The following is a 95,687-nucleotide window of genomic DNA, read 5'->3' on the forward strand; positions in this document are numbered from 1 at the left end:
GGACGCGTCCCGCGGGGATGTGCAGGACGGCGGCGATCGGGGCGGGGGTGTCGAACTTCTGCATCGTGTGCTCCTTGTGCGGTGTTCTTTCGATGTCCCTACGATCGCCGACCGCTCTGATACCGGGCTGTCGCCGTCCTGACGCCGCCGCTGACATCCGGCGGGCCTCTTGCGTTCGTTCAGGGCGAGGCCGGCACCTGGCCCTCGCCAGTGGTGTCAGGGTTGCCCGCACCAGCTTGAGTGGCTTGGTGGCGGCGGCCGGTTCACCTGTGCCGGCACCGCAAGTCGTTCGGTCACCTTGCCTGTTCAGATCGCTGACGATCGACCACTCCGGCAGCTCGGCTTTCCCGGCGGCGCCGCTCGAGATGCCTCCCTGCGCCGGCTCCTGCGCCAAGTCCCCGCACCGGTCGTCGCCGAGATGCTCGGCTACAGCCCTCAAGCCGCCGGAAGTCCTTGAAGCCGTCGCGCCGCCGACGACCACACAAAGGTCCCGGACGCCGAGGACCACGCCCGGCACGACCACCATGCGACGCGCATCCGGCATGACTGCCGTACGACGCGGGTCCGGCGCAGGCGCCGCAGACGGGACGCAGGGGCCAACGCCCCGGAACGGATCGACGACGACCCCGGGAACGCGGCATGAACAGGCCGAGAACGGCCGGTGACGCAGCGTGTGGGAGGGGGTTCATGCGGCGCCCGGAAGGCGCCGATCCGTGAAGGGGCGGCTAGAAAGTGGCGGCGGCCAAGGCGAGCGCGCCGGCGGCCTCGTGGCGAAGCACCATGATCAGGAGCGTGGCGACCAGCGTGGCTATGAGCAGCCAGCTGATCAGGATGATGACCGTCGAGCGGCGTGGCCGCCTCCGGCGGCCCGGTTGCCCCTTGGCCTTCGCCTCGCTGCGACGCACCCGCTCGTTGAACGACTCCAGTCGTGCGACGAGTCGCGGATCGTCGGCGACGAGGTGCTGCTCAATCTGGGCCAGCATCCGCTCCTCGTCCTGCGACCAGGCCATAGGCGCACCTCCCGAACGCAAGCTCTGCGACGTCTTTCTGCCCAACCCTGAAGATCATTAGCCCCCGCCTGACCAGGTAATTGCAACCTCTTTTCAGTTTGCGATCATGCTCGAACTCTTGTTCTAATCATGGCATGCGCTGGGACAACCTGCGCCTGGCCGGGCCCGGTCAGGACGATCCGGCCGTGCCGCTGTTCGCTCGCGGCGCGGTCACCCGCACCTTCGACACGCCCGAGTTCAGGGGGATGACCTTCTATGAGATCCGGGCCAGATCCATCATCAACCGGGTTCCGGGGGCCAGCCGGGTCCCGTTCGAGTACACGATCAACCCCTACCGCGGATGCACGCATCGCTGTATTTACTGTTTTGCCCGAAAAACGCATGAATATCTAGATTTTGATGCCGGGGCGGACTTCGACTCGAAGATCGTCGTCAAGGTCAACGCCGCCGAGCTGGCCCGCAAGGAGCTGGCCTCGCCGCGCTGGGGCGGCCACCACGTGGCCATGGGCACCAACGTCGACTGCTACCAGCGCGCGGAGGGCCGCTACAAGCTGATGCGCGGCATCCTGGCCGCGTTGCGCGACGCGCGCAACCCGTTCTCGATCCTCACCAAGGGCACGCTGATCCTGCGGGACCTCGACCTGCTGACGGAGGCCGCGGACGTCGCGGACGTGAGCACCAGCGTGTCGGTCGGCTTCGTCGACCCGGAGGCGTGGCGCGCGGTGGAGCCGGGCACCCCCAACCCGCGCAGGCGCCTCGAGGTGTGCGCGACGCTCAACGACAACGGGGTCGCGTGCGGTGTCCTGATGGCCCCGATCCTCCCGTTCCTCACCGACTCCCCCACCCAGCTGGAGACCACCGTCAAGGAGATCGCCGCCTCCGGCGCCACCCACATCGCCCCCATCGTGCTCCACCTGCGGCCGGGGGCGCGGGAGTGGTGGCTGGGGTGGCTGTCGCGCGAGCATCCGCGCCTGGTGCCGCGCTATCTGGAGCTGTACGGGCGCGGCGCGTACGCGCCCAAGGCGTACCACGAGCGGGTGACGGGCCTGGTCAAGGAGCTGGCCGAACGCCACGGCGTGGGCCGCGCCACCGCGGCCATGGCCCGCCGTATCCCACCCCGGCCCGCGCTGGTCACGCACGAGCCGGAGCAGCTACGCCTGCTCTGAACTCCTCACGACACCATCACGGCCCTCGCCGCGCCGATCCCGTACGCGATCATGGGCCGGGGTAGGAAGCGACGTCGGCGGACTCGACGGCGTCTGCCGGTTCGGTCGGTGCGTAATTCGTGGCTCGCGAGCTTCCTGCTCATCAAGGTCTCGCCGGACGGGGCACCAGACCTTGATCGGCGCACAACGGCATCGCGGCCCAGGGTTTCCCCAGGCCGCCAGCGGTTTGCCACTGCCCGTTTACATGATCGTCACCGGCCCGGCCGACGCTGCTTGGTGCAGCTCAAGGAGGCGCTGATGCGTTGGCTCAAGTCGCTCGTCGTGGCGATGCTCGTCCTGTCCACTGGCGCGGTCCCGGCGTCGGCGTCGGTGTCCGCCGCCCCGGACGGCGCGCTGACACTCGCTTCGTCGACCGTGCGCCGTGGCGAGCCGATCAAGGCGTCCTACACCACGCCCCGCCCCGATCCGACCAACTGGCTCGGCCTCTACACCGACCCGGGCGACGGCCCGGTGGACGAGAAGTTCGTCGGTCCGTCGGTGCGCTGGACGTACATCGCCGGGGAAAGCGGTGCGGCCACCCTGCCGACCGACGGGCTGGAGCCGGGCAACTACATCGTCTTCGCCCTGGCGCAGGACGGCTACCAGTGGCTTGCCGCGCCGGTGAAGGTCCGGATCACGAGCGACGCGCCGCTGCACTTCATCACCGACGCCTTCAAGTTGCGCAACGCCCGCGCCCTCACCCCGTACCAGGCGAGGGTGGGAGGTCTGGTACGGGGGGACACCGACGGGCTCACCTTCCGCAAGGTCAGCGGGCCGCGGTGGATCAGCGTGTCGGCCGACGGCGAGGTCACCGGGACGCCGCGCCTGCGCGACTCGCTGCGTCCGGAGCCACTGCGGGTCGAGGCCCGCACCGCGCGTGCCGAGACCAGCACGGCGACGGTCGGCATCGACGTCCGGCGGCCGGGCCAGGACCTGGTGCCCGAGCTCAAGGCGATGAGCTTCAACCTGTGGCACAGCGGCAGCCAGGTCGACGACGGCCGGGAGAAGGAGCTGCGGTTCCTGCTCCAGTCCGATGTGGACGTCGTGGGTCTCCAGGAGACCTCGGCCGTCTCCACCCGCGAGCTGGCCGAAGCGCTGGGCTGGGACTATCACCAGTCGGGCACCGACATCGGCGTGATCAGCCGTTACCCGATCACCGAACGCAAGCCGCCGGTGGACAGCGGCCCGCTGTCGGTGGCGACGAAGGTCCGGGTGCGGATCGGTGAGCGCCAGGACGTCGTGGTGTGGAACGTCCACCTCGGCTACAACCCGTACGGCCCGTACGACACGTGCTTCGGCAAGCTGACGCAGGAACAGCTGCTGGCCAACGAGGAGCGTTCCGGGCGCACGCCCCAGGTCCAGGCCGTCTTGAGCGAGATGGCACCGGACCTGGCCGCGGCGCGGCGTACGCCGGTGCTGCTGACGGGCGACTTCAACGCCCCGTCCCATCTGGACTGGACCAAGGACACGCGCCGGTGCGGTTACACCACGGTCCCGTGGCCGACCTCGGTGCTGCCCGCGCAGGCGGGGCTGCGGGACTCCTACCGGGTGGCGCACCCGAACCCGGTGACCGCGCCGGGCATCACCTGGTCGCCGATCTATCCGGTGTTCACCGGCGGTTACGGGTACGACCCGCACAAGGGAGAGCCCGAGCCGCAGGACCGGATCGACTTCGTCTACTACGCGGGCCCGCTCCGAGTGACCGGCTCCAGCGCCCTGGTCGAGGGCACGCCGACGGCCGTCCCCAACCACCGCGGCAACGCCTGGTCCTCGGACCACGCCGCCGTACTCACCACGTTCCGCACGTCCCGGCTCTGACCGCCCAAGCGGGGAGAAGTGACCTGTACGGAGTCAGCGGTCCGTACCGGTCGCGTTGTAGCCGTAACGCTCGACCACCGACCCCGACACCACGGGCTGCCCGGCCGGCATGACAGGCTCGGGCAGATCGGGCACCACCTCACGCAACCAGCTCAGGAGATCCACGCCGTCGGGCTGCGTCAACAACTCGGCAGGGCGCTTCGGATGATGGATCGCCAAGCGGCCGGGTTCGGCATCGAGTTCGGCGTCCACGCAGGTCATGCCTGGAACGGCCCACAACAGGTCGACCGAGCTCCCGATCGGCCGGCGCGTCGCCGCGTTCATCCGCCGCGACGCGCAGGACTTCGGCGGCCTCCCCGATATGACCGGCTCTGATCAGGGCGTGGGCTCTGCTGACCGCATCCGGTGGCGTTGCCACGGCTTCCTCCTGACAAGTCGCGGGATTGATCAAATGTAGTTCGTGCAGCCTCTCGCGTAGTTGTCTGAGACGGGATGGAAGATGCCGGCCAGGACACGCGGATCCCCAGCGCCTGGGAATCGTCCTGGGCGGCGACCGGGGTAGATTCGGCAGTGTGCTGAAGCGCATCAACTACGACGACCGCCAGCACCTGGTGTACGTGCGCGGTCGAGCGTTGCCCCCCGACGTCGTCGCCGCCTGGATGGCGGAATTCGCCCGGCACTCGCCTCCCCGGCGACCGCTGACGGTCCTGGACCTGGGCAGCGGCACCGGCCGGTTCTCCCCGGCCCTGGCCGGCACCTTCGGCGGCCCGGTGTACGGAGTCGAGCCCTCCGCCCGGATGCGTCAGGCAGCCGCGAACACCGCCGCTCACCCGTCGGTCAGCTATCTCCAGGGCTCCGCCGAGCAGATCCCGCTGCCGGACGACCACTGCGACCTGATCCTCCTCTACCTGGTGATCCACCACATCCAGGACCTGCCCGCGGCGGCCCCGGAGATCGCCCGCGTGCTGGCCCCAGGTGGTCGGCTGCTCATCCGCAACGCCTTCGCCGACCGGATGCCCGACCCGCTGTGGCACCGCTGGTTCCCACGGGCCCGGGCCATCGAGGAAGAGCTCTTCCCCACGGTTGCCGAAGTGGTGGACGCCTTCGCCACGGTCGACTTGCGCCCTGTCGCCCTCACCTCGATCCGGCACCGATTGGCAGCCAGTCACGCCGACTACGCCGCACGACTGCGGCTGCGCGCCAGCTCGGTCTTCGACCACATGACTGAGCAGGAAATCGCCGAAGGATTCGCCACCATGGACGCGGACCTCGCCGCGCATCCCGGCACCGGCCCGGTCGAGGAAGACTGCGATCTACTCACCCTGGCGGTCCCCCCGGAGACGTGAGGCTCGGCGACCTCGGGCTGACGCGGCCGCGCGAGCTCGTCGGCGAGCCGCTCACCGGGCACGAGCCGCGCCGGCGGCTCTGTCCCGTGATCCGGAGGGGCCGCGGCATGTGAGGAGTCAGGACGTGGGGATCGTGCCGTTGATGTAGTGGGTCTTCACGGTCTGTGCGATCGACTGCTGCCAGGCGGCCAGGTCGGTCTTGAGCTGCGCCGGCGTGCGGGTACCCGTACGCAGGTCGGCGATGAAGGCGTCGTACTGGTCGAAGGCCCAGTTCTCGATCCCGAAGGCGTACTTCTGGATGCCGCCCTCGCCGTAGTATCCACCGGCCAGGGCCGCCGTGTTGATGGAGTGGTCGGCGTTGCGACCGCAGCTGTAGCCGCACGAGTCGTCGTCGGTGTAGTCGTAGACGAGGTGGCGCTTGGCGTTGGTGGCCAGGTACATGTCGGCGAGTTCGGCCGGGGTGGTGCCCGCGTACGGGAAGAGCGGGACGAACACGCTGACTGTGGGCTCGCCGAGGGCCACCCACATCGTGGTGAGCTTGCCCTCGTACGGGTCACCGATCTTCGAGCCGGTGATCACCGTACCGAAGGTGGAGACGAAGCGGTTGACGTGGTAGCCAGTGGACTTGTCGGCGGCGGGCAGGTCACCGATGTTCTTGGCCAGGGACTCGATCGACCACTGCGTGCCGAGGCCGCCCGAGCGGACCTCCTTCTGGATGAAGTAGCGGTAGTCCTTCTTGTGCGCGTCGTCCATGCGAATGCCCGTGCGGGTGTGGCGCATGACGGCGCTGGTGGAGTCCTCCCAGTCGTGCACGCCGTCCGGCGTGTCGCCGTTGTTGACGACGGTGTCGTTCTCCACGGTCGTGGTCTGGTCGTCCACGAAGTACGGGAACCCGCTGGGCTTGGTCCACTGGACCTTGCTGAAGTTGTTGCGCCAGTCGTAGCCCGAGTACGCGCCGTCGGCCGGGTTGGCGGCGTCCTTGTCGTCGGTGTGCGGGGCCGCGTAGTTGCCGTCGGCGTCCTGGACGTACTCGGAGGTGATGTTGTCGCGGGTGAAGCTGTCGCCGTCGATCTCGAAGACGGCGGCGTTGCCCCACCGGTCGAAGACGCTGATGATCGTGGAGGTGTTGCGGCTGGTGCTGCCGTTGAAGCCGCCGCCGCCGTTGGTGTCGCGCAGCAGCTGCTCCACCTGGTCGACGTGTTCGGCGCGCGAGAGCACCAGGTGGTTGAGGTAGCCGCCGGTCATGCCCTTGGTCAGGTCCTGGGAGACGGGGAAGCCGCGGTCGGAGGCGAAGGCGGAGGTGAGGGTGTGGCCGGCGACCTGCACCAGGCCGAGGCCGCGGTCGTTGGCGCCCGCCCACGGGATGGCCGCGCCGGTGATGGGGTCCACGCCGGAGGAGCCGAGCGCGCTGACCCCGGTGTAGCCGTAGCGGGAGGTGTAACGGTCACCGCTGCCGAAGCTGCTGCCGTCGGCCGGCTGGTGGTAGGGGACGACCTTCCATCCGTCGGGCGTGGACCAGTGGTCGCGGTTCTTCCAGACGACCGGGCGGCCGTCCACGGTGGACATGCCGGTCGCGATGGCGGAGCTGGAGGCGTGCGCGGGCGGGGTGCAGGCCAGGACGGTGACCAGCGCCGCGGCGGTGGCCATCAGGGGTTTCTTCATGCGCGTGCGGCCCTTTCGAGGAGGTCGGTGAACAGCACACAGGACTGGGGGCTGGTGTGGATGAGCTCTTCGGGGTGCCATTGGACGGCCAGGATGCCGTGCCCGGTGTGCTCCAGGCCCTCGATGAGGCCGTCGCCGCTGAACGCGGTGGCGTCCAGGCCGTGGCCGAGGAGCTTGACGCCCTGCTTGTGGATGCTGTTGACGCCGAACTCGTCCGCGCCGAACAACTCGCCGAGCCGTCCGCCCTTGGCGGTGACCGTGTGGGCGAGGTGGGTGCGTGACGCGTCGGGGCGGTGGTCGTCGGCGTACGGGGTTCGCGTGAGGTCCTGGTGCAGTTCGCCGCCAAAGTAGACGTTGACGAGCTGCAGCCCGCGGCAGATCGCCAGCACCGGCAGGCCGCGGTCGAGCGCCTGGTCGAGCATGGCCCACTCCAGCCGGTCACGTTCCAGGTCGAGCTTGACGGTCACGCCGTCCTCGACGGGCGACTCGTAGCGGGCGGGCTCGACCGAGGCGCCGCCGGCCAGGATCAGCGCGGTGGCCTCGGCGGGCAGGTCGAGCGTGTCATGCGCAGGGGTGATCATGCGCGGCAGGCCTCCGCTGTGCTCGACGGCCAGCTCGTAGGGCGCGGCGGGCGTATGGTCTCCTGCGGTGATGATGATCAAGTAGGTCAGCTCCGTGGGTCATTTGAGGCCGGTGGTGGCGATGCCCTGCACCAGCCGGCGTTGGAAGAACACGAACAGGAGGAACAGCGGCAGCAGCGAGACCACGGACATCGCGGTCATCGGCCCGAGGTCGGAACCCGCGGTGGCGTCGAGGAACATGCGCAGGCCGACGGGCAGGGTGAACTTCTCCGCGCTGTTGAGGTAGATCAGCTGCGGCAGGTAGTCGTTCCAGGTCCAGATGAAGGTGAAGATCGCCGTGGTGGCCAGCGCGGGTTTGATCAGCGGCAGGGTGATGTGCCAGTACCTGCGGAAGGGCCCGCAGCCGTCCACGGCCGCCGCCTCGTCCAGCTCGCGTGGCAGTCCGCGCAGGAACTGCACGTTGAGGAAGACGAAGAAGGCGTCCATGGCCAGGAAGTACGGCACGATCAGCGGCAGCGGGCTGTCCACCCAGCCGAGCGCGTGGAAGATGGAGTACTGCGGGATCAGCAGCACGTCCTTGGGCAGCAGCAGCATGCCGATGGTGAGCGCGAAGCACACGGTCCTGCCGCGGAAGCTGAGCCGCGCGAAAGCGTAGGCGGCCAGCGAGCACGAGATCACGTTCCCGGCGACGGCCAGGAGGGCGATGACCGTCGAGTTTCGCAGATAGGTGCCGAACGATTCCACGCCACCGCCCGCCCACCCCTGCACGAAGTTGTCGAACGTGGGGTCGGTGGGCAGGAGGGAGGCGTTCTGCGCGATCTCGGCCGTGGACTTGAACGCCGTCATGACCATCCAGACCAGCGGATAGAGCATGACCACGAGGGTCGCGACGATCGCGACATGGGCGAGGCGGTTGTTCATGTGGTGTCGTCCCCGTAGTGGACCCAGCGGCGCGAGCTGCGGAACAGCAGGGCCGCGACGACCGCCAGCGCGATCAGCATGAGCCAGGCCATGGCCGAGGCGTAGCCCATGCGGTGGTGGTCGAAGCCCTGCTGGTAGAGATTGAGGGCGTAGAAGAGCGTGGAGTCGGCCGGGCCGCCGTTGCCGTCGCCGACGAGCTGGGCCGGGGCGAAGGTCTGGAACGCTCCGATGATGCCCAGCAGCAGATTGAAGAAGACGATCGGGCTGAGCATCGGCACGGTGACGCTGACGAACTTGCGCAGCCGGCCCGCGCCGTCGAGCGCGGCGGCCTCGTACAGTTCGCCGGGGATCTGCTTGAGCCCGGCCAGGAAGATGACCATCGGAGCGCCGAAGCGCCACACCTCCAGCGCGACGATCGTCCAGATCACCGTCGAGGGGTCGTTGATCCAGGAACGCTCGTCCACCCCGAACCAGCCGAGCACGCCGTTGACCGGGCCACCGTAGTCGAACATGGCCCGCCACGTGATGGACACCGCCACGCTGGCGGCCAGCAGAGAGGGCAGGTAGAACAGCGAGCGGTAGAGCCCCTTGCCCCGGCGCTCCTTGACCAGCAGCAGTGCGGCGGCCAGCGCCGCGGCGAGTTGCAGGGGGACCGCGACCAGCACATACCCGCCGGTGATGAGGATCGAGTGCAGGAACCGGTCGTCCTCGGTGAACAGCTCCAGGTAGTTGCCAAACCCGACCCACTCCGGCGTGGACAGCAGGTCGTAGTCGGTGAACGACAGGTACAGCGACCAGCCGAGCGGCGCCACGACGAGCAGGATCAGTCCGGCGGCCCACGGGACGAGGAACGCGTAGGCCGCCGCGTCGCGCTTGATCAACTGGCTCGTCCCAGCACCTTGCCGGCGTCCTCGAAGAACGCGGCGGCGGCCTGCTCGACGCTCGCCTTGCCGAACCAGACGTCCTGGGTGTGCCGGGTGAGCAGGTCGGAGCGGACCTCCTTGCCGCCCGCCGGGTCGGGGGCGGGGGCCTGACCGCTGTTGCCGGGCTTGCGCAGGTGTTCGACGTACTCGGCGATCTGCTTGTCCTGCGGACCGAGTGCGGGCAGCAAGGATGCGGCAATGGCGGAGTTCGGCGGCACGCCACGCGACAGGCCCAGGGCCTTGCCCGCCTCCGGGTCGTTGAGCAGGAAGTCCAGCAGTTGCACGGCCTCGCGCGGATGTTCGGTCTTGGCGTTGACCGCCCAGCTCACCGAACGCATCAGGTGGACGCCGGGCCGTCCGGCCTCGCCGGGGAGCGGGCCGTACGCCCAGTCCTCGCTCGGGAGGCTGACGCTGGTGCCGTACACGCTCATGGCGACCTTCTTGGCGGCCACCGGGTCCTGGGACACGTCGCCGCCGGCGGAGCCGGTGGTGACGTCGGCGGGCGGGACCACGCCCTTGGCACGCAGATCGGCCCAGAGCGTCCACCACTCGGCCAGGTCCTCCTTGGTGAAGCCGAGCGCGTTGCCCTTTGCCGAGAACCAGTCCTTGCCCTTCTGGCGCAGGAACACCTGCAGGTGGTTGTGCTGGGCGCTGCTGTCGGCCAGCGCCCAGGTGCCCTTCGGCAGCGCGGTGGCCAGCTTGGTGGCCTGGGCCGCGAAGTCCTGCCAGCTCGTCTCGGCCGAGGGGGCGGCCATTCCCGCGCCTTTCAGCAGCGCCGGCTGGTAGACCAGGGCCATCGGGCTGGTGCCCGCAGGCACGTCCATCAGTTTGCCGTCGATCGTGCCCTGGGCGAGGAACTCCGCCCCCAGCTCGTCGGTGCGCAGAACGTCCTTGTACGCGCCGAGATCGAGCAACAGCCCCTTGGCCGCGTACGTGCGCACCTGGTCGTCCTGGAAGACGTCAGGCGCCGCACCGGAGGCGAACTCGGTGTTGAGCTTGTCGTAGTAGCCGGGGAAGGCTGACGGGCGGACCTTCACCTCGATGTTCGAGTGCTTCTTCCTGAACAGGTCGATCGCGGCGTTGGTCGCCTTGGTGCGGGCGGGGTTGCCCCACCAGGCGATGGTCAGGGTGATCTTGTCGGGATCGCCGACCTGTCCGCCCGAGGAGCAGCCGGTGAGCAGGAGAGCCGCGGAGGCGAGCAGCGCCAGGCGGGAACGCAGCATGTGGGGGCCTTTCAAGAGCTGCGGTGGTGATCTTAGGTGAGGGTGGCGCGCTGGAGCCGGAGCAGGAGCTCCCAGTCGGTGCGCAGCGTGTCGAGGACATGGTTGAGTGAGCGTTCGCTCGGGGCGTGCCGCAGCTCGACGAGCTCGGCCCGCGGAGCGACGCGCCGCACCATGGCGGCGGCGGTGCTGGTGTGCAGGACGGTACGGGCCTGCGGCAGGGCGCGCAGCAGCGCGTCCTCGTCATCGTCGGCGACGAAGTCCATGGGCGGCATGCCGGGGTGCCGCTCCTGGATCAGGGCCTCGTAGCTGGGACGGGTGGCGGGCCTGGCGACCAGGACCAGCCGGTCTTTCGGGCCGAAGCGGCGGATCCGGTCGAACACCTCGGTGTCCAGCTCGGAGGTGAGGGGCAGCACCCGTACGGGCTCGTCGGCCAACCGCTCCTCGACCTCCCTGACGTGGAAGACCAGGCTGATCACGTGGGTGACGTCTTTGGCGCCCACCCGGCGGAAGTCCTCGATGTCCAGGGCCTCGATGGCTCCGAGACCGTCGGGCAGCCGGGCCGCCAGGGTGGCCGCGTACCGCTCGGCCGAGGCGTGGACTCCGACGAACGACACCCGCAGCCCCAGATTGAGCATGGCCAGGCGCTGGCGTACCACCTGGCCCGCGACGGCAGGGGGGACCGCGTCGGCGAGGAGCGCGATCAGGGTGCCGTCGACCTTGGCGACCTGCCGCAGGTCCCAGGGTCCGCCGCCGGGGGCGGCGGACCTGTCGGGCTGGGTCACGCGGGTGCCGACGCCCTGGCGGGTCTCGGCGAACCCGGCCTGCGCCAGCCCGTCGTACGCCTGGCGCACGGTGTCGACGGCCACACCGAGCCGCTGCGCCAGGACGCGCACGGCCGGGAGGTTCGTCCCCGGCTGCAGTTCGCCCGTGGCGATGATGTATTCGAGCTGAGTCCGCAGCTGAACCCAGATCGGGATGCCCGAATCGGGATCGATGCGGAGCCGTCTTCCGAGCTCAACGTCGGTCATGGAGTGTTATACAACAGTAGAACAGTTCACCTGTCAACGATCGCCTGATGAGACGGCGTCGGCAGCACCGCCGGCACGTCGCCGAGTTCCCCCGCATGCCAATGGGTCGCGAGCACCGGCAACGACACCCGGTCCAACCCCAGCTTCAATCCGCTGGGCCACGCCGAGCGCTATGTTCCGCAGCTCGGCGAGTCCTGCGGCGTGCCGAGCGGTCAGTCGTCGAGTTCGGCCGCCTGCATGGCGGTCAGCCGGTGCACGGTACCCGTCGGCCGGGAGCGCCCGGCCGCGCGCGTCTGTTTCGATCGACGACGGGCTGGTAACTAGCGGCCTACTCGCACCTCGCGCAGTTGCAGCCGGTTGCCGTCGGGATCCTGGAAGACCGCGAGACAGCCCCACGGGTACTCGAGCACCTCGGTATCGAACTGCACGCCGCGCGACTTCAGCGTCTGGTATGCCTTCTGGAAGTTTCCGGTGTCGATGGTGTACGCCCCCGGGGTGTGGCTCTTGAGCGGCTGGGCCTGCCCGGGTGTCCCCGGCCACAGAACCAGCTGGAACTTTTGCCCGGGGAGACCGACCGTCAGGAACCGTGGTCCGTCGGGCGTCGGGTTGTCGAACCGCTGCTCGAAGCCAAGCACGTTGGTGTAGAAGTCGAGCGCCTTGTCCTGGTCGCTGACGAACACGGTCGCGTACGCGATTTCTTTCAGCATCGTTGTCCCTCCTGGGCTCGTGGTCGTTACCGGTATGACCGATGGCGACGAACGAATGTGACCACCGGCCTCCGGGTCATCAGTCGAGCGGCGTCAGGTCGAGGCGGCGGAGGCGCTCGGGATCGGCGAGAATGTCCATCGTGGCGATCCTGCCGCCCCTGACGGTGAATCCGGTGACCGACTGGGGCTCACCGTTCCGCCTGGTGACCACCCCGACCGCGCCGTTGATCAGCGCCAGCTCAATGGCCAGGCCGTGCCGCGAGAAGGTCACCGCCTGGCGAGCGATCGCCTCTGCTCCGCGGACCTCGCCCGACCCAGGGGTGGGGCCGAGGTGGGCTCTGAGCACCGCGTCCGGGTGCAGCACGCAGACCAGTCGGTCGAAGTCCCCCTCACGCGCGGCCACCAGGAATGCCTCTACGACCTCGCGTTGGGCCCGGGGATCGCAGTCGGGGACCGTCTCCTCAACGCGCACGCGGCGGCGCGCGCGGCTGGCGAGCTGGCGTGCCGCCTCCGGGGAACGGTCGACGATCGGCGCGATCTGGTCGAAGGGCACCGCGAACATGTCGTGCAGCACGAAGGCAAGCCGCTCGGCCGGGCTCAGCATCTCCAGCACGACCAGCAGGGCCAGGCCCACCGAGTCGGCCAGCAGCGCCTCATGCTCGGGGTCGGTGCCATCGACGCGGTGGACGATCGGCTCCGGCACGTGCACGGCGTCCAGAGACTCCTCGCGTCGCGTTCGGCGTGCGTGCAGCATATTCAGCGAGACGCGCGCCACCGCCGTCGTCAGCCATCCGCCGAGGTTCCCGATCTCGCCCGCGTCCGAGCGGCTCAGCCGGATCCACGCCTCCTGGACGGCATCGTCGGCCTCACTCACCGATCCGAGCATCCGATACGCCACAGCTTTGAGCTGGGCGCGATGCGCCTCAAATCGCTCCGCCAACCACTGATTGTCGTCCATCCGCCACACCCGTTCGTCCGTTCGTGTTACAGCACTGACCGACTGAACATCGCAAATGTGACCTCGCGACAGGCAAGAAGATCGCAGTCCCCACGGGCGCGACTGGGGCCAGCTCAACGGAGAGGACCCGACGAGTGAACACGTCCCCTTGATCAACCTCAGCCATGGCCCGGACCTCCAGCTGCCCTGTCCGACCACCACCATCGGGGAGTCGGTCGTCAAAGCGAGAGGTCGGCAATTTGACCTTGCGTGTGCTGATCCGCGGCCACGACCCCAGGAGGCACCTCGGCCGCCCGCAGCGGCGTGGCCGACCTGAAGACCGGCGAGCCCGTCCCGTGGAATGCGTACTATCGGATCGGCAGCACCACCAAGACGTTCGTGGCGGCGATCGCGCTGCAGCTCGTGGGTGAGGGCAAGCTGCGGCTGGACGACACCGTCGAGCGATGGCTGCCGATCATTCGCTCGTCAGCACGCCGGACGACGTCAACCGGTTCTTCAGCGCGCTGCTCGGGGGCAGGTTGCTGCGCCCGACCGAGCTGGCGGAGATGACGAAGACCGTGCCGGCCGCTCCGTTCCGGGCCTTCTGGCGCGATGCCGCGTACGGTCTGGGGATCATGAAGCGGCGGCTGCCGTGCGGCGGGTGGGTCTGGTTCCACGGCGGGGGCGGGTGGAACGCCATCAGCGACAACGCCGTCACCGCCGACGGCCGCCGCGTCGCCTCCGTGGCGTACTCCAGCGCACTCCGCCCTGATCAGGACCCGCTTCCCCAGATCAAGGCCTCGGCCTCCCTGATCGACCACGCTCTCTGCTAGGCGTGCCGATCATGCGTACGACGCCGCACACGCGCTCGCAGCCATTCCGGTGAACAACGGCGAATGCGTCCGCAAAGCCTTTTGCCCCAAGAACTCAACTCAGGGACTGCCAGAAGCGGCACTGATGCTCCCGGCACAGGTTCACCGGGCGGATGCCGGACGCGCCGGGGGCGAGTCGCTGGACGTCGTCCTGCCCGGCGCGTACGGCGGGCCAGGGCGGTGTCGCGGTTCCGTTGGGATCGCCGTGGTGGGCGAAACGGCTCCAGTAGTCGATCATCGTGCCGGACAACCGTGACTGAGCCGGTGACAACGTCCGGCCGGCGAAGTAATCGGCCTCGAAAAGGTACTGCAGCTCGGAGGCGTGGAAGGCGCCGGTGGGGAAGCTCGGCACGACCGGAGTGCTGCTCACCCAGGGGGCCCATCGGTCCGCGAACTCGTAGGCGTATGTCGGTACACGGGCGGCGAGCAGGCGGTTGGTCTCGGTTGCCGGACTCGCCCAGAGGTAATCGGTCATGACGGACTGCATGGCGAGGCCCGCACGGCTCGTACCAGGTTCGCCGTACTTGTCCAGCGGATAGCGGGCCAGCACCTTGGCGGCCCGTTCGCCGAAGAAGGCGTTGATCTGCTGGACGTACCCCGCGTCAGTGAGCGGTGGCGCGCCCGCCATCTCCTGGTTGAAGGTGACATGCTCGTCGCGGGTGACGCCGTGCATCACCGGCACCCGGTTGAACCGTCCTTCGGCGAGGGCCTCGGCCGGTTCCAGCGGTAACAGCGGTCCGCCGATCACTGGTGCGAACTCGTTCTGGCTTTGAGCCAGCAACTCCGCCGAGGTCCTGGCCCGCAGGCACGCTGCCACGGCACCGGCGCGGGCGTCGGTGCAGCCGAGCCGCTCGGCCGTGGCCTCACCATGCTGGTACGCCTGCGCGAGCGGCCGTGGCAGCCAGCTCCACCCGGCCGGCCAGCGCGTCATCAGGCACGGCGCGCTCTGGATGATCGCCCGGTGGAACAGCCCGGCCGACTTCGGCGAGATCAGGTGTGCGCAGGCGCTCGCACCTCCGGCCGACTCGCCGGCCACGGTCACGTTGCGGGGGTCGCCGCCGAACGCGGCGGCGTTCCGCCTGACCCACCGGAGCGCCGCCTGCTGGTCCTCGATGCCGAAGTTGCCCGACAGGTTCTCGGCGTTCGCTCCCTCCAGGGCAGGATGGGCCAGGTAGCCGAAGATGCCGAGCCGGTAGTTCACGGTGACGACCATGAGGTCACCCCTGGTGGCCAGCCGGCTCGCGCCGTACATGGCGCCAGAGCCGTTCCGGAAGCCGCCACCGTGCAGCCACACGAGCACGGGAAGCGGCTCGCCGCGCTTCACCCCGCGCGGTGTGGTCACGTTCACATACAGGCAGTCCTCATTCGTGCTCTGCTGCTCGCCCAGCACACCGGCGGTCTGCGCGCACGCGGGGCCCGGCTTCGTGGCCGCACGCTCCCCCGCCCACGGTACGACCGGCTGCGGCGAGACCCACCGCAGGCCGCCGACCGGAGGCGCGGCGAACGGGATGCCCTGGAACGATCGCTGATCCTCGGCGACGACACCACGCACCTGGCCACTGTCGATCGTGACCACGGCGCCCTGCCCCGCTTCATCCGTGTTCGCCGCCCACGCGGCAGCGGGGCCGCATAACAGACCGAGCCCGGCCACAACCGCCAGAGTGCCCCGGCCGGCTCGCGCGAGCATCCCGCGCCCTCGACTCCTGGACGTCCACGGCCTTGCGCGTAGATGATCCACCGCTCCTCCTGCCACATGCAAAAGAAAGAAAGCCCGTGGTTCACTTTTGCGCCGACCACCTGGTGACACACTCCCGGCAGCACCCCAGGCCGTGTTCCGGTCAGCCCTACTACGGGGGTTCGCGCTGCCGGCCGGCCATGGAAGGCCTTTGCTCGGCCGGCGACGGTCACGCCCCTCGCACGCGACACCCATGTGACGTAACCCCTCACTCTTCGGGCTCTCTCGCTGCGAACAGCGGCCCATGCACGCAAGCGGGTCGTTGCTCGCTCCCGAACCCCGCGATGCGGGTGAACGCGATGTAGGAAGCTTCCCGGCCGCGACGATCTACAAGCACTTCGGGCCCAAGGAGAGCCTGTTCGAGCAGATCGTGCTCGATCGCCTCGTCGGCATCGACCAGATCTTCCAGAACGCCATGGGCGAGCTGGCAACCACGGATGACGTCGAGACCACCCTGCGGGCGGTCGCGCGCCGGTTCATCCACACCCTCACACAACCGTCCCACCTGCGCGTGCGCCGCCTCGTCATCGCCGAGGCCAGCCGCTTCCCGAAACTCGGCCACGCCTACTTCGAGGCGGGCCCCGAGCGCGTGCACGCCGCCCTGGCCTCGTGCTTCGAGCAACTGACAGGCCGCGGACTGCTGAAGATCGGTGAACCCGTGCTCGCCGCCAATCACTTCACCTGGCTCGTCTCGTCGATCCCGGTCAACAAGGTCATGTTCTGCGGCGACGACATCCGCTTCCCGCCGTCCGAGCTCGATCACTACGCCGACGCCGCCGCCCACGTTTTCCTCGCCGCCTACCGCACACCCGGGTAGAACCTCCACGAGTGGGCGCGGGTGTGGTCGTGGATCACGCCGCTTCCCCGATACGAGGGCGAGCGTGCCGTTGTGGCGCTGGCACCAATTGGCGCGCCGCCACATCTGGGCGGCAAAACCTGGTTCGCATCGAAGATCATCGCGCCCGTCGGATCGTCGTGCCGGATAAGCATGGGCGTCGAGCTGCCCCATCCCGCTGCCGCCGAATCTGCTGGGCATTTTGATCGCAGGCCACGATTTGCCACCGCATCCGGACCGGTCCAGTTCTTTTATGGCATCGCAGAAGCGGGCCGGCAAATTGCCACCATGGCTAGCGGGTTCCATCAGTCGAGCCACTACAAGTAATAAGTTGCTCCCTATTTCCTATTATTTAGGGACGACTTTATCGTGATGCAGGGTCGAACATTCATTTGCCAGTTAGCCATCTTCGCCCGTGGAACCGTAGGACATTCTCCGGACATTTGAAGGACACGCCGCGGTCACCCGGCACTGGCCCACCACCCACTCCGCCCCGTTGGCCGTCTCCAAATGGATCATCACCCGGAGAAGACCCGCCACCCTCGACTACGCCGCCGACGCCACATGTCGATCACTGCAACGGGGCAGATCTCCCAGCAAGGCCTCGCCCCGTCACCCTCCATTGAGGCAGATCAGCGTGGCTCCCGTCGGGCACGTACGCAGATCTGCCGATTCGGGTGCGTCCTGTCGCGAGTGTGGCGAGACACCGGGCGCGCCAGGGGATCATTGCAGGCGGGGCCATGAAATGTGTTTCCGACGCGGCGACCCTCCTCTAGATTGACGGCGTGGATATTGGGATCACTACCTTCGCCGGCGCGTATGGCATGGAGCCGCCCGCGATCGGTCGCGCGATTGAAGAACGCGGTTTCGAGTCACTGTTCTTTCCGGAACACACCCACATCCCCGTGCACAGTCGGCGGCCCGACGGGAGCTCCCCCCGGCCCTATGTCGAAACCTACGACCCGTTCGTGGCGCTGTCCGCGGTCGCCGCAGTCACCCGCACTCTCAAGCTCGGCACGGGGGTGTGCCTGGTGACGCAACGGGACCCGATCGTGACGGCCAAGCAGGTCGCCTGCCTTGACCGGCTGTCCGGCGGCCGGCTTCTCTTCGGCGTCGGCGCCGGCTGGAACCGCATGGAGCTGGCCAACCACGGCACCGACCCCCGCACCCGGATGGCGCTGCTCGCCGAACGAGTGCAGGCGATGCGCCGGATCTGGACCGATGAAGAGGCCGAGTTCCATGGAAAGTACGTCAACTTCGATTCGATCTGGTCCTGGCCCAAGCCGCTCCAGCGGCCGCATCCGCCGGTCTTGGTCGGCGGTAACGGGCCGGGCGCCGAGGATCGGGTTCTGGCGTTCGGCGACGGCTGGTTCCCGCAATGCGAAGGGCTCGCGGACGCTGTCGAACTGAGCGAGCGTGCCGTGACACTACGCCGGCGTGCCGCCGACACCGGCCGGGGACGGATCCCGATCACGGTGTTCAACACCCCGCCGGACCGGCGACTACTCGACACACTCGCCGACGCCGGCATGGACCGGTGCCTGCTCTTACTGCCGGCCGGGACAGAGTCACAGATGCTCGCCCAACTCGATGCGTGGGCACCGCTCGCGTCCATGTGGCGACAGGTCACGTGAGCGCGACGGAGTGGAGCTGATGAGATCTCCGAACCGGCCGAAATCGCCTCCACAGCGCCAACCCCTGAACCGCACCACAACCTGCGTACGCAGCCGAAGGCCGTCCGGATGCGCCGCAGGCGACGCGCAGTCCTCCTGTGACCCATCACCGCGCATGATCGGTTGGCCTCCCGGTTCCAGGCGAAGGCTGGAATCTGAGCGGCGCCGAAGTCGTCGTGGCCGAGCACGCGGAGCAACCTCCACCTCGTGCAGGTCCTCCTGTTCACGAACCGAGCACAGGCATCCGCGCAGCGCATCCGCCATCTGGTTGCGGGCGAGCAGGTCGCCGATGTCGTTGGTGATGTGCGCCGGAGTCTCGGTGAGCTGGTCAAGGAGGTAGAGCAGGCCTGGGCTGACGTGGTCGTGGGCCGGCAGACCGGCCGGCGGAGATGCCGGCCGATCCTGCCTTCTTGGAACGTCCTGACTCGCCGAGACGAATGGCGGGTGTGCGCCATACAGCACAACGGCGGAGAGAATCCCAGCCGCAGCGATACAAACAACGCTGAACGGGCCTTAAGCGAGCCGACTCATGATCCGCGGGCCTCGATCGGCACTGGGCTTGCCGGAAAGTTCGCCCCTTTGCCGCTCCAGGGACACGTCCGCGTGGAGAGATCGTTCCGAGAGTGGCGTGGGTTACTGTTTCCGCATGGTTCTGGGGCGGACCGCCGAGCGGGCCCGGATCGACGACCTGCTCGCGAGCGCCCGTGCGGGCCGCCGCGGAGCGCTGTTGATCACGGGTGAGGCCGGGATCGGCAAGACCGTGCTGCTCGACTATGCCGCCGCCGCGGCGGCCGATCTGCGGGTGCTGCGTGGCGCCGGCATCGAGTCGGAGGCCGAACTGCCCTTTGCGGGGTTGCGCCTGCTGCTGTGTCCGTACCTCGACCGGCTCGGCACGCTGCCCGGCCCGCAGGCGGCGGCGCTGCGGACGGCGTTCGGGCTGGACGAGGCGACGGTCGGCGACCGGTTCCTGATCGGCGCGGCGACCCTGTCGCTGCTGTCGGAGCTGAGCGGCGATCGCCCTCTGGTGTGCCTGATCGATGACACCCAGTGGTTCGACCGGGCGTCCTTGGACGCGCTGCTGTTCGCCGCCCGGCGGCTGCACGCCGACCCCATCGCGATGATCTTCGCGGCCAGGAGCGGGGACGGGGACGCTCCGCCACGCCAGGCGGGGCCCTGCGTCCGCCCCGCCCCTCTCGCCGGCGACTCGGCGTCGGTGTCGTTCGCCACGCCCGTGCCGGGCCTGGACGTGCTCCGGCTCTCCGCCCTGGACCAGGAGAGCGCCACGTCGCTGCTCGACGCGCACGCGCGCGGCCTGGCCGGGCCTTTGCGCGAACGCGTGCTCGCCGAGTCGCGCGGCAACCCGCTCGCCGTGATCGAGCTGGCCACCATGCTCAACGCCCTGCAGGACAACGACCGTTCCGCGCCGCTGCTGCCCGCCGCGGGCCCCGTCCAGGATGCCTTCCAGGCGCAGATCGCCGGCCTGCCTGCGGCGGTGCGGCTGCTGTTGCTGATCGCCGCGGCCGACGACACTGGCAGCCTGCAGATGATCCTGCGGGTCGGCACGCTGCTCGGCGTCTCCGCGGCCGACCTGGAGCCTGCTGAACGGGCCCGGCTGCTCGTGTTGTCCGACGGGCTGTCGCCGGGCGGCAGCGTGACCTTCCGGCATCCGCTGATCAGGGCCGCCGCCTACCAGGTCGCCCCGCACGCCGGGCGGGTCCAGGTCCACGAGGCGTTCGCACGGGCGCTCGGCGGCGAGTACGACGCCGACCGCCGCGTCTGGCACCTGGCCGCCGCCACCCCGGGCCCGGATGAGGAGGTCGCCGCCGAGTTGGAGCGGGCCGCCCGCCGGGCCGGCCGACGGGGCGGGGTGACCGCGATGATGAGCGCGTTCGAACGCGCCGCCCAGCTCAGCACCGACGAGACGCGCCGGGCGTGGCGGCTGATCGCCGCCGCCCGCGCCGCCTACGAAGCGGGCCTCCCCGATCGCGCCGTCGAACTGGCTGACCAGGCCGCGGGGATGCCCGACCGGGCCACTGGCTCGGTCGATCGGGCCCTGGGGCTGACCAACCGCAATGCTGGGTCGGCCGTCCGGGCTCCGCAACCCGCCGACCGGCCCGCGCGCCCGTATCGTGACCCGTCGGTGACGGCCGAGGCGGCGTGGATCCGTGCTCAGGTCGAGTACGAGCGCGGCTCGCCCGCCGTCGCCGCCGCCCTGGCGCTGGACGGTGCCACCTCCATCGCCGCCACCGACCCCGAGCGGGCCGTGTCGATCCTCACCGAAGCCGTCTGGTACGCCCGCGACGCCGGCGACCACGACCTGGTACGCCAGTGCGCCGCCCTCCTGGAAACCGTCGAAACCGGGGCACCGGTCGTGGCGGGACTCATCGGGTTCCGGCACCTGTACGACGGCCGGCCCGACGTGGGCGTGCCGCCCATGCGCGAGCTGGCCGGGGCCGCCAGGCAGGGCAAGGCCGACGGGTTCGTGGAGCGGCTCATCGCCGGGTTCGCCGGGATGCTGGTGGCCGAGGACGAGATCGCCACGGAGGTGCTGGAGTCGCTGGTCGCCGATGTGCGGGAGCAGGGCGCGGTGGGCCGCCTGACGTACGCGCTCGAACCCCTGGCGATCGTCCAGCTGCTGCGCGGCCGGTTCATGGACGCCGACGCCGGCGTGACCGAGGCCGTCTCCCTGGCCACCGACCTCGGCCATGACCTGCAGGTCGTCGTGCTGAACGCGATCGCCGCATGGCTGGCCGCGGTCGGCGGCGACGAGATCTCGTGCCGCTCGCTGGCCGCCGGCGTACTGGAGCACCGCACCAGGCACCCCACCGACGCCGCGCTGGCCTCGTGGGCGCTCGGCCTGCTCCACCTGGCCGGCGGCCGGTTCGACGAGGCCGCGGCTCGGCTGGACGAGGTGTGCGGCGGCCCGGCCCGGCACGACTTCCTCATCAGGGCCGTACCCGATCATGTCGAGGCGGCCGTACGTGCCGGGCTCCCCGAGCAGGCCGCCCGCCATCTGCCCGCCCTGTCCGACTGGGCCGAGCAGACCGGCCGGCCGCACGCGATCGCGCTGGCCCGCCGCTGCGCGGCGCTGCTGGCCGACGAGGACGCCTCCGCCGGGCACTTCACGGCCGCGCTGGAACTGCACGAGCGCGACCCCCGCCGGTACGACGAGGCCAGGACCCGGCTGGCGTACGGGGGATGGCTGCACCGGCATCGCCGCCACACCGAGGCGAAGGACCAGCTGGCCGACGCGCTTGGCGCCTTCGAGCGGCTCGGCGCCCGGACGTGGGCGAGCCGGGCCCGCGCGGAGTTGTCCGCCCTGGGCGAGCGGCCTTCGGCCCACCCCCGGGCCCTCGACCCGCTCGCCCGGCTCACGCCTCAGGAGCTTCAGGTGGTACGGCTCGCGGCGGCGGGCATGAGCGATCGGGAGATCGCGGCCCGGCTGTTCCTCAGCCCCCGCACGGTCGGTCACCATCTGTACAAGGCGTACCCGAAGCTGGGGGTGACCCGCCGCGGGGACCTAGCCCAGCTCGTGGTGCCGCATGGGTAGGTAAGCCGGCCTGCCGATGATGCGGCGCCGCTGCTCGGCGCCACGGTTCGCCCACGAGGACATGAGCTCAGATGTGGGTGGATCCCAACTGCAGCACCCGTTAGCGCTGGTCGGGCTTGCCCGGTCCGGGACGGCGGGCGTGGGCATGGCGGTGGGCTCTGGTGTCCACGTTGCCGGTCAAGGTGTTGAGGATGCCGGGTAGTGCCGCCACCGTCTCGGCGGGCAGGCCGGTCACGGTCTCCTCCGCCAGTGCGCACCACAGCTGCTTGACCTGGCCGACCAGAGCTTGGCCGCTGTCGGTGAGTTCGACGATGCTGGCGCGCCTGTCGGAGGGGGCGGGCCTGCGGCGGATGTGGCCGGAGGCTTCGAGCTTGCGGGTCATGAGTGTGACGCTGGGCGGTTCGCAGCCGAGCGCCTCGCTGAGCTCGGCCTGGATCCTCGGGCCGGTCCGGTCGAGCTCGAGCAGGAGCGCCTCCTGACCCGGGTGCAGGCCGAGCGGGGCGAGCAGCGCCGCGGCCCTGGCCCGGTGGCGCAGGCTCAGCAGGCGGATGGCCTGGTTGAGGGCGTCGGCTTGCTCGAAGTCCATGGGCGCTCCTTGACAGATTAGTTATGCAGATAATAGTTATCTGCATAATTAATCTTAACACGACAGCGAGGAGCCGGGCATGACCGTGAAGGTCGCCGTCATCTACTACAGCGCGACAGGCAGCGTGTACGCGCTCGCGCAGGCCGTCGCCGAGGGCGCCGCCTCGGCCGGGGCCGAGGTACGGCTGCGGCGGGTGGCCGAGTTGGCGCCCGACAGCGCGATCGACCAGGACCCGCGGTGGCGACGGCACGCCGACGCCGCCGCTTCGATCGCCCAGGCCTCGGTGGAGGATCTGGCGTGGGCGGATGCGTTCGCGTTCGGGACGCCGACGCGGTTCGGGGCGCCGGCCGCGCAGCTCAAGCAATTCATCGACCAGGCCGGCGGGCTGTGGCGCGAAGGCGTGCTGGCGGACAAGCCGGTGACGGCCTTCACCTCGGCGTTCAACCGGCACGGCGGCAGCGAGGCCACGATCTTGTCGCTGAGCAACGTCTTCTACCACTGGGGGGCGCTGATCGTGCCGCCTGGGTTCACCGATCCGGTCGTGTACGGCGCCGGCGGCAACCCGTACGGCACGTCATCGGTGACCGGCCCGAACGGAGCCGGGCCGGACACCGCAGTGCTGGAAGCGGCCAGGTACCAGGGGCGGCGGTTGGCCCGGATCACGATCCGGCTGCTGGGGGACGGCCACGCCGCCGCACGCGAAAGCGTGGCCGCGACGACCTCGAGCAGCGAGTCATGACAAATACCAGTAACGCGTCCCAGCGGGCCAGGCCGTACGCCGGCCTCCCCTGGCTGGTCCTGGCGCTGGCCTGTGCCAGCCAGTTCATGGTCATCCTGGACGCGTCCATCGTGAACGTCGCCCTGCCCTCGGTCCGCGAAGAACTCGGTTTCACTGCGACCGGACTGGCGTGGGTGGTGAACGGATATCTGCTCAGCTTCGCCGGTTTCATGCTGCTGGGAGGCCGTGCCGCCGACCTGTTCGGACCGCGCCGGATGCTGGTCGCCGGGCTGTTGTCGTTCTCCGTCGCGAGTCTGGCCGGCGGCCTGGCGACCGCGCCGGAGGTCCTGGTGGCGGCCCGGGTCGCGCAGGGCGTCGGGGCCGCCATGATGGCCCCGGCGACGCTGGCCGTGATCAACACCTCCTTCACCGAGCCGACCGCGCGTGCCAAGGCGTTCGGCGCGTGGTCCGCCTCGGGCGGTGTGGGCGGGATGGTCGGCGCGCTCGCGGGCGGCGCCATCACCACCGGCCTGTCGTGGCGGTGGGTCTTCCTCATCAACCTGCCGATCGGCGCGGTGCTGATCGTCGTGGCGATGATGTCGCTGGCCGGAACGAGAACCGGCCGGCGGGGATCGCTCGACCTCCTCGGCGCGGTCACCGGGACGGCGGGGCTGGCGGCGCTGATCTACGGGGTCATGCAGAGCGCCGATCATGGCTGGACGTCCGCGCCGGTCGCCGGGCCGGTGGTGGCGGGTCTGCTCCTGCTCGGCGTCTTCGTCGTGGTGGAGGCGCGTTTCGCCGGCCAGCCGATGGTGCCGCTGCGGCTGTTCAGGATCCGGGGGGTGGCCGTCGGGAACGGCATGCTGCTGCTGTTCGGTGGGATCGCCATCGCGATGTGGTACTTCTCGTCGCTGTTCCTGCAGAACGTCCTCGGCTTCAGCGCGCTTCAGGCCGGGCTCGGGCAGACTCCCGCGGCGGTGACGTTCATGGTGATCGCGCGATGGGCCGCGGGCCTGCTGCCGCGAACGGGTGTGCGCCCCCTCGTGACGGCCGGCAGCGCCTGTTTCCTGGCCGGTTTCGGCTGGCTCTCCCTGGGCCACGCCGACAGCGCTTACATCACCGGCGTGCTCGGCCCCACCCTGCTCATCGCGGTCGGCATCGGGCTGACCTTCCCCACCCTCATGGCGGTGGCGACCGCCGACGTTCCCGAGGGCGACGCGGGGATCGTCGGCGGCCTGGCCAACACGGCCGGTCAGGCAGGGGGATCGATCGGACTGGCGGTGCTCGCGACGGCCGCCGGCACCAGGGCCGCCGCGTCGGAGGCCGCCGGGAGTTCCCCGGTCGACGCCCTCGCCGCCGGCTACGACCTGGTCTTCCTCATGGCGGCCGGGCTCGGCCTGGCCATCGCGATGGCCAGCCTGCTGCTGCCGCGGCACCGACGCGGGCGATAGAGATCCGCATGCTTGGGCGCCTGGAATGCGCGCGGGCGAATGTGGAGTTAACGTGTAATCCTGTAAGCAAAGGAGTGCACGATGGCGGATCCACTCGACGCTTACTCGCGCGTCGTCTCGTCCGTGGCGGCCGAGTTGCTGCCGAAGGTGGCCAGCGTGCGGGCCGGCCAGGGTAGCGGGTCCGCGGTGGTGTTCACCGCCGACGGGTTCCTGCTGACCAACGCGCACGTGATCGGCAATTCCCGGGACGGCACCGTGGCCTTCGCCGACGGGAGCTCGGGGGACTTCATCGTGGTGGGCCGGGATCCGCTGTCGGATCTGGCGGTGATCAGGGCGCAGACGGCCACGCCCCCGCCGGCCACGCTCGGCGACAGCGACGAGCTGGTCGTGGGACAGCTCGTCGTGGCCGTGGGCAATCCGCTCGGCCTGGCCGGATCGGTGACGGCCGGGGTGGTGTCGGGGCTCGGACGGTCGTTGCCCGCGCGCAGCGGGTCGGCCGTCCGGCTCATCGAGGACGTCATCCAGACCGACGCCGCGCTCAATCCGGGGAACTCCGGCGGCGCGCTGGCCGACTCGCAGGCGCGGGTCGTCGGGATCAACACGGCGGTGGCCGGGGTGGGGGTGGGGCTCGCCGTCCCCATGAACGCCACGACCCGATCCATCATCGCCGCCCTGATCAGGGACGGGCGGGTACGGCGGGCGTTCCTGGGGCTGGTGACCTCGCCCGCGCCGCTGCCCGACGCGCTGCGGCGGCGGACCGGGCAGACGGGGGCGCTGCGCGTGGTGGAGGTGGTGCCGGGCTCGCCCGCCCACCGGGCCGGGTTGCGCTCCGGCGACCTCGTGCTGAGCGCGGGGCGCAACCCGGTGGGGGACGCGCAGAGCCTGCAAAGGCTGATGTTCGCCGACGCCATCGGGCAGCCGTTACCGATCACCGTCTATCGGAACGGCGCGCTGGTCGATGTCATCGCGGAGCCGGTGGAGCTCACCGGCTCCGGCGTCTGAGCCCGCGCCGCCTCAGGCAGAAGCCGGGGCGTCCGGCCCAGGGGCGTGAGAGGCCGCGGCGGGTTGGGGGCGGACGTAGGTGCCGTTGCGGCGGGCCAGGAGTTCGTTGAGGAGCGCGTCCCACTTCTCCCCCACCGCGTCCACGTCGTACGTGAGCGCCGTCTCCAGCGCCCCCGCCGCCAGGTCCCGCCTCAGCTGCTCGTCCTCGATCACCCGGATGATCGAGGAGGCCAGGTTGGCGTTGGTCCGCGGCTTCACCAGCAGTCCGTCGACCTCGTCAGTGATCATCTCCTTGGGGCCGTGCGGGCTGTTGAAGCTGACGATCGCCAGCCCCTTGCCCATCGCCTCCAGGATCGTCATCGGGAAGCCCTCGTGACGCGAGCTGAGCACGAAGACGGACGCCTTCTCCAGCTCGGCCCCCACGTCGGAGGTCGGTCCGGGCAGCTCGACCTTGCCCTGCAGCCCCGCCTCCGCGATCTGCTGGGCGAGGTTCTCCTCCTGCGGCCCCGCGCCGAAGATGCGCAGCGTCCAGTCGGGATGGGTGGCGGCGACCGTCTCCCAGGCGGTGATGAGCCGGTGGAAGCCCTTGATGCGCGTCATCCGGCCGACCGCGATGGCGACCTTGGCGTCCAGCTTGGAGATGCCGCCCGTCATCGGTGGCACGGCGTTGGGGATGCGGGTCAGCTTCTTCGGCTTCTTCGGCAACGTCTCACGATAGTCGCGCAGATCGGCCTTGGTGAGCGTGACCAGGGCGTCGAGGCGGCGGTAGCGCCACTTGATGAGCTCCTGCATCGGCTCGGCCTGGGTGCGCAGCGCCACGTGCTCCTGCCCGATCGTGATGACGTTGGGCAGCGCCAGCTGGGCCACCGCCAGGTTGAGACCGGGGCGGGTGGCCATCAGCACGCCGGTGTCGAGCGAGCGGATGTAGCGGGCGAGCTTGAGGTCGGTCCACAGGTTGAAGCGGTGGTAGGCCGACTCCTCCTTGGGGATGATCCGGCTCGGCATCTTCGACAGCATCGCGCGCAGCGGGTCGGCGCTGGGGTTGAGCCGGTCGTCGAGGAATCGGAACTTCACCCGCGGGTCGATGGGGAAGAACGGCTCCTCGGCCTCCTTCAGGATGCTCACGATCTCGACGTCGTGCTCCTTGGCCAGGTAGCTGGCCAGGTTGAACACGGTCCGGATCGTGCCCCCCATCCCGTACGCGTGCAGCAGCAGAATGCGGATCTTCCGCGTCGAAGGCGGCGGCGCGTTGAGTGTCTTGCGCCGGTTGTACCCCCGATACAGTCGGCGCACCGCCGACTTGCCTTTGCGTGCCAATGCGCGCACCTGACAGATCCCCCTTTGTCACCCGGAAGAAGTCTCAACACACATGGCCGGTGACGAGGAATCTCGCCACCGGCCTATTGTCTCGCTTCGGCGGAGTGCACGTGTTCATCCCCTATGCGCTTTCCCCACCTATGATCCTTAGACGCCTGTAACGTCACTAAGGTTGCATGCGCGGCCGATGCCGGAGATCGGGAGTGTGCGGCGGACGCTCGGCCAGCAGCTCCAGCGCGACGTCGATGGCCCGCTCGAGCTGCGTGTCCACGCCCCTGGCGTAGTCCTGCGGGGTGATGTCCACCTCGATGTCGGGATCGGTGCCGTAGTTCTCGACCTGCCAGCCGACGTCGTCGAAGGCGAAGGAGAACTCCGGCTGCGTCGTCACCGTGCCGTCGGCGAGCTGGTGGCGCGGCCAGATGCCGATGACGCCGCCCCAGGTGCGCTTGCCGACCAGCGGCCCCAGCTTCAGCACCTTGAAGGTGTGGCTGAAGATGTCGCCGTCGGAGCCCGCCCACTCGTTGGTGATCGCCACCAGCGGCCCGCGCGGCGACTCCGGCGGGTACGGCTCCGGGTCGCCCCACCGCGGATAGTCGTAGCCGAGCCGCCGCCTGGCCAGCTTCTCCAGCAGCAGCGCCGACACGCTGCCGCCGCCGTTGAAGCGCACGTCCACGATGAGCGCCTGCCGGTCGTACTCGGCCAGGAGCCCGCGGTGGAACTCCCCGAACCCGTCGGGCCCCATGTCGGGCACGTGCAGGTAGCCCACCCGGCCGCCGGAGCGCTGGTGGCACTCGGCACGGTTGAGGTTGACCCAGTCGCGGTAGCGGGCCGGCCGCTCGTCGGAGATGGCGCGCACGGTGACGGTGCACACCTGGTCCTCCCGCCGCAGCGTCAGCTCGACCTCCTCGCCGGCCTGGTTGACCAGGCGCTCGTTCGGGGTCGCGGCCTCGCCTATGGGCGCGCCGTTGATGGCCAGGACCGCGTCGCCCGTACGTACGTCGACACCGAGCCGGTTCAGCGGCGAGGTCGCCTCCGGATCCCACGGGTCACCGGTCACGATGGAGCGGATGTGGTAGACGCCGTCGCGGTAGTCCCAGTCGACGCCCAGCTTGCCCTGCGTGTAGTCGGGCCCGGGACGATATTCGCCGCCGCTCTCGAAGGCGTGGCTGGTGGCGAGCTCGCCGTGCAGCTCCCACAGCAGGTCGGAGAACTCGCCCCGGGTCGTGACCCGCTCCACCAGCGGCCGGTAGCGGTCGTAGACGGCCGGCCAGTCGACGCCCGCCATGTCCTCGCTCCAGAAGTTCTCCAGCTGCAGCCGCCACGCCTCCCGGAACATCTGCCGCCACTCCGCCTCCGGGCAGACCGACACCTTGATCCGCGACAGGTCGATCCACCCGCTCTCCCGCCCCGGCGCCTCCTCGTCCTCGGGCGCCTCGTTCGCCTTGACCACCCGCAGCCTGGAGTCCGCGCGGTAGAGCAGCGTCTTGTGGTCGCGGCCCAGCTCGAAGTCGGTGACGCCGTCGGCGAAGTGCACCTTCTTGCCCTTGGCGAAGTCGAACAGGTGCAGCGAGCTCTCGCCTTCGAGCGGGCTGGTCAGGATCAGCGCCTTGCCCTTGAGCCCGGCCACCTTCTCGTAGCGGCCCTCGGGCAGCGGGAACTGGGTGACGCGCCGGGTCAGCCCGTCGACGTCGACCTGCAGCGGCTCCGGCTCGTCGCCGTCCTCCTCGTCCTCCCCCAGGGGCCGTTGCAGGGGCATGAACGGGTCGGGCGCGTCCGCCCGCAGCGCCACCGCGTACGGGCGTGTGCCCAGCGGGAAGCCCAGGTCGAACTGGAGCTGGTCGTAGACCGGCGAGAAGGTGCGCTGGCCGATGAAGTAGAGGTAGCGGCCCTGCGGGTCGAACGCCGGCATCGCGTCCTGCAGCACCGGCTCCGTGGCCTGCAGCGTCCGCCCGGTCTCGGGGTGGTGCAGCTTGATCGCGCTGGACTGGGCGTTGAGCGGGCTCGAGTACGCCAGCCACCGCCCGTCGTGCGACCACGCCGGGTCCTCGGGCGAGCCGTGCGGGTTGGCCTCCACCAGCGCCGGCCGCCCGGTGACCAGGTCGAGCAGGTGCAGCTCGTGGCGGTGGTTGACGACGGCCACCCGGTCGTGGACCGGGTCGGGGACGAGCGCGGTGATCCGCCCCAGCCTGGCCACCTCCGTGCCGCCGCCGCCCTCGTGGCCTTCGAGGACGACCAGCCGCTCCTCGTCGCGGTCGTCGCTGGCCGCCGCGATCAACCGGGTGCCGTCGTTGAGCCAGGTCAGGAGCCGGTAGCGGACCCCGTCGGGCGAGCCGTGCTGGGTCACCGGCCCCTCCCAGTCGGCCATCGCGTACGCCTTGCCGCGCGCGGTGACGGCCAGCGCGCTGCCGTCGGGGCTGAGGGTGGCGCCGTCGAGGTAGTCAGCGGGGTCGACGAACCTGCGGTTGCGCTGCGTCCTGGAGCTGGCCAGCTGCACGTCCAGCCGGTGCGCCGGCTCTCCGGGGTCGAGCAGGTAGAGGTCGGCGCCGGCGTGGTAGACCAGCCGGTGCCCGTCGCCCGACAGGTTGCGCGCGTAGTAGTCGTCGTGGTGGGTGTGCTTGCGCAGGTCCTGGCCGTCGGGGGCGCACGAGTAGACGTTGCCGACGCCCTCGTGGTCGGAGATGAAGCACACCCGGCCGCCGCTCCAGCAGGGCGAGGCCAGGTTTCCCGGCAGCCTGATCAGCCGCCGGAACTCGCCGTCGCCGCGCGGGTCGATCCACAGGTCGCCGACGGTGCCGCCGCGGTAGCGCTTCCACCGCGCCGGGTCGGCGGTGTTGCGGCCGAGCACGATCATGCCTTCTGGCCCGTACGCGATCGAGTTGGCCGGGCCGTACGGGAGCCGCTCAGGGACCCCGCCGGGCTCGACGCGGTGCAGCCATTTGCGCGCCTCGAACGGCTGGGCCGCGTCGCTGGCGTACAGGATGCGCCCTTCGGGGTCCCAGCCGGTGACCGTGCAGCGCGCGCCGTGGAAGGTGACCCGGCGGGCGGCGCCGCCGTCGGACGGCATGACGTACACCTCTTCCGGGCCCTCCTCGCGGCCGACGAACGCGAGCTGGTCACCGCGCGGCGAGATGCGCGGATAGCCCGCCTCGGCGAGCCCCGCGGTCAGCCGGAAGGCCCGCCCGCCCTGGGCGGACACCATCCACAGGTCGTCCTCGGCGGCGAAGACGACCACGTCCTGGAAGACGGCGGGAAAGCGCAGGTAGCCGGACATGAGAGCCACTCCTGGTCGAGCCGACAGCCGAGGGCGCGCGCCCCCGGCTGTCAGATCACATCACCCGGGTCAGACATTTCGCCACAACTGCCCGGTCGTCCCGACCGGCGGCCAAGAACTTCCCCCCGCGACCGCCTGGTCGCCGGCCCGGGCAGCCGGGCCACCGCTGCCCCGTCCGGGTCACTCCTCGCCGGAGGGCGACTTGCGGGTCTCCCGCTTCGTCTCCTTGGTCTGCCTGCTGGTCTTGATGGCCTGCTTCTTCGACTTGCCGGACTTGGCGGCGGGTTTCTTCTTCGTGTCTGCCATGGGATTCCCCCCTGTACGGACATGCGCACCGGAATGGTGCACTGTGCCACTTAATACCCATCTAGCCAGGAAACCCGACATACCACCTACCGGACCGGTCGATCACCCGCCGGCGCGGACCACCAGACCCCTTCTCCGTGCGACAGCCCCGGCAGCCGCCGCTCGACCTCGTGCACCGCGGCCGCCGGGATCTCGCCCTCCAGCACCCAGGTGTCGTCGCGCCTGCCGGTGTCGTGGAGCTCACCGCCCAGTGCGGCGAGCCTGGCGGTGACCGCGCTGAACGTCTCCGGCGGCACCTCCAGCTCGAACCGGTGGCACGGCTCGTACACGGTGGTGCCCGCCAGGCGCAGCGCCCGCATGAGCACGACCCGGGCGCGGCCGCGGAAGTCGGCCGCGACCGTGAGGGGCGGGGCGTAGCCGGTCCTGGTCACCGTGACGAGCACGTCGGTGACCGGCCAGCCGTGCGGGCCCTCGCCCAGGGCCTGGCGCACGCTCTCCTCGATGGCCCGGTGGTAGGCCAGCGGCAGCGAGCCGAGATCGACCTCCAGCCGGTAGCCGACGCCGGAGCCCTTCAGCCCCGGATCGACGCGCAGGCCCACGGTGGCCAGGAACTCGTTGCGGCCGTGGCGCTGGATCTCCTCGACGACCTCCGCGGTGCCCGACGGGCGCTCGAAGTAGACGGGCCGGCTCGGCTCGAAGAGCGCCTCGACGCCGAAGTCCCTGGCCAGGGTCTCGCCGATGACCTCTTTCTGCACCTCCCCGTACAGCAGGACCGAGGTCTCGCCGCCGGTCAGGGTGCGGGTGCCGATCAGCGGGTCCTGCTCGGCCAGCGCGAGCAGCGCGGCGTGCAGGCGCGGCTCCTGGCCGGGGACGCGGGGCCGTACCACGGTCTCCAGGCTGGGCGGGGTGAAATGGGCCTGGTGCGCGGGCCCGGGCTCCCCCAAGTGGTCGCCGACGCGGATCTCGGGCACGCCCCAGACCTTGACGATGTCCCCGGCCACCGCCTGCCGCCGCCCGGGGGAGCCGGCGACGGCCAGCGCGGTCAGCCTGCCGTCATAGGCGTCCCGCCCCCGGTGGAAGGTGAGGTGCTCGCGCGCTCGCAGCGCGCCCGCGCGTACCCGCAGGTAGGCGACCTTCTCCCCGGACGGGGCGCGCTCGATCGCGAACACCGTCGCCCGCGCCGCCTCCTCCCGGTCCCCGGCCGGCTGGGTCACGGCGGGCAGCAGGTGGACGGCGTCGAGCAGCTCGCCGACGCCCTGCCCGGTCAGCGCCGAGCCGAACAGCACCGGATGCGCCTGCCCGGCGGCGCACTGCCGCGCCAGCGCCGCGCGTACCTGGCCGAAGTCGGGCGTCTTGCCCTCGACGAGCAGCTCCAGCAGCCCGTCGTCCCGCTCGGCCAGCACCTCGGCCGCCGCCTCGGGCGAGGCGACGCCGGCGGTGACGGCCGCTTTGGAGCCGAGGTGCCGCACGGTGTTCAGGGCCACGCAGTACGGCGAGAGCCGCCGCCGGATGTCGGCCAGCAGCTCCCGCTCCCTGGCCCCGGCCCGGTCGATCTTGTTGACGAAGATCAGCGTGGGCAGGCGCAGCCGGCGCAGGGTCTTCATCAGGACCCGGGTGTGCGGCTGCACGCCCTCGACGGCCGACAGCACCAGCACGGCGCCGTCGAGCACGCCGAGCGCGCGCTCCACCTCGGCCACGAAGTCGGCGTGGCCGGGTGTGTCGACCAGGTTGACCCGCAGGTCGCCCAGGCTGAAGGAGGCGACGGCCGTGCGGATGGTGATGCCGCGACGGCGCTCGATCTCGCCGGAGTCGGTCTGTGTGCTGCCCTCGTCCACGCTGCCGAGCCGGTCGATGACCCCGGTCTCGAAAAGCAGCCGCTCAGTGAGGCTGGTCTTGCCCGCGTCTACGTGCGCGAGGATGCCGATGCTCAGGATGTGCACGGTGCTGGAAGTCCTCGGGAACTCTCGTGCCAATGGGGCGCTGGGAGATTCCGAGGCACCGCATCTCATGCTCCTGATCGTCGGCGGACGGTTGCCGGGCCATCCTGCCATCGCGGCGGGGGCACCCGCGAACCATTTACAGGGCCTGCGCCAGGGCCACCCCGCAGTAGGCCGCGCCCAGCCCGGCCACCACGCTGGCGGCCGCGTTGGCCACCGCGTGGAAGCGCGCGCCCTCCTCCACCAGCCGCACCGTCTCGTACCCGAACGTCGAGTACGTGGTCAGCGCCCCGCAGAACCCGGTGCCCAGCAACGCCATCACCCCGCCGGCGGCGGGCAGCGCGGCCAGGAAGCCCAGCAGCGCCGAGCCGGCCACGTTCACCGTCAGCGTCCCCCACGGGAACACCGTGTCGTGGCGCGCCTGCACGGCCCGGTCCGCGAGATAGCGCAGCGGCGCGCCGAGCGCCGCCCCGAGGACGATGAGCAGCACCGTCATCGCACGCCCGCCAGCATCCCGGCGATCCGCCTGGTCAGCCACATGCCCGCCACCACGGCCGCCACCGCCGCCACCAGCGTGGCCGCCAGGTAGACCAGCCCCGTCAGCGGCGCCCCCGCCGCGACCGCCCGCTGGATGTCCACCGCGTACGTGGAGAACGTCGTGTACCCGCCCAGCACCCCCACCCCCAGGAACGGCCGCACGAGGCGGTGCGCCTGCCGCACCTCCGTGATCATCACCATGAGCACGCCGATCAGCAGGCACCCGGACACGTTGATGAGGAAGGTCGCCCAGGGGAAGTCCGCCGGCCCGGACGGCAGCGCCGACTGCAGGCCGAAACGCGCGAGCGCGCCCAGCGCGCCCCCGGCCGCGATCGCGGCGAGCACGGGCCAGTGCAGCTCGGCGCGCTGCGCCGGGATGTGGAGATCGACGTCCGGGTCGATCGGACGATCAGTCACATAACCCTCCCCGTGTCAAAACACCGGATGCCGGGAATTTCTCTAGACAACCTTTGATGTTCGGAGGCCTGCTTGAGCACGAAGGACGCCATCGCCCTTCTAGCGGGAGCCATCATCGTCGTTTCCTTCGTCGGCGGCGCCAAGACCTCTCCGGCCACGGCGACCAGCCCGCTGGGCAACACCAGCGGGACGCGGCCCGGTCTGGCACCCATCATCTCGGACGCCGACAAGGGCAAGGCACGCGACCTCATCAAACGGGTGCGCGTCAAGGGGCTCGGCTCCAACACCGGCTACGAGCGCACCCGGTACGGCGACAACTGGGCCGACACCGCGAGTGGGGTGCCGTACGCGCGCAACGGCTGCCGCACCCGCGACGACCTGCTGGCCCGCGACGGCCGGAACGTGAAATACCGGTCGGGCTCCAGCTGCGAGGTCGTCTCCATGGAGCTGAGCGACCCCTACACCGGCCGGACCATTCACTGGCACAAGGACAACCCGGACGAGGTGCAGGTCGACCATGTGGTGCCGCTGAACTACGCGTGGCGCATGGGCGCGCCGCGCTGGCGGATGTCCAAGCGGCTCGACTTCGCCAACGACCCGCTGAACCTGCTGCCCGTGGCCGGCTACGCCAACGAGCAGAAGGACGCCTCCGGCCCGGCGGGCTGGTTACCGCCGCAGCGGCGCGTCCGCTGCGCGTACGTCACCCGCTTCGCGCAGGTCGCGCTCAAGTACAACGTGCCCGTCACCGCGGCGGACAAGAGGATGATGCTGGCCCAGTGCCGTTGACTGGGCCGCTAGCGCGGGTCCTCCCAGGTGAAGCCGTGCCCGAACGTCTGCTCGGCCAGGATCCGCTGCCCGTCCATGTTCGGGTGGAAGTAGTCCCACTTGCTGACGTGATCGAGCGTGAACGGGTAGGCGAACACCGCGCCCCCGTCGGTGCGGCAGCCGGGCCCGAACCTGGCGCACGCCTGGGCCGCCGTGCGGTTGTAGGCCATGACCCGTGCCCGCACCCGCTGGCGGCGCTCGACGTCGGCGCGCTTGGTCGAGGTGGGCTGGGCGAGCATGGACTGGCAGATGTGGCCGGCCGTCCAGAACGTGCGGGCGAGCGGGACGGTCTTGCCCACCTGCCAGAGCCGCCGCAGGTCGGGGATGCTGGCGATGAACACCCGGGCCGCGGGCATGCCGGCCCGCAGCTCGGCCAGCGCCGCGTCCATCCGCCGCCGGTACGTCTCGACGGGCGTCATGGCCTGCTCGGTGCGCACGCACGCGTCCTGGGCCCCGATCAGGATCGTGACGTAGTCGGCCTTGGCCTCGACGGCCTTGCGCACCTGGCCGAGCAGGTCGGCGCTGGTGGCCCCGGGGACGGCGAAGGTGAGGTTGTGCTGCTGGAGCGTTCCAGACATGGCCGACAGGCGCAGGTAGTGGCTGTTCACCCCGGCATTGTCGCCGGAGGACCACGAGCGCGGGATGCAGGAGACGTAGAAGCCGCACGCGTTGAAGCCGGTGGAGATGGAGTCGCCGAGCGCGGCCATGATCTCGGGGACGGGCTGTGCCGCGGCGGCCTGCGCCGGACCTGTGGCGGAGACGAGCAGCGTTGCGGCGAGGACTGAGCCCAGGCGACCGATCATGGACCCAAGGTAGGAAGCGGATCAGTGACCGGCCATGACGTACGGGCCACGTCTGTGATTTCAGGACCGACTTCATATCGCCGCTTGACAGCCCAGACCTGATCAGGATGGGGTAAATGCAGCTCAACGTCTGGTTTTATCCGGGTTCGTTGACCGTAACCTCGCATTCACGGGGGTCTGAGTCGAACGTGTTCAGTTCCCGCATAGAGTGTCTTGGGTGAGTGTCGCGCTCGGAACAACCCGCCCGCTACCGGTTCGCACCACCCCTGTCGGCGACCCGGGCGACCTGCTGGCATCCCTGCCCAGGACCGCCCCGTACGCCTGGGTCAGGAACGGCGAGGGCCTGGTCGGCTGGGGTCAGGCCGCACGGGTGGCCGTGCCCCCGGGCCCGGGCCGGTTCGCCTGGGCCCGCCAGTGGCTGGCCACCGTGTTCGGCGACGCCCACGTCGACGACGCCGTGCGCACCCCCGGCTCCGGCCCGGTCGCCTTCGGCAGCTTCACCTTCGACGAGGACGCCCATGGCTCCGTCCTCGTCGTCCCGCGCGCCGTGCTGGCCCGCCGCGACGGCCACGCCTGGCTCACCACGATCGGCGACGCGCCGCTGGAGACGTTCTCCCCCATCCGCGACCCCGGCCGCATCAGCTACGGCGACGGCAGCCTGAGCGCCCCCGAGTGGGAGCACGTCGTGGCCAGGGCCGCCAAGCGCATCCGCGAGGGCGAGCTGGAGAAGGTCGTGCTGGCGCGCGACCTGGTCGCCACCGCCGAGCGGCCCATCGACGTGCGCCTGCTGCTCACCCGGCTGGCCCGGCGCTATCCCGAGTGCTACACGTTTTCGGTCGCGGGGCTGGTGGGGGCCACGCCCGAGCTGCTGATCAGGCGTACGGGCCAGGAGATCGAGTCGCTCGTGCTGGCCGGCACCACCCCGCGCGGCACCGGCCCGGCCGACGACCTCGCCCGCGGGGCCGCGCTGTTGGCCTCGCCCAAGGACCGCCACGAGCACGAGTGCGCCATCGCCTCGGTCCGCCAGACGCTCGCCCCCCTCTGCGCCTCGCTGGAGACGCCGGACGAGCCCGAGCTGCTGATGCTGCCCAACGTCCAGCACCTGGCCAGCCACGTCACCGGGCGGCTGGCCGACGGGGCCTCCGTCCTCGACGTGGTCGCCGCCATGCACCCGACGGCCGCCGTCGGCGGCACCCCCACCCCCACCGCGATCGAGGTCATCCGCGAGCTGGAGGGCATGGACCGGGCCGGCTACGCCGGGCCCGTCGGATGGATAGACGCCCACGGCGACGGCGAGTGGGGCATCGCGCTGCGCTCGGGGCTCGTGCAGGGCCGCCGGGCCCGCCTGTTCGCGGGCGGCGGCATCATGGGCGACTCCGACCCGGCGGCCGAGCTGGCCGAGGCCCAGGCCAAGTTCAGGGTCATGCAGTACGCGCTGGAGGGCTGATCAGCCGGGGACGTGGATCTCCTCGCCCACGTCCACGCGCGCCCGCCCGGCCGTCAGCGTCGCCACCCAGTCGGCGAACGGCGCCACCTCGTCCTCGCCCACGGAGACGGCGAAGGTGACCTCGCCCGCGTACGTCACCTCGCGCACCGGATGGCGCGAGGCCCGCAGGTCGTTCTCGACCCGCCCGGCCTGGTCGTGGGCCACCGCGACGCGCACGACGCGGGCCGGCACCATCCGCACCGGCTCGGCCCGGTCGAGGGTCTCGGTCACGGCGGAGCCGTAGGCCCGCACCAGCCCGCCCGCCCCCAGCAGGGTGCCGCCGAAATAGCGGGTCACCACCGCCACCACGTCGCTGAACCCCCTGCCCACCAGGGCCTGCACCATCGGCGTGCCCGCCGTGCCGCCCGGCTCGCCGTCGTCGTCGCCCTTCTGGACGCGCTGCCCGACGACGTACGCGGTGCAGTTGTGGGTGGCGCCGGGATGCTTCTGCCGCCGCTCCCCGATGAACGCGACCGCCTCCTCGACGCTGCGCGCGGGCGCCAGCGCGCAGATGAACCGGGAGCGCTTCGCCTCCGTCTCGTGCTCGACGACGGAGGTGAGGGTCAGGTACGGCGCAGGCACATTCGACAGGTTATGCCCTTGCCGGACGAACTCCGGAAGCTACCATCTCGTCATTCCGTCAGGACCTAAGGGAGGGTCTCATGGACACTGTGAACGGCCTCATGCCCTTCGTCTCGTCGGCGATCGACGCCTACGGCGTGAGTGTGCTGGCCAAGACCCGCGAGCTGGCCGCCGACACGGCCGTGGCCCGCGGCACCCGCATCCTGCAGCGGGTCTTCGGCCGCGGTGACGCCGCGTCCAGACAGGTGATCGAGACGATGGCGAGCGCCAAGCCGGACGACGAGCCGAGCCGCGCGGCGTTGAAACTGGCGATCATGGAGGCGTTCCGCGCCGACCCGCACCTGGCCCGCGAGGTCGCGGCCATGTTGCCCAGGATGACGGATGGCATGATCGTGGCAGAGGACAACGCCCCCGTCCTCTGACGCGAAGGAGGGACGTCCCTTGCCCAGCGAAGGCGGGAGCAGGCTGCTGGCCGTCAGCGATCTGCACGTCGGCTACGAGGAGAACCGGGCCATCGTCCAGGAGCTGAAACCGGACGACCCCGGCGACTGGCTGCTGGTCGCGGGCGACGTCGGCGAACGGCTGGAGGACATCGCCCGGACGCTGGGCCTGCTGGCCGCGCGGTTCGAGCGGGTGGTCTGGGTGCCGGGCAACCACGAGCTGTGGACCCCGCCGGGAGACCCGCCGGAGCTGCGGGGCGTGGCCCGCTACAACCACCTCGTCGCCATGTGCCGCGAGCTGGGCGTGGTGACGCCGGAGGACGACTATCCGGTGTGGGAGGGAGCGGGCGGGCCGGTCCGGATCGTGCCCCTGTTCCTGCTCTACGACTACACGTTCCTGCCGGCCGGCCATCTCACCAAGGCGAGCGCGCTCGCGTACGCGCACAGCACCGGTGTGGTCTGCACCGACGAGTATCTCCTGCACCCCGACCCGTACCCGAGCCGCGAGGCGTGGTGCCGGGCCCGGGTGGAGCTGACCAGGCGGCGGCTGGCCGGGCTGGACGACGTGCCGCTGGTCTTCGTCAACCACTATCCCCTGGTACGCGAGCCGACCGACGTCCTGCGCTACCCGGAGTTCGCCCAGTGGTGCGGCACGACCGCCACCAGGGACTGGCACACGCGCCACCCGACCGCCGCCATGATCTACGGCCACCTCCACATCCCCCGCGTCACCTGGTACGACGGCGTGCGCTTCGAGGAGGTGTCGCTCGGCTACCCCCGTGAGTGGCGGCGCAGGCCGGGCGGCCGCAAGCTCCTGCGCGACGTGATCGTCACCTAGCGGCCCCACCCTCGCAGACCACCGCCCCGGCTTGGCGCCGTCGGCGGTCTCTTCCGTGAACCGCAAACACTTCTTCGCGAAGAAGTGTTTGCGAAGAAGTGTTTGCGGTTTAGGCTTCGCATCATGACGCCATCCCCTGACAGCGTGGTCGTCCTCGACGCCAAGGGCCTGCGCGCGCTCGCCCACCCCCTGCGGGTGCAGCTCGTCGACCTGCTGCGCAAGCACGGCCCGTCCACCGCCACCCGCCTGGCCGAGCGCCTGGGGGTGAACTCGGGCACGGCCAGCTACCACCTGCGCAGGCTCGGCGCCGCCGGGTTCGTGGAGGAGGACACCGAACGCGGCAACGCGCGGGAGCGCTGGTGGCGCTCGGTCCACCGGACGACCCGGCTCACCGACGAGGGCGGCCTGTCCGACCGGGAGCCGGAGGCGGTGCTGGCGTACATGCAGTCCATCGCCGCCCTCTACAACCTGCGCACCCAGCAGGCGCTCAACGAGCTGCAGACCATGCCGCAGCCGTGGCGCGGCGTGCTCGACCTCAGCGCCGTCCCGTTCCGCCTCACCCCGGAGGAGGCGCTTCGGCTGCGGGCAGACCTGACGGAGCTCTTCGCGCGCTACCGGCGCGACGGCGACGAGGCGCCGGCGGACGCGGTCCGGGTCTACCTGATGACGCAGGTCATCCCCGAGCTGGACGACCCTGAGGAGGCATGATGGAGCCGCGCGGGTCCTTACGGCCGATGGCCGGGCTGCTGGCGGCCATCGCCGTGTCGACGACCGGGACGCGGGTCTCGGCCATCGCGCTGCCCTGGTTCGTGCTGACGAGCACCGGCAGCGCGGTGTGGACGGGGCTGGTGGCGTTCGCGGAGATGGCGCCGTACGTGCTGGTCAAGGCGCTGACGGGGCCGCTCGTGGACCGGGCGGGGCCGCGCCGGATCTCGTGGGTCGCCGACGTCGTGAGCGCCTCGGCCGCCGCCGCGATGGTCGTGCTGCACGCGCTCGGCCTGCTGCCGCTGGGCGTGATCGTCGCGCTGGTGGCGGTGATCGGCGCGGCCCGCGGGCCGGGCGACCTGGCCAAGGAGATCATGATTCCGGAGGCGGCCGAGCGCGGGCGGGTGCCGCTGGAGCGGGCCACCGGGCTGATGGGCGTGACGGAGCGGCTGGCCGTGACCGTGGGGCCGGGGCTGGGCGGCGCGATGGTGACGCTGCTCGGCTCGCTGTCCGGCCTGGGCGTCAGCGCCGCCCTGTTCGCGCTCGGATCGGTGGTCGTGGCCGTGGTGCTGCCACGCGACCTCGGGCACCGTGCGCCCGACGCCCCCGCGCACGAAGAGGAGGAGGGCTACTGGCGGCGGTTCGGCCAGGGCTTCGCGTTCCTGCGCGGCGAGCCGCTGCTGCTCGCGGTGATCGTCATGATCGCCGCCACGAACCTGCTGGACGCGGCCTGGAGCCAGGTGCTCGCGCCCGTGTGGGCCATGGAGTCCGGCCACGGGCCCGCCGTCCTCGGGCTGAGCGTCAGCGTGCTCGGGCTGGCCTCGGTCGGGGGCAGCCTGGTGGCCGCCGCGGTGGCGCACCGGATGCGGCGCAGGCCGGTGTTCTTCGTGGCGTTCCTGCTCGGCGGGCCGCCGAAGTTCCTCATGTTCGCCGTGGACATGCCGGTGTGGGGGCTGGTGGCGGCGTCCGTGGTGATCGGGTTCAGCGGCGGGTTCCTGAACCCGATCCTGAGCGCGATCTCGTACGAGCGCGTGCCCCGGCACCTCCTGGGCCGGGTGGGCGCGCTGCAGGGTGCGGTGATGTGGGCCGGCATCCCGCTGGGCGGGCTGCTGGGCGGGGCGGCGGTGACGGCGGCCGGGCTGGCGCCGGTGCTGCTGGCGTGCGGGATCGCCTACGCGCTGGTCACGAGCCTGACCGGGCTGCGTCCCGAGTGGCGCGAGATGGACCGGCTGCGCGGCCACGGCCCTCCCGCCGTACCGGCGCCAGAGGGCAGCGCCGGTACGGCGGGACGTTCCAGCGGGTGACGGCCGCCGCCCCGATCAGCCCGCTCCCCCAGGTTCCGCGGTCAGCGGGTGGTCAGGCCCTGGGACAGGTCGGTGGCCGTGGCGGTGTGGGAGCGGCGGGCGGCGGGGCCGTAGCCGCCGCCACCGCCCGACTCGCAGCGCAGCACGTCCCCCGCGGTGACCGGCAGCGCGTTCACCTTGAGCATCTCGCGGGCGTCCGGGGTGCCCGGGTTGAGGGTGACGTGGGGCGGCGCGCCCGGTTCGCCGCCCGCCAGGCCCCAGGCCGGGGTCACCGAGCGCTCGAACCAGAGCGACAGCGAGGTGTCCCCGCAGAACTCGTACTCGCGCACCACCCCGTTCCCGCCCCGCCACTGACCGGCGCCGCCGGTGTCGGGGCGGATCTCGTAGCGGCGCACCCGGACCGGGAACAACGTCTCCAGCACCTCGATGGGCATGTCCCGCAGCGCGCCGTTGACGTTGTTGATCAGGCAGGTCTCGCCGTCGCCGCCGTCCCAGGCGCCCCAGCCGCCGACCGTGGCCTCCTGGGAGACGTACAGCTTGCCGGTACGCGGGTCCGTGCCGGTGAACTGCACGATCATCGAGTCCCCGTACGAGGCCGCGGCCGACTTGTCCGGCAGCACCGGCGCCAGCGCCTTGACCACCAGGTCGATGAGCAGCCCCAGGTGCGAGTAGTAGTACTGGCAGGCGGCGGGCGACTCGGCGGCCAGCATGGAGCCGGGCCGGGTCTCGACCGACAGCGGGCGGAACGAGCCGCCGTTCAGCGGCACGTCGCCCGAGACCAGCAGCTTGTAGCCGACGCGGACGGCGGCCACGGCCTGGGCCGCGCCGCAGTTGACCGGGCCGAGCGCCTGGTCGGCGCAGTCGGTCAGGTCGACGTGCATCGACTCGCCCGACACCGCGACCGTGACGTTGACCGGCAGCGGGGTGCCGAGGTCGATGCCGTCGTTGTCGAGGAAGCCGGAGGCCTCGTAGACGCCGTCGGGGATGGCCGCGATGGCCGCGCGTTCCATGCGTTCGGTCTGGGCGAAGATCTCGTCGCGGGCGGCCAGCACCGTGTCCAGGCCCCACCGGGACACGATCTCCTTCAGCCGCCGCTGGCCCGTCATGGCGCAGCTCACCTGGGCGCGCAGGTCGCCGAGCGTGGCGTGCGGGAAGCGTACGTTGCGGGCGATCACCTCGTGCAGGTCGCGGCAGGGCGCGCCGCCCGCGTACACCTTGACCGGGCCCATCCGCAGGCCCTCCTGGAAGATCGACGTGGAGTCCATGGAGCCGCCCGGGTCCTTGGAGCCGACGTCCAGCCAGTGCGCCCGCGACGCCGCGAAACCGGCCAGCTCCCCGTCCACGAAGATCGGCCCGTAGACCGTGACGTCGTTGAGGTGGGTGCCGCCGATGTAGGAGTCGTTGAGCACCCACACGTCGCCCTCCTGCCAGACCTCCCGCCCGTACAGGCGCTCGGTCTCGCGGGTGCACACCTCCAGGTTGCCCAGGAAGATCGGCAGCCCGGACGACTGGCCCAGCACGTTGTGGTCGCGGTCGAGCAGCGCGACCGCGCAGTCCTTGGCCTCGTAGATGACGGGGGTGTAGGAGCTGCGGATGAGGGTGGTGTTCATGTCCTCGGCCGCCTGCAGCAGCGCGCAGCGGATGATCTCCGTGGTGACGGGGTCGATCACAAGTTCACCTTCACGATGAGAAAGCCGTTGGGGTCCACGGTGGCCACGCAGCCGGGCGGGATGACCGTCGTCGCGGTCTCCTCGACCACGATCGCGGGCCCGGCCAGCTCGCCGTCGAGGCTGGAGCGCCGCAGCACCGGGGTGCTGTGCACGGCCCCGTCGAAGATCACATCCCGTACGTACGCCGCCTGCTCCTCGGGGGCCTCCTGCGCGGCGGCGGCGGTGCGCGGGAACGAGCCGAGCCCGGTGCTGCGCAGCATGACGAACTCCACCGGCGCCTCCGGGGTGGCGTGCCCGTAGCGGCCGGTATGCGCCTCGGCGTAGCGGGCCGCGATCGTCTCCAGGAATCCGGGTTCGGCGGGCTCGGCCGCGTCGCGCAGCGGGATGGTCAGCGTGTAGTCCTGGCCCTCGTAGCGCATGTCCACGGCGTGCTCGACCCGGTGCCGCTCCTCTGGAACGCCCTGGGCGGAGAGCGCCGCCAGGGCATCTTCCTCCAAAGTCACGAAATTTCGGGACATGTCGGGGCCATCGAGCGTGTCCTGCGACCGGAAGTACGGATGCGTCAGATCCCGGCGTACGTCGGCTTCCAGCATCCCCCACGCCGAGAACGCCCCCGGGAAGCGCGGCACCACCACCTCGGAGATCCCCAGCTCGCGCGCGATGAACACGGCGTGCATCGCCCCCGCGCCCCCGAACGCCACCAGCGCGAACTCCCGCGGCTCGATCCCGTGCTCCACGGTCAGCGTACGGATCGCCTGCGCCATCTTGGCGTTGGCCACGTCGCAGATCCCCTCGGCCAGCAGCAGCGGATCCATGTCCAGCTCGTCGGCCAGCGTGGCCACCGCCGTGCCCGCCGCCTCCACGTCCAGCGTCATCAGCCCGCCCGCGAACCAGGCCGGGTCCACCCGGCCGAGCGCCACGTTCGCGTCGGTGACCGTGGCCCGGGTGCCGCCCCTGCCGTAGCAGGCCGGCCCGGGCAGGGCCCCGGCCGACTCGGGCCCGACCCGCAGCGCGCCCGCCTCGGCGTACGCGATCGAGCCGCCGCCCGCGCCGATCGTGTGCAGGTTCACGATGGGCATGAGCACCGGGTAGCCCTCGATGCGGGCCTCCGCGCTGACGTCCGGCCGCCCGTTCACCACGAGCGACACGTCGAACGACGTCCCGCCCATGTCGATGCAGATGGCGTTCTCCCTGCCCATGAACCGGGCCGCCGCGACCCCGCCCATCGTGCCGCCCACCGGCCCGGACAGCAGCGTCTGCAACGGCCTGCGCATCGCGTAGGAGGCGTTCACCAGCCCGCCCGACGACTGCATCACGTGCACCGGCACGGCCAGCCCCCGCTCGGCGAAGCGCCGCTCGATCCTGGCCAGGTAGCGGCGCACCACGGGCCCGGTGTACGCCTCCAGCACCGCCGACGAGGTCCGCTCGTACTCGCGCCACTCCCGCGCCACCTCATGGGAGAGCACGACCAGCACGTCGTCGCCCAGCTCCGCGCGCAGGATCTCGCCGGCCCGCAGCTCGTGCGCCGGGTTCGCGTAGGAGAACAGCAGGCACACGGCCACCGCGTCGAACCCCTCCTCCCGCGCGCGCCGCCCCGCCGCCCGCACCGACTCCTCGTCGAGCGGCTGGAGTTCGCGCCCCAGGTAGTCGAGCCGGCCGCCGGCCTCCATGACGTCCTGGCGCGGGACCAGCGGCGCGGGCTTGCGGTAACGCAGGTCGAACATGCGGTCGCGGTTGCCCCTGGCGATCTGGTAGACGTCCCGGCCGCCCCGGCCGGCCAGCAGCAGCACCCGGGCGCCCTTGCGCTCCAGCAGCGCGTTGAGCCCCTGGGTGGTGCCGTGCACGAAGAACGAGATCTCGGCCGGATCCTCGACGACCCGGCCCAGCGCGGCGAACACCCCCTCGGCCAGGTCTCCCGGAGTGGTGGGCGCCTTCGAGGCGGTGACCGTCCCGCTGCGTTCGTCGTAGCAGACGACGTCGGTGAAGGTGCCGCCGATGTCCATGGCGACGCGATAGCTCATGCGCTGCACCGTACGCCGACGCGGGCGCCGCCCGCATGTGCGGCCCGCACAGGAGGAGGCCCCCGCCAGTGCATCCCGCCCGGTCGGCGACCCCGTCGGAAGGGCGGTCGGCGGGCTCAGCGGAGGAGGACGTGGCAGGCGAGTTGCAGAGCCAGGCGGGTGGCGGCGTCGTCCAGGTCGAAGCCCGCGGACTTGATGCGCTCCAGACGGGTCGTGATCGTGTTGCGGTGCACGCCCAGCCGCTCGGCCGCCTTCAAGGCGCCGCCCTCGTCCAGGACCGCGGCCAGCGTCTCCAGCAGCGTGCCGTCCTTGTCGACCGCCAGCAGCGGCCGCAGCACGACGGTGGCCGGGGTGCGCAGGACGCCGGTGGGCAGCGCGCCCAGCAGCTCGGCCGGGCCCATCCGATCCGCTCGCGCCACCGTGCCCGGTCCCGACACGAACGCCGCCGCCTCGGCTCCCAGCAGCGACTCCTCGACCGACCGCAGGCCCTCCACCTGCGCGCCGACCCCGGCGGCGCACGGCCAGGGCATCGTCCGCAGGCAGCGGCTGAGGCGTTCGGCCAGCTCGCCGGGGTCCAGCGCCGACCATCCCGCCCAGCCGTCGCCGCGCGGCAGCACGGGCACCTGGCCAACGGCCGCGGCGATGAGCGTCCCGGCCAGCGCGGCGTCACCCGCCTCCGCCGTCGGCCGGACCTGGTAGGCGGTCAGCGCGCCCTCGACGGGCCAGCCCAGCGCGATCGCCTCCGCCCTCGCCCCGCCCTCCTCCGGCTCCCCGGGCTCCCCGGGCTCCTGCTGGGCGTCGGCGAGCAGGCGTTCGGCGAGGGCGCGCCGCAGGGCGAAGTCGCGGGAGGCGCGCAGCCGCTCCTGCGCGGCCCAGGCGGTCAGCGGGGCCACCGCCAGCCTCAGCACGGTACGGACGGCCGCGGGCCATCCGGGCGACCGGGACGACCCGCCGGCCACGAGCGTGCCCAGCACGCCGCCGTCCAGATCGGGCACCTCCACCTCGGCCGACCACCGCGCCCCCACCCCACCACCTACCCGGGCACCCCCTTCGGGCGGCCCGTCGCGGCCCGGCCCTCGGCCATCGGCGTCCTGGACCTCCGTGCTCAGGCGAGCGATGCCCGGCCGGTCGACGGCGCGGGCCCCGGCCAGGTGCCGGCCGTACCGGTCGATGAGGGTCACCGAGGTGCCGGGCAGCTCGGCGTTCAGGACGCCCAGCACGCGGCGGGCCGAGGGCCCGGCCTCGGCCAGGCGGGTGGCGCAGCGGGCCACGAGCTGGGTGCGGGCCGCCTCGGGGCGGGCGGCGGCCGAGGCGATCCGGACCGCGACGATGAGGGGATCCTCGTCCACGAAGATCAGCGTGACGCCGAGCCGTTCCGCCAGCACCTCGCCGGAGCCCTCGCCCAGCCCGCCGGCCGGCGCGATCACACACGCCGCCGCCTGCTCCCACGCCCGGCGGGTGGCCATCTCGACGGCCCACCCGCCGCTGGCCGCCGTCCCGATGAGGACCACCGCCGTGTGCGGCGCCACCGTCCCGAACACCGACAGCTCGTCCACGATCCGCACCTGGTGCACGGGGTTCTCGCCCGAGCCGTACATCCTGGCCCCGGCCAGCGGCCCGGCGTTGACCAGCTCGGCCACCGTGACCGGCGCCTCCCACCCCGCCCGCGGCCCCGTCACAGCGGGATCCCGAACGCCTGCAGCCCGCCCAGCCGCTGCCCCCGATCCGTGTGCCACACCGGTGCGGCCTTCACGACCATGACGTCCACCTCCAGGCCGGGCACCGCCTTGTCGACGTCCACGACCATCCCGTCGGCCGTGGAGATCATGCAGATCTGGTCCGGCGTCATCGCCACCGCGGCCCCGTCGGCCAGGGCGAGCACGATCTCGTTGTGGGCCTCCAGCCGTACCAGCCGGCGCAGCCCCTCCGTCTCCTGCACCACGATGCTCGACGGCAACGACGGCAGCGACACGTCGGCGCCGTGCCCGGTGCTGCCCTCCACCGTCAGGATCCGTCCCCTGCACAGGGTCCGCACGCCGAACGGCGCCGCGGTCGAGCGGGGCGCGCCGGGCTCGCCCGCCCGCAGCAGCAGGCTCACCGTCCCGGGCACGAGCACCCGCGCCAGGTCGCCGGCCGCCATCGGGTAGCAGGCCGCCACCGCCCACCCGCCGACCGACAGCACGACGGGGCGCATCAGCTCCTCCACCCGGTCGCCGGCCGTCTCCAGCAGCACCAGCTCGCCCGATCCGCCCGCCAGCGCCAGGGGCGCCGGGCTCATCCCGCCCAGCGCGTACGTCGTCTGCTCCAGCAGCGGGAACACCCGCCCCGTGCCGTCGCCGTCCACCAGCGGCACCCCCAGCTGGGCCGCCGCGATGAGCGGGACGAGGGCGTTCTCGGCGGCCAGGTTGAGCGCGACCACGGCCCCGGCCCGCTCCCCCAGCCTGCGCTCCAGCGCCCGCACGGCACGGGCGGGCTCGTCACCCCTCGGCAGCTGCTCCCCCAGCGCGGTCGTGGACCCGACCAGGCTGACCGCCACGCACAACGTGTCCGGCGCCAGTTTCTCGGCCGTCACCAGTTCGACGCCCGGCCCGATCAGCGAGCCCGCCCAGTCGAGGGTGAGGGTGTGCGCCGACTCCGCCGCCCCGGTCGCGAACATCCTCGCCCCCGCCGAGAGCCGCGCGAGCCCGTCCTCGTCGATCATCACGGCCCCGCGCGGGTTCATGGGCGGATTCATGGGCGGGTTCACGGCATCGTCCCCTCGGCCGTCACCCGCACCCGGTAGAGCCCGTCCGGCAGGTACGACAGCGGGTTCACGGTCGTCTCCGCGATCCTGGCCGAGCCGGGCAGGGCGCCCGCGCTGACCACGCGGGTGAGCGCCTCGTCCCTGGCGTCCTGGAGCACCCGGTCCAGCTCCGCCCGCCCCCGCGCCTGCACGATCCGCTCCACCTGCGCCTCCGGCCGCCCGACCGCCGCCCCGTACGCCGCCGCCACCTCGCCGGGGACGCCGGGGAGCACCACCCGCCCGCGCGCCAGGCTCGCCGTCCCGCCCAGGTCGCAGGCCAGCGGGTAGCGCCGGAAGTAGTGGGCCGACACCAGCCCGCCGCCCGACCTGGCGAAGAACACCGGCACCCCGGGCAGCTCCCGGGCCGCCTCGTCGGCGATCCGCCCCGCCTCGGGGCCGAGCGCCGCGTTGCGGATCGTGGCCTGCTCGCGCTCGCGCAGCCCCGGATGGCCGAACTCGTACGACAGCGTGATCCGCGCCTGCGGCACCTCGGCCGCGATGATCGCGGCCACGGCCAGCTCGTGGTCGGCCAGCATGGGGGAGCCGGTCGCGGTCACCGCGAAGTCGGTCAGCCCGCACGTGGCGGCGAAGCGCCGGACCGCCTCGGTGTCCAGCGGCGCCAGCACGCGCCCGGTGAGGCTGTGGCCGCCGCGCACGATCGTGGCCGTCCCGGAGCCGACGCGCGGGCGCAGCGCCTCGGGGCACGGCCCGCCCACCCGGATCGCCGCCACCGCGGCGGTGGGCACGTCGCCCAGGTCCACGGCCACGCACGCCCGCGCCGCCGCGCGGGCGGCGGCGCGGCTCACCGGCCACTCGGGCGCGCCGTCCCTGACGGCCACCAGCACCGGCGAGGGCCGTACGAGGGCGACGCCGAGGATCACTCCAGCTCGCGTCCTTCGGTCTCCGGCAGCGGCACGGCCAGCAGCGCCGTGGCCACCATGAACGCGTTGATGATCAGCATGGTAGCGGTGAACCCGGTGGCGTGGGCCAGCAGCGCCCCCACCGCCGACGGCGCGACCGTGGTGGCCACGAGCTGCGCGGCCGTGGCCCACGAGTACCCGGTGCCGCGCAGGGCGGTCGGGTAGAACTCGCCGTTCCAGGTGTTCCAGACGCCCCAGGCGCCGAGGCTGAAGAACGACAGCACGAAGTTGCCGAGGTACAGGCCGGTGGTCGAGGAGGCGGTGGCGAACCAGAGGCCGCCCAGCAGCGCCGCCACCACGTAGACGAGGAACACCTTCTTGCGGCCGAACCGGCCGGTCAGCAGGGAGGCGCTCACGTACCCGGGGATCATCATCAGCGCGCTCAGCGCCGCGAAGCCGAGCGAGGCCGACAGCGTCAGGCCCTTCTGCTGCAGCAGCGTCGGCAGCCACGTCTGCAGGCCCCAGTAGCCCCAGTTGAAGACGAAGTTCAGTAGCAACATGACCACGGTGATCCGGGCGAGCCCGCCGCGGAACAGGTCGAGCGGCCGGCCCACCCGCTCGCTCGCCACGGTGAACGTGGCTTCGGAGTCGGGGCTGTTCAGCGCGCGCAGCACGGCGCGCGCCTCCTCCTGGCGGCCCCGGGCGGCCAGCCAGTACGGCGACTCCGGCACCCACGCCCGGATCGCGAACGCCCACAGCCCCGCCGCCGCGCTGGCGATCACCACGACGTGCCAGCCCAGGCCGCCCAGCGTCATCGACGCCCCGATCGCGGCCAGCATGCCGATCGGCCACCCGATCGACAGGTAGACCGCCGCCCGCCCGCGCGAGCGGGTCGGCAGCAGCTCCAGGAAGTAGGGGAAGGTGATCGTGTAGACGCCGGCCAGCGCCAGCCCGGAGGCCACCCGGAGCGTCACCAGCACCGTCATGTTCGGCGCGAACGCCGAGGCGAGCGCGATCACCCCGTACGCCAGCAGTGACCAGAACGCGACCGGCTTGCGACCGACGCGGTCGGCCACCGGCCCCCACACCAGCACGCCGGGGATCATGCCGAAGGCGACCGCCGACAGCACGACGCCGACCCCGGCCTCGTCGATCCCGAAGGCGGTGCCGAGGTCGCCGGAGACGTAGACGAGGGCGAGCTGCTCCCACGACTCGATGACGAACGCGATGAACAGCGCGAGCGCGATGAGCACGTGCCTGCGGGTGAACGGCATCCGATCGAATGCCGCGCCGATGGGGATCGTTCGGGAGTCGACGGCGGTCATGGAAGCTCCTCGGAGGGGGGCGCTGAATATGGCCGCACCATAAAGCCGCCCTCGTCCGGCGGCCCTGTGCATGCCGCACTGGCGGGCCGCACGATCTGTGCGGCCCGCCCTGCGTCAGGGGCGGGCGGCGTAATAAGGGCCCCGGGGGAACCGCCGCGGGCGCGTAGATCAAGACTCGATCCACCGCCGCAGCATGGTCGTGGCCAGGGTCATGGCCGTCTTGCAGGCGTTCGTGTCGCGCAGCTTGTCGAGCATGACGAAGTCGTGCACGATGCCGGCCATCCGCACCGCCGTCACGTCGTTGCCCAGCTCGCGCAGCCGCGCCGCATACAGCTCGCCCTCGTCGCGCAGCACGTCCGCCTCGCCCGTGATGATCAGCGCGGGCGGCAGGCCGCGCAGCTCCTCCGACCGGGCCCGCAGCGGCGAGGCGTGACTCTCGCCCCGCTGGGAGGACTCGGGGGTGTACTGGTCCCAGAACCACTTCATGCCGTCGCGGTTGAGGTAGTAGCCGGAGGCGAACTGCCGGTAGGACTCGGTGTCGAAGCTCGCGTCCGTGACCGGGTAGAACAGGCACTGCCCGCGCAGCTGCACGAAGTTGAGCTTCCTGGCCATCATGGCCAGCACGGTCGCCATGTTGCCGCCGACCGAGTCCCCGCACACCGCCATCCGCGCCGGGTCCAGGTTCTTCTCCTTGCCGTGCTCCGACACCCAGCGGGCCGCGACGTAGTTCTGCTGGATCTGCGTGGGGTACTTCGCCTCGGGAGCGCGGTCGTACTCCGGGAAGACGACGGCGGCGCCGCAGCGCACGGACAGCTCCCGCACCAGCCGGTCGTGGGTGTGGGCGGAGCCGAACACCCAGCCCGCGCCGTGGATGTAGAAGATGACCGGCATGGTCCCCGTGGCGCCCTTGGGCCTGACGATCCGGACCGGCACCAGGCCGGTCGGGCCGCCCTGGACCTGGATCCACTCCTCGTCGATCTCCGGCCTGGGCACGTTCGGGTCCGACTGGAGCCGCTCCAGCGCCTCGCGACCGTCCTCGGGCGGCAGCTCGTAGATGAACGGGCGCCGGGCGGTGGCGTCCGCGAACTCCTGCGCCGCCGGCTCCAGGACGACCCGCTTGATCATTGTGGTCACGATGACCCCCCGGTGAATGTCACGCCGAGGGATTTGTGCCTATTCGCACCTCCAGACCACCGCCCAAAATGGTCAAATTCCCACCAAAATGGTCACTCCTGTTGCAGCTCGTGCGCCAGCTCCTCCAGCTCCGCCCCGCCCGCCATGAGCGCGGTCAGCTCCTGCGTGGTGATGTCGGCCTTGCCGTACTCGCCCACGCCGGCGCCCCGGTTGAGCAGCAGGAACCGGTCGCCCACCGGGTAGGCGTGGTGGGGGTTGTGGGTGATGAAGACCACGCCGAGCCCCCGGTCGCGGGCCCTGGCGATGTACCGCAGCACCACCCCGGCCTGCTTGACCCCCAGCGCGGAGGTGGGCTCGTCGAGGATGAGGACGCGGGCCCCGAAGTAGACGGCCCTGGCGATGGCCACCGACTGCCGCTCGCCGCCGGAGAGCGTGCCGACCGGCTGGTCCACGTCGCGGATGTCGATGCCCATGGCCCGCAGCTCCTCGCGGGCGACCTTCCTGGCCCTGGCCACGTCGAAGGCCAGGCCCTTCTTCGGCTCCGAGCCGAGGAAGAAGTTCCGCCAGACCGACATGAGCGGGATCATCGCCAGGTCCTGGTAGACGGTCGCGATGCCGCGGTCGAGCGCGTCGCGGGGGCTGGCGAAGCGCACCTCCTGGCCGTCCACCAGCAACGAGCCGGCGTCGTGCTGGTGCACCCCGGCGAGGATCTTGATGAGCGTGGACTTGCCGGCGCCGTTGTCGCCGAGCACGCAGGTCACCTCGCCGGCCCGCACGCCCATCGACACCTCGCGCAGCGCCAGCACCGACCCGAACGTCTTGCCGATGCCCCTGGTCTCCAGAATCAATGCTTCACCTCCTCGGCGTACCGCCTGACCAGGCGGTTGGCCAGCGTCGCCAGCAGCAGCATCGCTCCCAGGAAGAACTTGAACCAGTCGGCGTTCCAGCCCAGGAACACGATGCCCTTGTCGGCCATGCCGAAGATGACCGCGCCGATGGCGGCCCCGATCGCGGAGCCGTACCCGCCGGTGAGCAGGCAGCCGCCGATGACGGCGGCGATGATGTAGATGAACTCCTGCCCGATGCCGATGTTGGCCTGCACGGAGGTGTAGCGCAGCGCGAGGATCGTGCCGACCAGCCAGGCGGCGAACGCCGTCGTCATGAACAGGGCGATCTTCGTACGGGCGGCGGCCACGCCGACCGCGCGGGCGGCCTGCTCGTTGCCGCCCACCGCGAAGATCCAGTTTCCGGCCTTGGAACGCATGAGCACCCAGGTGGCCACGGCGGTCACCAGGATCCACCACAGGATCGCCACCCGGAACGAGGTCCCGCCGATCTGGATCGTCCCGGCGAGGATCGCGTTCGCGGCCTCGAAGCCGGGGGCCCGGCGCAGGCCGCTGACCTGCACCGTCCCGGTGATGGCCTTGGTGACGCCGAGGTTGAGGCCCTGCAGCATGAGGAACGTGCCCAGCGTGACGATGAAGCTGGGCAGCCTGGTCCTGGTGACGACCAGGCCGTTGGCCAACCCGATGGCCAGCGCCACGACCAGCCCGACGAGCATCGCCGCCCACACGCTGAACCCGTAGCGGGTGGCCAGCGTGACCAGGATCAGCCCGCTCGTGCCGGTCAGCACGCCGGCCGACAGGTCGAACTCGCCGCCGATCATGAGCAGCGCGACCGCGACGGCCATGATGCCGAGCGTGGCGGCCGGGTCGAGCCAGTTCGCGATGCCGTCCAGGGACCGGAACACCGGCGACTGGGAGGCGAAGAACACGAACACCACGACCAGCCCGACCACCGCGCCCAGCTCGGGCCGGATCAGCAGCCGGCGGGCCAGACCGACGTCGGCGACCCGCTCGTCGGCCGCCAGGGTCATCGCGTGCCCGCCTCGGCCAGCTTGGCCACCTGCTCGGCGTTGTCCTTGGTCACGAAGCCCGGCCCGGTGTTGACGGGCAGGCCGCCGCCGACGGTGTTGAGGTTGTTCTTGTACAGGTTGAGGAACGTGATCGGCAGGTAGCCCTGCAGGTACTGCTGCTGGTCCACGGCGAACAGGATCTCCCCGTCCTTGATCGCGCTCACCACGTCGCCCGACAGGTCGAACGTGGCCAGCTTGGCCGGCGAGCCCGAGTCCTTGATGGCGTCCCTGGCGGCGATCGCGACGGCCGGGTTGAGCGCGAGCACGCCGTTGACCTGCTTGTCCGACTGGAGCTTGGCGGTGACCTTGGAGGTGACGTCGGCCAGGTTGCTCACGTCGACCTGCAGCCGCTCGACCGTGCCGCCCAGCGTCTGCTCGGCGCCCTTGCAGCGCTGGTCGAGGCCGACGTTGCCGGCCTCGTGGATGACGCACAGCAGCTTGGTGACGCCGGCGGCCTTGAGCTGCTCGCCCGCGCCGCGCCCGGCCACGTCCTCCGACTGTCCGACGTGCGTGATCGCGCCGAACGCCTTGGAGGAGTCGGCGCCCGAGTTGATGGTGACCACCGGGATCTTCGCCGCGACGGCCTTGCCGATGGCCTCCTTGAGCGCGTCGGGGTTGGCCATGGAGACCACGATGCCGTCCACCTTCTCGGAGACGGCCTGGTCGATGAGCTGCGACTGTTTGGCGGGGTCGCCGTCACCCTGGTAGGTGACCTTCACTCCGTACTGTCTGCCCGCGGCCTCGGCGCCGTTCTTGACCACGTCCCAGAAGGAGTCGCCGGCGCCTGCGTGGGTGATGACGGCGAAGCTGGCGCTCGCGGCGGCGGAGTTCTCGCCTGGGGCGGCGGCGGAACTCGCGGCGGGAGCGCTCTGCGCGCTCTGCCCTCCGGAGGAGGAGCAGCCGCTCACGGCGAGCGCGCCCAGCAGGGCCAGCACGATCGGGGTACGTCTCATAGGACACCTCCAAGACCAACGGGCTCGCCCTGGTTCTACCTCAATATCATTTCTATGTATAGACATGCGGACTTGTTCACACTAGAACGGAATCTTACGTTCCGATATACTGGCGGGTATGACGAGCGCACCCATGAGCGGCCGCAAGGCGCAGGCCGCCCGCAACGACGAGTTGATCCTGCAGGCGGCCCGGGCGGTCTTCACCGCCGACCCTGGCGCCCCCATCGCGGCCGTGGCCGAGAAGGCGGGCGTCGGGATCAGCGCGCTCTACCGCCGTTACCCCAGCAAGGAGGCGCTGCTGCAGAAGCTGTGCGGCGACGGTCTCCAGCTCTACAGCGAGGTGACCGAGCGGTCGCTGGCCCGGGAAGGCGACCCGTGGGAGGCGTTCGCCGCCTACCTGCGCGGCATCGTGGACGCCGACACCAACTCCCTGACGATCAAGCTGGCGGGCACGTTCACGCCGACCGAGGAGCTGGGCCGCGCCGCGTTCCGGGCCTCGTCGCTGGCCACCGAGGCGCACCGCCGCGCGGTGGAGGCCGGCGTGCTGCGTCCGGACGTGACCACGGCGGACATCGCGCTGCTGTTCGAGCAGCTGGCCTCGATCAAGCTCGGCGACGAGGAGCGCACCGCGCAGCTGCGCCACCGCTACCTGGCGCTCGTGATGGACTCGCTGCGGGTGCCGCCGGCGCACCGGGAGCTGCCGGGCCCACCCCCCGTGGACGAGGAGCTGTCGACGCGCTGGTACCCGTCCTAACCCTCCTGGTCGGCCAGGCGGCTCGCCAGCGCCACGGTGCGGCGGGCCCGGGCGACGATGGGGGCGTCCACGAAGCGGCCGTCGGGTAGCGCGACCGCGCCGAGGCCCGCGCGCTCGGCCTGCTCGGCCGCCTCGACGATCTCCGCGGCCCTGGCCGCCTCCTCCTCCGAGGGGCGGAACGCCTGCCTGATCACGGGGATCTGGCGGGGGTGGATGGCGGTCCTGCCGAACATGCCGAGCCCGCGGCCCGCCAGGCAGGAGGCCAGCAGGCCGGCCTCGTCCTTGACGTTCGGGTAGACGGCCATGGGCACCGGCGGCAGGCCGGCCGCCGCCGCGGCGAGCACCACCTGGAGCCGCAGGTGGTCCATGGCCCGCTCGTCGGTGATGGCCAGCTCGGCGGACAGGTCCTGCTCGCCGAGCGCCACGCCGGCGACCTTCGGGTGCGCCGCGATCTCGCGCGCCGCGACGATCCCGGCCGCCGACTCCAGCAGCGCGTACGCCGGAGCGCCGGTGACCGCGTCGAGCACGGCCACGGACTCGACCTTGGGCAGCCGCACGGCGTCGGCGAGCTCCCCGACGGCCTCGAGGTCGGCCAGCCCTCGCCCGGTGGCCAGGTCGTTGACCCGCACGTGCACCCGCGTCTCCCCCTCGGAGCCCCGGCGGGCGCGCAGGTAGGCGACGGCGTTGGCGCGGGCCTCGTCCTTGCGGGCGGGCACGACCGCGTCCTCGAGGTCGATGATGACGACGTCCGCCCCGGAGGCGACGGCCTTGTCGAAGCGCTCGGGCCGGTCGCCGGGCACGTACAGCCAGGTGACGATCACGCGATCACGCCCTCTTCGCGCAGGGCGGCGATCGCCTCGCCGGTGTAGTCGAGCTCCGCGAGCACCTCGTCGGTGTCGCGCCCGAGCCGCCGTCCCGGCCAGCGGATCGCTCCGGGCGTGTCCGACAGGCGGAACAGCACGTTCTGCAGGGTGACCTTGCCGAGCTCCTCGTCCGGCACCTCCACGAACGTCTCCAGCGCCGCGTACTGCGGGTCCTCGGCGATGTCGGAGACGTCGTAGATGGGCGCGATCGCGGCCTGCGCCTCCTCGAAGCGGGCGATGACCTCGTCGGCGTCCCGCTCGGCGATCCAGGACGCGACGGCCTCGTCCAGCTCGTCCACGTGCTGGACGCGCCCGGCGCCGCTGGCGAACCACGGCTGCTCCACCAGGTCGGGCCGCCCCACCAGGGCGACCACCCGCTCGGCGACGGGCTGGGCACTGGTGGAGATGGCCAGCCACCGCCCGTCCCGGGTCCGGTACGTGTTGCGCGGCGCGTTGCTGCTGGACCGGTTGCCGGTGCGGCGCGGCACGACGCCCAGCGCCTTGTACGCGGTCATCTGCGGCCCCAGGATGCCCAGGATCGGCTCGATGATCGCCAGGTCGATGACCTGCCCCCGTCCACTCTGCTCCCTGGCGCGCAGGGCCACCATGATCGCGTACGACATGGCCAGGCCCGCGATGCCGTCGGCGAGCGCCAGCGGCGGCAGCGTGGGCGGCCCGTCGGGCTGCCCGGTCATGGCCGCGAACCCGCTCATCGCCTCGGCCAGCGTCCCGAATCCCGGCTGCCTGGCCATCGGCCCGGACTGCCCGAACCCGGTCATCCGCGCCACGATCAGCCGCGGGTTGAGCTCGAGCAGGTCTTCGGGGGCGAGGTTCCAGCGTTCGAGGGTGCCGGGGCGGAAGTTCTCGATCAGCACGTCGGACCGCTCGGCCAGGCGGCGCAGGATCCCCTGGCCGTCGGGGTGCGACAGGTCCACGGCCGCCGTGCGCTTGTTGCGCGCGAGCGTCTTCCACCACAGGCCCACGCCGTCCACGGACGCGCCGTGCCCGCGCGACGGGTCGCCGCGCCGGGGGTGCTCGATCTTGATCACGTCGGCGCCGAAGTCGCCCAGCATCATCGCGGCGGAGGGACCGGCGAACAGGGTCGCCGCGTCGATGACCCGAAGGTCTGCGAGGCTCGTCATAGGTATGTAACTTATAAGAAATATGTCATAGGTCAATCTATGGAAAATGGGGACATGTCGCCTACTGAGCCGCGGCCGCCGATGAGCAAGGCCGAGTACGTCTACAGCGTGCTGCTCGACGAGATCCGCACCGCGCGGATCCCGGGCGGCACGGCGCTGCGGGCCGGGGAGGTGGCCCGCCGGCTGGGCGTGTCGGTCACCCCCGTGCGCGAGGCGCTGCGCAGGCTGGAGAAGGACCGGCTGATCAGCTACGAGGCGCATCACGGCGCGACCGTCGTTGACCTGGGCGACGATGCCCTGGCCGAGTACTACGGCCTGCGCGCGGTGGTCGAGGGCCTGGGCGCGCGCCTGGCGGCGGGCCGGATCACCCCGGAGGAGCTGGCCGGGCTGCGCGAGCTGCACGCCTCGATGGCCGAGGACGCCGCGCACGGCAGGCACGACCGGCTCGGGGAGCAGAGCGTTCGATTCCACCTGCGCATCGTGGACATCGGCGGCCCGGCCTTCCTGGGCGCGCACGCCAGATCGGTGCGCAACAGCGTCCCGGTGCCCGCCGACGCGTCGCTGTGGCTGGACGAGGCCCAGGTGCGGGCCCAGCTCGACGCGCACGAGGGCATCCTGGCCGCGCTGGCGGCCGGCGACGCCGAGGCCGCGGAACGCATCATGATCGACCACGTGCGCCGGGCCGGGGATTACCGGCAACAGCACTGACCGAATACGTACGTCATGGCCGCCGATGACAAAAATCAGCGTTCGGCTCTGCTCTATTGCAACTCGATTACACCTGTTGCACGATGGCCACTCAAGTGGTCTGGCACCCGAGGGGGCAGGGACTGTGGCGGACGCGTGGACACTGCATCCCGACTACCGGACCCCTCCGGTCCCCGCAGCCGCAGGCATCGTCCCAGGCTCCTGGCGGCACCCCGACGGCGGCCAGGTCATGAACGGCACCTACGAACGGCCCCTTCCCGACCGGCGGGTCGAGGTCGTCACCATCTGGTACGGCTATGCGCTCAGCCACTGGAGCGGGCCGCGCATGCCGCGGTTCAGCAGCCCGCTGGTCTCGGCCTGGAACCCGGTGCTGGCCCAGGGGCTGGCCGTCGACCCGGGCTCCCCCTCGCCGTACCACGACGAACTGTGGTGCGACCGGTGGATCGCCGACGCCCTGCTGTACGGGCGCAAGCCGTACGGGGCGTTCACGCTGCCCGCGGCCGAGGCGCTGCGCTGGTTCGCCAAGAGCGGCGGCACCGGCCTCGTCTACCACGCCGAGCCGGTCGGCGGGCTGATCAGGGTCGTGGCGGGCACGGCCGAGCGCTACGCGCAGCTGTTCGACCTGGACGCGCTGATCGCCGACTACCGCGGCGCGCTGCCGCCCGACCTGGCCGAGCCGGAGGTGGCGGCGCTGGAGGCGCACGGCGGCCACTCCCCCGCGCTGCACTACATCCTCAGCGAGAACGGCGAAGCCCGCTTCGCCCGGGCGCCGCTGTCGGTCCGCGGCCTCACCCTCGGATACCCTCCACGGGAGACGGCCGCCCGCATCGCCGCCGCGGCCCTTTCGTGACCGCACCCACCACCGGAGCGCCGCTGTGACCGCGAGATTCATGCCGGGCGTCAAAGGGGTCCTGTTCGACCTCGACGGCACCCTGTTCGACCACCGTGGCGCCGCCGACGCCGCGATCGTCGCGTGGGTGACGGCACACTCCCCCGGTCATCCGCGCCTGGACGAGGTGCCCGCGCTCTGGGCCGGCTTGGAGGCGGTGTACCTGGCGATGTGGCAGGCGGGCGAGTGCTCCGCGCAGGAGCAGCGGCGCCGCCGCCTGCGCGCGCTCTGCCAGGAACTGGCCGTGCCGGCGCCCGGCGACCTGGACGCCGCCTACGCGGACTTCGGCGAACGCTACCGGCAGGGCTGGATCGCCTACCCGGACGCGGCGGGGGCGGTGGCGGAGCTGGGCGGGTTCGCGCTCGGGGTGCTGACGAACGGGGTGCTGCCGATGCAGGAGGCGAAGGTCCGCACGATCGGGCTGGCCGACCTGGTCGGGCCGGTGCTGACGGGCGAGGTGCTGGGCGGCCACTTCAAGCCGTCGCCCGCCGCCTACACCGGCGCCGCCGCGGCGCTGGGGCTGGCGCCGGAGCAGGTGCTGCTGGTGGGCGACGACGTGATCAACGACGTGACGGGGCCGGCGGCGACCGGGATGCGCTCGGTCTGGCTCGACCGGCTCGGGGTCGAGCCGCCACCCGCCGGCTTCCCGCGCATCACCTCACTGACCGAGCTCCCGCGGCTGCTTCGCTAGCGGCGTCACCGGGGCGCGAGCTCGGCCAGCACCGAGCCGTCCAGGTCGAAGCCGCCCACATGCGCCAGGTAGGACCCCTGTGCCAGCGGGTCACCGAGGTAGACGCCGCCCGCCTGGCGCACCAGCAGCGCCCCCGCGGCCACGTCCCAGGGGTGGGCGCGGGTGCCGTAGGCGGCGTCCGACCAGCCGGCGGCGACGTGCGCGAGCTTGAGCGCGGCGCTGCCCGGCTTGCGCACGGCCGAGAAGGACTCCAGGAACCGGCCGTAGCGGCGCAGCGCCTCCTCTCCGTCCGCCTCCAGGTCCGCGGGCGTCGGATAGCTCGACAGGAGCATCGCCTCCCGGTCTCTCGTGGCTCCGGCGCTCCTCAACGGCGTGCCGTTGCACCAGGCCCCCTCGGTGGAGGCGCCGAACTCGTCCTCGCGTACGGGGTCGTACACCACGCCGGCGACCAGCTCGCCGCGTGCGGCCACCGCGATCGACACGCAGAAGAACGGCAGCCCGGCGGCGAAGTTGGCGGTGCCGTCGATGGGGTCGATGTACCAGACGAGGTCGCCGGAGCCGGTCGTGCCACCCTCCTCGCCGACGATCACGCTCTCGGGCACGCGGGCCGCGATGACCGCGCGGATCGTCTCCTCGGCGGCGCGGTCGTGCTCCGTCACCGGGTCGTGGAAGTCGCGTTTGGTGGACACCTCGGGCCGGGATCTGAAGGCCTTGCGCAGCCGGGGCCCGACGGCTCTGGCCGCCTCGGTGGCGATGTCCAGCAGGTACGTCACGTCCATCTTCACTCCCGAAGCAGGGGAAAGGGCATCATGACCCTCTATGCCCACTTCGCCCGGCCCGGTTGTTTGTCAGGACATTCTGACCTGCGTTAAGCTGATCAGCATGACCGCGAATCTCGCCATCGACCTGGACCGATCCAGTCCCGTGCCGCTCTACTTCCAGGTGGCCGAGCAGATCGCCGAGGCCATCCGGCGAGGGGACCTGGCGCCCGGCTCCCGGCTGGACAACGAGATCCTGCTGGCCGACAAGCTGGGCCTGTCGCGGCCCACGATCCGCCAGGCCATCCAGTATCTCGTGGACAAGGGCCTGCTGGTGCGCAAGCGCGGCGTCGGCACCCAGGTCGTCCACGGGCAGGTCAAGCGCTCGGTGGAGCTGACGAGCCTCTACGACGACCTGCGCAGGGCGGGCCAGGAGCCGGCCACGCAGGTGCTGGCGCTGGAGCCGCGCCCGGTCGAGGAGGAGGTCGCCCAGATCCTGGGCGTGGAGGCGGGCGCGGAGATCCTCTATCTCGAGCGCCTGAGGTTCGCGGCCGGAGAGCCCCTGGCGGTGCTGCACAACTGGCTGCCGCTCGGCCTGGCCAAGCTCACCGCCGCCGACCTGGAGAGCCGCGGCCTGTACGAGCTGCTGCGCGCCGCGGGCGTGCGGATGCGGGTCGCCAACCAGCGGATCGGCGCACGGGCCGCCACCCAGGCCGAGGCCAGGCTGCTGGACGAGCGCCGCGGCGCGCCGCTGCTGACCATGATCCGCACCACGTACGACGACCAGGGCCGGGCCGTCGAGCACGGCTCACACGTCTACCGGGCCTCGCACTACTCCCTCGAGGTCACTCTCATCGAGCGCTGAGGCGGCCCGCCGCTTCAGGTAGAGCGTGGTGCAGATCCCGAACACCACGGCCACCACGAGCCCCACCCACGAAAAGCCCTTCAGCCACTTCTCGGCGACGAGCCCGAGATAGAAGATCACCGTGGTGGTGCCGCCCGCCCACACGATCCCGCCGAGCACGTTGGCGACGGCGAACTTCCAGTACGGCATGCGCAGCGCCCCCGCCAGCGGCCCGGCCAGGATGCGCAGCAGCGCGATGAACCGCCCGACGAAGACCGCCCACACCCCGAACCGCTGGAAATACCCTTCGGCCTTGGCGATGTGCCGGGGCCCGAAGTGCTTCGGGAAGCGCCGCCCGAGCCGCTCGAACAGGGGCGCGCCGCCCCTGCGCCCGATCGCGTAGCCCGCGGAGTCCCCCAGGATGGCCCCGGCGCTCGCGCACGCACCGACCCAGAAGGGGTGCACCACGCCCTTGGACGCCAGGATCGAGGCGCTGACCAGGACGATCTCGCCGGGCAGCGGGATGCCGAGGCTCTCGAACCCGATCACCAGCGCGACCATGGCGTAAAGCCAGCCGGCCGGGATCGCCTGCAACCATTCGTCGATATGCACGCGCGCAACCCTAGCGCCGTCACATCACCACAAGACCCGCGATCGAGACCTTCCTTCCGCACCGGACGGTCAGCGTTCGCTGTCCAGCATGGACATCTGCGCCTCGGCGTACCGCGAGCCGGCGGCGGCGCCCTCGGGGACGGCCGCCTCGACGGCCGCCAGGTCCTCGGCGGTCAGGCTCACGTCCAGCGCGCCCAGGGCCTCGGCCAGCCGCTCGCGCCGCCGCGCCCCGACGAGCGGGACGATCTCCTGGCCCTGGGCCAGCACCCAGGCGATGGCCAGCTGCGCGACCGTGGCCCCCTTGGCCTCGGCGAGGTTCCGCAGCGCCTCCACCAGCGTGAGGTTGTGCGCCAGGTTGTCGCCGGAGAAGCGCGGGCTGGCGGCGCGGAAGTCGCCGGCGACCACCTCGCGGTCCTTGGACCAGTGGCCGCTGAGCAGCCCCCTGGACAGCACCCCGTACGCGGTCACGCCGACGCCCAGCTCGCGGCAGGCCGGCAGGATGTCCCGCTCGATGCCCCTGGACAGCAGCGAGTATTCGAGCTGCACGTCGGCGATCGGGTGGACGGCGTGGGCCCGCCGGATGGTCTCGGCCCCGGCCTCCGACAGCCCGACGTGCCGCACGCGCCCCTTGGCGACCTCCTCGGCGATGGCGCCGACGGTCTCCTCGATCGGCACGGCCGGGTCGACCCGCGCGATCCGGTAGACGTCCACGTGGTCGGTGCCGAGGCGGCGCAGGGTGTAGGCGAGCGAGCTCTTGACGGCCGCGGGCCGGCCGTCATAGCCGAGCCAGTTGCCGTCGTAGTCGCGCTGCGCCCCGAACTTCACGCTGATCCGCACGTCGTCGCGCGAGCGGCCGTCGAGCGCCTGGCGGATGAGCAGCTCGTTGTGGCCCATGCCGTAGAAGTCGCCGGTGTCGAGCAGCGTGATGCCGGCGTCGAGGGCGGCGTGGATGGTGGCGATGGACTCGGACGTGTCGGCCGGCCCGTAGAAGTCGGACATCCCCATGCAGCCCAGCCCGAGGTCGGACACGACAGGTCCGCCGGTTCCCAGAGTTCTCATACGGCCAGTATGCCCATTGGACTGACAGATTTCAATTTTTGTCAGTCCGTCGTCCGATCCGCTCGGCGTCGGCTCGGGAGGCCACGCGGACGAAGTCGAGGTGCGCGTTGGCGGGATCGGCGGCGGCCCGCCGGTAGCGCTCCCGGTAGACGGCGTGCTTCGTCCAGGCCCACCGGATGATCGACTCGTCCTTGTCGAGGAGGAAGCGGAGGGATTCCCTGTTGCCGTTCCACAGCTCGGCGCCGGTGGCCATCCGGCGCAGCGTCCTGACCAGGAGCTGGCGCATGACCGCCGGCCTGGGCAGGTCGATCCAGACCACGGTGTCGGCCCGCGACCACACCAGGTCGCGTACGGCGGAGTAGTTGCCGTCGACCACCCACCCGTCCGCCGCCGTGAACGCGTCGACCTCGGCCCGGAACTCCTCCGGCGGGCGCGGCGTCCACCCCGCCATGTGGAAGACGGAGTCGAGCTCCAGCCACGGCACCCCCAGCCGCCCGGCCAGCGCGGCCGCCAGCGTCGACTTCCCCGACCCGGAGTTCCCCACCACGGACACGCGTCTCACCCGGCACAATCTACTGCCGGGCGGGCCGGCCGAAGGAGCCGCGCTCCACGTACAGCACGTTCACGTGGGAGTGGCCGCAGCGGTTCGACGGGCGCGTCACATGCTGAGGTCCCCCGTCTCCATGTAGATCTCGTCGACCACCTCCACCTGGGCGTGGAAACCGTGCTCCCCGGTACGGGAGACGCCCAGGTCGAAGTCCCCCTCCGCCGTGTCGCCCACCACGAGCCGCCGCCGGGGCGTGTCCGCCCGGCCGAACGTCACCGGCACCGGACGCTCGAAGTCCGCGGGCGGCTCGCCGGTGACGCCGGGCTCGTGGCGCACGGTCCCCGGGACCAGGCGGACGGCGAGGACCTGGTCGAAGTCGGGGCGGGCGGTGATCTCGTGCGCGAGGTGCAGCCCGCCCGCCCGGCCGAAGCACAGGTAGCTCAGCGGCGCCTGGTCGTCGTGACGGGCCGCCGGGTCGAGCCGCCGGAAGAAGAAGACGCGCTTGATGCGCGCCGTGACGTCCTCGGCGATCGGGGTGCCGCCGCGCTCGAAGTGCCCCTGGAAGACGGTGCCCCGCACCGAGGTCCGCACCGGCCCGCCGTCGGGGTCGAGCTCCAGGATGTCGAACGGGTCCGGCACGAACGTGCGCAGGTCGTCGACCTTGCGCACCACCTCGCGCACGTCGTCGCGGAAGCCGACCTCCATGAGCACCTGGAAGCGGTGCGCCGGGACGTGGAACATCGGCAGGTGCGAGAAATAGAGCGGGTCGTCGCCGAAGAGCAGCATTCCGTGGACGTCGAACGTCTCGGGCTGGGCCCGGTCATGGCCCTGGTCGTGGTGCGCGTGCATGGTCGCCTCCGGTTTTCCGCTGGGCACCCAGTACAGCCCCGGCGGCGCGATGAACGCCTGAGTACGGGCTACTCAATCGCCCCCGTGTAATCGGCGATCAAGTGGCGTGCAATCCGTCCCGCGTACAACTCGGGAGACGCCTGCGGCGGGCGAGGAGAGGGCGGGGAGAGCGATGGGCACGGGACTGTGGATGTCGATGGTGATCACAGGGGTGGCGCTCCTGGTCCTGGCGTGCGTCGGGCTGCCGTTCCTGATCGCCTCCTGGACCGGCCGGCAGCTCCTGTCCACCGGCATCGCCGCGCAGGCGGTGATCGAGTCGATGGCCGACACCGGCGTGACGATCAACGGGCAGCCGCTCGTCAGCTTCGTCCTGGGCGTGCGGACGCAGGACGGGCAGGTGCACCGGGTCACGCACCGGCAGTCGCTGCCGCGCCTGCCCATGGGCATGGTCGTGCCCGGCGCGGTGGTGCCGGTCAAGGTGGACCCGCAGCGGCGTGACCGGGTGCGCATCGACTGGGCGTCCTGGCGCCCCGCCCCGTACGGCGCATAGGAGCCGAGCGCCAGACCGACCCGTCCGGTAGTTTCCGGACGGGTTACGTTCTTTTTTCCATCCGGTCCTAACCCTTGGCAACTTACCTCCCAGACACCTAAGGTTCAGTGCAATGCCACACATTACTGGGAAGGTTCATGACGTCCAAGCAGGTCAGGCCCCTGGCCGGCGCCGTAAGCACCATCGCAGGAGCAGTGCGGCCGCTGTCCGGAGCACGTATCACCGGCGGACTGCTGCATGACTGGCAGCGCCGCAACCGCAGGGCCACAATCCCCCACACCGTCGAGCAGCTCCGCGCGGCGGGCAACGTCGCCAACCTGAGCCGCCTCCTGGAGGACGACCCCGCCCCCTACCGGGGCCGGTACCCGTTCCTCGACACCGACCTGTACAAGACCCTCGAAGGTCTGGCGTACGAGCTCGGCGACGGAGACACCTCGGCCGGGGAGTTCTTCGACGAGGTGGTCGGCCTGCTGGAGCGGGTCCAGGCCGGCGACGGCTACCTCAACTCCTTCTTCCAAGACCCCTCTTCGGAAAAGAAGCCGTGGGAGGACCTGGCCTGGGGGCACGAGCTGTACAACCTGGGCCACCTCATCCAGGCGGCCGTCGCCGCGAACCGGCGGATGGGCGACGACCGGCTGCTGCGCGTGGCCACGCGCTTCGCCGACCTGGCGGTGGAGCGATTCAATGAGACGGGCGTCTGCGGCCACCCCGAGGTGGAGATGGCGCTGGTCGAGCTGTACAGGGAGACGGGCGAGCGCCGCTACCTGACGCTTGCGGCGGCGTTCGTCGACCGCCGCGGCACCGGGCAGATGGAGCACCGCATCTTCCCCGGCGAGTACTTCCAGGACCACGTGCCCTTCCGCGAGCTCCCGTCGGTGACCGGCCACGCGGTGCGCATGGCCTACCTGGCGGCGGGCGCGGCCGACGTCTTCCTGGAGACCGGCGACCGGTCGCTGTTCGAGGCGCTGGAGCGGCTCTGGGACGACATGGTGGCGACCAAGCTGTACGTCACCGGCGGCCTGGGCAGCCGCCACTCCGACGAGGCGATCGGCGACCGCTACGAGCTGCCGTCCGAGCGCGCCTACAGCGAGACCTGCGCGGCCATCGGCGTCATGCAGTGGGCGTGGCGGATGTTCCTGGCCGGCGGCGACGCGAAGTACCTCGACGTGTTCGAGCGCGTGCTCTACAACGCCTACGCCGTGGGCCTGTCGGCCGACGGCACGGCGTTCTTCTACGACAACCCGCTGCAGCGCCGCCCCGACCACGCGCAGCGCAGCGGCGCGGAGGCGGGCGGCGAGGCGCTGCGCCGCGCCTGGTTCACCTGCCCGTGCTGCCCGCCCAACATCGTGCGGTGGATGGCCCAGCTCGCCGACTACGTGGCGGCCGAGCGGGACGGCGCCGTGCTGATCACCGCCTACACGCAGGCCACGATCCGGACGGCCGAGCTGGAGCTGGCGATGGAGACGGCCTACCCGTGGGACGGCGACGTGCGCATCACCGTCGAGCGGGCCCCGGCCGGGCCGTACGGGCTGGTGCTGCGCGTCCCCGGCTGGGCCCGGAACGTGACCGTCACCGTCAACGGCGAGCCCTGCGACGCGCCGGAGTCCGGCGGCTGGGTCACCCTGCACCGCACGTGGTCGCCGGGCGACGAGGTGCGCCTCACCCTGCCCATGCCGGTCCGGGCGCACGGCTCGCACCCCTACCTGGACGCCACCCGGGGCGCGGTCAGCCTGGCCCGGGGGCCGCTCGTGTACTGCGTCGAGCAGCACGACAGCCCGCAGGCCCCCGTCGACGACCTGCTCGTCGACGCCCACGACGTTGTTAACGCGCACACCGAGCGCCGCGACGCGGCCGTCGTGCTGCGCGTGGAGGCGGACACGGCTCCCCCGCCCACCGCCGAGCTCTACCCCGAGCTCCCTCTGCACGAGGCGCTCCCGGAGACGAGGGTCGCGGCGACCTTCGTCCCCTACTTCCTGTGGGGCAACCGCGGCCCCCAAGCCATGCGGGTCTGGGTCAGGACCCCCTGGACCAACGGAAAGAAGGCATCATGATGAGGAGATCGGCGGCGCTCGCGAGCGTCACCATGACCACCGTGCTGGCGCTCAGCGCCTGTGGCGGGGGCGGCGGCGCGGCGGCCCCCGGCGCGGGCACGGGCACGGGCGCCTCGGGCGGGCCGGGCGCGCCGGCCGCGACGGGCGGCACCGTGCACATCCTGAACAAGGCGGACTTCTCCCATCTGGACCCGACGCGGGGCTTCGACGGTGGAGTGAACAACTTCTACCGGCTCATCTACCGGGGGCTGACGATGTTCGGCGCGGGTCCGGGCGCCGAGGGCACGAAGATCGTGCCCGACCTGGCCACCGACACCGGCACACCGTCGGACGGCGGCAAGACGTGGACGTTCAAGCTCAAGGACAACCTGTTCTTCGAGGACGGCTCGCCGATCAACAGCGAGTCCGTGAAGTTCGGCTTCTCGCGCACGTTCGACCCGGAGGCCGGGATCGGCTCCCCGTACGGGAAGCTGCTGCTGGACGCGCCCAAGGACTACAAGGGCCCGTACCTGGACGGCGACCTGAAGACGATTGAGACGCCCGACGACAAGACGGTCGTCTTCCACCTCAAGAAGCCCTACGCCGACTTCCCGAGCGCGCTCGCGCTGGCCAACTTCACCCCCTTCCCCAAGGGCACGGGGGCGGGCGCGGCCTTCGACACCAAGCCGATCTCGAGCGGGCCGTACAAGGTGGCGAGCTACCAGCGCGGCGTGTCGCTGAAGCTGGAGCGCAACCCGCAGTGGAAGCGTGAGACCGACACCGTCCGGGCGGCCAAGCCGGACGCGTTCGAATGGACGTTCGGCCTCGACGCGGCCACCATCGACGAGCGCATGCTGGCCGAGCAAGGCACCGACACCGACGCCATCGGCCCGTCGATCCAGGCGGCGACCGTGGCGCGGGTGCAGGCGCCCCAGATCAAGCAGCGCACGCTGGCCGGGCTCAACGGCTGCACCACGTACATGGGCCTGAACACCACCAAGAAGCCCCTGAACGACGTGCGCGTGCGCCAGGCGATCAACCTGGCGATCAACAAGGACACCGTGGTCGCGGGCATGGGCGGCGGCGCCCTGGCCGCCAAGGGCACCTCGATCCAGCCGCCCACGGTCGCGGGCCGGGTCGACTACGACCCGTACCCGTACAACCCCGAGGAGGCCAAGAAGCTGCTGGCCGAGGCCGGCCAGGCGAACGGGTTCACGCTGACGCTCGACACCCGGCCGGACCCGAAGATGGCCGCGGTGGCGGTGGCGATCCAGGACGCGCTCAAGCAGGTGAAGATCGACGTCAAGATCAACAACATCGACACCTCGACGTACTACGAGGTCATCGGCACGCCGGCGCAGCAGCACGACGCCGCCGTCACCGGCTGGTGCCCCGACTGGGCCTCCGGCGCGACGTTCCTGCCCCCGCTGTTCGACGGCCGCAACATCACCGACAAGGGCAACGCCAACCTCGCGCAGATCAACGACAAGGGCATCAACCAGCGGATCGACGAGATCGCCGCGATGACGGACGTGCAGGCGGCCAACGCGGCCTACGGCGAGCTGGACAAGCAGATCATGAAGGAGGCGCCGATCGTCCCGCTGGCCTACGAGAAGCTCATCCTCCTGGTCGGCTCGAACATCGCGGGCGCCTACCAGTCCAACTCCTTCTCCGGCGGCATCGACCTGATCTCCGTCGGCCTGGCGAAGCCGACGAAGTAAATGGCCGTCGTCGCTTACTCCCCGAGCACGTCGAGGGCACGGGTCACGAGCGCGCTGCTGCGCGACAGGGGCGCGGTGCTGAGCACCGCGTTCCTGTCGCTGATCGTGCTGATGGCGATCGGAGCGCCGCTGATCAGCGCGATCACCGGCCACGGCCCGAACGACTTCGACACCGCCGCCGTCAACACCGACCTGGGCGGGGTGCCGCGCGGGTCGCTCGGCGGCATCAGCGCCGACCACCTGCTCGGCGTCGAGCCGCAGAACGGCCGCGACATCCTGGCCCGCATCGCCTACGGCGCGCGCGTCTCGCTGCTGATCGCGGCCTCCGCCACGGCGCTGACGACCCTGCTGGGCGTGGTGCTGGGCATGCTGGCCGGGTTCTACCAGGGCTGGGTGGACCAGGTGATCTGCCGGGTCATGGACTTCCTCATGGCCTTCCCCGCGCTCATCTTCATGATCGCGATCCTGTCGTCGCTGCCGCAGGGGAACCGGCCGGTGCTGCTGGTCCTGGTGATCAGCGTGTTCGGCTGGCCGTACCTGGCGCGGGTGGTGCGCGGGCAGACGATGACGCTGGTGAACAGGGAGTTCGTGGAGGCCGCCCGCGCGTCGGGCGCCTCCACGGGCGCGCTGGTGTTCAAGGAGATCCTGCCGAACCTGCGCAGCTCGCTGATCGTGATGACCACCCTGGCCGTGCCCGGCTACGTCGGCACCGAGGCGGGGCTGTCGTTCCTGGGTGTCGGCGTCACGCCGCCGACGCCGTCGTGGGGGCAGATGATCTCGAGCTCGGTCGCCTGGTACTCCGTCGATCCCATGTACTTCGCGATCCCCGGCGTGTTCCTGTTCCTCACCGTGCTGTCGCTGACGGTGCTCGGGGACCGGCTGCGGGCCGCTTTCGACGCCGGGGAGGCCTCATGATGGCGCGTTACATCGCCGGGCGGCTCGCCGGGGTGGTGCTGATCCTCTTCCTGGTGTGCCTGTTCACGTTCATCATCTTCTTCACGCTCCAGCCCGACCCGGCGGTGATGATCTGCGGCAAGACGTGCACGCAGGAGCGCATCGACCAGATCCACGCCGTGCTGGGGCTGGACGAGCCGCTGCTGAAGCAGTTCTTCGGCTTCCTCGTCGGGATCTTCGCCGGGCGCGACTACGGCCAGGGCGCGAACCTGGTGCACTGCGGCGCCCCGTGCCTGGGCTACAGCTTCCAGACCGGCCAGTCCGTGTGGGACATGGTGGTCGAGCGGCTGCCGGTCAGCGCCACCGTCGCGATCGGGGCCGCGGTGCTGTGGCTGCTCATCGGGATCGCGGCGGGGCTGCTCAGCGCGGTCAAGGAGGGCACCTGGTGGGACCGCACGGCGATGGGGCTGGCGCTGGGCGGCTCCAGCGTCCCCAACTACGTGCTGGCGCTGGCGCTGCAGTACGTGCTGGTGGTGCAGCTGCAGGTGCTGCCGTTCCCGCGGGCCGTGGCGTTCGCCGACGATCCGGTGGTGTGGTTCCAGTCGTACCTGATGCCGTGGATCGTGCTGGCCACCGGCTACGCCTGCCTCTACAGCCGGCTCACCCGGGCGAACGTGATCGACACCCTCGCCGAGAACTTCATGCGCACGGCCCGGTCCAAGGGCCTGAGCCCGGCCCTGACCATGCGCAGGCACGCCCTGCGCCCGGCGCTGACGCCCATCGCCACGATCTTCGGCATGGACTTCGCCGCGCTGCTGGGCGGCGCGCTGATCACCGAGACGGTGTTCGGGCTGAACGGGGTCGGCAAGATGGCCGCCGACTCCATCACCAAGAACGACCAGCCGGTGATCATGGCCGTGACGCTGCTGGCGGCGTTCTTCGTGGTGATCGGGAACGTGGTGATCGACCTCGTCTACACGAGGCTGGACCCGAGAGTGAGGATCACGGCCAAATGAGCGACCTGCTTGTCGTGGAGGACCTCACCGTCACCTTCCCCACCACGCGCGGCCCGGTGGACGTGGTCAAGGGCGTGTCCTTCACCGTCGGACGGGACGAGACCGTCGGCATCGTCGGCGAGTCCGGGTCCGGCAAGTCCATGACCAGCCTGGCGGTCATGGGGCTGCTGCCCAAGGGCGCCAGGACCAGCGGGAGCATCCGGCTGGACGGCACGGAGCTGCTCGGCCGCCCGGACCGGGACCTGCGTCGCCTGCGCGGCGACCAGATGTCGATGATCTTCCAGGATCCGCTGTCGTCCCTGAACCCGTACTACACGGTCGGCCTGCAGATCGAGGAGATGTACCGTGCCCACCGCGGCGGCTCGCGCGCGGCGGCGCGGAAGGTCGCGATCGAGGCGCTGCGGCAGGTGGACCTGCCGGAACCGGAGCGGCGGGTGGACTACTACCCGCACCAGTTCTCCGGCGGGCAGCGGCAGCGCGTCATGATCGCGATGGCCCTGGTGTGCTCGCCGGCGCTGCTGATCGCCGACGAGCCGACCACGGCCCTGGACGTGACCGTGCAGGCGCAGATCCTGAAGCTGCTGGCCGGCCTGCGGCAGGAGCGCGGCATGGGCATGGTGTTCATCACGCACGACCTGGCCGTGATCAGCTCGATCGCGACCCGCGTGCTGGTGATGCGGCAGGGCGAGCAGGTCGAGTACGGCACCGCCGAGCAGGTCTTCGCCGAGCCGCGCCACGACTACACCAAGATGCTGCTGGAGAGCATCCCGCGCATCGACGATCCAGTAGACGGCGGGGTGAAGGCATGACGCTGCTGCGGGCCAAGGACCTGACCAAGCGGTTCGTCTCGCGCGGCCCACTGGGCGCCAGGGCCGAGTTCACGGCGGTCGACCAGGTCAGCTTCGAGGTACGGCTCGGCGAGACGCTGGCCGTGGTCGGCGAGTCCGGCAGCGGCAAGTCGACGACCGCCCGCATGATCGCCAAGCTGATGGACCCGAGCGAGGGCACGCTGGAGTTCGACGGCGAGGACGTCACCCACGCCAAGGGGGCCGCGCTGGCCCGCTTCCGCGCCAACGTCCAGGTCGTCTTCCAGGACCCGTTCTCCTCGCTCAACCCCCGCCACACGGTGGAGCGGATCCTGATGGCGCCGCTGGACTACCAGGGCATCGCGCCCGACGGCGGGCGGCGGGCGCACGCCAAGGAGCTGATGGAGCGGGTCGGCCTGAACCCCGACCACTCGCTCCGCTACCCCGCGCAGTTCTCCGGCGGGCAGGCGCAGCGCATCGGCATCGCCCGCGCGCTGGCCGTCAACCCCAAGCTCGTGATCTGCGACGAGGCCGTCTCGGCGCTGGACGTGTCGGTGCAGGCCCAGGTGATCGAGCTGCTGCGGCGGCTGCAGCGCGAGAGCGGCTTCAGCTACGTGTTCATCGCCCACGACCTGGCCGTCGTCCGGCAGATCGCGCAGCGGGTCGCGGTGATGAGCAAGGGGCAGATCGTCGAACTGGGGGACGCCGAGCAGGTCTTCGGCGAGCCCCGGCATGATTACACGCGTACGCTGCTGGCGGCCATCCCGCGCATCAACCCGGAGTGGGACCGCCGCAGGAGGGAGAAGCTGTGATCACCGCGACCTACACGATCCCGGGGATGCGGGTACGCGACCACGTCGTGGAGGTGCCGCTCGACTGGTCGGACCCGGAGGCCACGATCAGGGTCTTCGCCAGGGAGCTCGTGGACCCCACCCGGGACGGCCACGACCTGCCGTGCCTGCTCTACCTGCAGGGCGGGCCGGGCGGCAAGGGGCCGCGTCCCGTCGGCACGTCGGGCTGGCTCGGCCAGGCGCTGGAGAAGTACCGGGTGATCCTGCTCGACCAGCGGGGCACCGGCCGCAGCTCGCGGATCGACGGGCGGGTGATGAGCGCGCTCGACCCGCAGGAGGGCGCCGACTACCTGGCCCGCTTCCGCGCGGACTCGATCGTGGCCGACGCCGAGCACCTGCGCAAGACCGTCTTCGGCGGGCGGCGCTGGTCGACGCTCGGGCAGAGCTACGGCGGCTTCCTGACGCTGACGTACCTGTCGCAGGCGCCCGAAGGGCTGAGCGCCTGCTACGTGGCGGGCGGGCTGCCCTCCGTGGACCCCGACGCGTCGGAGGTCTACCGGCGCACCTATCCCCGGGTCGCGGCCAAGAACGCCGAGTTCTACCGCCGCTACCCGCACCACGCCGAGACGGTGGCCCGGCTGGCCGACCGGCTGGCCTACGGCGACGTGCTGCTGCCCGACGGCGACACGCTCACCGTGCGGCGGCTGCAGTCGCTGGGGATCGACTTCGGCATGAAGCCGGGGTACGAGCGCATGCACTGGCTGCTCGACGAAGCCCTGCTGGAAGGAGGGGAACTGCCGGAGACGTTCCTGCACCAGGTGCTGGCCCGCTCCTCCTACGCCGACAACCCGCTGTTCGCCGCGCTGCAGGAGAGCATCTACGGCTCCGGTCCCGGCGCGACCGCCTGGGCGGCGCAGCGCGAGCGCGCCAACCACCCCGCCTTCGCCGAGGACGCCCGGCCGCTGCTGTTCACCGGCGAGATGATCTATCCGTGGATGTTCGCGGAGATCCGCGCGCTGCGCCCCTTCCGCGCCGCCGTCGACCTGCTCGCCGAACGGGCCGAGTGGCCGGCGCTGTACGACCTGGACCGCCTGGCGGCCAACGACGTGCCGGTGGCGGCGGCCGTCTACTTCGACGACATGTACGTCGACTCGGGGCTGCAACTGGACACCGCCTCCAGGGTGGGCAACACGCAGGCCTGGGTCACCAACGAGTACGAGCACGACGGCATCGGCGAGGAGCGCGTCTTCGCCCGCCTGACCGGACTGGTGCGCGACATAGGAGGAGGAATCACCAGTGAGTGACGGCAAACCCCCCAAGCTGACAGAGGTCCCCGCGTTCCGCGAGTTCATCGCCCAGGGCTGGGACGCCCCCGCCCGTACCCCCGACCTCGTGCCCGGGGCGGCCGAGGCGGCCGCCGCGCACCGCGAGCGCCTGGCCGCCGCGCTGCCCGGCAGGACCGTGGTGGTGAAGGCGGGCCGGGCTCCGGTACGCAGCAACGACACCGCCTACGACTTCCGCGTGGACAGCGACTTCTACTGGCTCACCGGCTGCGCCGTGGAGAGCGCCGTCGCCGTGATCGCGGACGGCGCCGCCACCCTCTACCTGCCGCCGCCCGCCCGACCCGGCGACATCGGCTTCTTCGCCGACGCGGCGTACGGGGAGCTGTGGGTGGGCCCGTCCCCGTCCCTCGCCGAGTGGTCGGCGGCGCTCGGGGTCGCGGTGCGGCCGCTGTCGGAGTTCACGGACACGTCCGAACCGGTGGAGGAGCTCCCCCGGGTGCTGGCCGAGCTGCGCATGATCAAGGACGAGTGGGAGATCGGCCAGCTGCGCGAATCCGTGGACCGCACGGTCGAGGGCTTCGCGGCCGTGCTGGCCGAGGTCCCGGCGGCGATCGAGGGAGCGGGCGAGCGGTGGCTGCAGGGCACGTTCGACCGCTACGCCAGGGCGTACGGCAACGGCCCCGGCTACGCCACCATCGTCGGCAGCGGCCCGCACGCCCCCACCCTGCACTGGGTGCGCTGCGACGGACCCGTCCTGCCGGACCAGCTGCTGCTGCTCGACATGGGCGTGGAGGTCCGCAGCCACTACACCGCCGACGTCACCCGCACCTTCCCCGCCTCCGGCGCCTTCTCCCCCGCCCAGCGGCAGGTGCACGACCTGGTGGAGAAGGCGCACCGGGCGGGCCTGGCGGCGGTCGGCCCCGGCCGGCGCTTCACCGACTTCCACCACGCGGCGATGGAGGTCATCGCGCGCGGCCTGGACGACTGGGGACTGCTGCCGGTCTCGGTGGACGAGGCCCTGTCCGACACCGGCCAGCACCACCGCCGCTACCTGATCTGCGGCATCGGCCACCACCTGGGCCTGGACGTGCACGACTGCGCCCAGTCCCGCCCGGAGGCCTACCACGGGGCCGCCATGGCGCCGGGCATGGTGCTCACCGTCGAGCCCGGCCTGTACTTCCACGCCCACGACCTCACGGTCCCGCCGGAGCTGCGCGGGGTGGGGGTGCGGATCGAGGACGACCTGCTGGTGACGCCGTCCGGCGCGGACATCCTGTCGGACGCCCTGCCCATCGACGCCTCCGGCCTGGAACGCTGGGCCAAGGAGTCCACGGTCTGACCCCCGCGGGTTCTCCCGGCACCACCCCACACGGCGCCGGAAGAACCCGCCCCACCCCGGGGACGGGCCGCCGGGTCAGGGTGAGCTGCTGTAGCGGGCCTGGCGGGCGGTGGCGGTGAGGGCCGCCGCACGGGCCGCCTCCGTCGGCGTGAACGGCAGCTCAGGACGCCGGATCAGCAGCGCCCGGTCCGGATTGACCGAGATCACCATCGTGGTGTTGAGCTCGGCCCCCTCGTCCACCGTGTCCCCCGGCCGCCGCCACTCCACCTCCGGCACCCGCAGCAGCTCCGCCATCGCCTCGGGCAGCCGGTCCGGGTCCGCGCTCACCCGCTGAGCCAGCACCAGAGCCTGGACACCGGGATCGGTGAGGTCCTTGACCTGCGCGGGCACGATCACGACGTCATGCCCGCCCGCCTCCGTCAGCGCCCCGGAAAGCGCCTCCAGCGCCAGCCCCGGCGGCGCCTCGATGACGAACTCGTCCAGCGCGTCACACCCCGCGGGCGTGATCGCGCTGCTCCCGGTCGGCGCGATGTGCAGCGCCAGGATGTTGCAGCCCAGCCGCCCGAACGCCCCCGCGACCGCGGCGAGCCGCCCCGGCCGCTCCACCACCCGCATGCGGATGCGCCACAACACCATGGCCGCCCCCGCGCCCTCCCCCACGGGCAGCGCCGGGGCCTTGCGTACGGGGCGGTGGCCCATCCGCTTGTGGACCGCCGCCCCCACGATCAACGCCGCCCCCAGCCCGACCATCACCACCGGACCCGGTTCGCGGTGGCCGAGCAGGGTCGCGAGCAGGTGCGCCAGGCCGACCGCGAGGAACAGCGCGGCCAGCTCGACGATCTCCCGCCGCCAGGAGCGCCGATTACCGTTCATGACCTTCGGTGCATCGCTCATGCACCCCAGTGTCCGCGGGACGTGTTTCGTGATCACGAACGGCGCGGTTGCGGCGGCATTAAACCGCCCTAACCGCATGGCCCGTTCATGACAGGCCCCTTACACCCGCTCGACCTCGAAGACCAGCGCCGACTCGGCCCGCAGCACGGGAGCGGGCAGCCCCAGCTCGCCCAGGACCGCGCCGCTCAGCCGCACCGGACCGGAGGTCCACTCCGGCAGCCCGGCCGCGCGGGGCTTGGGGCCCGCGACCCGCACCTCGTACGTCGCCGCCGGGTCGAGCCCGGGCAGCCGCAGCGGCGCGGGCCCGATCGCGACCCTGGAGGTGAGCTGGACGAACGCGAACACCCCGCGCTCCGGCAGCACCGCCCCGTGCAGCAGCGCCGACGGGTCCGGGTGGTCGGCCCGCACCACCCGACCGGCGTGCAGCGTCGGCCGCAGCCGCTTGTGCAGGGCGATCCACTCGGCCAGCTCCTCCAGCTCCGCCTGGCTCGCCGAGGTCAGATCCCACTCCACGCCCATGTGCCCGAACAGCGCGGTCGCGGCCCGGAAGGCCAGCGGCAGCGACCGGCCCGTGCTGTGGTCCTGCGGCGCGCCGACGTGGCTGCCCATCCGCTCCGGCGGCACGAGCAGCCCGGTCCAGCGCTGGATCGCCTGCCGGTCGAGCGCGTCGTTGCAGTCGGACGTCCACACCCGGTCGGTGCGGGCCAGGACGCCGAAGTCGACGCGGGCGCCGCCCGACGAGCACGACTCGATCTCCAGCTCGGGGTGGCGGGCCCGCAGCTCGTCCAGCAGCCGGTACGCCGCCAGCGTCTGCGCGTGCACCCCGGGCACCCCGTCGTGCACCGGCTCGGCGATGTCGCGGTTGTGGTCCCACTTGATGTAATCGAGCGCGTACTCGCTCACCAGGCTGTCCAGCCGCTCCAGCAGGTAGTCGTACGCCTCGGGCCTGGCCAGGTCGAGCACCTGCTGGTTGCGCTGCGGCGGCGGCACGCGCCCGGCCTGCCCGAGGATCCAGTCGGGATGCGCGCGCAGCAGGTCGGAGTCCGGGTTGACCATCTCCGGCTCGAACCACAGCCCGAACTGCATGCCGAGCTTGCGCACGTGCTCGGCGAGGGGGTTCAGGCCGTCCGGCCAGACGCCCTCGTCGACGTACCAGTCGCCGAGCCCGGCCCGGTCGTGGCGGCGGTGGCGGAACCAGCCGTCGTCGAGCACGAACCGCTCGATCCCCGCCGCCGCGGCCTTGTCCGCCAGCTCCAGCAGCCGGTCGAGGCCGTGGTCGAAGTAGGTGGCCTCCCAGTTGTTCAGGGTGACCGGGCGGACCCCCAGCGGGCGGGCGGCGCGCAGGTGGTCGTGCAGCCGCGTGCTCGCCGCGTCCAGCCCGCCGCCCGACCAGGTGAAGTACACCAGCGGCGTGCGGTAGCTCTCCCCCTCGGCCAGCACGATCTCGCCGGGCTCCAGCAGCTCGCCCGCCGCCACCAGCGCCGGGCCCTCGGCCAGCCGCTCGGCGTAGTGGATGTGGTTGCCGCTCCAGCCCGCGTGCACCCCCCACACCTCGCCGCCCCGGAACCCGAACCCCGCGGTCCCGGCCACCAGCAGCCCCGTGCCGTCGTGCCCGGTCCGGCCGCGCCGATTCTCCCGCGACCACACGCCGTACCCGAACGCCGTGCGCTGCGGCACCTTCTCCAGCGCCCACCGCCCGGTGAAGTCCAGCAGCTCGCCGGCGCGCGCCGGCACCGGCAGCGCGCAGACCAGCCCCTCCAGCCGGTACGGGGCGGCGGCGGTGTTCGTCAGCGTGTGCCGCATCGTCACCAGGCCGCCGGCGTCCATGCCCAGCTCGCTGACCAGCTCCAGGCCCGCGCGGGCGTCGGAGGCCGCGACGGTGACCGTGCCGCCCCGACCGGGCGTCGCGTCCGCGTCGAGCCGGTCCAGCGTCCAGCGCACCGGCCAGTGTTCGCCATCCCGGCCGCCCGACAGGCCCGGCCTGCCGTACCAGCTGTCTCCCTGGGCGGGCAGCAGCGGCGGCGCGGCGGTGAGGGAGGCCAGCGCGGGCGCCAGGTCGGCGCCGGTCGCGGACCCGAGGTCGGCGCCGAAGTGGCGCACGCGCGGCAGGCCGGGGCCCGAGGCGTCCAGCACCAGGGCGGCCCCCGCGGCGGAGAGGATGAGGGGTGACAAGTCAGGCTCCTCGTTCAGCTCGGCGTTACGACGCGAACCTACATGAACAGCACACTTGCCTCGATCATGGGGCGGCCCCTCCGGGGCGGGAGCCGGAGGGGCCGCGAGGGGGTGAGCGTCAGACGGAGATCCGCCCGGCGCCGGCGCCCGCGGTGACGACGGACTTGACGTTGGAGGCGGTGTCGAGCGAGTAGGAGTAGGGGATCGAGCCGACACTGCCGCCACTCTGGCCGCTGCCGGAGTTGACGAAGTGGTTGTTGCGCGCGACCAGCGTGCCGGGGCCGGAGTCACCCTCGCCCAGGTGGAACGGGTCCTGGGTGTTCTCGAAGTAGTTGCCCTCGACGAGCACGCCCGCGCCCTCGGTGGAGGCCACGCCGTAGCTGCCGACGCTGCCGTAGTAGTTGTTGTAGACGTGCACCGGGTTGCCGAACCGCACGCGCGGGTGGCGCTGGTTGGTGCCGTCGAACCAGTTGTGGTGGTACGTCACGCGCAGGTGACCGCGGTCCTCGCCGCCGTTGTCGTCGCTGTGGCCGAGCAGCATGGTCTTGTCGTGGTTGGAGAACTTGTTCCACGAGACGGTGACGTAGTCGCTGGCCCGCTTGATGTCGATGGCGCCGTCGTAGCCGTGGCTCAACGAGTTGTGGTCGAGCCAGACCCGGGTCGAGTACTGGACGTTGATCGCGTCGTCGCCCCAGTCGCGGAAGGTGAGGTTGCGGACGATCACGTTCGAGGCCTGGGAGATGTTGAACCCGCAGCCCGCGATCGTCGCGCCCGAGTTGCCGAGCACGGTCTTGTTGGAGGCCACCTTCAGCATGCCCGAGCAGGAGATCGTGCCCGACACCCGGATCACCGAGGCGCCGCTCGCCGACAGCGCGCTGGTCAGGGCCGAGGCGCTGCTGACGGTGACCGGCGAGGCGTTGCCGCCGCCCGTCGTGCCGCCGCCCTGCGTGGCCCAGCCGACCAGCCCGTTCGCGTTGCCCGGAGGCGTGGTCGGCGGTGGATCGGTGGGCGGGTTGGTCGGGTTGCTGCCGGCGGGGACGAGCCGCCACTGCTTGGTGGCCACGGAGTCGCAGGAGTTCTGCTGCACCAGGGCGCCGGAGGAGGTCGCGTTGTCCTTGGTGTTGAGGCACTTGCCGCCGTTGGCGTTGACGATCCTGACGGTGGCGCCCGACTCGGGCAGCGTCCACGTCTGCGACGAGGCGCCGGAGCAGCTCTCCTGCTGCACGGCCTTGCCCGCGGAGGTGCTGGCGTCCTGCACGCCCGCGCACTTGCCGCTGTGGGCGGCCTTGAGGGTGTAGCCGCTGCCGCCGGCGGCCAGGTTCCAGGTCTGAGCGGCGCTGCCGCAGCCGCTCTGGGTGAGCTGGACCCCGTCTGAGGTGCTGGATCCCGGCACGGTGAGGCACAGGCCGCTGCCGTTGTTCACCACCGTGTACGCCCCCGGCGCGGGGGCCGCGGCGGCCGCGGTGGTCGTCGCAGCGGCCACCGCGACGACTGCCGTGCCCGTCAGGCCGGATGTCCGCCGTGGAGCAGGACGTCAGGCGGGCTCGGGCGTGCTGCCGAGCACGACCCGCAGGTCCGCCTGCGTGGGCGGCTTCGTCCAGGTGAGCCCCGGCCCGCCGGCGGCGATCAGGCGCGGCGCGGCATCGCGCAGCAGCTCCCCGGCCGCGGCCTCGGGCTGCTTCTCCCTGGCCTCCCGGTACAGCTCGAGCACCCTGGCCAGGTCGAGCATCATCGTATTGGCCTCACGCACGGTGACCTGCAACGCTCCAATGGCCGGCTCGGCCGACCAGGGGCACTCGCCGGACACGGCCTCGCGCACCGCCTCGGCGAAGGCGGCCCGGTCCATGCCGTCCACCTCGCCGTCCAGCCAGTCCTCGCGCAGGTGCAGCACGCCCGGCCGCTCCACCGCCCCGAGGTGCGCGATCAGGGCCACGACCGTGCCCTGCGGATCGTGCAGCGCGGCGTCCCCCCTGGCCGCGAAGGCGTCGGCGAGCAGGTGCAGCGAGATCAGCCGGGGCGGCTCGTACGTCGTGAGCACCCCCCGCCGGCCACTCACCCGCAGCGGGTAGGCCCGCAGGCCCTCCATGAACGCGGGCTCGACCTCCGCCGGGATCCCGAGGTCCATGTCCGCCTCGACCGTGGTGGAGGCGGCACCGGCGGCACTGCCGGCCGGGTCACGGCGGAACCACCAGACCATCGCCCCCACGACAATGGCGGCCAGCGCCACGACTGCGATCCACACGATGTTGTTTGCTTTCCCCTCGTACCTGCCAGCGGTAGCAGCGTAGTGTGCTCCGACCGGATGAATGCACAAATTTCTGCAAATGTGGTTGGCCGCACCCGTGGGTCGTGTATACCCGGGCGGCTGACAGAATTGGAAAGGTGACAGATGGCATCCTGACACCGGACCAGATCCTCGCCGCGGCCCAGGACGTCCTGCGCCGCTACGGTCCGGCCAAGGCCACGGTCGTCGACGTCGCCCGGGCGCTCGGCGTCAGCCACGGCAGCGTCTACCGGCACTTCCCCAGCAAGACCGCCCTGCGCGAGGCCGTGACCCAGCGCTGGCTCGACCAGTCGCACGCCGAGCTGGCCACCGTGCTGGCCTCCGACGCTCCGGCCGGCGTGCGGCTGCGCGAATGGCTGGGCGCGTTGTTCCGCTCCAAGCGCAAGCGGGCGCTCGACGACCCCGAGCTGTTCGCCACGTACGTGGCGCTGGTGACCGAGTCCAGCCAGGTCGTCGAGGGGCACGTCGCCGACCTGGTCGGCCAGATCCGGCAGATCGTGGACGCCGGGCTCGAGCGGGGCGAGTTCGCCGCCCCCGACCCCGCCGCCACGGCCCGCGCCGTCTTCGACGCGGCGGTACGCTTCCACAACCCGGCGCACGCCGCCGAATGGAGCCGGCCGGGCATCGAGGATGACTTCACCGCTTTGTGCGATCTCATCCTTCTCGGGCTGGAAGTCCGCTGATGGTGTGATGTTTTTACATCTGGTAACCGGAATTGTTGTCCTGGGGGATTAGTCCTGTCCCCCGCATCTCTGTTCAGCCCTGAACAGACATGTACACTCAGATCCAACACTGTCGCTCTCAGTGACGCCTTCATGGCAACAAGTGCCCAACGCAAGGGCTGGCCCGCGCAACCGGCAGGAGGTTCCCGGCCCTGACAGAGCGCGGAGCCGATTCATGGAGCCACTCCAGCTGACCACCACCCGCCGCAACGGGAGCCTGACCGTCAGCGTGTCCGGCGAGCTCGACATCGCCACCACCGAACAACTCCGCGCCCACCTGCTCGGCCTGCTGCAGGAGGCCGGACGAGCCCCGCACAAGCAGGTCGCGCTGGTCATCGAGATGAGCCGGCTGACCTTCATCGACGCCGCCGGGCTCGGCATCCTCGTCTGCGCCCACAACCACGCCCGGGCCCAGCAGACCCCGCTGCGCCTCACGGGCGTCCCGCCCGCCGTCCGGCGGCTGCTGCGCCTCACCGGCCTGGAGGCGCGCCTCACCTGAACACCCGCCACCTGTAGGTTGTCAGGCGTGATTCAGGTTCCCGATCAGATACCCCTGAAGCTGGAGGACGGGTTCGAACGCGTCAGGCGGGAGCTCGACCTGCCGGACGACTTCCCCCGCGCCGTGCTCGACGAGGCCGCGTGGGTGGCGCGGGTGCCGCGGCTCGACGCCGAAGACCTGTCCGACGTTCCGTTCGTCACCATCGACCCGCCCGGCTCGATGGACCTCGACCAGGCCGTGCACCTGGAGCGGCTGCGCGCCGGCTACCGCGTCTGGTACGCGATCGCCGACGTCGGCGCTTTCGTCCGGCCGGGCGGCCTCATCGACACCGAGGCCCGCACCAGGGGCGAGACCGTCTACCTTCCCGCGGGCAAGGTGCCGCTGCACCCCAAGGTCCTGTCGGAGGACGCGGCCAGCCTGCTGCCCGGCGCGCTGCGGCCGGCCGCGGTCTGGCGCATCGACCTCGACGCTGACGGCCGCATGGTCGGCGCCGACGTGCAGCGCGCGCTCGTCCGCAGCCGCGAGCGCCTCGACTACGCCTACGTGCAGGCGGCCGTCGACACCGGCACCGCCGACGGCGTCCTGGGGCTGCTGGCCGAGATCGGCCGCCTGCGGCTGGCCCTCGAACGCGAGCGCGGCGGCGTCACCCTGCCCACCCCCGAGCAGGAGGTGGTCTCCGACGGCGACGGCGCCTACCGGCTGGAGTTCCGGCTGCCGCTGCCCGCCGAGGCGTGGAACGCGCAGATCTCCCTGCTGACCGGCATGGCCGCGGCCTCGATGATGCTCGACGCCGAGATCGGCATCCTGCGCGTGCTGCCCCGGCCGCACGCCGACGACCTGGCTAAGGTCCGCAGGGTCGCCCAGGCGCTGGACGTCCCCTGGCCCGACGGGGCCGCCTACGGCGCCGTGGTGCACGACCTGGACCCCAAGAACCCGCAGCAGGCGGCGTTCCTGCACGAGTCGAAGGTGCTGCTGCGCGGCGCGGGCTACGTGGCCTTCGACGGCGCGCCGCCCGCGCTGGCCGAGCACGCTGCGGTGGCGGCGCCGTACGCGCACGTCACGGCTCCCCTGCGGCGCCTGGTCGACCGGTACGCGACCGAGGTGTGCCTGGCGGTCGCGGCGGGCGTGCCGGTGCCGTTCGACGTCCGGGCGGGGCTGGCGGCCCTGCCCGCCGTCATGGGCTCGACCGGACGGCGCGCCGGGGCGGTGGAGCGGGCGTGCGTGGACCTGGTGGAGGCGTTCCTGCTGCGGGAACGGATCGGGCAGGCGTTCGACGCGGTCGTGATCGACGTGGACGAGCGCCGCGGGGGCGGGCAGGTGCAGCTCGCCGACCCGGCCGTGATCGCCCGCTGCGACGGCCCGCTCCCCCTCGGCGAGCAGGTCACGGTACGCCTCACGCAGGCGGACCCGGCGACCCGCGAGGTCCGCTTCACCCTGGCGACGTGAACCTCGGGCGTCCCGCGGGGCCGCGCACGGCATGTTCCGCGCGCGGTCCCGCATCGGGCGTCACTTCTTCAGCAGGCTCCAACCCGCGCCCACACCCATGAGGTGGAGCGCGACGCAGAGCAGCCCGGCGGTACCGAGCGTGGCGACCGTGACTACGCTGCCGACCGCGAGGCCGGCGATCTCGAAGACGAGGGCGAGCACGAACAGCAGTGCGGCGACGAGGGCGAACATGTGGTGGCTACCTCCGAACGGGGCCGGCCGGACGCCACGCAGCCGAGGGGGGCCTCGGCGAGCGCGTCCGAGGATGTCTCTGACATGGGGATTTCCAGCACGATCGGCCGAAAAACTGCCCCGAAGGTGACGTTCCGTGAACGAATGACGACACCGCTTTGACCGGCCGGTCAGTCTCCCGCCATGAGGCTCAGGCCCCTTTCACCCGCATCCCGTCGCAGATCACGTCCGCCATCCGCACCGAGGCCCCTCTGGCCCGCGCCCGGCGCTCGGCCACCAGGCACCCGCGCAGCAGATCCAGCACGTCCTCCCCCGCCAGATCCCCGCGCGCCGCCCCGGCCCGCTGCGCCCGGACCAGTAATCGGGCGACGGCCCTGCCGAGATCGTCCTGCAGCGAGACCTTCATCCCGGCCCCGCTGTCGAGCATGTCGCACAGTGCCTGGTTCCCCGACGCCTGCTCGACCACCTTGGGGAACCAGGCGAAGAACGCCTTCCCGGGATCCTCCGCCGTGGCCAGCGCGCGGGCGTCGGCCACGAACCGCTCGATCCGCCCCAGCAGCACCGCCTCGAACAGCGCCTCCTTGGTGGGGAAGTGCCGGTAGACGGTGCCCACCCCGAACCCGGCCCGCCGCGCGATCTCGTCGAAGGAGATCGTCAGGCCGTCACTGGCCAGGGCCTCCTGCGCGATCTGCAGCACCCGCTCCCGGTTCCGCCGGGCGTCGGCCCGCAACGGCCGGGCCGAGCTGTGGTCGTCGCCCATGAACGAACCTGCCTTCAACAACCGGAGGGATCTCTCCGATTCTATCGACGGCCCCTCGCCCCCGCACCTATCCCGATCATGCTCTCCCCCGCTCGAAGGACGGGCAGCCGCCGACCCCGGACACCGGAACACCCGCCCCCGAAAAGAGGCGGGTGTCGGGCTCGGGGGTGTGGTGCGGCGGCCGGTCAGGGAGGGGTGGTCAGCGGGCGCGGGTGGGCGCGGGCGAAGCGCTTGAGGCGGATGCGCTCCTCCCGGTGCACGGGCGACAGCTCCACGATGCGTGCCACCTCCGGCACGAACCGCAGGTCGTGCGTGATGAGGAGCGTCGTCCGCCCGGCCATGAGCCGCAGGAGCGGCTTCATGACCTGCGCGGCCGTGGCCTCGTCCAGCCCCGTCATGGGCTCGTCGAGCACCAGCACCGGCGCGTCCCGCAGGACGGCCCTGGCGATGGCGATCCGCTGCCGCTGACCGCCGGACAGGAGCCGCCCCCGCTGCCCCACCGGCGTGTCGTAGCCCTGCGGCAGGAGTTCGGCGAACTCGTGCACCCCCGCCGCCTCCGCCGCCCGCACGATCTCCTCCAGCGAGGCGTCGGGGCGGCCGTAGGCGATGTTGTCGCGTACGGACGCCGAGAACAGCAGCGTCTCCTGGTGCACGATCGTGATGTTCTCGCGCAGCGACTGCCGCGTCAGGCGCCGGATGTCGACCCCGTCCAGCAGGATGCGGCCCGCTTCCGGGTCGTAGAAACGCAGCATCAGCTTGGCCAGCGTGGACTTGCCCACCCCGCTGGGCCCGGTGAGGACGACGACCTTGCCGGGCGAGGCGGTGAACGTCACGTCCCGCAGCACCTGCCGCCCGCGCCTCGGGTACGTGAAGCCGACCCGGTCGAACTCGACCAGGCCCCGGCTCCGCCCGGCGGGCACGGCGTCCTGCGCGTCGGTGACGGCCGGCCTGACCTTGAGGATCTCGATGACCCGGTCGGACCCGGCCGCCGCCTCCGACACCGTCAGCGCCAGCTCTCCCAGCGCCTGGACCGCCGGGTACAGCAGTGCCAGGTACGCGGCGAAGGCCAGCAGGCCGCCCAGGGTCAGCCGGCCCGCCGCGATCTCCCACGCGCCGAACCCGAGGACGACGATCAGGCAGACGGTCTCGATGACCTGGACGGTGGGCCCGTACAGGCCGGACAGCCAGGCCTGCGACATGTTGGCGCGCAGCCACATGCCGCCCTCCCGGTGCAGGCGGCCCGACTCGGCCTCCTGCCGGTTGTACGCCTGCACGAGCGGCTGGTTGGCCAGCCCCTCCTCCAGGACGCTGTTCATGGCGCCGTTGCTGTAGCGCTCCCGGGCCGCGGCCGTTCTGAACCTGCCCGCGAACGCCTTGGACACCACCAGGAACAGCGGGATCAGCGCCATCGTGACGAGGGCGAGGTCCCAGCGGATGAAGAAGGCCGCCCCGGCGAAGAACACCACGCTGGCCGCCGTGGTGAGCGCCTTGACCAGCCCGGACCCCACGAGCTCCTCGATGGCCTCGATGTCGTCGGTCAGCCGTGCCATCAGGTCGCCGAGGCGCCGGTTCTCCGAGAAGTCCGGCGCGAGCGTCTGCAGGTGCGCGTAGACGCGGTCGCGCAGGGCCAGCAGGAACCGTTCGGCGCCCAGCGCGGTGGCGTACGTCGCCGCGAAGGACGTCACCCCCGCGATCGCGGCGAGCCCGAGCCAGGCGAACGCCGGAACCCAGAACTCGTTCAACCGCCGGGTGGTCAGCACCTCGTCGGTGATGTGGCCGAACAGGCGGATCGCGGCGACCTCGCAGAGCGCGGCCACGACGGCGAACACGACGCCGGCCGCGAATAGGCGGCGCAACCCGCGGGTGTCCGGCCAGAACTCGCGAAAAGTGCGGCGAATGGAAATCGCCGGGGCGAGTTCGCGGCCGGAGACAGTCAATGAGAGCCGGCGGCCAGGCCACCGGCTCTCACGGGAGCGATTTACCACCCCCACCACCAGCGCCGGGAGCGGCAGCGCCAACCGCGCCAACCGCAACGCCAGCGCCTACGGCGACGGCAGCAACCCTGCTGGAAGTCGATCCTGGTGAGCTGAGAGCCAGCCATGATTCCTCCCCCGTTTGCTGACTTGCACAAATCGCACGTTAGCACCCGAAAAGCGACAAAGCACGAGATATCGCCTTTTTAAAAGGAACTTGACCAGTGAAACCGCCCGACAAAGGCCGTTGCCTGCCGCCGTTAAATCGACCGTAAATAAAAAGAACCACTAACTCGGGTAACGGTAATCCCAAAGGATGCCGCTCAGAACTGGTTCCAAGGTGTAGGTCACCCGATACTTTGGTCCGATGGATCGGACGTCTGCGCCGGGGATCATGGGCGCATGGCATTCATCGGCGTCATCCTCATGATCCAGGGCTTCGGCGGCCTCATCGCCGATCACTTCTTCGGCAAGAACTTCGGCCTGCTGCACCTGGTGCTCGACGGCACCGCCCTGACCGTCGTGAGCGCCGTGGTCGGCGTCGCGGGCCTGCTCCTGACGATCGGCGCCATCAGCAAGGACTCCTGAGGACCCGCCCTCCGAAGAGGGCGGGTAGGACCTTTCCCGGAAGGTCAGGTAAGCGAGGAGTAGGCCACCACGCCGCGCCGCATCGCGTCGACCGCCTTGCCCGCCGTCTGCTTGATCTTGCTGCCGGGCGGGGCCGCGTTCCCGAGCTGACCGAGCAGGTCCATCAGCTGCTTGACCCACCGTACGAAGTCACCGGCGGCCAGCTCGTTGCCGTTCACCCCGTCCCGCAGGACGGCGTCCAGTGCGTGCCCCTTCGTCCACCGGAACGCCGCCCACGCGAACGCCAGATCCGGCTCCCTGATCGTGGACAGCCCATGGTCGGACTCGATGCCCTCCAGCTCCCCCCACAGCCGGATCATCGACGTCAGCGCCTCCTGCGTCCGCCCGGCGGGCACCTTCGGGCGGCGCGCGTCATCGGCGGCCCGCGACTCGAACACCAGCGCCGACACGCACGCCGCCAGCTCGGCCGGGTCGAGCTCCTCCCACAGCCCCTGCCGCAGCGACTCGGCGGTCAGCAGGTCGAGCTCGGTGTAGATGCGGCCCAGCCGGCGGCCCTCGTCGGTGACGGCCTCACCCTCGAGGTAGCCCAGCTGCTCCAGCACCGAGCAGATGCGGTCGAACGTCCGCGAGATGACGTGCGAGCGCCCCTCCACCCGGCGGCGCAGCCCCTCGGTCTCGCGCAGCAGCTTGTAGTAGCGCTCGGCCCAGCGGGCGTGGTCCTCACGCTCGTCACAGCCGTGGCACGGGTGCTGGCGGATGAGCCGGCGCAGCTCGTTGACCTCGTCGTCCTCCACCGTGTGGTCACGCGCCCTGTCCGGCTTGCCCAGGTCGCGGTCGCCGAGCTTGGCCAGCAGCGTGGAGACGAGGTTGGCGCGCTCCTTGGGCGAGCGGCCGTTGAAGTTCTTCGGGATGCGCAGCTTCTCCAGCGGCTCGACCGGGACGGGGAAGTCCGCCGGGTCGAGCTTCTTGATCTGCTTGCCGATCGTCAGCACCAGCGGGCTCGGCCCCTGACCGCGCGGGTTGCGGCCCGGGTCGAGCACGATCGCCAGCCCCGCCCGGCGCCCGCCCGGCACCCGGATGACGTCACCCGGCTGCAACGCCTCCAGCGACCGCACGGCCGCCGCACGGCGCGCGGCGCCGCGCTGCCTGGCCAGCTCGGCCTCACGATCGGAGAGCCTGCGGCGTAGCGCCGCGTATTCGGGGAAGTCTCCCAGATGGCACGTCATGGCCTCCTGGTAGCCCTCCAGCGCCTCCTCGTGCTTGCGCAGCTGCTTGGCCAGCCCGACCACCGCCCGGTCGGCCTGGAACTGCGCGAACGACTCCTCCAGCAGCGTCCTGGCCCGCTCCCGTCCGAACTGCCCGACGAGGTTGACCGCCATGTTGTACGACGGCTGGAAGCTCGACCGCAGCGGATACGTACGCGTGCCGGCCAGCCCCGCCACCGACAGCGGATCCATGCCCTGCTGCCACAGCACCACCGCATGGCCCTCGACGTCGATGCCGCGCCGCCCCGCCCGCCCGGTCAGCTGCGTGTACTCGCCGGGCGTGAGGTCGGCGTGGGTCTCACCGTTCCACTTGTCGAGCTTCTCGATCACCACGCTGCGCGCCGGCATGTTGATGCCCAGCGCGAGCGTCTCCGTCGCGAACACGGCCTTGACCAGCCCGCGCGTGAACAGCTCCTCCACGACCTCCTTGAACGCCGGCAGCATGCCCGCGTGGTGCGAGGCCAGCCCGCGCTCCAGGCAGTCACGCCACTCCAGGTAGCCCAGGACGGCCAGGTCCTCGTCCGGCAGATGCGCGGTGCGCTCGTCCACGAGCTGCCTGATCTCGTGCCGCTCGCGGTCGGTCGTGAGCCGGATCCCGGCGTACAGGCACTTCTGAACGGCGGCGTCGCACCCGGCACGGGAGAAGATGAACGTGATCGCCGGCAGCAGCCCCTCGGCGTCGAGCTTCTCGATCACCTGCACCCGGTCCGGCGGGCGCGAACGCTGCGGCCGGCCGTAGCCGCGCCTGCCCCGCCCCTCCGTCAGCCGCTCGGCGTCACGCGTCACCCGCATCAGCGTGGGGTTGACGCGCGGGGTCAGGTCGTCGTTCACGAACATGTCGTAGAGGCGGTTGCCGACCATCATGTGCTGCCACAACGGCACCGGACGGTGCTCGTCCACGATCACCGTGGTGTCGCCGCGCACCTCGCCCAGCCACTCGCCGAACTCCTCGGCGTTGCTCACCGTCGCCGACAGCGCCACCAGCCGCACCGACTCCTGCAGGTGGATGATCACCTCTTCCCACACCGCGCCGCGGAAGCGGTCGGCGAGGTAGTGGACCTCGTCCATGACCACGAACCCGAGCCCCGCCAGGGTCGCCGACCCCGCGTAGAGCATGTTGCGCAGCACCTCGGTGGTCATGACGACGATGGGGGCCTCGCCGTTGACGCTGTTGTCGCCGGTCAGCAGGCCGACCTTGGCGGTGCCGTAGCGCTTGACCAGGTCGTTGTACTTCTGGTTGGACAGTGCCTTGATGGGGGTGGTGTAGAAGCATTTCTGGCCCTGCTCCAAGGCCAGGTGGACGGCGAACTCGCCGACCACCGTCTTGCCCGACCCCGTGGGCGCCGCCACCAGCACGCCGTCTCCGGCCTCCAGGGCGCGGCAGGCGTCTAGCTGGAAGTCGTCCAGCTCGAAGTCGTAGAGACCTCGGAACGATCTCACCGCGGCCCCGTCGTCCCCATACTTGTGACGGAAGGCCGCATAGCGTTCCGCTGGCGTTGTCATACCCGTCAGCCTACCGAAATCGCCTTTCCGGTCGGTCCCCCAGTGGTCCGGCCGATCCTCAGCCGGCGTCCGAGCCGGGCGCCTTTACAATGTAGATTTCAAACGATGACCCGAAACGCCCCCGGGCGCACCTCGCAGTGGACCGGCGCCGGGCCCACGCGTTCACCGTCGGCGTAGGCGATGACATCCGCAGCCTCCAGCCGCACGCTCCGCACCCGCCGCACCGACACCGCCGGATGCCCCACGTGCGTCCCCCGGTAGACGCTCGGGAAGACCCGCAGGAACTCGGTCTTGGACACCGCGTCCAGCATCATCACGTCCAGCAGCCCGTCGTCGGGCCGGGCGTCGGGGCACACCCGCATCCCCGCGCCGTACGAGGACGTGTTGGCCACCGCCACCAGCATGGCCTCGCGTTCGACGACCTCACCGTCGTCGAGGGTCATCCGGAACGGGATCGGCCGGAACGAGCGCAGCTCCTCCACCGTCGCCACCAGATAGCGCGCCATCCCCGGCGGCCACGTCTTCCGGTTGGCCCGCTCGTTGACCCGCGAGTCGAACCCGCAGCACATCACCCCCGCGAACAGCTCGTCGGCCTGCCCGGCCCGGATCCGGGCGACGTCCACCAGGCGCGACTTCATGCGCAGCACGACGCGGGCCGCGGCCATGGGATCGGCGCAGGGCACCCCGAGCGCGGCCGCGATGTCGTTGCCGGTGCCCGCGGGGATGATGCCGAGCGGCACGTCGGTGCCGGCCACGGCCTGCACGGCCAGGTGGACCAGCCCGTCGCCGCCGAAGGCCACGAGCGCGTCGGGGCGCTCGGCCACGGCGGTGCAGGCACGTGCGAGGGCGTCGGCGGCGTCGGCGCCGACGATCACCGACAGCTCGGCCCCGCCGGCGCGCAGCCGGCGCGCCACGGGTTCGATCAGGCGCAGCGTACGGCCGCCGCGTGCGGCGGGGTTGACGAGCAGGGCGATTTGAGGGGACACGCCCGGAACTTATCGCCTATCGCGTGGAACCGGAATCCTCCCCGGGGCGATCGTCGTCGACCGGAGTGGAGTCCTCCACCAGCGGGGAGGCCTCGTCGTCGGACAGGTGGGAGAAGTCCTCGGTGGCGGGCCTGCGCTTCTCACGCATGAACATGAAGAACTCGGCCAGGAAGTAGAGCACGATCATCGGCATGGCCAGCGCCATCATCGTCAGCGGGTCGCCGCCGGGGGTGATGACCGCGCCGAAGACGAACATGGAGAAGATCACCCAGCGGCGGTACTTCTTCACCGTGGCGTGCGGCAGCACACCGATGATGTTGAGGAACACCAGCAGGAGCGGCAGCTCGAACGAGATGCCGAAGATCACGAGCATGATCAGCACGTAGCTGACGTACTCGTCGATCTGGATGATGGCCACGGTGTCGCTCGGCGCGAACCCGAGCAGGATGGCCAGGCTGGTGTCCATGATCACGTACGCCAGGAAGGCGCCGATCAGGAACAGCGGGATCGCCAGCCCGAGGAAGGCGATCGAGTAGCGCTTCTCGTTGCGGTAGAGGGCGGGGGTGACGAAGGCCCAGACCTGGTAGAGCCAGACGGGCGAGGACACGACGACGCCCACCATCGCCGAGACCTTCAACGTCAGGAAGAACGACTGGAAGATGCCGCCGTAGGTCAGCGTGCACTCGCCGACACGCAACTGCTGGGCCTGCGGCGTCTCGCAGAAGGGCTCCTTGATGAACGCCCAGACCGGATCGAAGAAGATCCAGCCGATGATGATGCCCACGACGACGGCGGCGGCCGCGATGAGCAACCTGTTACGCAGCTCGCGCAGGTGCTCCATGAGGGGCATGCGGCCCTCGGTGTCGTGGTCGGGTGCCGGCTGGCTCGACCGTTTGAGCAGCGCCATCTAGCAGTCCAGGTGAGGAGGAGGGATGGGGTCAGACGCGCTTGTCAGCCTGGGCGGCGGCGCTGGCGCGCAGCCGGGCGGCCTGCTCCTCGAGCTGCCTGGCCTGCTCCTCCGCGGAGAGCGCGGGGGCGGGCGTGGCCTGGATCTGCGGGGGCTGCGCCGCCGGGGGCTGCGGCTGAGCCGGGGCCTGCGCCTGGGCCTGGACGGTGTGGTTGTCGTCGTCGTCCTCACGGAGCTTGGCCGTCTCGGACTTGAAGATGCGCAGAGAACGGCCGACGCCGCGGGCCATCTCGGGCAGCTTCTTCGCACCGAAAAGCAGGACGAGCACCAGCGCGATGATCAGAAGTTCGGGGACTCCGAGTTGCGACATGAAACGCCCTTTTCTAGCGAGTGCCTGTTTCAGCCACGATCGTACGCTGCCTGGGGCGTGGTCTCACCCCCCTGGCCCGCCAATCTGGCCCGCCGCGGCTCCAGCTGGGCCGTCGCCTCGGCGATTTCCCTTTTCAGGCTACGTGCCGCCACGACGACGCGGGCACCCGCGACCCCGACCACGCCGAGCCCCGCGACGCACAGCCCGCCGGCCACGTAGATCCACATCATGACTGGTGAGCGTACAGGGCCAGGGCCCGCTCGGCCTCCTGGCGCACGGTCTCGGCCATCGCAGGGGGTGAGACGACCCGGCCGGTGTCGCCCAGGCGCAGCGCCAGCTTGAGGATCCAGTCCTCGTCGCGGGCCCGCAGCGCCACCCGCAGCCGCCCCTCGCCCAGCTCGGTGACCTGCTCGCACGGGTAGTACTCGGCCACCCACCGCCCGGCGGCGCTGAGCTCCAGCTCGACCAGCTCGTCGGTGGGCGAGGGCCGGAAGACGCCCCGGGTGACGTCGATGGGCTCGGCCTCGGCCGGCGGGTCGGCGGGCACGTCGAGCACCTCGACGCCGAGCATCCGGTCGAGCCTGAACAGCCGCATCGCCTCGGCCCGGTAGCACCAGCCCTCCAGGTAGGTGCGGCCGTCGACGACCACGACCCGCGTGGGGTCGACCTCGCGCGGCGTCACCTCGTCGCGCCCGGGCACGTAGTAGCGCAGCGACAGCCGGCGGCCCCTGGTGAGCCCCTCGCGCACGCGCGGCAGCGCGTCGGGGGCGGCGTCCACGTCGACCGCGAGCTGGCTGCTGAGGGTGGCGGCGCCCTCGCCGGCGGCCCGCTCCAGCTTGGCCGTCACGCGGGGCAGCGCGTCGCCCGGCACCTCGTTGGCAGGCAGGGCGAGCTCGGGGGTCGCGGCGAGCATGCGCAGCGCGACCAGCAGCGCGCTGGCCTCGTCAATGCCCAGCCGCAGCGGCCTGGCGATGGTCTCGGCGTTGTCGATGATGATCTCGCCGCCGTCCCAGGAGACGTCGATGAGGTCGCCGGGGGTGTGGCCGGGCAGGCCGCACATCCACACGAGCTGCAGGTCGTCGATGAGCTGCTTCTCGCTCAGCCCGAACACCGCGGCCACCTCGTCGACCTGCGCCCCCGGGTGGGACATCAGGTACGGCACCAGGGCCAGCAGCCTGGGCAGCCGGTCGGCCGACCCGCTCATCGCAGCTCCTCTGTCATGCCATTGCCCCCTTCAGTCGGCGGATGACGGCCTCGCGGGCGTCCGGCGGCCCGACGACCTCCACGTCGGCGCCGAGGCTGGCCATCCAGCCGGCCAGGCGTTCGGGGTCGGTGAAGGGCAGCTCGGCCTCGTCCCACCCCTGCTCCCCCGTGCGCACGGCCGCCGCGAGCTGCCGCAGCCCTTCGCACGTCCCCTGGCGTACGCGGACGACGGCCAGCCGCTCGTCCGTCGAGTCGTCGGGAAAGCCGACCATACCCCGGAGATCGACCCCTTCGGGCACCTCGACGGCGCCGGGCCTGCCCATGACGGTGACCTGGCCGGTGACGCGGCTGAGCCGGAAGACGCGCGGCGCCTGCCGGTCGCGGTCGAACCCGGCCACGTACCAGCGGCCGTTGCGGCTGACCACGCCCCACGGCTCGACGGTGCGGGCGCGCACGCTCTCGCTGCCGGCGCTGCGGTAGTCGAAGCGCACCACGCGCCGGTCGCGTACGGCGTCCCACAGCGCGGGGAAGGCCGGGTCGCGGGTGTCCACGCGCAGCTCCAGCGCGCCGCCGCCCATGGACCCGCCCATGGACGCGCCGACGGGCCGGTCGGTGGCCACGCCGCCGGCGCGCAGCTTCAGCAGCGCCCCCGAGGCGGCCTCGGCCAGGCTGGCCCGCTGCCACACCTGCGCGGCCAGGCCGAGCACGGCGGCCTCGTCGGGCTCCAGGGTGATCTCCGGCAGCTCGTACGACTCGCGCTCGATCCGGTAGCCCGGCTCGTCCTCCCAGGGGTCGCGCACCACGTCGATGGGGATGCCGATCTCGCGCAGCTCGTTCTTGTCACGCTCGAACATGCGCTGGAACGCCTCGTCGCCATCGCGGTCGTAGCCGGGGACGGCCTGGCGGATCTGCTCGGCCGACAGTGGCCTCCGGGTGGCGAGCAGGCAGATCACGAGATTGAGCAACCGTTCGGTCTTCCGGCGCGACATCTGCCTCACTCCTCCTCCATCGACGCTACCCTGCCCCCGTGATCAGATGGCGCAAGGGCGAGGTTGTACGGATCCGACGCGAGTGGCCGGGAGCGGTGGAGCTGGACGTCGCCGTCCCCGAAGGGGAGTGCCGGGCGCTGGCCTATCCGCCGTTGGTCGGCCGCCCGGAACCCGGCGACGAGGTGCTGCTCAACACGACGGCACTCGCGATGGGTCTCGGTACGGGAGGTTACGCCATGGTGGTGGCCGTCCCGAACCGTTTGCCGCAAGATCCCACCGGTCCGGGCCACCTGGTGAAGGCCCGTTACACGCCGCTGCAGGCCACGGTGCTGGGCGCCGACGAGCAGGACTCCCCGCATCATGACAGATTGCGCGAGGCCGACTCCCTCGACGGGATGCCGGTGGTGGTGGCCGACCTGCACTCGGCGCTGGCGCCGATCCTGTGCGGACTGTACGCCGACCGGCCCGGCACGCGGGTGGCGTACGTGATGCAGGACGGCGGCGCGCTGCCGGTGTGGTTCTCGATGGCGGCGGCCCGGCTGCGGGAGATCGGCTGGCTGGCGGGCGTGGTCACGGTCGGGCAGTCGTTCGGCGGCGACGTGGAGGCGGTCACCGTCCACACCGGGCTGCTGGCGGCCCGCCACGTGCTGGAGGCCGACGTGGCGATCGTCGCGCAGGGCCCCGGCAACCTGGGCACGGGCACCAGGTGGGGCTTCTCCGGGGTGTCGGCGGGCGAGGCGGTGAACGCGGCGGGAGTGCTGCGCGGCCGCCCGGTGGCGACGCTGCGGGTCAGCGAGGGCGACCTGCGCGAGCGCCACTACGGGGTCTCGCACCACTCGCTGACCGCCTACGGCCGGGTCGCCCTGACGCCCGCCGACGTGCCGGTGCCGGAGCTGCCCGGGGAGTTCGGCGAGCGGGTCAGGGACCAGTCCGAGCTGCTGGCCGTCCGGCACCGCCTGGTGCCGGTGCCGGTGGAGGGCCTGCACGAGGCGCTGCGGGAGTCCCCGGTGCGCCTGTCGACGATGGGCAGGGGCCTGGAGGAGGACCTGCCCTACTTCCTGGCCTCGGCGGCGGCGGGCAGGCTGGCGGCCTCGCTGCTGTCGTAGGAGTCCTTGAACGTGAACGCCTCGGGGCTCGGCCCCTCGGCCCTGAGGCGCTCCAGCCGAGCCATGCCCTCGGCCAGCGTCGGGATGTGACCCTCGGGGATCCACCACATCACCATGTACGGCTCCGCCAGGCGCAGGAACCACTCCCTGCGCCTGCGCAGCACGCCCAGGTGGGCGCTGCGGTAGGTGTAGTTCCACAGGGTGTCGAGCGACTCCCACACCGAGAAGTTCATCAGCAGGTGGTCGCCGTAGTCGTGGATGACGGTGGCGGTGGGGTCGCTCTCGCTCTCCTTCAGCCGCCACACGAACCCGGGGGCCTCGTCGGCGATGGTGTTGACGGGCTCGAGGAGGGCGACGAACTCGGCGAGCTCCTGACTGTCGATGGGCGCGCGCAGATGGGCGATGTTCAGCTCAGCGAGATGCATGACGCTCAGCACACCACCCGTCCGCCTTCTATGTCAATCCTCATTTGTTTTAGAGAGGGAGACGCAGCAGTCCCCCGGCCGCGGGTCGAGCCTGGCCCGGCCCGGCTCGTCGCCGAGCCCTTCGAGCAGCCCCTGGCACAGCGCCAGGTTCATGGAGCACACGAGCAGCGGCTGCTCCTCGGCCAGCACGTGGAAGGGGCAGTTGCGCAGCCGCAGCGCGCCGCCCTCCTCGTACGGCTCGTAGCCGCGCTCCCTGAGCACCTGCTCGACGGGCTCACCGGCGTGCCTCTTGGCCAGCCGGGCGCCGGCCTCCCGCGCCGCCCGCTCGGCCCGCTCCTCGGCGCCGAGCGCGTCGACGACCTCGGCCAGGACGGAGGCGAGCGCGCCGTAGTCGCGCGGCGGCAGGCTCACCGACCGCTCGCCCCTGGCCCGGCGGTAGACCTTGGCGGGCCGGCCGCTGCCCGGCCCCTTCTTCTCCTGCTGCCGGAAACCGCTCTCGAGCAGCCCCGCCTCGACGAGCTTGTCGAGGTGGTGGCCGGCGAGGGTCCTGGAGACGCCCGCGGCCTCGGCCGCCTCCCCCCTGCCCACGTCGCCGCCGCGGCCCGCGACGGCCGCGTACAGGCTGCGGCGTACGGGGTCGTGCAGGAGGGCCAGCGCGTCGAGGTCGTCGCTACTCACAACGGGAGTCTATGAAAGCTTCCGCTTCACGTGCTTGTACGTGCACGCGCGGCTGGCGTCGGACGGGACGTTGCCGTACCTGCGCCAGCACGCCCCCTTCTTGATCACCCAGATGTCGACCCACTCGGGCGCGTGGTAACGGCGGTGGGCGGCCGTGGCGTTCTTCAGCACCCGGGCGGCCACGGCCTTGGCCTGGGCCTTGTTGGCAGCGGAGGTGTTCACCCACGTCGTGCCGGCGTCGCCGCCGACGACACAGGGCTTCTTGACGCCCTTGCAGAAGGGCGGGTCATCGGCGGCGGACGCGGCCGTGGCGCCGCCGAGGAGGACGGCTAAGGCGGATGCGATGACCAGGAAAGTGCGGATCATGAGGTTCATCCTGCCTCAATAGGCGGCGATGACGTCCACGACGTAGACGAGCGTGTCGGTGCCCGTGATGCCGTGGGCGGGGTCGCCGGCGGGGCCGTACCCGTACGAGGGCGGGACGACCATCAGGACCCGGCTGCCGGCGGGCAGCCCGACCAGGGCCGCCTCCCACCCCTTGGGCACGCCGCCGTCGCCGATCCTGAACGCCTTCGGCCGGCCGCTCGTCCAGGTGGCCTCGAAGACGCGGCGGCGGCTCCAGATCGCGCCCTCGTACTGGGCGACCACGAGCTGCCCCGCCTGCGTGCCGCGCCCCTCGCCCCTGGTCAGCACCTTGACCTCGAACGCGGCCGGCGGGGCGGTGGCGGGCACCTCCAGCCCGGGCGGGGCGCCGGCGGTGACGCGCACGCCCGCCAGCGAGCCGCCGCCCGCCTCGACCGAGGCGCCCTTGGGGTGGGCGCCGAGGATGTCGACCACGTAGACCAGCTCGTCATCGGGCCCGACGCCGGGCGGCAGGCGCGCGCCACGGCGTTGATCGGGCGGGAGCACGGCCAGGACCCTGCTGCCGACCCTGCGGCCCCGCAGCGCGCCGTCCAGCCCCGGCGGCAGCTCCCCCAGCGGGAACGCGGCCGGGGTGCCACGGTCGAAGGTGGAGTCGACCAGGCGGTTGTCCCCGCCGTCCCAGACGTGCGCGGTGTACTGGACGATCGCCGTGTCGTCCGCGCCGAGCCGGGCGCCGCCGCCCGTCGCCAACTCCTCCACCTTGAGCCCGGCCGCCGGTCCGCCGCCCGCGAAGGTGATCGTCGGCCTGGCCCCGAACGGGCCGTCCACCGTCATGCCGAGATCGCGCGCGGCACCGCCCGAACAGCCGGCCAGCAGGACGAGGACCGGCAGCAACACGGCGGTACGGCGGTGCGGCATCGGTCCTCCCACGCGGCGGGGCTGGGCGTGGCGATGCTACCGTGTCCG

The 95,687-nt window shown here is 71.5% G+C and carries 93 protein-coding genes and 1 pseudogene; 37 read left to right on the plus strand and 57 right to left on the minus strand.

Annotated elements, in window-relative coordinates; all coding sequences use genetic code 11:
- Together ACWDRB_RS27855 and ACWDRB_RS27860 are read right to left on the minus strand one after the other, a co-directional pair.
- Positions 1–526 (minus strand): hypothetical protein (locus tag ACWDRB_RS27855; RefSeq protein ID WP_449898394.1); only part of this gene is annotated, 526 nt, incomplete at its 3' end.
- Positions 527–725: 199 nt separating this feature from the next.
- Complete coding sequence (locus ACWDRB_RS27860; RefSeq protein ID WP_350732026.1) at positions 726–1,010, minus strand: DUF3040 domain-containing protein; 285 nt, start codon at positions 1,008–1,010, stop codon at positions 726–728.
- Positions 1,011–1,144: 134 nt separating this feature from the next.
- Here ACWDRB_RS27860 and ACWDRB_RS27865 point away from each other — a divergent pair, with 134 nt between their 5' ends.
- The gene (locus ACWDRB_RS27865; RefSeq protein WP_449898397.1) at positions 1,145–2,176 is read left to right on the plus strand and encodes an Rv2578c family radical SAM protein; all 1,032 of its coding nucleotides are present in this window, start codon (positions 1,145–1,147) and stop codon (positions 2,174–2,176) included.
- Between the two features lie 297 nt (positions 2,177–2,473).
- Positions 2,474–4,033, plus strand: coding sequence for an endonuclease/exonuclease/phosphatase family protein (locus ACWDRB_RS27870; RefSeq protein WP_449898399.1), 1,560 nt, complete (start codon positions 2,474–2,476; stop codon positions 4,031–4,033).
- A gap of 33 nt (positions 4,034–4,066) precedes the next feature.
- Here ACWDRB_RS27870 and ACWDRB_RS27875 read toward each other — a convergent pair whose 3' ends face one another.
- On the minus strand, positions 4,067–4,357 hold the full coding sequence (locus ACWDRB_RS27875) for a hypothetical protein (protein WP_449898401.1): 291 nt from the start codon (positions 4,355–4,357) through the stop codon (positions 4,067–4,069).
- 248 nt (positions 4,358–4,605) lie between these two features.
- Between ACWDRB_RS27875 and ACWDRB_RS27880 the strand changes: the two genes are divergently transcribed.
- Positions 4,606–5,379 carry a class I SAM-dependent methyltransferase gene (locus ACWDRB_RS27880; protein ID WP_449898403.1) on the plus strand — a complete coding sequence of 258 codons (774 nt, stop codon included), beginning with the start codon at positions 4,606–4,608 and terminating at the stop codon, positions 5,377–5,379.
- 117 nt (positions 5,380–5,496) lie between these two features.
- Here ACWDRB_RS27880 and ACWDRB_RS27885 read toward each other — a convergent pair whose 3' ends face one another.
- From ACWDRB_RS27885 to ACWDRB_RS27920, 8 genes are all read right to left on the minus strand, one after another.
- Positions 5,497–7,041, minus strand: coding sequence for a hypothetical protein (locus ACWDRB_RS27885; protein WP_449898405.1), 1,545 nt, complete (start codon positions 7,039–7,041; stop codon positions 5,497–5,499).
- Positions 7,038–7,703, minus strand: a complete 666-nt coding sequence (locus ACWDRB_RS27890) for a gamma-glutamyl-gamma-aminobutyrate hydrolase family protein (protein ID WP_449898407.1) — start codon at positions 7,701–7,703, stop codon at positions 7,038–7,040. Before ACWDRB_RS27890 ends, ACWDRB_RS27885 begins: the two co-directional genes overlap by 4 nt.
- Positions 7,704–7,721: 18 nt before the next feature.
- On the minus strand, positions 7,722–8,543 hold the full coding sequence (locus ACWDRB_RS27895) for a carbohydrate ABC transporter permease (RefSeq protein ID WP_449898409.1): 822 nt from the start codon (positions 8,541–8,543) through the stop codon (positions 7,722–7,724).
- Positions 8,540–9,424 carry a carbohydrate ABC transporter permease gene (locus ACWDRB_RS27900; protein ID WP_397370159.1) on the minus strand — a complete coding sequence of 295 codons (885 nt, stop codon included), beginning with the start codon at positions 9,422–9,424 and terminating at the stop codon, positions 8,540–8,542. Before ACWDRB_RS27900 ends, ACWDRB_RS27895 begins: the two co-directional genes overlap by 4 nt.
- Positions 9,421–10,689 carry an ABC transporter substrate-binding protein gene (locus ACWDRB_RS27905; protein ID WP_449898413.1) on the minus strand — a complete coding sequence of 423 codons (1,269 nt, stop codon included), beginning with the start codon at positions 10,687–10,689 and terminating at the stop codon, positions 9,421–9,423. Before ACWDRB_RS27905 ends, ACWDRB_RS27900 begins: the two co-directional genes overlap by 4 nt.
- A 32-nt stretch (positions 10,690–10,721) precedes the next feature.
- Positions 10,722–11,717: a GntR family transcriptional regulator gene (locus ACWDRB_RS27910; protein WP_449898415.1), complete on the minus strand. Its 996-nt coding sequence runs from the start codon at positions 11,715–11,717 to the stop codon at positions 10,722–10,724.
- Positions 11,718–12,037: 320 nt separating this feature from the next.
- Positions 12,038–12,424, minus strand: coding sequence for a VOC family protein (locus ACWDRB_RS27915; RefSeq protein ID WP_449898417.1), 387 nt, complete (start codon positions 12,422–12,424; stop codon positions 12,038–12,040).
- Positions 12,425–12,503: 79 nt separating this feature from the next.
- Complete coding sequence (locus ACWDRB_RS27920; RefSeq protein WP_449898419.1) at positions 12,504–13,382, minus strand: sigma-70 family RNA polymerase sigma factor; 879 nt, start codon at positions 13,380–13,382, stop codon at positions 12,504–12,506.
- Between the two features lie 288 nt (positions 13,383–13,670).
- Between ACWDRB_RS27920 and ACWDRB_RS27925 the strand changes: the two are divergent.
- Positions 13,671–13,931: pseudogene (locus ACWDRB_RS27925) on the plus strand (serine hydrolase); the annotation flags it as partial.
- Positions 13,826–14,194: a serine hydrolase gene (locus tag ACWDRB_RS27930; RefSeq protein WP_449898421.1), complete on the plus strand. Its 369-nt coding sequence runs from the start codon at positions 13,826–13,828 to the stop codon at positions 14,192–14,194. The pseudogene ACWDRB_RS27925 and the gene ACWDRB_RS27930, both read left to right, overlap by 106 nt.
- Before the next feature lie 94 nt (positions 14,195–14,288).
- On the opposite strand, the gene ACWDRB_RS27935 is transcribed toward ACWDRB_RS27930, so the two are convergent.
- Entirely contained in the window at positions 14,289–15,920 is a 1,632-nt protein-coding gene (locus ACWDRB_RS27935) for a carboxylesterase/lipase family protein (RefSeq protein ID WP_449898423.1), read from the minus strand.
- 292 nt (positions 15,921–16,212) lie between these two features.
- On the opposite strand from ACWDRB_RS27935, the gene ACWDRB_RS27940 reads away from it, so the two are divergent.
- The 3 genes from ACWDRB_RS27940 (at position 16,213) to ACWDRB_RS27950 (ending at position 18,437) form a co-directional block, all read left to right on the plus strand.
- Positions 16,213–16,785, plus strand: coding sequence for a TetR/AcrR family transcriptional regulator C-terminal domain-containing protein (locus ACWDRB_RS27940; RefSeq protein WP_449898425.1), 573 nt, complete (start codon positions 16,213–16,215; stop codon positions 16,783–16,785).
- Positions 16,786–16,857: 72 nt separating this feature from the next.
- Positions 16,858–17,130 (plus strand): hypothetical protein, encoded by a 273-nt coding sequence (locus ACWDRB_RS27945; protein WP_449898427.1) that lies wholly within the window; start codon positions 16,858–16,860, stop codon positions 17,128–17,130.
- A gap of 458 nt (positions 17,131–17,588) precedes the next feature.
- Entirely contained in the window at positions 17,589–18,437 is an 849-nt protein-coding gene (locus ACWDRB_RS27950; protein ID WP_449898429.1) for an LLM class F420-dependent oxidoreductase, read from the plus strand.
- On the opposite strand, the gene ACWDRB_RS27955 is transcribed toward ACWDRB_RS27950, so the two are convergent.
- Entirely contained in the window at positions 18,372–18,938 is a 567-nt protein-coding gene (locus ACWDRB_RS27955) for an MmyB family transcriptional regulator (protein WP_449898431.1), read from the minus strand. The two genes, ACWDRB_RS27950 and ACWDRB_RS27955, sit on opposite strands and share 66 nt — an antisense overlap.
- A 184-nt stretch (positions 18,939–19,122) precedes the next feature.
- On the opposite strand from ACWDRB_RS27955, the gene ACWDRB_RS27960 reads away from it, so the two are divergent.
- Positions 19,123–22,026 (plus strand): helix-turn-helix transcriptional regulator, encoded by a 2,904-nt coding sequence (locus tag ACWDRB_RS27960; RefSeq protein WP_449898433.1) that lies wholly within the window; start codon positions 19,123–19,125, stop codon positions 22,024–22,026.
- A gap of 100 nt (positions 22,027–22,126) precedes the next feature.
- Here ACWDRB_RS27960 and ACWDRB_RS27965 read toward each other — a convergent pair whose 3' ends face one another.
- Positions 22,127–22,612: a MarR family winged helix-turn-helix transcriptional regulator gene (locus tag ACWDRB_RS27965; protein ID WP_449898436.1), complete on the minus strand. Its 486-nt coding sequence runs from the start codon at positions 22,610–22,612 to the stop codon at positions 22,127–22,129.
- A gap of 79 nt (positions 22,613–22,691) precedes the next feature.
- Between ACWDRB_RS27965 and wrbA the strand changes: the two genes are divergently transcribed.
- The 3 genes from wrbA (at position 22,692) to ACWDRB_RS27980 (ending at position 25,783) form a co-directional block, all read left to right on the plus strand.
- Positions 22,692–23,351, plus strand: coding sequence for an NAD(P)H:quinone oxidoreductase (gene wrbA, locus ACWDRB_RS27970; protein WP_449898439.1), 660 nt, complete (start codon positions 22,692–22,694; stop codon positions 23,349–23,351).
- Complete coding sequence (locus ACWDRB_RS27975; RefSeq protein WP_449898442.1) at positions 23,348–24,781, plus strand: MFS transporter; 1,434 nt, start codon at positions 23,348–23,350, stop codon at positions 24,779–24,781. Before wrbA ends, ACWDRB_RS27975 begins: the two co-directional genes overlap by 4 nt.
- An 81-nt stretch (positions 24,782–24,862) precedes the next feature.
- Positions 24,863–25,783 (plus strand): S1C family serine protease, encoded by a 921-nt coding sequence (locus ACWDRB_RS27980; protein ID WP_397370138.1) that lies wholly within the window; start codon positions 24,863–24,865, stop codon positions 25,781–25,783.
- A 12-nt stretch (positions 25,784–25,795) separates the two neighbouring features.
- Here the strand turns inward: ACWDRB_RS27980 and ACWDRB_RS27985 are convergent, their stop codons facing one another.
- From ACWDRB_RS27985 to crcB (ACWDRB_RS28010), 6 genes are all read right to left on the minus strand, one after another.
- On the minus strand, positions 25,796–27,109 hold the full coding sequence (locus ACWDRB_RS27985) for a glycosyltransferase family 4 protein (protein ID WP_449898446.1): 1,314 nt from the start codon (positions 27,107–27,109) through the stop codon (positions 25,796–25,798).
- Between the two features lie 157 nt (positions 27,110–27,266).
- Positions 27,267–30,371 carry a S41 family peptidase gene (locus ACWDRB_RS27990; RefSeq protein WP_449898449.1) on the minus strand — a complete coding sequence of 1,035 codons (3,105 nt, stop codon included), beginning with the start codon at positions 30,369–30,371 and terminating at the stop codon, positions 27,267–27,269.
- Positions 30,372–30,551: 180 nt separating this feature from the next.
- Positions 30,552–30,677 carry a hypothetical protein gene (locus ACWDRB_RS27995; RefSeq protein WP_350731994.1) on the minus strand — a complete coding sequence of 42 codons (126 nt, stop codon included), beginning with the start codon at positions 30,675–30,677 and terminating at the stop codon, positions 30,552–30,554.
- Positions 30,678–30,763: 86 nt separating this feature from the next.
- Entirely contained in the window at positions 30,764–32,617 is a 1,854-nt protein-coding gene (locus tag ACWDRB_RS28000) for a GTP-binding protein (RefSeq protein WP_449898452.1), read from the minus strand.
- Positions 32,618–32,753: 136 nt separating this feature from the next.
- Entirely contained in the window at positions 32,754–33,110 is a 357-nt protein-coding gene (crcB, locus tag ACWDRB_RS28005; RefSeq protein ID WP_355200949.1) for a fluoride efflux transporter CrcB, read from the minus strand.
- On the minus strand, positions 33,107–33,568 hold the full coding sequence (gene crcB, locus ACWDRB_RS28010; RefSeq protein ID WP_364256777.1) for a fluoride efflux transporter CrcB: 462 nt from the start codon (positions 33,566–33,568) through the stop codon (positions 33,107–33,109). Before crcB (ACWDRB_RS28010) ends, crcB (ACWDRB_RS28005) begins: the two co-directional genes overlap by 4 nt.
- 72 nt (positions 33,569–33,640) lie before the next feature.
- Here crcB (ACWDRB_RS28010) and ACWDRB_RS28015 point away from each other — a divergent pair, with 72 nt between their 5' ends.
- Positions 33,641–34,354, plus strand: a complete 714-nt coding sequence (locus ACWDRB_RS28015) for an HNH endonuclease family protein (protein WP_449898455.1) — start codon at positions 33,641–33,643, stop codon at positions 34,352–34,354.
- Positions 34,355–34,362: 8 nt separating this feature from the next.
- Here ACWDRB_RS28015 and ACWDRB_RS28020 read toward each other — a convergent pair whose 3' ends face one another.
- The gene (locus ACWDRB_RS28020) at positions 34,363–35,196 is read right to left on the minus strand and encodes a GDSL-type esterase/lipase family protein (protein WP_449898458.1); all 834 of its coding nucleotides are present in this window, start codon (positions 35,194–35,196) and stop codon (positions 34,363–34,365) included.
- Positions 35,197–35,413: 217 nt separating this feature from the next.
- Between ACWDRB_RS28020 and ACWDRB_RS28025 the strand changes: the two genes are divergently transcribed.
- Positions 35,414–36,643: an isochorismate synthase gene (locus ACWDRB_RS28025; protein ID WP_449898461.1), complete on the plus strand. Its 1,230-nt coding sequence runs from the start codon at positions 35,414–35,416 to the stop codon at positions 36,641–36,643.
- On the opposite strand, the gene ACWDRB_RS28030 is transcribed toward ACWDRB_RS28025, so the two are convergent.
- Positions 36,644–37,264: a YigZ family protein gene (locus tag ACWDRB_RS28030; protein ID WP_355377622.1), complete on the minus strand. Its 621-nt coding sequence runs from the start codon at positions 37,262–37,264 to the stop codon at positions 36,644–36,646. It abuts the gene before it with no gap.
- A gap of 80 nt (positions 37,265–37,344) precedes the next feature.
- Here ACWDRB_RS28030 and ACWDRB_RS28035 point away from each other — a divergent pair, with 80 nt between their 5' ends.
- The 4 genes from ACWDRB_RS28035 to ACWDRB_RS28050 all read left to right on the plus strand — a co-directional run bounded on the left by ACWDRB_RS28035 (position 37,345) and on the right by ACWDRB_RS28050 (position 40,551).
- The gene (locus ACWDRB_RS28035; RefSeq protein ID WP_449898465.1) at positions 37,345–37,686 is read left to right on the plus strand and encodes a hypothetical protein; all 342 of its coding nucleotides are present in this window, start codon (positions 37,345–37,347) and stop codon (positions 37,684–37,686) included.
- A 19-nt stretch (positions 37,687–37,705) separates the two neighbouring features.
- The gene (locus tag ACWDRB_RS28040) at positions 37,706–38,542 is read left to right on the plus strand and encodes a metallophosphoesterase family protein (RefSeq protein ID WP_449898468.1); all 837 of its coding nucleotides are present in this window, start codon (positions 37,706–37,708) and stop codon (positions 38,540–38,542) included.
- Between the two features lie 123 nt (positions 38,543–38,665).
- Complete coding sequence (locus ACWDRB_RS28045; protein ID WP_350731975.1) at positions 38,666–39,250, plus strand: ArsR/SmtB family transcription factor; 585 nt, start codon at positions 38,666–38,668, stop codon at positions 39,248–39,250.
- The gene (locus ACWDRB_RS28050; RefSeq protein ID WP_449898471.1) at positions 39,247–40,551 is read left to right on the plus strand and encodes an MFS transporter; all 1,305 of its coding nucleotides are present in this window, start codon (positions 39,247–39,249) and stop codon (positions 40,549–40,551) included. The genes ACWDRB_RS28045 and ACWDRB_RS28050 overlap by 4 nt, the downstream gene beginning before the upstream one ends.
- Positions 40,552–40,592: 41 nt before the next feature.
- Here the strand turns inward: ACWDRB_RS28050 and ACWDRB_RS28055 are convergent, their stop codons facing one another.
- The 10 genes from ACWDRB_RS28055 to ACWDRB_RS28100 all read right to left on the minus strand — a co-directional run bounded on the left by ACWDRB_RS28055 (position 40,593) and on the right by ACWDRB_RS28100 (position 53,211).
- Complete coding sequence (locus ACWDRB_RS28055; protein ID WP_449898474.1) at positions 40,593–42,221, minus strand: hydantoinase B/oxoprolinase family protein; 1,629 nt, start codon at positions 42,219–42,221, stop codon at positions 40,593–40,595.
- A complete protein-coding gene (locus ACWDRB_RS28060; RefSeq protein WP_449898476.1) occupies positions 42,218–44,242 on the minus strand; it encodes a hydantoinase/oxoprolinase family protein in 2,025 nt (674 codons plus the stop codon). The genes ACWDRB_RS28055 and ACWDRB_RS28060 overlap by 4 nt, the downstream gene beginning before the upstream one ends.
- 116 nt (positions 44,243–44,358) lie before the next feature.
- Complete coding sequence (locus tag ACWDRB_RS28065; protein ID WP_449898478.1) at positions 44,359–45,921, minus strand: PucR family transcriptional regulator; 1,563 nt, start codon at positions 45,919–45,921, stop codon at positions 44,359–44,361.
- On the minus strand, positions 45,918–46,964 hold the full coding sequence (locus ACWDRB_RS28070) for a DUF917 domain-containing protein (RefSeq protein ID WP_449898480.1): 1,047 nt from the start codon (positions 46,962–46,964) through the stop codon (positions 45,918–45,920). The genes ACWDRB_RS28065 and ACWDRB_RS28070 overlap by 4 nt, the downstream gene beginning before the upstream one ends.
- Positions 46,965–46,984: 20 nt before the next feature.
- Complete coding sequence (locus ACWDRB_RS28075) at positions 46,985–47,905, minus strand: hypothetical protein (RefSeq protein ID WP_449898482.1); 921 nt, start codon at positions 47,903–47,905, stop codon at positions 46,985–46,987.
- Positions 47,902–49,209: an MFS transporter gene (locus tag ACWDRB_RS28080; protein ID WP_355200918.1), complete on the minus strand. Its 1,308-nt coding sequence runs from the start codon at positions 49,207–49,209 to the stop codon at positions 47,902–47,904. The genes ACWDRB_RS28075 and ACWDRB_RS28080 overlap by 4 nt, the downstream gene beginning before the upstream one ends.
- 168 nt (positions 49,210–49,377) lie before the next feature.
- On the minus strand, positions 49,378–50,334 hold the full coding sequence (locus ACWDRB_RS28085) for an alpha/beta hydrolase (RefSeq protein ID WP_449898974.1): 957 nt from the start codon (positions 50,332–50,334) through the stop codon (positions 49,378–49,380).
- Positions 50,335–50,435: 101 nt separating this feature from the next.
- Positions 50,436–51,191 carry an ATP-binding cassette domain-containing protein gene (locus tag ACWDRB_RS28090; RefSeq protein ID WP_449898485.1) on the minus strand — a complete coding sequence of 252 codons (756 nt, stop codon included), beginning with the start codon at positions 51,189–51,191 and terminating at the stop codon, positions 50,436–50,438.
- Positions 51,188–52,219, minus strand: coding sequence for an ABC transporter permease (locus ACWDRB_RS28095; RefSeq protein ID WP_350731959.1), 1,032 nt, complete (start codon positions 52,217–52,219; stop codon positions 51,188–51,190). Before ACWDRB_RS28095 ends, ACWDRB_RS28090 begins: the two co-directional genes overlap by 4 nt.
- The gene (locus ACWDRB_RS28100) at positions 52,216–53,211 is read right to left on the minus strand and encodes a sugar ABC transporter substrate-binding protein (RefSeq protein WP_449898488.1); all 996 of its coding nucleotides are present in this window, start codon (positions 53,209–53,211) and stop codon (positions 52,216–52,218) included. The genes ACWDRB_RS28095 and ACWDRB_RS28100 overlap by 4 nt, the downstream gene beginning before the upstream one ends.
- A 118-nt stretch (positions 53,212–53,329) precedes the next feature.
- On the opposite strand from ACWDRB_RS28100, the gene ACWDRB_RS28105 reads away from it, so the two are divergent.
- Positions 53,330–53,965: a TetR/AcrR family transcriptional regulator gene (locus ACWDRB_RS28105; protein WP_449898490.1), complete on the plus strand. Its 636-nt coding sequence runs from the start codon at positions 53,330–53,332 to the stop codon at positions 53,963–53,965.
- Here ACWDRB_RS28105 and ACWDRB_RS28110 read toward each other — a convergent pair.
- Both ACWDRB_RS28110 and ACWDRB_RS28115 read right to left on the minus strand, forming a co-directional pair.
- Positions 53,962–54,786, minus strand: coding sequence for an HpcH/HpaI aldolase/citrate lyase family protein (locus ACWDRB_RS28110; RefSeq protein WP_449898493.1), 825 nt, complete (start codon positions 54,784–54,786; stop codon positions 53,962–53,964). The genes ACWDRB_RS28105 and ACWDRB_RS28110 overlap by 4 nt on opposite strands.
- The gene (locus ACWDRB_RS28115) at positions 54,783–55,970 is read right to left on the minus strand and encodes a CaiB/BaiF CoA transferase family protein (RefSeq protein WP_449898496.1); all 1,188 of its coding nucleotides are present in this window, start codon (positions 55,968–55,970) and stop codon (positions 54,783–54,785) included. The genes ACWDRB_RS28110 and ACWDRB_RS28115 overlap by 4 nt, the downstream gene beginning before the upstream one ends.
- Positions 55,971–56,024: 54 nt before the next feature.
- Between ACWDRB_RS28115 and ACWDRB_RS28120 the strand changes: the two genes are divergently transcribed.
- From ACWDRB_RS28120 to ACWDRB_RS28130, 3 genes are all read left to right on the plus strand, one after another.
- The gene (locus ACWDRB_RS28120; RefSeq protein WP_397370116.1) at positions 56,025–56,678 is read left to right on the plus strand and encodes a GntR family transcriptional regulator; all 654 of its coding nucleotides are present in this window, start codon (positions 56,025–56,027) and stop codon (positions 56,676–56,678) included.
- A gap of 124 nt (positions 56,679–56,802) precedes the next feature.
- Positions 56,803–57,528, plus strand: coding sequence for a hypothetical protein (locus tag ACWDRB_RS28125; RefSeq protein ID WP_449898499.1), 726 nt, complete (start codon positions 56,803–56,805; stop codon positions 57,526–57,528).
- A 25-nt stretch (positions 57,529–57,553) separates the two neighbouring features.
- Positions 57,554–58,258: an HAD family hydrolase gene (locus ACWDRB_RS28130; protein ID WP_449898501.1), complete on the plus strand. Its 705-nt coding sequence runs from the start codon at positions 57,554–57,556 to the stop codon at positions 58,256–58,258.
- A 5-nt stretch (positions 58,259–58,263) separates the two neighbouring features.
- Here the strand turns inward: ACWDRB_RS28130 and ACWDRB_RS28135 are convergent, their stop codons facing one another.
- Complete coding sequence (locus tag ACWDRB_RS28135; protein WP_350731948.1) at positions 58,264–59,037, minus strand: inositol monophosphatase family protein; 774 nt, start codon at positions 59,035–59,037, stop codon at positions 58,264–58,266.
- A 103-nt stretch (positions 59,038–59,140) separates the two neighbouring features.
- On the opposite strand from ACWDRB_RS28135, the gene ACWDRB_RS28140 reads away from it, so the two are divergent.
- A complete protein-coding gene (locus tag ACWDRB_RS28140; protein WP_449898503.1) occupies positions 59,141–59,881 on the plus strand; it encodes a GntR family transcriptional regulator in 741 nt (246 codons plus the stop codon).
- On the opposite strand, the gene ACWDRB_RS28145 is transcribed toward ACWDRB_RS28140, so the two are convergent.
- From ACWDRB_RS28145 to ACWDRB_RS28160, 4 genes are all read right to left on the minus strand, one after another.
- Positions 59,825–60,472 carry a DedA family protein gene (locus ACWDRB_RS28145; protein ID WP_350731945.1) on the minus strand — a complete coding sequence of 216 codons (648 nt, stop codon included), beginning with the start codon at positions 60,470–60,472 and terminating at the stop codon, positions 59,825–59,827. The genes ACWDRB_RS28140 and ACWDRB_RS28145 overlap by 57 nt on opposite strands.
- Before the next feature lie 69 nt (positions 60,473–60,541).
- Complete coding sequence (locus tag ACWDRB_RS28150; RefSeq protein ID WP_355200902.1) at positions 60,542–61,531, minus strand: aldo/keto reductase; 990 nt, start codon at positions 61,529–61,531, stop codon at positions 60,542–60,544.
- A 31-nt stretch (positions 61,532–61,562) separates the two neighbouring features.
- Positions 61,563–62,093, minus strand: coding sequence for a hypothetical protein (locus ACWDRB_RS28155; protein ID WP_449898506.1), 531 nt, complete (start codon positions 62,091–62,093; stop codon positions 61,563–61,565).
- A gap of 96 nt (positions 62,094–62,189) precedes the next feature.
- On the minus strand, positions 62,190–62,927 hold the full coding sequence (locus ACWDRB_RS28160; protein WP_449898508.1) for a hypothetical protein: 738 nt from the start codon (positions 62,925–62,927) through the stop codon (positions 62,190–62,192).
- A 172-nt stretch (positions 62,928–63,099) separates the two neighbouring features.
- On the opposite strand from ACWDRB_RS28160, the gene ACWDRB_RS28165 reads away from it, so the two are divergent.
- From ACWDRB_RS28165 to ACWDRB_RS28205, 9 genes are all read left to right on the plus strand, one after another.
- Entirely contained in the window at positions 63,100–63,477 is a 378-nt protein-coding gene (locus tag ACWDRB_RS28165) for a hypothetical protein (RefSeq protein ID WP_449898510.1), read from the plus strand.
- 137 nt (positions 63,478–63,614) lie between these two features.
- Positions 63,615–65,528, plus strand: a complete 1,914-nt coding sequence (locus tag ACWDRB_RS28170; protein WP_449898512.1) for a glycoside hydrolase family 127 protein — start codon at positions 63,615–63,617, stop codon at positions 65,526–65,528.
- Positions 65,525–67,228 (plus strand): ABC transporter substrate-binding protein, encoded by a 1,704-nt coding sequence (locus tag ACWDRB_RS28175; RefSeq protein WP_449898514.1) that lies wholly within the window; start codon positions 65,525–65,527, stop codon positions 67,226–67,228. Before ACWDRB_RS28170 ends, ACWDRB_RS28175 begins: the two co-directional genes overlap by 4 nt.
- Positions 67,229–68,143, plus strand: coding sequence for an ABC transporter permease (locus ACWDRB_RS28180; RefSeq protein ID WP_449898517.1), 915 nt, complete (start codon positions 67,229–67,231; stop codon positions 68,141–68,143).
- Complete coding sequence (locus tag ACWDRB_RS28185; protein ID WP_449898518.1) at positions 68,140–69,138, plus strand: ABC transporter permease; 999 nt, start codon at positions 68,140–68,142, stop codon at positions 69,136–69,138. Before ACWDRB_RS28180 ends, ACWDRB_RS28185 begins: the two co-directional genes overlap by 4 nt.
- On the plus strand, positions 69,135–69,947 hold the full coding sequence (locus ACWDRB_RS28190; RefSeq protein WP_449898521.1) for an ABC transporter ATP-binding protein: 813 nt from the start codon (positions 69,135–69,137) through the stop codon (positions 69,945–69,947). Before ACWDRB_RS28185 ends, ACWDRB_RS28190 begins: the two co-directional genes overlap by 4 nt.
- A complete protein-coding gene (locus ACWDRB_RS28195; protein ID WP_449898524.1) occupies positions 69,944–70,756 on the plus strand; it encodes an ATP-binding cassette domain-containing protein in 813 nt (270 codons plus the stop codon). Before ACWDRB_RS28190 ends, ACWDRB_RS28195 begins: the two co-directional genes overlap by 4 nt.
- Complete coding sequence (locus ACWDRB_RS28200) at positions 70,753–72,039, plus strand: alpha/beta fold hydrolase (RefSeq protein ID WP_350731927.1); 1,287 nt, start codon at positions 70,753–70,755, stop codon at positions 72,037–72,039. Before ACWDRB_RS28195 ends, ACWDRB_RS28200 begins: the two co-directional genes overlap by 4 nt.
- Positions 72,032–73,357, plus strand: a complete 1,326-nt coding sequence (locus tag ACWDRB_RS28205; protein ID WP_449898528.1) for an aminopeptidase P family protein — start codon at positions 72,032–72,034, stop codon at positions 73,355–73,357. Before ACWDRB_RS28200 ends, ACWDRB_RS28205 begins: the two co-directional genes overlap by 8 nt.
- A 75-nt stretch (positions 73,358–73,432) precedes the next feature.
- Here the strand turns inward: ACWDRB_RS28205 and ACWDRB_RS28210 are convergent, their stop codons facing one another.
- From ACWDRB_RS28210 to ACWDRB_RS28225, 4 genes are all read right to left on the minus strand, one after another.
- On the minus strand, positions 73,433–74,251 hold the full coding sequence (locus ACWDRB_RS28210) for an ACT domain-containing protein (protein ID WP_449898530.1): 819 nt from the start codon (positions 74,249–74,251) through the stop codon (positions 73,433–73,435).
- 99 nt (positions 74,252–74,350) lie between these two features.
- A complete protein-coding gene (locus ACWDRB_RS28215; RefSeq protein ID WP_449898533.1) occupies positions 74,351–76,423 on the minus strand; it encodes an alpha-galactosidase in 2,073 nt (690 codons plus the stop codon).
- A 118-nt stretch (positions 76,424–76,541) separates the two neighbouring features.
- Positions 76,542–77,906, minus strand: coding sequence for an RICIN domain-containing protein (locus ACWDRB_RS28220; RefSeq protein ID WP_449898535.1), 1,365 nt, complete (start codon positions 77,904–77,906; stop codon positions 76,542–76,544).
- A 51-nt stretch (positions 77,907–77,957) separates the two neighbouring features.
- Positions 77,958–78,665, minus strand: coding sequence for a hypothetical protein (locus ACWDRB_RS28225; protein WP_449898538.1), 708 nt, complete (start codon positions 78,663–78,665; stop codon positions 77,958–77,960).
- A gap of 140 nt (positions 78,666–78,805) precedes the next feature.
- Between ACWDRB_RS28225 and ACWDRB_RS28230 the strand changes: the two genes are divergently transcribed.
- From ACWDRB_RS28230 to ACWDRB_RS28240, 3 genes are all read left to right on the plus strand, one after another.
- On the plus strand, positions 78,806–79,390 hold the full coding sequence (locus ACWDRB_RS28230; protein WP_449898541.1) for a TetR family transcriptional regulator: 585 nt from the start codon (positions 78,806–78,808) through the stop codon (positions 79,388–79,390).
- Positions 79,391–79,604: 214 nt separating this feature from the next.
- Positions 79,605–79,928 carry an STAS domain-containing protein gene (locus ACWDRB_RS28235; protein ID WP_449898544.1) on the plus strand — a complete coding sequence of 108 codons (324 nt, stop codon included), beginning with the start codon at positions 79,605–79,607 and terminating at the stop codon, positions 79,926–79,928.
- A 27-nt stretch (positions 79,929–79,955) separates the two neighbouring features.
- Complete coding sequence (locus ACWDRB_RS28240; RefSeq protein ID WP_449898546.1) at positions 79,956–81,374, plus strand: RNB domain-containing ribonuclease; 1,419 nt, start codon at positions 79,956–79,958, stop codon at positions 81,372–81,374.
- Between the two features lie 60 nt (positions 81,375–81,434).
- On the opposite strand, the gene ACWDRB_RS28245 is transcribed toward ACWDRB_RS28240, so the two are convergent.
- The 3 genes from ACWDRB_RS28245 to ACWDRB_RS28255 all read right to left on the minus strand — a co-directional run bounded on the left by ACWDRB_RS28245 (position 81,435) and on the right by ACWDRB_RS28255 (position 84,221).
- A complete protein-coding gene (locus ACWDRB_RS28245; protein ID WP_350731913.1) occupies positions 81,435–81,605 on the minus strand; it encodes a hypothetical protein in 171 nt (56 codons plus the stop codon).
- 190 nt (positions 81,606–81,795) lie between these two features.
- Positions 81,796–82,365 (minus strand): TetR/AcrR family transcriptional regulator, encoded by a 570-nt coding sequence (locus ACWDRB_RS28250; protein WP_449898549.1) that lies wholly within the window; start codon positions 82,363–82,365, stop codon positions 81,796–81,798.
- 185 nt (positions 82,366–82,550) lie between these two features.
- A complete protein-coding gene (locus tag ACWDRB_RS28255; RefSeq protein ID WP_449898551.1) occupies positions 82,551–84,221 on the minus strand; it encodes an ABC transporter ATP-binding protein in 1,671 nt (556 codons plus the stop codon).
- Between the two features lie 519 nt (positions 84,222–84,740).
- Here ACWDRB_RS28255 and ACWDRB_RS28260 point away from each other — a divergent pair.
- Positions 84,741–84,926: a hypothetical protein gene (locus tag ACWDRB_RS28260; RefSeq protein WP_397370092.1), complete on the plus strand. Its 186-nt coding sequence runs from the start codon at positions 84,741–84,743 to the stop codon at positions 84,924–84,926.
- A gap of 44 nt (positions 84,927–84,970) precedes the next feature.
- Here ACWDRB_RS28260 and ACWDRB_RS28265 read toward each other — a convergent pair whose 3' ends face one another.
- The 7 genes from ACWDRB_RS28265 to ACWDRB_RS28295 form a co-directional block, all read right to left on the minus strand.
- On the minus strand, positions 84,971–87,694 hold the full coding sequence (locus tag ACWDRB_RS28265; RefSeq protein WP_364256650.1) for a DEAD/DEAH box helicase: 2,724 nt from the start codon (positions 87,692–87,694) through the stop codon (positions 84,971–84,973).
- A 98-nt stretch (positions 87,695–87,792) separates the two neighbouring features.
- The gene (locus tag ACWDRB_RS28270) at positions 87,793–88,680 is read right to left on the minus strand and encodes a diacylglycerol/lipid kinase family protein (protein ID WP_449898555.1); all 888 of its coding nucleotides are present in this window, start codon (positions 88,678–88,680) and stop codon (positions 87,793–87,795) included.
- A gap of 16 nt (positions 88,681–88,696) precedes the next feature.
- Positions 88,697–89,587 (minus strand): twin-arginine translocase subunit TatC, encoded by an 891-nt coding sequence (tatC, locus tag ACWDRB_RS28275; RefSeq protein ID WP_355200876.1) that lies wholly within the window; start codon positions 89,585–89,587, stop codon positions 88,697–88,699.
- Positions 89,588–89,618: 31 nt separating this feature from the next.
- A complete protein-coding gene (tatA, locus tag ACWDRB_RS28280; RefSeq protein WP_350735433.1) occupies positions 89,619–89,957 on the minus strand; it encodes a Sec-independent protein translocase subunit TatA in 339 nt (112 codons plus the stop codon).
- Positions 89,958–89,986: 29 nt separating this feature from the next.
- Positions 89,987–90,187, minus strand: a complete 201-nt coding sequence (locus ACWDRB_RS28285) for a hypothetical protein (RefSeq protein ID WP_449898559.1) — start codon at positions 90,185–90,187, stop codon at positions 89,987–89,989.
- Positions 90,184–91,161 carry a helix-turn-helix transcriptional regulator gene (locus tag ACWDRB_RS28290; RefSeq protein WP_449898561.1) on the minus strand — a complete coding sequence of 326 codons (978 nt, stop codon included), beginning with the start codon at positions 91,159–91,161 and terminating at the stop codon, positions 90,184–90,186. Before ACWDRB_RS28290 ends, ACWDRB_RS28285 begins: the two co-directional genes overlap by 4 nt.
- Before the next feature lie 13 nt (positions 91,162–91,174).
- A complete protein-coding gene (locus ACWDRB_RS28295; RefSeq protein ID WP_449898564.1) occupies positions 91,175–92,149 on the minus strand; it encodes a helix-turn-helix transcriptional regulator in 975 nt (324 codons plus the stop codon).
- A gap of 38 nt (positions 92,150–92,187) precedes the next feature.
- Between ACWDRB_RS28295 and ACWDRB_RS28300 the strand changes: the two genes are divergently transcribed.
- Positions 92,188–93,255 (plus strand): DUF3866 family protein, encoded by a 1,068-nt coding sequence (locus ACWDRB_RS28300; RefSeq protein WP_449898566.1) that lies wholly within the window; start codon positions 92,188–92,190, stop codon positions 93,253–93,255.
- Here ACWDRB_RS28300 and ACWDRB_RS28305 read toward each other — a convergent pair.
- The 4 genes from ACWDRB_RS28305 to ACWDRB_RS28320 are packed head-to-tail and all read right to left on the minus strand — an operon-like array spanning position 93,201 to position 95,639.
- On the minus strand, positions 93,201–93,680 hold the full coding sequence (locus tag ACWDRB_RS28305) for a DUF3291 domain-containing protein (protein ID WP_397370086.1): 480 nt from the start codon (positions 93,678–93,680) through the stop codon (positions 93,201–93,203). The two genes, ACWDRB_RS28300 and ACWDRB_RS28305, sit on opposite strands and share 55 nt — an antisense overlap.
- A 33-nt stretch (positions 93,681–93,713) precedes the next feature.
- Entirely contained in the window at positions 93,714–94,358 is a 645-nt protein-coding gene (locus tag ACWDRB_RS28310) for a helix-turn-helix transcriptional regulator (protein WP_363969728.1), read from the minus strand.
- A 9-nt stretch (positions 94,359–94,367) separates the two neighbouring features.
- A complete protein-coding gene (locus ACWDRB_RS28315) occupies positions 94,368–94,724 on the minus strand; it encodes a hypothetical protein (RefSeq protein WP_355200865.1) in 357 nt (118 codons plus the stop codon).
- 15 nt (positions 94,725–94,739) lie between these two features.
- Complete coding sequence (locus ACWDRB_RS28320; RefSeq protein WP_449898571.1) at positions 94,740–95,639, minus strand: FKBP-type peptidyl-prolyl cis-trans isomerase; 900 nt, start codon at positions 95,637–95,639, stop codon at positions 94,740–94,742.
- Positions 95,640–95,687: the final 48 nt, after the last annotated feature.

This window comes from Nonomuraea sp. NPDC003707, from assembly GCF_053587055.1.

What these genes read in the sequence shown, in the direction of transcription:
- ACWDRB_RS28100 (WP_449898488.1), bottom strand. Translation starts at nt 53,211, where the DNA reads ATGAGACGTACCCCGATCGTGCTGGCCCTGCTGGGCGCGCTCGCCGTG.
- ACWDRB_RS28250 (WP_449898549.1), bottom strand. Translation starts at nt 82,365, where the DNA reads ATGGGCGACGACCACAGCTCGGCCCGGCCGTTGCGGGCCGACGCCCGG.
- ACWDRB_RS27965 (WP_449898436.1), bottom strand. Translation starts at nt 22,612, where the DNA reads ATGGACTTCGAGCAAGCCGACGCCCTCAACCAGGCCATCCGCCTGCTG.
- ACWDRB_RS27975 (WP_449898442.1), top strand. Translation starts at nt 23,348, where the DNA reads ATGACAAATACCAGTAACGCGTCCCAGCGGGCCAGGCCGTACGCCGGC.
- tatA (WP_350735433.1), bottom strand. Translation starts at nt 89,957, where the DNA reads ATGTCGCAACTCGGAGTCCCCGAACTTCTGATCATCGCGCTGGTGCTC.
- ACWDRB_RS28165 (WP_449898510.1), top strand. Translation starts at nt 63,100, where the DNA reads ATGGGCACGGGACTGTGGATGTCGATGGTGATCACAGGGGTGGCGCTC.
- ACWDRB_RS28085 (WP_449898974.1), bottom strand. Translation starts at nt 50,334, where the DNA reads ATGATCAAGCGGGTCGTCCTGGAGCCGGCGGCGCAGGAGTTCGCGGAC.
- ACWDRB_RS28210 (WP_449898530.1), bottom strand. Translation starts at nt 74,251, where the DNA reads ATGAGCGATGCACCGAAGGTCATGAACGGTAATCGGCGCTCCTGGCGG.
- ACWDRB_RS27870 (WP_449898399.1), top strand. Translation starts at nt 2,474, where the DNA reads ATGCGTTGGCTCAAGTCGCTCGTCGTGGCGATGCTCGTCCTGTCCACT.
- ACWDRB_RS28305 (WP_397370086.1), bottom strand. Translation starts at nt 93,680, where the DNA reads ATGCATCTCGCTGAGCTGAACATCGCCCATCTGCGCGCGCCCATCGAC.
- ACWDRB_RS27980 (WP_397370138.1), top strand. Translation starts at nt 24,863, where the DNA reads ATGGCGGATCCACTCGACGCTTACTCGCGCGTCGTCTCGTCCGTGGCG.
- ACWDRB_RS28070 (WP_449898480.1), bottom strand. Translation starts at nt 46,964, where the DNA reads ATGAACCCGCGCGGGGCCGTGATGATCGACGAGGACGGGCTCGCGCGG.
- ACWDRB_RS27865 (WP_449898397.1), top strand. Translation starts at nt 1,145, where the DNA reads ATGCGCTGGGACAACCTGCGCCTGGCCGGGCCCGGTCAGGACGATCCG.
- ACWDRB_RS27920 (WP_449898419.1), bottom strand. Translation starts at nt 13,382, where the DNA reads ATGGACGACAATCAGTGGTTGGCGGAGCGATTTGAGGCGCATCGCGCC.
- ACWDRB_RS28060 (WP_449898476.1), bottom strand. Translation starts at nt 44,242, where the DNA reads ATGAGCTATCGCGTCGCCATGGACATCGGCGGCACCTTCACCGACGTC.
- ACWDRB_RS28095 (WP_350731959.1), bottom strand. Translation starts at nt 52,219, where the DNA reads ATGACCCTGGCGGCCGACGAGCGGGTCGCCGACGTCGGTCTGGCCCGC.
- ACWDRB_RS27860 (WP_350732026.1), bottom strand. Translation starts at nt 1,010, where the DNA reads ATGGCCTGGTCGCAGGACGAGGAGCGGATGCTGGCCCAGATTGAGCAG.
- ACWDRB_RS28285 (WP_449898559.1), bottom strand. Translation starts at nt 90,187, where the DNA reads ATGATGTGGATCTACGTGGCCGGCGGGCTGTGCGTCGCGGGGCTCGGC.
- ACWDRB_RS28135 (WP_350731948.1), bottom strand. Translation starts at nt 59,037, where the DNA reads ATGGACGTGACGTACCTGCTGGACATCGCCACCGAGGCGGCCAGAGCC.
- ACWDRB_RS28185 (WP_449898518.1), top strand. Translation starts at nt 68,140, where the DNA reads ATGATGGCGCGTTACATCGCCGGGCGGCTCGCCGGGGTGGTGCTGATC.
- ACWDRB_RS28265 (WP_364256650.1), bottom strand. Translation starts at nt 87,694, where the DNA reads ATGACAACGCCAGCGGAACGCTATGCGGCCTTCCGTCACAAGTATGGG.
- ACWDRB_RS27990 (WP_449898449.1), bottom strand. Translation starts at nt 30,371, where the DNA reads ATGTCCGGCTACCTGCGCTTTCCCGCCGTCTTCCAGGACGTGGTCGTC.
- ACWDRB_RS28260 (WP_397370092.1), top strand. Translation starts at nt 84,741, where the DNA reads ATGGCATTCATCGGCGTCATCCTCATGATCCAGGGCTTCGGCGGCCTC.
- ACWDRB_RS27930 (WP_449898421.1), top strand. Translation starts at nt 13,826, where the DNA reads ATGGCTGCCGATCATTCGCTCGTCAGCACGCCGGACGACGTCAACCGG.
- tatC (WP_355200876.1), bottom strand. Translation starts at nt 89,587, where the DNA reads ATGGCGCTGCTCAAACGGTCGAGCCAGCCGGCACCCGACCACGACACC.
- ACWDRB_RS27960 (WP_449898433.1), top strand. Translation starts at nt 19,123, where the DNA reads ATGGTTCTGGGGCGGACCGCCGAGCGGGCCCGGATCGACGACCTGCTC.
- ACWDRB_RS28320 (WP_449898571.1), bottom strand. Translation starts at nt 95,639, where the DNA reads ATGCCGCACCGCCGTACCGCCGTGTTGCTGCCGGTCCTCGTCCTGCTG.
- ACWDRB_RS28140 (WP_449898503.1), top strand. Translation starts at nt 59,141, where the DNA reads ATGACCGCGAATCTCGCCATCGACCTGGACCGATCCAGTCCCGTGCCG.
- ACWDRB_RS27875 (WP_449898401.1), bottom strand. Translation starts at nt 4,357, where the DNA reads ATGAACGCGGCGACGCGCCGGCCGATCGGGAGCTCGGTCGACCTGTTG.
- ACWDRB_RS27895 (WP_449898409.1), bottom strand. Translation starts at nt 8,543, where the DNA reads ATGAACAACCGCCTCGCCCATGTCGCGATCGTCGCGACCCTCGTGGTC.
- ACWDRB_RS28160 (WP_449898508.1), bottom strand. Translation starts at nt 62,927, where the DNA reads ATGCACGCGCACCACGACCAGGGCCATGACCGGGCCCAGCCCGAGACG.
- ACWDRB_RS28080 (WP_355200918.1), bottom strand. Translation starts at nt 49,209, where the DNA reads ATGACCGCCGTCGACTCCCGAACGATCCCCATCGGCGCGGCATTCGAT.
- ACWDRB_RS28035 (WP_449898465.1), top strand. Translation starts at nt 37,345, where the DNA reads ATGGACACTGTGAACGGCCTCATGCCCTTCGTCTCGTCGGCGATCGAC.
- ACWDRB_RS28175 (WP_449898514.1), top strand. Translation starts at nt 65,525, where the DNA reads ATGATGAGGAGATCGGCGGCGCTCGCGAGCGTCACCATGACCACCGTG.
- ACWDRB_RS28245 (WP_350731913.1), bottom strand. Translation starts at nt 81,605, where the DNA reads ATGTTCGCCCTCGTCGCCGCACTGCTGTTCGTGCTCGCCCTCGTCTTC.
- ACWDRB_RS28195 (WP_449898524.1), top strand. Translation starts at nt 69,944, where the DNA reads ATGACGCTGCTGCGGGCCAAGGACCTGACCAAGCGGTTCGTCTCGCGC.
- wrbA (WP_449898439.1), top strand. Translation starts at nt 22,692, where the DNA reads ATGACCGTGAAGGTCGCCGTCATCTACTACAGCGCGACAGGCAGCGTG.
- ACWDRB_RS28170 (WP_449898512.1), top strand. Translation starts at nt 63,615, where the DNA reads ATGACGTCCAAGCAGGTCAGGCCCCTGGCCGGCGCCGTAAGCACCATC.
- ACWDRB_RS28290 (WP_449898561.1), bottom strand. Translation starts at nt 91,161, where the DNA reads ATGAGCGGGTCGGCCGACCGGCTGCCCAGGCTGCTGGCCCTGGTGCCG.
- ACWDRB_RS27905 (WP_449898413.1), bottom strand. Translation starts at nt 10,689, where the DNA reads ATGCTGCGTTCCCGCCTGGCGCTGCTCGCCTCCGCGGCTCTCCTGCTC.
- ACWDRB_RS28150 (WP_355200902.1), bottom strand. Translation starts at nt 61,531, where the DNA reads ATGAGAACTCTGGGAACCGGCGGACCTGTCGTGTCCGACCTCGGGCTG.
- ACWDRB_RS28050 (WP_449898471.1), top strand. Translation starts at nt 39,247, where the DNA reads ATGATGGAGCCGCGCGGGTCCTTACGGCCGATGGCCGGGCTGCTGGCG.
- ACWDRB_RS28045 (WP_350731975.1), top strand. Translation starts at nt 38,666, where the DNA reads ATGACGCCATCCCCTGACAGCGTGGTCGTCCTCGACGCCAAGGGCCTG.
- ACWDRB_RS28190 (WP_449898521.1), top strand. Translation starts at nt 69,135, where the DNA reads ATGAGCGACCTGCTTGTCGTGGAGGACCTCACCGTCACCTTCCCCACC.
- crcB (WP_355200949.1), bottom strand. Translation starts at nt 33,110, where the DNA reads ATGACGGTGCTGCTCATCGTCCTCGGGGCGGCGCTCGGCGCGCCGCTG.
- ACWDRB_RS28295 (WP_449898564.1), bottom strand. Translation starts at nt 92,149, where the DNA reads ATGTCGCGCCGGAAGACCGAACGGTTGCTCAATCTCGTGATCTGCCTG.
- ACWDRB_RS28235 (WP_449898544.1), top strand. Translation starts at nt 79,605, where the DNA reads ATGGAGCCACTCCAGCTGACCACCACCCGCCGCAACGGGAGCCTGACC.
- ACWDRB_RS27995 (WP_350731994.1), bottom strand. Translation starts at nt 30,677, where the DNA reads ATGGCAGACACGAAGAAGAAACCCGCCGCCAAGTCCGGCAAGTCGAAG.
- ACWDRB_RS28105 (WP_449898490.1), top strand. Translation starts at nt 53,330, where the DNA reads ATGACGAGCGCACCCATGAGCGGCCGCAAGGCGCAGGCCGCCCGCAAC.
- ACWDRB_RS28120 (WP_397370116.1), top strand. Translation starts at nt 56,025, where the DNA reads ATGTCGCCTACTGAGCCGCGGCCGCCGATGAGCAAGGCCGAGTACGTC.
- ACWDRB_RS28315 (WP_355200865.1), bottom strand. Translation starts at nt 94,724, where the DNA reads ATGATCCGCACTTTCCTGGTCATCGCATCCGCCTTAGCCGTCCTCCTC.
- ACWDRB_RS28180 (WP_449898517.1), top strand. Translation starts at nt 67,229, where the DNA reads ATGGCCGTCGTCGCTTACTCCCCGAGCACGTCGAGGGCACGGGTCACG.
- ACWDRB_RS28115 (WP_449898496.1), bottom strand. Translation starts at nt 55,970, where the DNA reads ATGACGAGCCTCGCAGACCTTCGGGTCATCGACGCGGCGACCCTGTTC.
- ACWDRB_RS27915 (WP_449898417.1), bottom strand. Translation starts at nt 12,424, where the DNA reads ATGCTGAAAGAAATCGCGTACGCGACCGTGTTCGTCAGCGACCAGGAC.
- ACWDRB_RS27910 (WP_449898415.1), bottom strand. Translation starts at nt 11,717, where the DNA reads ATGACCGACGTTGAGCTCGGAAGACGGCTCCGCATCGATCCCGATTCG.
- ACWDRB_RS27940 (WP_449898425.1), top strand. Translation starts at nt 16,213, where the DNA reads ATGCACGCAAGCGGGTCGTTGCTCGCTCCCGAACCCCGCGATGCGGGT.
- ACWDRB_RS28020 (WP_449898458.1), bottom strand. Translation starts at nt 35,196, where the DNA reads ATGATCGGTCGCCTGGGCTCAGTCCTCGCCGCAACGCTGCTCGTCTCC.
- ACWDRB_RS27885 (WP_449898405.1), bottom strand. Translation starts at nt 7,041, where the DNA reads ATGAAGAAACCCCTGATGGCCACCGCCGCGGCGCTGGTCACCGTCCTG.
- ACWDRB_RS27935 (WP_449898423.1), bottom strand. Translation starts at nt 15,920, where the DNA reads ATGCTCGCGCGAGCCGGCCGGGGCACTCTGGCGGTTGTGGCCGGGCTC.